The organism is Pseudoxanthomonas winnipegensis (genome assembly GCF_030322905.1).
Lineage (GTDB): Bacteria > Pseudomonadota > Gammaproteobacteria > Xanthomonadales > Xanthomonadaceae > Pseudoxanthomonas_A > Pseudoxanthomonas_A winnipegensis.
Genome location: NZ_CP095475.1, coordinates 3,763,172 through 3,865,000, shown reverse-complemented (window position 1 = coordinate 3,865,000; position 101,829 = coordinate 3,763,172). Strand labels below are relative to the sequence as shown.

90 protein-coding genes, 3 tRNA genes and 2 rRNA genes (2 of these 95 only partly in view) are annotated in these 101,829 nt (G+C 69.8%); 62 read left to right on the top strand and 33 right to left on the bottom strand.

Annotated features, from left to right (window positions below; genetic code table 11):
• The 6 genes from MWN52_RS17035 to MWN52_RS17010 form a co-directional block, all read left to right on the top strand.
• A tRNA-Ala gene (locus MWN52_RS17035) sits at positions 1-35 on the top strand; it begins 41 nt to the left of the window's first position.
• Between the two features lie 19 nt (positions 36-54).
• A tRNA-Ile gene (locus MWN52_RS17030) sits at positions 55-131 on the top strand.
• A 253-nt stretch (positions 132-384) separates the two neighbouring features.
• Positions 385-3,251: ribosomal RNA gene (locus MWN52_RS17025) — 23S ribosomal RNA — on the top strand.
• A 146-nt stretch (positions 3,252-3,397) separates the two neighbouring features.
• Positions 3,398-3,512: ribosomal RNA gene (gene rrf, locus MWN52_RS17020) — 5S ribosomal RNA — on the top strand.
• A gap of 535 nt (positions 3,513-4,047) precedes the next feature.
• Positions 4,048-5,147 (top strand): IS3 family transposase gene (locus tag MWN52_RS17015; protein ID WP_286574530.1). Its coding sequence is split into 2 segments (ribosomal slippage): positions 4,048-4,297 and positions 4,297-5,147, totalling 1,101 coding nucleotides; the frame shifts between segments, so codons are not numbered across the junction.
• 91 nt (positions 5,148-5,238) lie between these two features.
• On the top strand, positions 5,239-5,535 hold the full coding sequence (locus tag MWN52_RS17010) for a glycine zipper 2TM domain-containing protein (protein ID WP_286577781.1): 297 nt from the start codon (positions 5,239-5,241) through the stop codon (positions 5,533-5,535).
• Positions 5,536-5,689: 154 nt separating this feature from the next.
• On the opposite strand, the gene MWN52_RS17005 is transcribed toward MWN52_RS17010, so the two are convergent.
• A complete protein-coding gene (locus MWN52_RS17005; RefSeq protein ID WP_286575629.1) occupies positions 5,690-7,348 on the bottom strand; it encodes a dihydroxyacetone kinase subunit DhaK in 1,659 nt (552 codons plus the stop codon).
• A gap of 115 nt (positions 7,349-7,463) precedes the next feature.
• On the opposite strand from MWN52_RS17005, the gene MWN52_RS17000 reads away from it, so the two are divergent.
• Positions 7,464-8,387: a DUF808 domain-containing protein gene (locus tag MWN52_RS17000; protein WP_286575628.1), complete on the top strand. Its 924-nt coding sequence runs from the start codon at positions 7,464-7,466 to the stop codon at positions 8,385-8,387.
• A gap of 10 nt (positions 8,388-8,397) precedes the next feature.
• Here the strand turns inward: MWN52_RS17000 and MWN52_RS16995 are convergent, their stop codons facing one another.
• Complete coding sequence (locus tag MWN52_RS16995; RefSeq protein WP_286575627.1) at positions 8,398-9,060, bottom strand: DUF998 domain-containing protein; 663 nt, start codon at positions 9,058-9,060, stop codon at positions 8,398-8,400.
• Positions 9,061-9,190: 130 nt separating this feature from the next.
• On the opposite strand from MWN52_RS16995, the gene acuI reads away from it, so the two are divergent.
• The 3 genes from acuI (at position 9,191) to MWN52_RS16980 (ending at position 12,833) form a co-directional block, all read left to right on the top strand.
• Positions 9,191-10,177 (top strand): acrylyl-CoA reductase (NADPH), encoded by a 987-nt coding sequence (gene acuI, locus MWN52_RS16990; RefSeq protein WP_286575626.1) that lies wholly within the window; start codon positions 9,191-9,193, stop codon positions 10,175-10,177.
• A 25-nt stretch (positions 10,178-10,202) separates the two neighbouring features.
• On the top strand, positions 10,203-10,841 hold the full coding sequence (locus tag MWN52_RS16985; protein WP_286575625.1) for a Rossmann-fold NAD(P)-binding domain-containing protein: 639 nt from the start codon (positions 10,203-10,205) through the stop codon (positions 10,839-10,841).
• Positions 10,842-10,946: 105 nt separating this feature from the next.
• Positions 10,947-12,833 (top strand): DUF1302 domain-containing protein, encoded by a 1,887-nt coding sequence (locus tag MWN52_RS16980; protein ID WP_286575624.1) that lies wholly within the window; start codon positions 10,947-10,949, stop codon positions 12,831-12,833.
• 45 nt (positions 12,834-12,878) lie between these two features.
• Here MWN52_RS16980 and MWN52_RS16975 read toward each other — a convergent pair whose 3' ends face one another.
• From MWN52_RS16975 to MWN52_RS16960, 4 genes are all read right to left on the bottom strand, one after another.
• Positions 12,879-13,244 (bottom strand): hypothetical protein, encoded by a 366-nt coding sequence (locus MWN52_RS16975; RefSeq protein ID WP_286575623.1) that lies wholly within the window; start codon positions 13,242-13,244, stop codon positions 12,879-12,881.
• A gap of 121 nt (positions 13,245-13,365) precedes the next feature.
• Complete coding sequence (locus MWN52_RS16970) at positions 13,366-14,130, bottom strand: LytR/AlgR family response regulator transcription factor (RefSeq protein ID WP_286575622.1); 765 nt, start codon at positions 14,128-14,130, stop codon at positions 13,366-13,368.
• On the bottom strand, positions 14,123-15,451 hold the full coding sequence (locus tag MWN52_RS16965) for a sensor histidine kinase (protein ID WP_286575621.1): 1,329 nt from the start codon (positions 15,449-15,451) through the stop codon (positions 14,123-14,125). The genes MWN52_RS16970 and MWN52_RS16965 overlap by 8 nt, the downstream gene beginning before the upstream one ends.
• Before the next feature lie 331 nt (positions 15,452-15,782).
• Complete coding sequence (locus MWN52_RS16960) at positions 15,783-16,283, bottom strand: GNAT family N-acetyltransferase (protein WP_286575620.1); 501 nt, start codon at positions 16,281-16,283, stop codon at positions 15,783-15,785.
• Between the two features lie 714 nt (positions 16,284-16,997).
• Between MWN52_RS16960 and glgA the strand changes: the two genes are divergently transcribed.
• The 9 genes from glgA (at position 16,998) to MWN52_RS16915 (ending at position 32,787) form a co-directional block, all read left to right on the top strand.
• Entirely contained in the window at positions 16,998-18,575 is a 1,578-nt protein-coding gene (gene glgA, locus MWN52_RS16955) for a glycogen synthase GlgA (RefSeq protein ID WP_130525106.1), read from the top strand.
• Entirely contained in the window at positions 18,572-20,827 is a 2,256-nt protein-coding gene (gene glgB / locus MWN52_RS16950; RefSeq protein WP_286575619.1) for a 1,4-alpha-glucan branching protein GlgB, read from the top strand. Before glgA ends, glgB begins: the two co-directional genes overlap by 4 nt.
• A complete protein-coding gene (gene treZ / locus MWN52_RS16945) occupies positions 20,827-22,596 on the top strand; it encodes a malto-oligosyltrehalose trehalohydrolase (RefSeq protein ID WP_286575618.1) in 1,770 nt (589 codons plus the stop codon). Before glgB ends, treZ begins: the two co-directional genes overlap by 1 nt.
• On the top strand, positions 22,593-24,512 hold the full coding sequence (locus tag MWN52_RS16940) for a 4-alpha-glucanotransferase (RefSeq protein ID WP_286575617.1): 1,920 nt from the start codon (positions 22,593-22,595) through the stop codon (positions 24,510-24,512). Before treZ ends, MWN52_RS16940 begins: the two co-directional genes overlap by 4 nt.
• Positions 24,509-27,118 (top strand): malto-oligosyltrehalose synthase, encoded by a 2,610-nt coding sequence (gene treY, locus MWN52_RS16935; protein ID WP_286575616.1) that lies wholly within the window; start codon positions 24,509-24,511, stop codon positions 27,116-27,118. The genes MWN52_RS16940 and treY overlap by 4 nt, the downstream gene beginning before the upstream one ends.
• 9 nt (positions 27,119-27,127) lie before the next feature.
• Complete coding sequence (locus tag MWN52_RS16930) at positions 27,128-27,319, top strand: DUF2934 domain-containing protein (RefSeq protein WP_130516288.1); 192 nt, start codon at positions 27,128-27,130, stop codon at positions 27,317-27,319.
• Between the two features lie 17 nt (positions 27,320-27,336).
• On the top strand, positions 27,337-29,505 hold the full coding sequence (glgX, locus tag MWN52_RS16925) for a glycogen debranching protein GlgX (RefSeq protein WP_286577780.1): 2,169 nt from the start codon (positions 27,337-27,339) through the stop codon (positions 29,503-29,505).
• Between the two features lie 5 nt (positions 29,506-29,510).
• Positions 29,511-31,070 carry a cryptochrome/photolyase family protein gene (locus MWN52_RS16920; protein ID WP_286575615.1) on the top strand — a complete coding sequence of 520 codons (1,560 nt, stop codon included), beginning with the start codon at positions 29,511-29,513 and terminating at the stop codon, positions 31,068-31,070.
• Between the two features lie 247 nt (positions 31,071-31,317).
• Positions 31,318-32,787 (top strand): serine hydrolase domain-containing protein, encoded by a 1,470-nt coding sequence (locus MWN52_RS16915; RefSeq protein WP_286575614.1) that lies wholly within the window; start codon positions 31,318-31,320, stop codon positions 32,785-32,787.
• Positions 32,788-32,885: 98 nt separating this feature from the next.
• On the opposite strand, the gene MWN52_RS16910 is transcribed toward MWN52_RS16915, so the two are convergent.
• Positions 32,886-33,782, bottom strand: coding sequence for a TIGR01777 family oxidoreductase (locus tag MWN52_RS16910; RefSeq protein ID WP_286575613.1), 897 nt, complete (start codon positions 33,780-33,782; stop codon positions 32,886-32,888).
• 177 nt (positions 33,783-33,959) lie between these two features.
• Here MWN52_RS16910 and MWN52_RS16905 point away from each other — a divergent pair, with 177 nt between their 5' ends.
• The 4 genes from MWN52_RS16905 to MWN52_RS16890 all read left to right on the top strand — a co-directional run bounded on the left by MWN52_RS16905 (position 33,960) and on the right by MWN52_RS16890 (position 37,295).
• Entirely contained in the window at positions 33,960-34,682 is a 723-nt protein-coding gene (locus MWN52_RS16905; RefSeq protein ID WP_234852800.1) for a DUF2242 domain-containing protein, read from the top strand.
• 233 nt (positions 34,683-34,915) lie between these two features.
• Positions 34,916-35,119 (top strand): hypothetical protein, encoded by a 204-nt coding sequence (locus MWN52_RS16900; RefSeq protein ID WP_130525097.1) that lies wholly within the window; start codon positions 34,916-34,918, stop codon positions 35,117-35,119.
• 296 nt (positions 35,120-35,415) lie between these two features.
• The gene (gene gnd / locus MWN52_RS16895) at positions 35,416-36,321 is read left to right on the top strand and encodes a phosphogluconate dehydrogenase (NAD(+)-dependent, decarboxylating) (protein WP_286575612.1); all 906 of its coding nucleotides are present in this window, start codon (positions 35,416-35,418) and stop codon (positions 36,319-36,321) included.
• 164 nt (positions 36,322-36,485) lie between these two features.
• The gene (locus MWN52_RS16890; protein WP_286575611.1) at positions 36,486-37,295 is read left to right on the top strand and encodes a lytic transglycosylase domain-containing protein; all 810 of its coding nucleotides are present in this window, start codon (positions 36,486-36,488) and stop codon (positions 37,293-37,295) included.
• Here MWN52_RS16890 and MWN52_RS16885 read toward each other — a convergent pair.
• Entirely contained in the window at positions 37,279-38,424 is a 1,146-nt protein-coding gene (locus tag MWN52_RS16885) for a PQQ-dependent sugar dehydrogenase (protein WP_286575610.1), read from the bottom strand. The genes MWN52_RS16890 and MWN52_RS16885 overlap by 17 nt on opposite strands.
• Positions 38,425-38,631: 207 nt before the next feature.
• Here MWN52_RS16885 and MWN52_RS16880 point away from each other — a divergent pair, with 207 nt between their 5' ends.
• From MWN52_RS16880 to MWN52_RS16815, 14 genes are all read left to right on the top strand, one after another.
• Positions 38,632-39,177, top strand: coding sequence for a CcdC protein domain-containing protein (locus MWN52_RS16880; RefSeq protein WP_131659577.1), 546 nt, complete (start codon positions 38,632-38,634; stop codon positions 39,175-39,177).
• A gap of 10 nt (positions 39,178-39,187) precedes the next feature.
• Positions 39,188-39,376, top strand: a complete 189-nt coding sequence (locus tag MWN52_RS16875; protein ID WP_130525092.1) for a CPXCG motif-containing cysteine-rich protein — start codon at positions 39,188-39,190, stop codon at positions 39,374-39,376.
• Positions 39,377-39,430: 54 nt separating this feature from the next.
• A complete protein-coding gene (locus tag MWN52_RS16870) occupies positions 39,431-39,802 on the top strand; it encodes a hypothetical protein (protein WP_286575609.1) in 372 nt (123 codons plus the stop codon).
• A 228-nt stretch (positions 39,803-40,030) separates the two neighbouring features.
• A complete protein-coding gene (locus MWN52_RS16865; protein ID WP_286575608.1) occupies positions 40,031-40,426 on the top strand; it encodes an EF-hand domain-containing protein in 396 nt (131 codons plus the stop codon).
• A gap of 137 nt (positions 40,427-40,563) precedes the next feature.
• The gene (locus MWN52_RS16860; RefSeq protein ID WP_130516314.1) at positions 40,564-40,824 is read left to right on the top strand and encodes a hypothetical protein; all 261 of its coding nucleotides are present in this window, start codon (positions 40,564-40,566) and stop codon (positions 40,822-40,824) included.
• 132 nt (positions 40,825-40,956) lie between these two features.
• Positions 40,957-41,682, top strand: a complete 726-nt coding sequence (locus tag MWN52_RS16855; RefSeq protein WP_130516316.1) for an HAD family hydrolase — start codon at positions 40,957-40,959, stop codon at positions 41,680-41,682.
• On the top strand, positions 41,679-42,140 hold the full coding sequence (locus MWN52_RS16850) for a hypothetical protein (RefSeq protein ID WP_286575607.1): 462 nt from the start codon (positions 41,679-41,681) through the stop codon (positions 42,138-42,140). Before MWN52_RS16855 ends, MWN52_RS16850 begins: the two co-directional genes overlap by 4 nt.
• Positions 42,141-42,232: 92 nt before the next feature.
• Positions 42,233-42,514 (top strand): type II toxin-antitoxin system RelE/ParE family toxin, encoded by a 282-nt coding sequence (locus MWN52_RS16845; RefSeq protein ID WP_286575606.1) that lies wholly within the window; start codon positions 42,233-42,235, stop codon positions 42,512-42,514.
• An 11-nt stretch (positions 42,515-42,525) separates the two neighbouring features.
• Positions 42,526-42,822 carry a HigA family addiction module antitoxin gene (locus tag MWN52_RS16840; RefSeq protein ID WP_130525087.1) on the top strand — a complete coding sequence of 99 codons (297 nt, stop codon included), beginning with the start codon at positions 42,526-42,528 and terminating at the stop codon, positions 42,820-42,822.
• Positions 42,823-43,057: 235 nt separating this feature from the next.
• Positions 43,058-44,005, top strand: a complete 948-nt coding sequence (gene dusA, locus MWN52_RS16835) for a tRNA dihydrouridine(20/20a) synthase DusA (RefSeq protein ID WP_425608049.1) — start codon at positions 43,058-43,060, stop codon at positions 44,003-44,005.
• Positions 44,006-44,018: 13 nt separating this feature from the next.
• The gene (locus tag MWN52_RS16830; RefSeq protein WP_286575604.1) at positions 44,019-44,930 is read left to right on the top strand and encodes an arginine deiminase-related protein; all 912 of its coding nucleotides are present in this window, start codon (positions 44,019-44,021) and stop codon (positions 44,928-44,930) included.
• Between the two features lie 147 nt (positions 44,931-45,077).
• A complete protein-coding gene (locus MWN52_RS16825; protein WP_286575603.1) occupies positions 45,078-45,449 on the top strand; it encodes a PepSY domain-containing protein in 372 nt (123 codons plus the stop codon).
• Positions 45,450-45,524: 75 nt separating this feature from the next.
• Positions 45,525-46,208, top strand: a complete 684-nt coding sequence (locus MWN52_RS16820; RefSeq protein ID WP_130516330.1) for a response regulator transcription factor — start codon at positions 45,525-45,527, stop codon at positions 46,206-46,208.
• Complete coding sequence (locus MWN52_RS16815) at positions 46,208-47,668, top strand: ATP-binding protein (protein ID WP_130525069.1); 1,461 nt, start codon at positions 46,208-46,210, stop codon at positions 47,666-47,668. The genes MWN52_RS16820 and MWN52_RS16815 overlap by 1 nt, the downstream gene beginning before the upstream one ends.
• 355 nt (positions 47,669-48,023) lie before the next feature.
• Here the strand turns inward: MWN52_RS16815 and MWN52_RS16810 are convergent, their stop codons facing one another.
• A complete protein-coding gene (locus MWN52_RS16810) occupies positions 48,024-48,809 on the bottom strand; it encodes a M90 family metallopeptidase (RefSeq protein ID WP_286575602.1) in 786 nt (261 codons plus the stop codon).
• Positions 48,776-49,057 (bottom strand): hypothetical protein, encoded by a 282-nt coding sequence (locus tag MWN52_RS16805; protein ID WP_130516336.1) that lies wholly within the window; start codon positions 49,055-49,057, stop codon positions 48,776-48,778. The genes MWN52_RS16810 and MWN52_RS16805 overlap by 34 nt, the downstream gene beginning before the upstream one ends.
• A 109-nt stretch (positions 49,058-49,166) precedes the next feature.
• On the opposite strand from MWN52_RS16805, the gene birA reads away from it, so the two are divergent.
• From birA to MWN52_RS16760, 9 genes are all read left to right on the top strand, one after another.
• Positions 49,167-50,168 (top strand): bifunctional biotin--[acetyl-CoA-carboxylase] ligase/biotin operon repressor BirA, encoded by a 1,002-nt coding sequence (birA, locus tag MWN52_RS16800; RefSeq protein ID WP_286575601.1) that lies wholly within the window; start codon positions 49,167-49,169, stop codon positions 50,166-50,168.
• On the top strand, positions 50,165-50,929 hold the full coding sequence (locus MWN52_RS16795; RefSeq protein ID WP_286575600.1) for a type III pantothenate kinase: 765 nt from the start codon (positions 50,165-50,167) through the stop codon (positions 50,927-50,929). Before birA ends, MWN52_RS16795 begins: the two co-directional genes overlap by 4 nt.
• Before the next feature lie 11 nt (positions 50,930-50,940).
• The gene (locus tag MWN52_RS16790) at positions 50,941-51,726 is read left to right on the top strand and encodes an SPOR domain-containing protein (protein WP_286575599.1); all 786 of its coding nucleotides are present in this window, start codon (positions 50,941-50,943) and stop codon (positions 51,724-51,726) included.
• A gap of 21 nt (positions 51,727-51,747) precedes the next feature.
• A tRNA-Thr gene (locus tag MWN52_RS16785) sits at positions 51,748-51,823 on the top strand.
• 147 nt (positions 51,824-51,970) lie between these two features.
• Positions 51,971-52,126: an entericidin A/B family lipoprotein gene (locus MWN52_RS16780; RefSeq protein WP_130516342.1), complete on the top strand. Its 156-nt coding sequence runs from the start codon at positions 51,971-51,973 to the stop codon at positions 52,124-52,126.
• A 197-nt stretch (positions 52,127-52,323) separates the two neighbouring features.
• Positions 52,324-52,533, top strand: coding sequence for a CsbD family protein (locus MWN52_RS16775; protein WP_130516345.1), 210 nt, complete (start codon positions 52,324-52,326; stop codon positions 52,531-52,533).
• A gap of 159 nt (positions 52,534-52,692) precedes the next feature.
• The gene (locus MWN52_RS16770) at positions 52,693-53,991 is read left to right on the top strand and encodes a tryptophan--tRNA ligase (RefSeq protein WP_286575598.1); all 1,299 of its coding nucleotides are present in this window, start codon (positions 52,693-52,695) and stop codon (positions 53,989-53,991) included.
• 96 nt (positions 53,992-54,087) lie between these two features.
• Positions 54,088-55,029, top strand: a complete 942-nt coding sequence (locus MWN52_RS16765) for an MBL fold metallo-hydrolase (RefSeq protein ID WP_286575597.1) — start codon at positions 54,088-54,090, stop codon at positions 55,027-55,029.
• A gap of 85 nt (positions 55,030-55,114) precedes the next feature.
• Positions 55,115-55,471, top strand: a complete 357-nt coding sequence (locus MWN52_RS16760) for a hypothetical protein (protein WP_286575596.1) — start codon at positions 55,115-55,117, stop codon at positions 55,469-55,471.
• Between the two features lie 10 nt (positions 55,472-55,481).
• On the opposite strand, the gene MWN52_RS16755 is transcribed toward MWN52_RS16760, so the two are convergent.
• Entirely contained in the window at positions 55,482-56,240 is a 759-nt protein-coding gene (locus MWN52_RS16755; RefSeq protein WP_286575595.1) for an SDR family NAD(P)-dependent oxidoreductase, read from the bottom strand.
• 135 nt (positions 56,241-56,375) lie between these two features.
• Between MWN52_RS16755 and MWN52_RS16750 the strand changes: the two genes are divergently transcribed.
• The gene (locus tag MWN52_RS16750; RefSeq protein WP_286577779.1) at positions 56,376-56,720 is read left to right on the top strand and encodes a DUF6172 family protein; all 345 of its coding nucleotides are present in this window, start codon (positions 56,376-56,378) and stop codon (positions 56,718-56,720) included.
• Between the two features lie 303 nt (positions 56,721-57,023).
• Here MWN52_RS16750 and MWN52_RS16745 read toward each other — a convergent pair whose 3' ends face one another.
• The 7 genes from MWN52_RS16745 to MWN52_RS16715 all read right to left on the bottom strand — a co-directional run bounded on the left by MWN52_RS16745 (position 57,024) and on the right by MWN52_RS16715 (position 66,081).
• Positions 57,024-57,620 (bottom strand): hypothetical protein, encoded by a 597-nt coding sequence (locus tag MWN52_RS16745; protein ID WP_286575594.1) that lies wholly within the window; start codon positions 57,618-57,620, stop codon positions 57,024-57,026.
• 262 nt (positions 57,621-57,882) lie between these two features.
• Positions 57,883-58,323, bottom strand: a complete 441-nt coding sequence (locus MWN52_RS16740; protein ID WP_286575593.1) for a hypothetical protein — start codon at positions 58,321-58,323, stop codon at positions 57,883-57,885.
• Positions 58,324-58,503: 180 nt separating this feature from the next.
• Positions 58,504-59,886 carry a dihydrolipoamide acetyltransferase family protein gene (locus MWN52_RS16735; RefSeq protein ID WP_286575592.1) on the bottom strand — a complete coding sequence of 461 codons (1,383 nt, stop codon included), beginning with the start codon at positions 59,884-59,886 and terminating at the stop codon, positions 58,504-58,506.
• Between the two features lie 2 nt (positions 59,887-59,888).
• Positions 59,889-60,236 carry an SH3 domain-containing protein gene (locus MWN52_RS16730; protein WP_130525060.1) on the bottom strand — a complete coding sequence of 116 codons (348 nt, stop codon included), beginning with the start codon at positions 60,234-60,236 and terminating at the stop codon, positions 59,889-59,891.
• A gap of 1 nt (position 60,237) precedes the next feature.
• Positions 60,238-61,242, bottom strand: coding sequence for an alpha-ketoacid dehydrogenase subunit beta (locus MWN52_RS16725; RefSeq protein WP_286577778.1), 1,005 nt, complete (start codon positions 61,240-61,242; stop codon positions 60,238-60,240).
• Positions 61,243-61,288: 46 nt separating this feature from the next.
• Positions 61,289-62,368, bottom strand: a complete 1,080-nt coding sequence (gene pdhA / locus MWN52_RS16720; RefSeq protein ID WP_286577777.1) for a pyruvate dehydrogenase (acetyl-transferring) E1 component subunit alpha — start codon at positions 62,366-62,368, stop codon at positions 61,289-61,291.
• Between the two features lie 176 nt (positions 62,369-62,544).
• Positions 62,545-66,081 carry a Calx-beta domain-containing protein gene (locus MWN52_RS16715; RefSeq protein WP_286575591.1) on the bottom strand — a complete coding sequence of 1,179 codons (3,537 nt, stop codon included), beginning with the start codon at positions 66,079-66,081 and terminating at the stop codon, positions 62,545-62,547.
• Between the two features lie 179 nt (positions 66,082-66,260).
• Here MWN52_RS16715 and MWN52_RS16710 point away from each other — a divergent pair, with 179 nt between their 5' ends.
• Together MWN52_RS16710 and MWN52_RS16705 are read left to right on the top strand one after the other, a co-directional pair.
• Complete coding sequence (locus MWN52_RS16710) at positions 66,261-67,130, top strand: tryptophan 2,3-dioxygenase (protein ID WP_130517588.1); 870 nt, start codon at positions 66,261-66,263, stop codon at positions 67,128-67,130.
• Positions 67,131-67,512: 382 nt separating this feature from the next.
• Positions 67,513-69,033: a peptide MFS transporter gene (locus MWN52_RS16705; RefSeq protein ID WP_286575590.1), complete on the top strand. Its 1,521-nt coding sequence runs from the start codon at positions 67,513-67,515 to the stop codon at positions 69,031-69,033.
• A 66-nt stretch (positions 69,034-69,099) separates the two neighbouring features.
• Here MWN52_RS16705 and MWN52_RS16700 read toward each other — a convergent pair whose 3' ends face one another.
• On the bottom strand, positions 69,100-69,939 hold the full coding sequence (locus MWN52_RS16700; RefSeq protein ID WP_286575589.1) for a helix-turn-helix domain-containing protein: 840 nt from the start codon (positions 69,937-69,939) through the stop codon (positions 69,100-69,102).
• Positions 69,940-70,038: 99 nt separating this feature from the next.
• Between MWN52_RS16700 and MWN52_RS16695 the strand changes: the two genes are divergently transcribed.
• Complete coding sequence (locus tag MWN52_RS16695) at positions 70,039-70,491, top strand: DUF6265 family protein (protein WP_286575588.1); 453 nt, start codon at positions 70,039-70,041, stop codon at positions 70,489-70,491.
• A 94-nt stretch (positions 70,492-70,585) separates the two neighbouring features.
• On the opposite strand, the gene MWN52_RS16690 is transcribed toward MWN52_RS16695, so the two are convergent.
• Positions 70,586-71,125, bottom strand: coding sequence for a MarR family winged helix-turn-helix transcriptional regulator (locus MWN52_RS16690; protein ID WP_130516372.1), 540 nt, complete (start codon positions 71,123-71,125; stop codon positions 70,586-70,588).
• A 78-nt stretch (positions 71,126-71,203) separates the two neighbouring features.
• On the opposite strand from MWN52_RS16690, the gene hppD reads away from it, so the two are divergent.
• From hppD to MWN52_RS16665, 4 genes are all read left to right on the top strand, one after another.
• Positions 71,204-72,313 (top strand): 4-hydroxyphenylpyruvate dioxygenase, encoded by a 1,110-nt coding sequence (gene hppD, locus MWN52_RS16685; protein ID WP_286577776.1) that lies wholly within the window; start codon positions 71,204-71,206, stop codon positions 72,311-72,313.
• Positions 72,314-72,451: 138 nt separating this feature from the next.
• A complete protein-coding gene (locus MWN52_RS16680) occupies positions 72,452-72,874 on the top strand; it encodes an endonuclease domain-containing protein (protein WP_286575587.1) in 423 nt (140 codons plus the stop codon).
• Positions 72,875-72,907: 33 nt separating this feature from the next.
• The gene (hmgA, locus tag MWN52_RS16675) at positions 72,908-74,206 is read left to right on the top strand and encodes a homogentisate 1,2-dioxygenase (protein WP_286575586.1); all 1,299 of its coding nucleotides are present in this window, start codon (positions 72,908-72,910) and stop codon (positions 74,204-74,206) included.
• A gap of 713 nt (positions 74,207-74,919) precedes the next feature.
• A complete protein-coding gene (locus MWN52_RS16665; RefSeq protein WP_130535772.1) occupies positions 74,920-75,531 on the top strand; it encodes a lectin in 612 nt (203 codons plus the stop codon).
• A 199-nt stretch (positions 75,532-75,730) separates the two neighbouring features.
• Here the strand turns inward: MWN52_RS16665 and MWN52_RS16660 are convergent, their stop codons facing one another.
• The 5 genes from MWN52_RS16660 to MWN52_RS16640 form a co-directional block, all read right to left on the bottom strand.
• Positions 75,731-77,029: an APC family permease gene (locus MWN52_RS16660; protein WP_286575585.1), complete on the bottom strand. Its 1,299-nt coding sequence runs from the start codon at positions 77,027-77,029 to the stop codon at positions 75,731-75,733.
• Complete coding sequence (locus MWN52_RS16655; RefSeq protein ID WP_286575584.1) at positions 77,026-77,808, bottom strand: L,D-transpeptidase family protein; 783 nt, start codon at positions 77,806-77,808, stop codon at positions 77,026-77,028. The genes MWN52_RS16660 and MWN52_RS16655 overlap by 4 nt, the downstream gene beginning before the upstream one ends.
• A 22-nt stretch (positions 77,809-77,830) precedes the next feature.
• On the bottom strand, positions 77,831-78,682 hold the full coding sequence (locus MWN52_RS16650; protein ID WP_130525050.1) for a MurR/RpiR family transcriptional regulator: 852 nt from the start codon (positions 78,680-78,682) through the stop codon (positions 77,831-77,833).
• Positions 78,683-79,562: 880 nt separating this feature from the next.
• Positions 79,563-80,660: a dipeptide epimerase gene (locus MWN52_RS16645; RefSeq protein WP_130516383.1), complete on the bottom strand. Its 1,098-nt coding sequence runs from the start codon at positions 80,658-80,660 to the stop codon at positions 79,563-79,565.
• Positions 80,657-82,099: a C40 family peptidase gene (locus MWN52_RS16640; RefSeq protein ID WP_286575583.1), complete on the bottom strand. Its 1,443-nt coding sequence runs from the start codon at positions 82,097-82,099 to the stop codon at positions 80,657-80,659. Before MWN52_RS16640 ends, MWN52_RS16645 begins: the two co-directional genes overlap by 4 nt.
• Positions 82,100-82,350: 251 nt before the next feature.
• Here MWN52_RS16640 and MWN52_RS16635 point away from each other — a divergent pair, with 251 nt between their 5' ends.
• From MWN52_RS16635 to MWN52_RS16605, 7 genes are all read left to right on the top strand, one after another.
• The gene (locus tag MWN52_RS16635) at positions 82,351-83,730 is read left to right on the top strand and encodes a transglutaminase-like domain-containing protein (protein WP_286577775.1); all 1,380 of its coding nucleotides are present in this window, start codon (positions 82,351-82,353) and stop codon (positions 83,728-83,730) included.
• Positions 83,731-83,775: 45 nt separating this feature from the next.
• Positions 83,776-86,769, top strand: coding sequence for a TonB-dependent receptor (locus tag MWN52_RS16630; RefSeq protein ID WP_286575582.1), 2,994 nt, complete (start codon positions 83,776-83,778; stop codon positions 86,767-86,769).
• A 56-nt stretch (positions 86,770-86,825) separates the two neighbouring features.
• Positions 86,826-88,421 carry a serine hydrolase domain-containing protein gene (locus tag MWN52_RS16625; protein WP_286575581.1) on the top strand — a complete coding sequence of 532 codons (1,596 nt, stop codon included), beginning with the start codon at positions 86,826-86,828 and terminating at the stop codon, positions 88,419-88,421.
• A 14-nt stretch (positions 88,422-88,435) separates the two neighbouring features.
• On the top strand, positions 88,436-89,212 hold the full coding sequence (locus MWN52_RS16620; protein ID WP_286575580.1) for an N-acetylmuramoyl-L-alanine amidase: 777 nt from the start codon (positions 88,436-88,438) through the stop codon (positions 89,210-89,212).
• Positions 89,209-89,916 carry a M15 family metallopeptidase gene (locus MWN52_RS16615; protein ID WP_286575579.1) on the top strand — a complete coding sequence of 236 codons (708 nt, stop codon included), beginning with the start codon at positions 89,209-89,211 and terminating at the stop codon, positions 89,914-89,916. The genes MWN52_RS16620 and MWN52_RS16615 overlap by 4 nt, the downstream gene beginning before the upstream one ends.
• Before the next feature lie 227 nt (positions 89,917-90,143).
• On the top strand, positions 90,144-91,388 hold the full coding sequence (locus MWN52_RS16610) for a DUF819 family protein (RefSeq protein ID WP_286575578.1): 1,245 nt from the start codon (positions 90,144-90,146) through the stop codon (positions 91,386-91,388).
• Positions 91,389-91,551: 163 nt separating this feature from the next.
• Positions 91,552-92,502, top strand: coding sequence for a sodium:calcium antiporter (locus MWN52_RS16605; protein WP_286575577.1), 951 nt, complete (start codon positions 91,552-91,554; stop codon positions 92,500-92,502).
• Here MWN52_RS16605 and MWN52_RS16600 read toward each other — a convergent pair whose 3' ends face one another.
• The 6 genes from MWN52_RS16600 to MWN52_RS16575 are packed head-to-tail and all read right to left on the bottom strand — an operon-like array spanning position 92,503 to position 98,410.
• Complete coding sequence (locus MWN52_RS16600; RefSeq protein WP_286575576.1) at positions 92,503-92,886, bottom strand: Na+/H+ antiporter subunit G; 384 nt, start codon at positions 92,884-92,886, stop codon at positions 92,503-92,505.
• A complete protein-coding gene (locus MWN52_RS16595) occupies positions 92,883-93,167 on the bottom strand; it encodes a K+/H+ antiporter subunit F (RefSeq protein ID WP_130516400.1) in 285 nt (94 codons plus the stop codon). Before MWN52_RS16595 ends, MWN52_RS16600 begins: the two co-directional genes overlap by 4 nt.
• Positions 93,164-93,664, bottom strand: a complete 501-nt coding sequence (locus MWN52_RS16590; RefSeq protein ID WP_286575575.1) for a Na+/H+ antiporter subunit E — start codon at positions 93,662-93,664, stop codon at positions 93,164-93,166. Before MWN52_RS16590 ends, MWN52_RS16595 begins: the two co-directional genes overlap by 4 nt.
• On the bottom strand, positions 93,664-95,205 hold the full coding sequence (locus tag MWN52_RS16585) for a monovalent cation/H+ antiporter subunit D (RefSeq protein WP_286575574.1): 1,542 nt from the start codon (positions 95,203-95,205) through the stop codon (positions 93,664-93,666). The genes MWN52_RS16590 and MWN52_RS16585 overlap by 1 nt, the downstream gene beginning before the upstream one ends.
• Positions 95,202-95,582: a Na+/H+ antiporter subunit C gene (locus MWN52_RS16580; RefSeq protein WP_130525040.1), complete on the bottom strand. Its 381-nt coding sequence runs from the start codon at positions 95,580-95,582 to the stop codon at positions 95,202-95,204. Before MWN52_RS16580 ends, MWN52_RS16585 begins: the two co-directional genes overlap by 4 nt.
• Positions 95,582-98,410 carry a monovalent cation/H+ antiporter subunit A gene (locus tag MWN52_RS16575; protein WP_286575573.1) on the bottom strand — a complete coding sequence of 943 codons (2,829 nt, stop codon included), beginning with the start codon at positions 98,408-98,410 and terminating at the stop codon, positions 95,582-95,584. The genes MWN52_RS16580 and MWN52_RS16575 overlap by 1 nt, the downstream gene beginning before the upstream one ends.
• A 351-nt stretch (positions 98,411-98,761) precedes the next feature.
• On the opposite strand from MWN52_RS16575, the gene MWN52_RS16570 reads away from it, so the two are divergent.
• Complete coding sequence (locus MWN52_RS16570; RefSeq protein WP_286575572.1) at positions 98,762-99,661, top strand: NAD-dependent epimerase/dehydratase family protein; 900 nt, start codon at positions 98,762-98,764, stop codon at positions 99,659-99,661.
• Here MWN52_RS16570 and MWN52_RS16565 read toward each other — a convergent pair.
• On the bottom strand, positions 99,655-100,137 hold the full coding sequence (locus tag MWN52_RS16565; RefSeq protein WP_130528149.1) for an Mpo1 family 2-hydroxy fatty acid dioxygenase: 483 nt from the start codon (positions 100,135-100,137) through the stop codon (positions 99,655-99,657). The two genes, MWN52_RS16570 and MWN52_RS16565, sit on opposite strands and share 7 nt — an antisense overlap.
• Positions 100,138-100,366: 229 nt before the next feature.
• A protein-coding gene (locus MWN52_RS16560) for a peptidoglycan-binding protein (RefSeq protein ID WP_286575571.1) crosses the window boundary here: on the bottom strand, positions 100,367-101,829 show its 3' portion. It continues 223 nt past the right edge of the window; only the last 1,463 of its 1,686 coding nucleotides appear in the window; the start codon falls outside the window, past its right edge; its stop codon occupies positions 100,367-100,369.

Here is a 101,829-nt window from a genome sequence, read left to right as displayed (position 1 = left end):
GGGGGTCGTCGGTTCGATCCCGACAGGCTCCACCATCTGTCAGCACGATTCATTGGGTCTGTAGCTCAGGTGGTTAGAGCGCACCCCTGATAAGGGTGAGGTCGGTGGTTCGAGTCCTCCCAGACCCACCACTCTGGATGTCTTGATTGCGCATACGAATTTCAAAGTTTGAGCGCGGGCGTTGAGGCCTGTGTTCTGCTCTTTAACAACTTGTGATGTAGCGAGCGTTTTAGATGATCATCTAGACGTGTCGTGAGGCTAAGGCGGGGGAGAGATCCCCTGATTGTGAGTCGTTATATTCGCGCCGGGGCTTTGTACCCCCTGGCAACAGCACAGGATCCGTCCGGTGCTGAAAAAGGACCTCGAGGCAACTTGAGGTTATATGGTCAAGCGAATAAGCGCACACGGTGGATGCCTTGGCGGTCAGAGGCGATGAAGGACGTGGCAGCCTGCGAAAAGTGTGGGGGAGCTGGCAACAAGCATTGATCCCGCAATGTCCGAATGGGGAAACCCACTGCTTCGGCAGTATCCTGCAGTGAATACATAGCTGCTGGAGGCAAACCCGGTGAACTGAAATATCTAAGTAACCGGAGGAAAAGAAATCAACCGAGATTCCCTGAGTAGTGACGAGCGAACGGGGAACAGCCCTTAAGCTGATATGGTTTTAGAAGAACAGTCTGGAAAGACTGGCCATAGAAGGTGACAGCCCTGTATTTGAAAGGGCCATATCAGTGAAGACGAGTAGGGCGGGGCACGAGAAACCCTGTCTGAACATGGGGGGACCATCCTCCAAGGCTAAATACTCCTGACCGACCGATAGTGAACCAGTACCGTGAGGGAAAGGCGAAAAGAACCCCGGAGAGGGGAGTGAAATAGATCCTGAAACCGTGTGCGTACAAGCAGTAGGAGCCTCGCAAGGGGTGACTGCGTACCTTTTGTATAATGGGTCAGCGACTTACTGTTCGTGGCAAGCTTAACCGTGTAGGGGAGGCGAAGGGAAACCGAGTCTGATAAGGGCGCATAGTCGCGGGCAGTAGACCCGAAACCGGGTGATCTAGTCATGGCCAGGGTGAAGGTGCCGTAACAGGTACTGGAGGCCCGAACCCACGTCTGTTGCAAAAGACGGGGATGAGCTGTGATTAGGAGTGAAAAGCTAATCGAACCCGGAGATAGCTGGTTCTCCTCGAAAGCTATTTAGGTAGCGCCTCATATGTATCCTCTTGGGGGTAGAGCACTGTTATGGCTAGCGGTCCATCGCGGATTAGCAAACCATTGCAAACTCCGAATACCAAGACGGACTGTATGGGAGACACACGGCGGGTGCTAACGTCCGTCGTGAAAAGGGAAACAACCCAGACCCACAGCTAAGGTCCCAAATTTCGTGCTAAGTGGAAAACGATGTGGAAAGGCACAGACAGCCAGGAGGTTGGCTTAGAAGCAGCCACCCTTTAAAGAAAGCGTAATAGCTCACTGGTCGAGTCGGTCTGCGCGGAAGATTTAACGGGGCTAAGCACGAAACCGAAGCTTGGGGTGCATCACTTTGTGATGCGCGGTAGAGGAGCGTTCCGTAAGCCTGCGAAGGTGGATTGAGAAGTCCGCTGGAGGTATCGGAAGTGCGAATGCTGACATGAGTAACGATAATGCGGGTGAAAAGCCCGCACGCCGAAAGCCCAAGGTTTCCTTGCGCAACGTTAATCGACGCAGGGTTAGTCGGTCCCTAAGGCGAGGGCGAAAGCCGTAGTCGATGGGAAGCAGGTTAATATTCCTGCACCTCGCGTAAGTGCGATGGAGGGACGGAGAAGGTTAGGCAGGCCAGGCGTTGGTTGTCCTGGTGAGAGCGTTGAGGCGGTTCCCTTTGGCAAATCCGGGGGAGCAACGTTGAGACGAAGGACCAGCCCTTTAGGGCGAAGCTGCTGATATCACGCTTCCAGGAAAAGCTCCTAAGCTTCAGCTTACGCAGACCGTACCGTAAACCGACACAGGTGGGTAGGATGAGAATTCTCAGGCGCTTGAGAGAACTCGGGTGAAGGAACTAGGCAAAATAGCACCGTAACTTCGGGAGAAGGTGCGCCTCTTCTGGTGAATAGCTGGGGGAGGCCGAAGTGACCAGGCCGCTGCGACTGTTTATCAAAAACACAGCACTCTGCAAACACGAAAGTGGACGTATAGGGTGTGACGCCTGCCCGGTGCTGGAAGGTTAATTGATGGGGTCAGCCGCAAGGCGAAGCTCTTGATCGAAGCCCCAGTAAACGGCGGCCGTAACTATAACGGTCCTAAGGTAGCGAAATTCCTTGTCGGGTAAGTTCCGACCTGCACGAATGGCGTAACGACAGCGGCGCTGTCTCCACCCGAGACTCAGTGAAATTGAAATCGCTGTGAAGATGCAGCGTTCCCGTGGCAAGACGGAAAGACCCCGTGAACCTTTACTATAGCTTTACATTGAACGTTGAGTTCGTCTGTGTAGGATAGGTGGGAGGCTATGAAACTGTGGCGCTAGCTGCAGTGGAGCCAACCTTGAAATACCACCCTGATGTGCTTGACGTTCTAACCTAGGTCCGTTATCCGGATCGGGGACCATGTATGGTGGGTAGTTTGACTGGGGCGGTCTCCTCCCAAAGAGTAACGGAGGAGCACGAAGGTACGCTCAGCGCGGTCGGACATCGCGCACTGTGTGCAAAGGCATAAGCGTGCTTGACTGCAAGATCGACGGATCAAGCAGGTACGAAAGTAGGTCTTAGTGATCCGGTGGTTCTGTATGGAAGGGCCATCGCTCAACGGATAAAAGGTACTCCGGGGATAACAGGCTGATACCGCCCAAGAGTTCATATCGACGGCGGTGTTTGGCACCTCGATGTCGGCTCATCACATCCTGGGGCTGTAGTCGGTCCCAAGGGTATGGCTGTTCGCCATTTAAAGTGGTACGCGAGCTGGGTTCAGAACGTCGTGAGACAGTTCGGTCCCTATCTGCCATGGGCGTTGGAGATTTGAGAGGGGCTGCTCCTAGTACGAGAGGACCGGAGTGGACGAACCTCTGGTGTTCCGGTTGTCACGCCAGTGGCACTGCCGGGTAGCTATGTTCGGAAGCGATAACCGCTGAAAGCATCTAAGCGGGAAGCGCGCCTCAAGATGAGATCTCCCGGGACACAAGTCCCCTAAAGGAACCATCAAGACTAGGTGGTTGATAGGTCAGGTGTGTAAGCGCTGTAAGGCGTTGAGCTAACTGATACTAATGATCCGTGTGGCTTGACCATATAACCTCAAGTGGCTTCGCCCTCGCGAAGACCACCTTAGCCTCGACGCACGTCGATGCTCACTAAACACTCTCTACATCACAAGTAACTACGCGAGACTGAGCGCCTAATCCAGCTGTATCGGATGGCGACGCTCCAACCGTCTCCCTGGTGAAATTAGCGCTGTGGTCCCACCCGATCCCATCCCGAACTCGGAAGTGAAACGCAGCTGCGCCGATGGTAGTGTGGCTTAAGCCATGCAAGAGTAGGTCATCGCCAGGGTCTTACCCCAGACCCCCTCAGATCCAACGATCTGAGGGGGTCTTCTTTTGCGCCTGGGAAAAGCAACGCTGCCGCCCGGCAGCGGGCGCAACGCAGAGAGCCAGGCAATACGCCCGAGCGTTCGATGCGGGCGGATCGGAGGGAAGCGGTGCCCTTGAGCCCGAAACCGAATGGCATGCAACGGAGAGCGGGACGGCAAGGGCAGGACCGAGTCGAAGAGCCGCACCGACGGTCGTTGCCGGAACGCTTCTGAAGCGGGCCTCGCGGCTCGTAGTGGTGGCTCTGGCCTTGCTAGCAGCAGAGAGAAGCTGCCTGACTCACGTCTACACTCACCCGGCGCATACGCTGCAGTCCAGCGGTTAAACATGTGGCGCCAGGTCGCCTGTTTTTCACCGGAGATTGCAATGTCGGGTGGCTTCATGGCCGCACGTATCGTTACGCAAGCGAGGTTTGCCATGAAGAAGTCCTGACCTGAGACGAATCATGTAGCCGACCGGCAGGTGAGTTCTCTACCCTCGACAGGCAAGGAGAACTCATGAAGAAGCGTTTCACCGATGAGCAGGTCATCGCGATCCTGCGCGAAGCGGAAGCGGGCGCGGCACCGATCAAGGTGCTGTGCAAGAAGCACAACATCAGCGAGCAGACGTTCTTCCGCTGGCGCAATCGCTTCGGCGGGATGGACGTGCCGGACGCCAGGCGGCTGAAGGATCTTGAATCGGAGAACGCCCGGCTCAAGCGGTTGGTGGCCGAGCAGATGCTGGTGATCGACGGGATGAAGGAGATCGTCCGAAAAAAATGACATCCCCGTCGGGGCGACGCGCTGCATTGGTCGCGTTGACCCGTCGGGGACTGTCGCAGCGCAAGGCCTGCCGCTACCTGGACCTGAGCCGGCGGATTGCCGGCTATGCGCTTCGCCAGCCGGCTGCGGACAAGCCCCTGGCCGAGCGACTGCTGGCGGCGTCGCCGCAGGTGCCGCGGTTCGGCTACCGGCGGATGGCGGCCTGGCTTGGCGTGGGGGAGGCCCGGGTCCGGCGCCTGTGGCGTTCGCTGGGTCTGAACATCCCGCGTCGGCGTCCGCGGCGCCGGCGCAGCGGCAGCGATATCCGCCTGCCCGGCGCGGTCCGGCCCAACGCCGTGTGGAGCTACGACTTCGTGCACGACCAGATGGTGGATGGTCGCAGCCTGAAGCTGCTGTGCGTGATCGACGAGTACACACGGGAATGCCTGGCCATCGAGGTCGGGGCCAGCCTGCGGGCGCAGGACGTGGTCCTGACCCTGTCGCGGCTGATGCGGCTGTACGGCAAGCCGGCGTTCGTGCGCTCGGACAACGGCGCCGAGTTCACTGCGGCGAAGGTCATGCGCTGGCTGCGCGATGCCGCGATCGGCCCAGCCTTCATCGCCCCGGGCAGTCCGTGGCAGAACGGCTTCGTGGAGAGCTTCAACGGCAAACTGCGCGACGAGTTGCTGAACCGCGAATGGTTCCGCAGCCGGGCCGAGGCCAAGGTGCTGATCGAGCGCTGGCGGCAGTTCTACAACGAGCGCAGGCCACACAGCGCACATGGCTACAAGCCCCCGGCAAGCATCCGCCGGAACTGGTCCGAACCCGATACCATCACCACAGGACTCACCGCCTGAGTGGCTACAAAGTCCGTACGCAGGTCAGTCCCACATCCATGCTTCCCGCCTGTTGGTGTGCGCTGGTCTGCTGGGGATCGCCACCTCGGCCATGGCCCAGCGCTACGGGCCGCAGGACGAGGGCCGTCGTTTCAACGACGGCACGCGCGTGGTCTGCAAGAACGTCGAGGTCCGCAAGAACAGCAAGGATTCCAACCGGATCCTGGGCACCGCCACGGGCGCCGTGGTCGGCGGTCTGCTGGGTAACCAGATTGGTGGCGGCAACGGCAAGAAGCTGGCCACGGTCGGCGGCGCCATCGCCGGCGGCGCGGCCGGTCGCACGATCCAGGGCAACCACCAGATCGATCACGGCGATCGCGTCGTGGAGAAGCAGTGCGTCCGCCGCTGATCCGCAGCGCTTCGTGAGACCGACAGAACGGCCGGGCATTGCCCGGCCGTTCTGCGTTATGGGCCGGGCGTGGGCGCTGAGGCTGCGATCAGCGGTACAAACGTCGCAGATGCAGCGCTGCGGCCGATGCGCCCGAATCGGCAAGCCTCACGGATCAAGCGCTGCGCGCTGAGGTCGCCGCCTGCGCGAACGCCTCGAAGGCACGCGCCACCGCTTCCGCACCGGGGTCGACAACGCCTTCCAGCGCTTCGGCACGCACAGAGGCCGAGCGGCCGGCCTGGGCTTTCTGCATCGTCGCCGTGGCGGCTGCGCCCTCGCGGGCTGCTTTAGCTGCGGCCTCCAGGTCGCCGGGCCGTTCGCGCAGCGCGGCGATGGCGGGAATGAGGGCGTCGAGCATGGTGCGATCGCCCTGGCGGGCGCCGCCGGTCTCCTGCATGCGGGCGATGCCGCGCTCCAGCGCCTCGGGCCAGGACGCGGCTTCCGCCATCGCCTGCGCGGCGGCGGTGAGCATGATCGACAGCAGCACGCCGCTGGACCCGCCCATGCTGTGTTCGATCAGGGCCGCCAGTTCCTGCGCCAGGCGTGCCTGTTCGCCGGTGCTTAGCGCGTCCGCCTCCAGCGCCGCGAGCACGGCGGCAGCGCCTTGGGCGAAGGTGGATCCGGCGTCGCCGTCTCCGACCTTGGCATCGAGCGCATCCAGTTCTTCCTTGGCTGCCAGCAGGGTCTGCGCGGCCTGCTTCAGTGCATTGGCGCGCTTGGCATCGCGATGGCCGCTGCCGGGGGCATGTTCGGATTGGGGGCGCTCGGGTTCGAAGTAGGTCACCGGTCGCGGCGTTGAGACGCCGGGCCAGGCCAGCGTTTCGACCGGCGCGCGCAGGGCCTCGAGCACGTCGGCGTCGGCCGGGCCCAGGGTGATCGAGAATCCGTGCATGTCCATCGAGGTCATCAGCGCCGCCGGCCGCACCATCACGGCGATGCGTTCCAGGCCGATGCGAGCGATCACGCCATTGGCCAGGCTGCCGAGCTCCTGCGTGGAGCAGCCGCCCAGGTCGTTGAGAAACACCACCAGCGGCGCGTCGGCGCCCAGGCGGGCGTCGGCGCCCTCCAGCAACGGCGAGAGCACGAGGTCGAGCGCATCCTGCAGTGACTGCGGATCGACCTTGCGCGCGCCCGGTTCGTTGTGGATGCCCAGGCCGAGTTCGGGCGAGCGCTTGCCCTGGTGCTGGCCGGGCACGGTGGCGCTGGAGAGCGCCATGCCCAGCGACAGCAGGCGGTCGGCGAAGGCCTGCCCGCGTTCGGCGATCTGCGCCAGCGCCACGCCCTGCGCCGCCAGATGCCCGACATACTTGTGCACCAGCACCGTGCCGGCCAGGCCGCGTGGCTGGGCGGCGTCGGGCAGGGCGATGTCGTCGCGCACCAGCACGGTGGCCACGTCGATGCCTTCGGCGCGCGCACGTTCGGCGGCCAGGCCGAAGTTGAGCCGATCGCCGGTGTAGTTCTTGATCACCAGCAGCACGCCGGGCGCCTGGCGGCAGGCGTGGATCGCGGCCAGGACCGCTTCGACACCGGGCGAGGCGAACAGGTCGCCGGCGATGGCGCCGGTCAGCATGCCCGGGCCGACGAAGCCGGCATGGGCGGGTTCGTGACCGGAGCCGCCGCCGGAGAGCACCGCCACCTTCGCGGCGTCGGGCTCGGCCTGCAGCACGATGCGCATGCCCGAATCGGGTGCGCTCATCCGCAGCGGCATCAGCTGCGCGGTGGCGTTGAGGAGGTCGGCGACGATGGCGCGCGGTGCGCCGAGGAACTGCTGCATGCGTCGGTCCTGTCCGGGAGGGGCTTGCGAGCCTAGGACATGACGCGTGAGTCAGGTGCGCAGACATGGGGGGGCATGCACAATGCCCGTCCCCCTCTTCAGGACGACCCGCACAATGGCCGGAGCCAGCCTGTTCACCCTGCTCGACGATATCGCCACCATGCTCGACGACGTGGCGGTGATGACCAAGGTCGCCGCGAAGAAGACCGCCGGTGTGCTCGGCGACGACCTGGCGCTCAACGCCCAGCAGGTCACCGGGGTCAAGGCCAACCGCGAACTGCCGGTGGTGTGGGCGGTGGCCAAGGGCTCGCTGCTGAACAAGGCGATCCTGGTGCCGGTGGCGCTGGCGATCAGCGTCTGGCTGCCGGTGGCGATCCCTTATCTGATGATGATCGGCGGCGCGTATCTGTGCTTTGAAGGCGTGGAGAAGCTGGCGCACAAGTTCCTGCATTCGACGGACGAGGACGCCGCGCATCATGCGCAGGAGGCGCGCGCCCTGGCCGATGAGCGCGTGGACGTGGTCGCGTTCGAGAAGGACAAGATCAAGGGCGCGGTGCGGACCGATTTCATCCTGTCCGCCGAGATCATCGTGCTCTCGCTGGGCGTGCTGAGCGAGCGCACGCCGCCGCCGACCTTCGTCGAGGAGGTGATCGTGCTGGCGCTGATCGCGCTGCTGATGACCGTCGGCGTGTACGGCCTGGTCGGGGCGATCGTGAAGCTGGACGACCTGGGCCTGTGGCTCTCGCGCAAGGGCGCCGCGCTGGCATCGATCGGCCGTGGCCTGCTGGTGGCCGCGCCGTTGCTGATGAAGTTCCTGTCCATCGCCGGCACCATCGCGATGTTCCTGGTCGGCGGCGGCATCCTGGTGCACAACATCGGCCCGCTGCATCACCTCATCGAAGGCCTGAGCCTGAGCGGTATGGCCGCCAGCGTGGCGGGCATGCTCTACAACGCCCTGATCGGCGTGCTGGCCGGCGCGATCGTGCTGGGCGTGGTGCAGCTGGTCGGCAAGGTGCGCGGCAAGTCCGCCGCGCACTGAAGGCCTTCGCTTAGGCGGCGCCGCGCCCGCGGCGCACCAGGCACAGCGACACGGCCATCAGCCAGCCCAGGATCAGCACGATCACCGACTTCTGTCCCAGTCCGGTCAGCGGCGGTGGGCACCAGGCCATCGCCCAGATCGCCAGGAAGCACAGCGCCGCCCACGGCAGCGCCCAGCGCCGGTGCGCCCGCCAGTAGGCGTCGTGGCGAAAGTCGTGGGCCTGCCACATCAGGCCGACCGTGGCGCAGACGAAGGCCGTGCTCGCCGCGCCCACGTGGATGCGCCCCTGCACGGTGGTATGCGCGCCGGGCATGTCCATCCACGCATAGGCGGTGATGCACAGGGCCAGCGCGGCGGTGACGAACAGCGCCATCGGCATCCGGCCGCGTGCGCGCGGATGCAGGCTGCCGCGCAGCCCGAAGATCAGCGCCAGCATGCCGACGCTGAGCACGCAGTAGGCGGACTGGAGCAGATGGCCCCAGGGCCCGATCAGATACAGGCTCATCTGATTGCGCACCACATCCAGATCCGAGCGCAGCAGGTGGACCACGATGGTCACGGCGACGAAGGTCGCCAGGCTGGCCAGGGCCAGCCCCGGCCACAGCAGGTTCACGCGGCCGTGCGGCGTCGAGGGGGAGGCGAAGGCGGTGGCGAGCGGCGCCGATCCTGGCATGTGGGCGGTCTGGCGATGGCATTGCTTCGTGCAATGCAGGGATTCTAGCGAGCGCGGTACGCGGCTGACCAATTCCGTGCTCACGCCGCGCTGGCTAGCATGGGGCCCTGTTTCGGTCGGAGGATGGGTCATGGCATTCAAGGCCTTGCTCGTGAACAAGCGCGACGGCGCGGTACAGCCGGAGCTGGTGACGCTGGAAGACGGCGATCTGATGGAGGGCGATGTCACCGTCGCGGTCGAGTACTCCACGGTGAATTACAAGGACGCGCTGGCGGTGACAGGCCGGGCGCCGATCATGCAGGTGTTCCCGTTGATTGCCGGTATCGATCTGGCCGGGCGTGTGCTCGCGTCGGCGCATGCCGGCTTCAAGCCCGGGGATGCGGTGCTGGTCAACGGCTGGGGACTGAGCCAGACCCACCACGGCGGTTTCGCCCAGCGCGCGCGCGTGCCGGGCGACTGGCTGGTGCGCGTGCCGGACGCCTTCGACACGCGCCAGGCGATGGCGATCGGCACCGCAGGCTACACGGCGATGCTCAGCGTGCTGGCGCTGGAGCACAACGGCCTGACCCCCGATGCGGGCGAGGTGCTGGTCACCGGCGCCAATGGCGGCGTGGGCTCGGTGGCCATCGCCGTGCTGGGCAAGCTGGGCTATCGCGTGGTCGCCTCGACCGGGCGCATGGCGGACGCCGACCATCTCAAGGCGCTGGGCGCGGCCGAAGTGATCGAACGCGGCCCGCTGGGCGAGCCCGGCAAGCCGCTGCAGAAGGCGCGCTGGGCCGGTGCGGTGGACAGCGTCGGTAGCCACACCCTGGCCAACGTGCTGGCGCAGACCCGCGAGCGTGGCACGGTCACCGCCTGCGGGCTGGCCCAGGGCATGGACCTGCCGACGACGGTGGCGCCGTTCATCCTGCGCAACGTCACCCTGGCGGGCATCAATTCGGTCGATGCGCCGCAGGCGCTGCGCGAAACCGCCTGGCAGCGTCTGGCCCGCGATCTGGATCCGGCCTTGCTGGCGTCGGTCACCACGCAGGTGGCGCTGGCCGAGGTGCCGCAGGTGGCCGACGACCTGTTCGCCGGCAAGGTGCGTGGGCGCGTGGTGGTGGACGTCAATGCCTGAGCCGGCCCCGGGCAGGGCGCACCCGATGACGCAGGTGCTGTTGGCGGGTGCGACCGGGCTGGTGGGCGGCCTGACGCTCTCGCAGCTGCTGCTCGACGAGCGGGTCACGCGGGTGGTGGCGCCGACCCGCCGCCCGCTGCCGATGACCCACGCCCGCCTGTTCAATCCGGTGGTGGATTTCGACGCGCTGCCGGCCGATGCGGACTGGTGGCGGGTGGACAGCGTGATCTGCGCGCTGGGGACGACGATGCGCCAGGCCGGTTCGCGCACGGCGTTCAGGCGGGTGGACCACGACTATCCGGTGGCGATCGCGCGCCATGCGCTGTCCGGCGGGGCGCTGGCCTATGCGCTGAATTCGGCGACCGGCGCCGATGTCGCCTCGCGCTTCTTCTACACCCGGGTCAAGGGCGAGGTGGAGCGCGACCTAGAGGCGCTGGGCTACACGTCGCTGACCCTGGTGCGCCCCGGCCTGATCGAGGGCGAGCGCGCGCAGCGCCGCACCGGCGAACGCCTGGCCGGCCTGGCCCTGCACGCCCTCTCGCCCGTGCTGCCGCGCCGCTTCCGGCCCAGTCCCGCCGAAGGCGTCGCCGCGGCGCTGGTCGATGCGGCCTTGAATGCGCGTCCCGGGCGCCATGTGATCGAGGCCGCGCAACTGGCGGGCTGATCCGGGCGCGTGCCGGCCGCGGGTTGGTCACGGCTGCAACCATGCGCGGCGGCGCCTGTCTTCGGTGTTATAAAGCACGCCGTTTTTAACGGATCGGTAACGCGCATGACGCTCTCGAACGCCCGCTCCCGCACGCGCCGCCGCGTGCCGGTGCTGTGCCTGCTGGCCACCGTCATCGCCGCGCCCCTGCATGCGGCTGAATTCAAGCTCGCCGACGGGGAAGTCACCGGGACCTGGACCACGCGCGCGACCTACGGCATGGGCGTGCGCACGACCGGCCGTTCGGAGCACCTGGTCGGCAAGGGCTTCCGGTCCGACGGCGTGGCCAAGGGCGGCGATGGCGCCGATACCGCGGACGACGGCAACCTCAACTACGGTGCCGGCGATGTGTATTCCTCGCTGTTCAAGCTCAGCACCGCGGTCGACCTGAAGTGGCGCAACTTGGGCGTGGCCGTCAGTGGCCGCGCCTGGTACGACACCGCGCTGAAGGACAACGACGTGCCGCAGGGCAACCAGCCCAGCGGCTTCAAGGGCAATGCGCCGCTGAGCGACCACGACTTCTCCCAGTCCAACCAGTTCTCCGGGGCGATGCTGTTGGATGCCTATGTCTACGGCCGCTTCAAGCTGGGCGAATCCACCACGTGGGATTCGCGCCTGGGCAAGCAGCGGGTGAAGTGGGGCGAGGGGGTGTTCTTCCAGGGCGTCAACCAGGTCAATCCCTACGACTACACCACGCTGCGCCGCCCCGGCACCGACCCGGCCACCGAGGCCCAGCTGCCGGTGGAGCTGTGGTGGAACAAGCTCAGCTTCGACAACGGCGTGTCGGTGGAGGCCTTCTACCAGTGGAAGTGGCGCCCGACCGAGCTGGATCCGTGCGGCACGTTCTGGTCCGGCGCGGACATCGGCATCGACAACGGCTGTTCGGGCCTGCAGTCCAATGCCTATTACCCGATCAACGCCTATTCGCCCGGTGCGGGGCAGTGGCTGAGCGATGGCTACATGAACGCCGTCGGCGCCTACCTGCCGCGCGGGCGCGACATCGAGGGCAAGGACAGCGGCCAGTACGGCGTGGCCGCGCACTACACGATCAAGCCCATCGCCACCGAGCTGGGCCTGTACTGGATGCGCTACAACTCGCGCCTGCCGATCCTCAACGCCACCACGCCGAACATGGCCAACGCCGATCCGACCCTGGTCGCGCGCATGACGGCCGACGGCGTGCCGCTGGCCTACGCGCAGCTGTCCCAGCGCCTGTCCACGATCACCGAGTCGTGGGAGTACCCGGAGGATCTCACCCTGATGGGCCTGTCGGCCTCGCACAAGGCCGGGGCGTGGAAGTTCGCCGGCGAGGTCAGCTTCACCCAGGACCTGCCGGTGCAGATCAACACCGCCGACATGTTCGCCGCGCTGACCCGCAACGGCGGGCCGGTCGGTGGGCGCACCGCCGGCCAGGATCCGGGCTTCCTGCTCAAGGGCTACGACCGCTTCGACAAGTGGCAGGCGCAGGCCTCGGTCACGCGCACGCTGGGGCCGGTGCTGGGCGCCAGCAGCGGCGTCATCGTCGGCGAGGCGGCCTGGCAGCACGTGGACCTGCCCGGGCTGGATGTCGCGCGCTATGGCCGTGGCTTCGCCTGGGGCTATTCGCCGCAGGGCTTCGACGGCAGCTGCGGCGCGGTGCAGAACCCGCAGGGCTGCGTGAACAAGGGCTACTTCACCAAGATGGCCTGGGGCTATCGCGTGCGTGGCCAGCTCAACTACGCGGTGGGCAGCACCACTCTGTCGCCCAGCCTGACCTGGGGCCAGGACGTGCACGGCTACGCGGTGGACGCCACCCTGGTGCAGGACCGCAAGACGGTCTCGCTGGGGCTGGCGGCCAAGTTCGCCGGCAACGCCTTCGCCTCGGTCGCGTATACGAACTATCTGGGCGATAACTCCTACGACGTGCTGGCCGATCACGACAACGTGGTGATGGCGATCGGCACTACGTTCTGAGCATGGCAGGCGCAGTGCCGCCGGCCTGGCGGCACTGCGTGCCCCTCAACCCGCGCAGCGCGTGCCCGGGCCGGGCGCTTCGGCCTGCACGCATTCGTTCACCTGCATGTCCAGGCCCTGGAACACGCGCTGCTCGCCGGCGCCCAGGCTGAACTGGTCCACCGGTGTGCGTGCGCAAGCGCGCTTGTCGTCGGTGCCGACGCGACAGGTCTCCTCGAACAGCTGGTAATGGCAGCGCCCACTGGCGCTGCGCACGCACTGGAACGTCGCCGAGCCTGCCTCGCGCGTGGTCCGGCTGAACAGCGTATCCACGCCGTCGCGCTGGCTGCGCGTGATGGACGTGCTGCTGCTGCCGTCGTGGCAGCCGAACAGCGCAAGCAGGCAGTAGAGGATCGAGGTCAACAGGCGCATGGCGCGCTCCTTGTCATGTGATCGGTGGGCCGGCACACAGGCAGGCCGGGGCTGGCCGTCCCGCTCGGCCAGGATGCGAAACCGTCGTCGCGCCGCCCGAGACCGGCCGCGCTGCGATGTGCTACATGCCCTTGAACAAGCCCATGAACGGCTGGCTGACGCTCAGCAGTTCCGGGCGGTTGCGCAGCTTCAACTGGCCCTTGCCGGTGTCGTCGCGGATCACCGAGGCCACGGCCTTGAGGTTGACGATGGTGGAGCGGTGGATCTGCTTGAACGCCGCCGGATCCAGCGCGCCCAGCAGCTCGCGCAGCGGCGTGCGCAGCAACGCCTCGCCCTCCGCGGTCATCACCACGGTGTACTTGTGGTCGGCGCGGAAGTAGGCGACGTCCTCGATCAGGATCAGCCGCGTCTCGCGCCCGGTGCTGGCCGTCACCCACGCCAGCGGCGCGGCGGCCGGGCGCGCGCTGGGGGCAAGCCGCTGCAGCAGCGCATCCAGCACGGCCACATCCGGTGCCGAGGGCTGCGTGCGCGCCTGCAGGCGCTGCACCGTGGCATCCAGGCGTTCGCGCGTGACCGGCTTGAGCAGGTAATCGACCGCGCCGTGTTCGAAGGCTTCCACCGCGTACTGGTCGTAGGCGGTGACGAACACGACCTGTGTGCGCGGGCTGGCATCGGCGACCGCGCGCGCCACCTCGATGCCGGTCAGGCCCGGCATGCGGATGTCGAGGAAGGCCACGTCCGGCTGGCGCTCGGCGATGGCTTCCAGCGCGCTGGCGCCGTCGCTGCATTCGGCGCCGATGCCCAGCTGTGGCCAGGCCTGGCGCAGCTGTGCGACCAGCGCGGCGCGCAGCAGGTCCTCGTCTTCGGCGACTACGCACTCAGCCATGGGCGTCGGCTCCGGCGCAGGCCTGTGCGGCCGGCAGCGGCGGCGGCGTGGCCGCTGCCGGCGAGGGCGGCACGCGGACCGGCGGCGGGCGCGGCAGCACCAGCGTCGCGGCCACGCCGGCGGGGAAGTTGGAGGTCAGCGAGAAACTCGCCGCATGGCCGTAGATCAGGCGCAGGCGCTCACGCAGGTTGGTCAGGCCGATGCCGGTGCCGCTGTTGTGCGCGCCGCCGAGGCCCAGGCCGTCATCGGCCACGGTCACCGCGATGCCCTCGTCGATGCTGCGCGCCATGATCCACAGCGTGCCGCCGCCGGGCTTGGGCTCCAGGCCGTGCTTGATGGCGTTCTCCACCAGTGTCTGCAGCATCATCGACGGCAGCGGCACGCCATGGAGCGCGTCGGGCACCTCGATGCGCGGGTCCAGGCGTGCGCCCATGCGGATCTTGAGGATCTCCAGGTAGGCGCGGGTGCGCTCCAGTTCCTCGCCCAGCGGCGACATCGCGTTCTCTTCGCGCGGCAGCGAGCGGCGCAGATACTGGATCAGGTGCCCCAGCATCTGCTCGGCGCGCGGCGGGTCGGTGGCCGCCAGCACCTGCGCATTGGCCAGCGTGTTGTAGAGGAAATGCGGCTCCACCTGCGCCTGCAGCAGGTTCAGGCGCGCCTGGGTGAGTTCCTTCTCGGTGGCGTTGTGCGCGGCGGCGGCCTGTTCGGCGCGTCGGCGCTCGGCCACGCGCCGGGAGATGGCCCGGGTCAGCGACTCGATGTGCTCGTAGTTGACGCCCTTGTCCACGGTGTACAGGTCGCGCCAGGCACCGGCATCGGGTTCGCAACGCAGGCTGGCGCGACAGGTGCCTTCGCCCGGCATGATGGTGATCAGGACTTCGTCGCGCTTGATCGCGCACAGCGCGGGCAGGTTGTACCAGGCGATCCTGCGCTGCGGCTCGAAGCCCGGACGTGGCACCTGGCCTTGGATGCGCAGGCTGTCGTGGACGATCTGCAGCGCGGTAATGCGTGGCAGCTCGCGCACCGCGCCTTCCAGCAGGGCGAAGGCGGCATCGGCTTCCATCGGCAGGTCGACCACGCGGCGCTGGCGGTTGGACAGGGTCGCCGCGTCCAGTTCGCCGGCCATGCCGCGCACGCGGTGCAGGTGATCGATCACGCGGATGGTCGCCGAGACCAGCAGCCCGATCGCCAGCAGCCAGAAGATCACGCCCGGCGGCGCCTGGAACTGGTGGAAGAACGCCGCCCACAGCGGGAAGGCGATGGCCAGCGTCAGCAGCCACGCGCCCACGACACGAACGAAGAAGAAGAATCGCGGAAGCACGGTGCAGACCCCTGGAAAACCTGTTGCGGCCGAGCATACCCAGCGCCCCCCGGAGCGCCAGCCTGGACGCGACCAGTCCACGGAATCGGCGACGAAAGGCCCGTCGGCAGGGACCAAACTCGCCCCTTCCCCCGATGACGCCCCTGATCCGTGCCGCGCTGAGCGCCATCTGCGGCCTTTGGCACCCGGCCCGCGCGCACTTTCGCGCGGCCTTCCGGGTCTTGCGACCGGTTTCTCGCGGACGGTCCGGGGCTGTGCCTGTGGGTGCCGGCCCAGGCGCCGCGGCTGGAGTCAGGCGATCAGGGAGCGCGCCGACCCCGTTTGGACGGGCTCAAAGCGGCGCGTGTTCTTCCTTGTAGATCCGCAGCCCGCGCGCCTGGTAGTTGGCCAGGGCGGCCGGGTGGTCGAGGGTGCAGGTATGGACCCAGACGCGTTCGGTGCCGGGCCAGTCCCAGGCGGCGCGGAGGGCGTGGCTCAGCAGCGGCCCGCCGAAGCCGTGCCCCAGGAACGCGCCGGCCAGGCCGAAGTAGCGGATCTCGGCGTTGCGCCCGTCCGGGCGATACAGCTCGTAATAGCCGGCGATGGCGCCGCGGTGATAAGCCACCCAAGTGCGGTGGCTGTCCTGCTCCACCAGCGCGCGCCAGTCGGCCTCGCTCCAGCGGTTCATGTCGCTCCAGTTCCAGTCCTTGCCGACCAGCCCGTAGAGGAAGCGGTTGAGCTCGGGTTGCGGGACTTCGCACTCGACGATCTGCAGGTCGGGCCGCTGCGGCTTCTCGCGCAGCGCGTCCGGCGAGGTCATCTCGAGGTAGAAGGTGGTGCAGCGCTGCGACATCCTGCGGCTCCTGGGAACGTTCCAATCCGATTGTGACCAACCCGATGGCGGCGGCGCCAGCGTTGCCTCGCGCCAGGCCGCGGGATGGTGGACGTCCGGAATGAGGTCATCGTCTGACAGCGGTGCTGTACAGGCGGCGGCCGTCGCATCGGATGCCTGGCTGCCTGTCGCGCGCCGACGAGCTCCCTGAGCGCTGACCTAGTCCGCCGGACCCGGGTGGGTGCATCGCGCCGTCCTGCACCAGAGGCGACGGGCGTGGCGCCTTGTGTCGCACGCATGCGCCCGGACGCGCGCTGTTGCGGTGTCCGGGCGGATATGACCCGCCCGTCACCCATGCGCGGGACGCAGGCCTCGTCGCGGCCACCATCCGCCGGCGCATGGTGGGATGGTCAAATTCTCGCCAATCCTCTGTGCGCGCCGCTTCGGCGACCGCTCGTCCGAGCCGACCCTCGAACGCCGGAAAAAGCGGCGCCGCGCGGCTTGACGGCTGTCATCAAATCGTGGCATTTGGTTCACACGTCTTTTATCGCGGCGTTCGTAGATTCGATTCGAGCAGCGCCCCACGGGCCCCTTGTCCGCCGCGCCGCCCCCTCTCACCCGCGTCACGTCGCCGGTCGCTCAATGGCCTGCGGCGGTTCTTCGCTCCGCGCTCGTTTTGCTGTTGCTGTTCCGTCTTTCTCCTCTTTCGTTCCTGCGACGGATGTTCGATCCCCCATGTCTGCGTCTGTGCTGCCCGAGTCCCCGCGTCCCCTGAAGCCTTCACCCCGCGCCGCGCTGCCGCTGTCGCAGGAGTCCCTGCGCGCCCGCGATGCGCGCGGCCGGTTCGCGCCGCGCGCGGCCAACGATCCCGACACGGTGCGCTCCGGCGTCTCGCCGCGCCGCACGTCGCTGTTCGTCACCTCGGAGATGGCCGACTTCATCAAGGCCGGCGGGCTGGGCGACGTCGCCGCCTCGCTGCCGCGCGCGCTGCGCCACCGCTACGACGCGCGCGTGCTGATTCCCGGCTACCGCGCCGTGCGCGCCAAGGCCGGCAAGCTGCAGATGGTCGGCCGGATCGCGCCCAAGGCCGGTCTGCCGGCCTGCGCGCTGGGCTACACCACGCTGGACGATGGCTTGCCCGTCTATGTGCTGATCTGCCCGGAGCTGTTCGAACGCGAAGGCTCGCCCTACGTGTCAAGCCTGGGCGCGGAGTGGGAAGACAATGCCGTGCGCTTCGCCACGCTCTCGCATGCCGCGGCCGAGATCGCCGGCGGCCGCGCCGGCCTGGACTGGGCGCCGGACCTGCTGCACCTCAACGACTGGCCGTGCGCGCTGGCCTCGGCCTATGTGAAGTGGTCCGGCGGCAGCACGCCGTGCCTGCTGACCATCCACAACCTGGCCTACCAGGGCCTGTTCCCGCACGCGGTGGCGCCGCTGCTCGGCATCCCCGAGGCGGCGCGCGCGGATCTGGAGTTCTACGGCCAGATGTCCTTCCTGCGCGGCGGCATCGTGCATGCCGCGCACGTCAACACCGTCAGCGTCAGCTACGCCGCGCAGATCACCCTGCCGGCGATGGGCTGTGGCCTGGACCGGCTGCTGGCGCGCCGCGCCGCGGCCGGCGGCCTGACCGGCATCCTCAACGGCATCGACGCCAGCTGGGACCCGAGTACCGACAACCATCTGCAGGCGCACTTCAACCTGCACGACTGGGCCGGCCGCAAGGCCAACGCGAGCCAGGTCCGGCGCGAGTTCGGCCTGCCCGAGCGCGACGGCCCGCTGTTCGCCGTGGTCTCGCGCCTGGTCCACCAGAAGGGGCTGGACCTGATATGCGAGGTCGCCCCGCAGATCGTGGCCGCCGGCGGGCAGATCGTGGTGATCGGCGGCGGCGAGCCGCAGATCGAGCAGAGCGTGCTGGCGCTGACGCGTCGCTACCCCGGTCATGTCGGCGCCTTCATCGGCTTCGAGGAACAATTGGCTCGGCGCATGTTCGCCGGCTCGGATTTCCTGTTGATGCCTTCCCGTTTCGAACCCTGTGGTCTGAGCCAGATGTACGCCCAGCGCTTCGGCAGCCTGCCCATCGCCCACGCCACCGGCGGGCTGATCGACACGGTGGACGATGGCGTGACCGGCTTCCTGTTCCAGGAGCCGTCGGCCGACGCGCTGCGTCGCTGCCTGGCGCGCGCCTTCCGCACCTTCCGCCTGCCGGGCCTGATCCAGGCCATGCGCCGCGCGGCCATGCTCAAGCCCAGCGGCTGGGACGTGGCGGGCAGCAAGTATCTGGCCCTCTACGACCGCACCGCGGCGCTGGCATGAGTGAGTCCGACCGGGCCGGGCAGAGGGCCAAGGTGATCACCGCCGGCGAAGGCGAGGCTTCGCAGACACGCGCCGATGCGCCGCTCGACCCGCGGCTGCAGGCGCTGGTCGATGGCCACGACGGCGATCCGTTCGCCTTGCTTGGCCCGCGCGCCACCGGCAGCGGCGGGATGCGGATCGTGGCGATGGCGCAGGGCGCCGAGGCCATGGCCGTGCTCAATGCGCAGGGCAAGGTCGTGGCACTGATGCGCTGCGTGCATCCGGCCGGCCTGTTCGAGGCCGAGCTGCCCACGCAGATGGCCTACCGCCTGCGCATCGCCTGGCCCGAGGCGCTGGAGGAGATCGAGGATCCCTATCGCTTCGGCCCGGCGCTGCAGCAGGAATGGCTGCATGGCATCGTCTCCGGCGATGGCGAGTCGGCACGGCTGGCGCTGGGCGCGCACCGCGTGACCCACGAGGGCGTGGACGGGGTGCGCTTTGCGGTGTGGGCGCCCAATGCGCGGCGCGTGTCGGTGGTGGGCGACTTCAACGGCTGGGACGGGCGCCGTCATCCGATGCGCCTGCGCCACGACGGCGGGGTGTGGGAGCTGTTCCTGCCCGGCATCGTGCCCGGCATGCGCTACAAGTACGAGATCACTGCGGCCGACGGCACCCGCCTGCCGCACAAGGCCGATCCGATGGCGCGCCAGTGCGAACTGCCGCCGGCCACCGCCTCGGTGGTGCCCGAGGCCGAAGCCTTCGCCTGGACCGACGTGGAATGGATGGCGCGCCGCGCGGCCCGTGCGACCACGCCCGAGCCGATCTCGATCTACGAGCTGCACGCCGGTTCCTGGCGCCTGCGCGAGGACGGCCGGCACATGAACTGGGACGAGCTGGCCGATGCGCTGATCCCGTACGTGCAGTGGCTGGGCTTCACCCATATCGAACTGCTGCCGATCACCGAGTATCCCTTCGGCGGCTCCTGGGGCTATCAGCCGCTGGGCATGTACGCGCCGACCGCGCGCTATGGTAGCCCGGAAGGCTTCGCCCGCTTCGTCGATGCCTGCCACAACGCCGGCATCGGCGTGATCCTGGACTGGGTCAGCGCGCATTTCCCCAACGACGCGCACGGCCTGCAGCGCTTCGACGGCACCGCGCTGTACGAGCATGCCGATCCCAAGGAGGGCTTCCACAAGGACTGGAACACCCTGATCTACAACTACGGGCGGCACGAGGTCTCGGCCTATCTGGTCGGCAGCGCGCTGGAGTGGATCGAGCGCTATCACATCGACGGCCTGCGCGTGGACGCGGTGGCGTCGATGCTCTACCGCGACTACAGCCGCAGCGAGGGCGAGTGGGTGCCCAACCAGCACGGCGGTCGCGAGAACCTGGAGGCGGTGGAGTTCATCCGCCGGCTCAACGGCGAGGTCGGCCGCCGCTTCCCCGGCGTGATGATGATCGCCGAGGAGTCCACCGCCTGGGGCGGGGTGACGCAGCCGCCGGAGCACGGCGGCCTGGGCTTCACCCACAAGTGGAACATGGGCTGGATGCACGACACGCTCGAATACATGAAGCGCGATCCAATCCACCGCAAGCATCACCACAGCGAGATGACCTTCGGCATGGTCTATGCGTTCTCCGAACGCTTCGTGTTGCCGCTCTCGCACGATGAAGTCGTGCACGGCAAGGGCTCGCTGCTCACGCGCATGCCGGGCGATGCCTGGCAGCGCTTCGCCAACCTGCGCGCGTACTTCGGTTTCATGTGGGCCCATCCGGGCCGCAAGCTGCTCTTCATGGGCGGCGAGTTCGGCCAGTGGTCGGAGTGGAACCACGACACGCAGCTGGACTGGGGGCTGATGCAGCAGCACGAGCATCACGGCCTGGCGCAGCTGGTGGGCGACCTCAACCGCCTGCTGTGCGCCGAGCCGGCGCTGTATCGCAACGACCACATGCCTGAGGGCTTCGACTGGTCGGTGGGCGACGACCACGCCAACAGCGTGTTCGCCTTCGTCCGCTTCGATCGCGATGGCGACGGCGCGCCGGTGCTGGCGGTCAGCAACTTCACCCCGATGCCGCGCTACGGCTATCGCGTCGGCGTGCCGCGTGCCGGTCAGTGGCGCGAGATCCTCAATACCGACAGCGGTCACTACGGTGGCTCCAATGTCGGCAACGCCGGGGCGGTGAGTACCGAGCCGGTGCCCATGCACGGGCACGCGCAGTCGCTCTCGCTGGCGCTGCCCCCGCTTTCCACCATCTGGCTGCGAGCCGTCTGATGCCGGGCCAGGGGGAGCATCCGGGCAGTTCGTGGCTCGGCGCGGTCGCACGCGCCGATGGGCAGACGCGGTTCCGGCTGTGGGCGCCGGACGCGCGCCAGGTGCGGCTGGAGGTGGAAGGGCAGGCGTCGCAGCCGCTGACGCGCCGCGACGACGGCAGCTTCGATGCGGTCCTGCCGCTGCCGCCCGGCACGCGCTACCGCTATCGCATCGACGATGCCGAGCCTGTCCCGGACCCGGCCTCGCGCTGGCAGCCCGAGGGCGTGCACGGTCCCAGCGTCGTCGTCGATGCCGAGGCTTATGTCTGGCAGCACGCCGACTGGCAGGGCCGGCCCTGGCGCGAGGCGGTACTCTACGAGCTGCACGTCGGCACCAGCGGTGGCTACGCCGGGGTGATGGCGCAGCTGCCGCGCCTGGTCGAGCTGGGCATCACCGCCATCGAATTGATGCCGCTCAACGCCTTCCCCGGCACGCGCAACTGGGGCTATGACGGTGTGCTGCCGTACGCGCCGGCGGCGGCCTACGGCAGCCCGGACGAACTTAAGGCGCTGATTGACGCGGCCCACGGCCACGGCCTGATGGTGCTGCTGGACGCGGTCTACAACCACTTCGGCCCGGACGGCAACTACCTGCACCAGTACGCGGAAGGCTTCTTCAACGCCGATGCGCATACGCCGTGGGGCCCGGCCATCGACTTCCGCCAGGAGGCGGTGCAGCGCTACTTCATCGACAACGCGCTGATGTGGCTGCACGAATACCGCTTCGACGGCCTGCGCCTGGATGCGGTGCACGCGATCGTGCCCAACGATTTTCTGGAGACCCTGCGCCAGGCCATCGTCGCCAGCGTGGCCAAAGACCGCCACGTGCACCTGGTGCTGGAGAACGAGGCCAACCAGGCCTTCCGCCTGGCCGACGGCTACACCGCGCAATGGGACGACGACTTCCACAATGCCCTGCACGTGCTGCTGACCGGCGAGGACGAGGGCTATTACGCCGCCTTCGCCGACGATGCCAGCGGGCACCTGGCGCGCGTGCTGGGCGAGGGCTTCGCCTACCAGGGCCAGCCCGATCCGCGCGGCCATGTGCGCGGCGAGCCGTCCGGCCATCTGCCGCCGACCAAGTTCGTGGTGTTCGCGCAGAACCACGACCAGATCGGCAACCGCGCGATGGGCGATCGCCTGATCACCCAGGTCGCCCCGTCGGCGCTGCGCGTGGCGCTGGCGCTGACCGCGCTGACGCCGATGATCCCGCTGTTCTTCATGGGCGAGCCCTGGGGCGCGCGGCAGCCGTTCCAGTTCTTCACCGACTACCAGGCGCCGCTGGACGAGGCGGTGCGCGAGGGCCGGCGGCGCGAGTTCGCGCAGTTCGCCGCGTTCGCCAATCCGGCGGTGCGGGCGAGCATCCCGGACCCCAACGCGGTGCAGACCTTCGAGGTGTCCAGGGTGGACATCGGCGAGTCGCTGCGCGGCGAGGGCGCGGCGTTCGCCGCATGGTTCGCGCAGCTGCTGCAGGTGCGCGCCACGCAGCTGGTGCCGCATCTGGATCAGGCGCGCGCGCTGGGCGCACAGGTGCTGGCCCCGGGCGCCATCGTCGCGCGCTGGCAGCTGGGCGCGGCGGTGCTGCAGGTGGAATTCAACCTGGGCACCGCGCCGCTGACCGTGCCCGTGCCGGCCGGCGCGCGTCTGCTGCATGCCGAAGGCGCCGATGCCGACAGCGATGCGCTGGGCCCCAACACCCTGCGCGCGTGGTGGCAGGACGCGCAGGCATGAGCGCCGACGCGCTGCACGCGCTGGCCGACGCCGCCGGCCTGCTGGTCGACTGGGTCGACGTGGCCAGCCAGCCGCGCACGGTGGCCGATACGACGCTGCGCGCCGTGCTCGAGGCGATGGAGCTGCCTTGCGCCACGCCGGCGCAGTGCGCCGACAGCCAGCGCCGGCTGGAAGCCATGCAGGGCCGGCCGGCGCTGCGGACCGCGGTAGTCGATACGCCGGTGGCCGTCGAGGGCCGGCCGGGCGCCGCGTACAAGCTGCTCGATGAGCACGGCCAGGCCCAGGAAGGCCGCTTCGACGAGCAGGGCGCGCTCGGCCCCATCGCGGTGCCGGGCTACTACCGCGTGCTGTGCGAAGGCGCTGGCGAAGACGGCATCGCGCTGGCCATCGCGCCCACGCGCTGCTGGTCGGTGGCCGATGCCTGCGGGGTGGCGCAGCCGCGCGCCTGGGGCGTGGGGCTGCAGGTCTATTCGGCGCGCACGCCGCTGGATGCCTCCATCGGCGATGCGCAGGGCGCGCTGGACTGGGCGCGGCGCGTGGCCGCCGCCGGCGGCGATGCGCTGGCGCTGAGCCCGATCCATGCCGCGCGGCCGCTGCAGCGGCATTACAGCCCGTATTCGCCCAGCGACCGGCGCTTCTTCGATCCGCTGTACGCCGCACCGGCGCTGGTGCTGGGCGAGGCGTTGGCGCGGCAGGCCCTGCACGTGGCCGGGCTGGAGACGCGCCTGGCGCAGTTGAACGCGGCCGCGCTGGTCGACTGGCACGACGGTGGGCAGGCCAAGTGGGCCTGGCTGCGCGCGCTGCGCGAGCAGGCCTTGCCCGAGGCGCTGCAGGCGGATCTGCAGGCCTTCATCGCGGACGGCGGGCCGGCGCTGGAGCAGCACGTGAGCTTCGCCGCGGCCGATGCCGGCGACGGCGACCCCGGCCTGCACCGCTATGCGCAGTGGCTGGCCGCGCGCAGCTGGCAGGACGTGCAGCGGCAGGCCCGTGCGGCGGGCATGCGCCTGGGTCTGATCAGCGACCTGGCGGTGGGCTTCGATCCGCACGGCGCCGAGGCCGCGGCGTGGCCGCAGGCGGTGCTGCACGGCCTGGTGCTGGGCGCGCCGCCGGACGCCTTCAACGCCGACGGCCAGGCCTGGGGCATCGGCAGCTATTCGCCGGCCGGCCTGCGCGCGAGCGGCTTCGCGCCCTTCATCGCGCTGCTGCGCGCGGTGATGCGCCAGCGCGGCGGCGTGCGCATCGACCACATCCTCGGGCTGCTGCGGCTGTGGGTGCTGCCCGATGGCGGCAGGGCCGGCGACGGCGTGTATCTGCGCTATCCCTTCGAGGACCTGCTGCGGCTGCTGGCGCTGGAATCCTGGCGCCAACGCTGCGTCGTGATCGGCGAGGACCTGGGCGTGGTGCCCGATGGCCTGCGCGAGGTGCTGGCTACGCACGGCGTGCTGGGCATCGACGTGCTGATGTTCACCCGCGACGCGGACGGCGCCTTCCTGCCGCCGGCGCAGTGGCGCCGCTCGGCGGCGGCCACCACGACCACGCACGACCTCCCCACGCTGGCCGGCTGGCGCATCGGCCGCGACCTGGACTGGCGCGAACGGCTGGGCACCGGCGGCCGGATCGACCGCGCCGCCGAGGACGCCCAGCGCAGCCAGGACGTCGCGCGCCTGCAGGCGCAGGTCCGCGCCGACGGCGGCGATGGCCAGACGCTGGCCAGCTGGCTGGCCTTCGCCGCGCACAGCCCGGCGCCGCTGGCGCTGCTGCCGGCCGAGGACGCGCTGGGCCTGGAGGAACAGCCCAATCTGCCCGGCGTGGTCGAAGGCCATCCCAACTGGTCGCGGCGCCTGCCGCAGGACACGCCACACCTGGATGCGGCGCTGGCCGCGTTCGCCACCGCACGCGGCGAGGGGACGCCATGACCGAGTTACGCGCCACCGCGCGCCTGCAGCTGCATGAAGGCTTCACCCTGCACGATGCCGCCGCGCAGGTGCCGTACTACGCGCAGCTGGGCGTGAGCCATCTCTATCTGTCGCCGATCGGCACGGCCGTGGCCGGCTCGACCCATGGCTACGACGTCACCGACCCGACCCGCGTCAATCCCGAGCTGGGGGGCGAGCAGGGGCTGATGGCGCTGCACGCGGCGGTGCGCGCGCACGACATGGGCCTGCTGCTGGACATCGTGCCCAACCACATGGCCGCCCATGCGACCAATCCGTGGTGGTGGGACGTGCTCAAGCACGGCCGCCGCAGCAAGCATGCCGACTGGTTCGACATCGACTGGCGCAGCCCCGGCCACGACGGCAAGCTCTGGCTGCCGGTGCTGGACCGGCCCTACGCGCAGGCGCTGGCCGAAGGCGCGCTCAAGCTGGGCGTATCCGCCGCCGGCGAGCTGCAGCTGGAACACCACGACGCCTGCTTCCCGGTGCGCGTGGACGGCGCGGCGGTCCCTGCGGATCTGGCGCTGCGCCGCGACTGGGCCTGGCGCATCAGCCAGGGCACCGCGCGCGGGGAGAGCACGCTGCACCGGCTGCTCGAACGCCAGTCCTACCGGCTGGCGTGGTGGGCGGTCGGCAACGACATGGTCAACTACCGGCGCTTCTTCGACATCACGTCCTTGGCGGCCATCCGCGTGGAGCGGCCGGATGTGTTCGCCGCGGTGCACGCGCTGCCGCTGCGATTGATCGCCGAGGGCGTGCTCGATGGCCTGCGCCTGGATCATGTCGACGGCCTGGCCGACCCGCGGGGCTACCTGCGCCGGCTGCGCGCGCAGGTCGACAAGGCCGGGCGCAAGCGTGGCCTGCGCCCGGGCAAGGTGACCCTGCTGGTGGAGAAGATCCTGGCGCCCGGCGAGACGCTGCCGCGCGACTGGCCGGTGCAGGGCACCACCGGCTACGACTTCATGGACCAGGTCTCCGGCGTGCTGCACGACGCGGACGGCGAGGCGGCGCTCACCGCGCTGTGGCAGCGTGTCAGCGGGCGCAGCGGGGACTTTGCGCAGGAGGAATTCCAGGCGCGTGGCGAGATCCTGGACGCCTCGCTGCAGGCCGAGTTCACCCGCGCCCAGCAGGCCGCGGTGGCCTGCGCGCACCTGGACCCGATCTGCCGCGAGTTCAGCCCGCAGATGATGGGCAAGGCGCTGACCGCGGTGATGCGGCGCTTCCCCGTGTACCGCACCTATGCCGGCAACGACGGGCTGGACGAGGGCGATGCGGCGTTGTTCGCGCGCGCCGCGCAGGCCGCGCGCGAACAGGCCAATCCGCGCGTGCAGGCCGCCATCGACGCGCTGCAGCGCTGGATGCGCGACGACCCCGACACGCCCAACGTGCAGCGCAGCCTGCGCCGCGTGCTGCGCCGGCGGCTGGAACAGCTGTCCGCGCCGCTCAACGCCAAGTCGGTGGAGGACACGGCCTTCTATCGCCACGGCGTGCTGCTCTCGCGCAACGAGGTCGGCTCGCATCCGCAGCATCTGGCGACCGATCCGCAGGTCTTCCATACCAGCGTCCAGGCGCATGCCGCCGGGCACCAGCGCGCGATGCTCGCCACCGCCACCCACGATCACAAGCGCGGCGAAGACGTGCGCATGCGCCTGGCGGTGCTGAGCGGCCGCGCGCCGTGGTGGGCCGAGCAGGTGCAGACCTTCAACGCGCTGGCCGGCGCGCGGATCGGCGCGGATGCGTGTTCGCCCGGCGATGCGTTGATGCTGTGGCAGACACTGATCGGCGCCTGGCCGCTGCAACTGGGCGCGGACGATGCCGACGGCCTGGCGGCCTTCGCCGAGCGCGTGGCCCAGTGGCAGACCAAGGCCCTGCGCGAGGCCAAGCTGCACAGCACCTGGACCGAGCCCAACGAAGCCTACGAGACCGCCGCACGCGCGCTGCTCGACCTGGCCCTGGTCGCACCCGAAGGCAAGGCGCTGCGCACCGCCCTGCACAGCGCCGCGCAGTCGATCGGCGCGGCTGGCGCGGTCAACGGCCTGGCCCAGGCCACGCTGCGGCTGACCGCGCCCGGCGTGCCCGATCTCTACCAGGGCACCGAGGGCTGGGACCTGTCGCTGGTCGATCCGGACAACCGTCGGCCGGTGGACTTCGACCTGCGCCGCCGCTGGCTGGCCGACGAGGCCTCCTGGGCCGCGCTGCTGCAGGACTGGCGCAGCGGCCAGGCCAAGGCGCGCCTGGTCGCGCTGCTGCTGCAGCTGCGGGCGCGGCTGCCCGAGCTGTTCGCCCGCGGCGACTACCGCGTGCTGCACGCCGAGGGGCCGCGCGCCGGGCAGGTGCTGGCCTTCCGCCGCCAGCACGAGGGCCAGCGCCTGGTGGTCGCGGTGCCGCGGCTGGTGGCCGAGGGCCTCGTCGACGCCGCCGTGCCGCAGCTGCCGGCAGACTGGTGGCAGGATGGGGCGCTGCCCGTTCCCGATGGCACCTGGCATAGCCTGCCCGACGGGCGCGTGCTGCAGATACCCTCGGGACGCATCGCGCTGTCCGAGTTGTTCGCCCATGCCCCGGTGGCCGTGCTGGTCGCCCCTGAATGACGTTTCGCCATGGACCCCAATGCCCGCAGGCTCCGCATCGAACAGCTGGCTCACGAGATCTGGGAAGCCGAGGGTCGCCCCGACGGCCAGTCCGCGCGACACTGGGCCATGGCCGAACGCCTGGCCGATGCCGAATCGCGCGTGGCCGAGCAGAGCGGCTCGACCCTGACGCCCCGATCCGAGGACGCTGACACGCCGTGACCCTCGCGCCCCCCCGCATCCGGCCGGCCCGCGCCCAGGACAAGCGTCGCCCGGTCCGCCGCTCGCGCATCCGCGAGGGCCGGCCCTTCCCGCTGGGGGCCACCTGGGACGGGCTGGGCGTGAACTTCGCCCTGTATTCGGCCAACGCCACGCGCGTGGAGCTGTGCCTGTTCGACGAGCGTGGGCGCGAGGCCGAGCGCATCGTGCTGCCCGAATACACCGACGAGATCTGGCACGGCTACCTGCCCGACGCGCGGCCCGGCCAGCTCTACGGCTATCGCGTGCACGGTCCGTACGCGCCCGACGCCGGCCATCGCTTCAACCCGTACAAGCTGCTGCTGGACCCGTACGCCAAGCAGATCGTGGGCGAGCCCAAGTGGGCGCCGCATCTGTTCGGCTACACCGTGGGCCACAAGGACAAGGACCTGTCCTTCGACCGCCGCGACAGCGCCGGCTACATGCCCAAGTGCGCGGTGATCGATCCGGCCTTCACCTGGGGCAACGACAAGCGCCTGCTCACGCCCTGGCAGCGCACGGTGATCTACGAGGCCCATATCCGCGGCCTGAGCATGACCCACCCGGGCGTGGACGAGAATCTGCGCGGCACCTTCTCGGCGCTGAAGAACGACGAGCTGGTCGAGTACATCCAGGGCCTGGGCGTGACCGCGGTCGAACTGCTGCCCATCCACGCCTTCGCCGACGACCAGCACCTGCTCGAGCAGGACCTGTCCAACTACTGGGGCTACAACACGCTGGGCTTCTTCGCCCCGCACTCGCGCTACATGGCCACCGGCTCGGTGCACGAGTTCAAGCAGATGGTCGCGCGCCTGCACCACGCTGGGCTGGAGGTGCTGCTGGACGTGGTCTACAACCACACCGCCGAAGGCAACCAGATGGGGCCGACGCTGTCGTTCAAGGGCATCGACAACGCCAGCTACTACCGCCTGGCCGACGACCGCCGCTACTACATCAACGACACCGGCACCGGGAACACCTTCGACCTGACCAACGCCGGCGCGCTGCGCATGGTGATGGATTCGCTGCGCTACTGGGTCGCCGAGATGCACGTGGACGGCTTCCGCTTCGACCTGGCCACCATCCTGGGGCGCGAGCGGCACGGCTTCGACCCTTCCAGCGGCTTCCTTGCCGCGTGCCGGCAGGATCCGCTGCTGAGCCAGGTCAAGCTGATCGCCGAGCCCTGGGACGTCGGCCCCGGCGGCTACCAGGTCGGCGGCTTCCCGCCGGGCTGGGTGGAGTGGAACGACAAATTCCGCGACAACGTGCGCGCGTTCTGGCGCGGCGACGAAGGCAAGCTCTCCGAGCTGGCCACGCGCCTGACCGGCAGCGCCGACCTGTTCAACCGCCGCGGCCGCCGGCCTGGCGCCTCGGTGAACTTCGTCACCGCCCACGACGGCTTCACCCTGCGCGACCTGGTCAGCTACAACGAGAAGCACAACCAGGCCAACGGCGAGGACAACCGCGACGGCACCGACAACAACCTGTCGTGCAACTACGGCGTCGAGGGACCCACCGACGACGTGCAGATCAACGCGGTGCGCGCGCGCCAGCAGCGCAACCTGCTGGCGACGCTGCTGCTGTCGCAGGGCACGCCGATGCTGCAGGCCGGCGATGAGTTCGGCCGCACCCAGGGCGGCAACAACAACGCCTACTGCCAGGACAACGCGATCAGCTGGCTGGACTGGGCGGCCGCCGCCTCGCCGGATGGCGCGGAGCTGACCCGCTTCGTACAGCGCCTGACCGCGCTGCGTCGGCGCTATCCGCTGCTGCATCGCGCGCGTTTCTTCGACGGCAAGTTCGACGAGGAGCTGGGCATCAAGGACGTGACCTGGATGTCCCCGGACGGCACCGAGATGGCCGAGGAGGACTGGCACAACCCGCAGGCGCGCGCGCTGATGATGCGCCTGGACGGCCGCGCGCCGGCCAGCGGCCTGCGTCAGGCGGCGGCCAACGTGACCCTGCTGATGCTGCTCAACGCCAACCCGGAGGACGTGGTGTTCCATCTGCCCACGGTCGAGGGCGAGCACTGGCGCGTGCAGATCGACACCAGCGGCCGCAGCGACGCGCGCGCGGTGCCGGCCGGCGCGGCCTGGACCGCGCTGGGCCGCTCGCTTGCGCTGATGGCGGTCGAACAGGACAGCGCCGCGTCCGCCGAGCGCGCGGGCTGAAAGCAATGCGCGTGCGGCCCGGCCTGCGCCATCTGGTGGTGGTGCTGGGCGACCAGCTCGACCCCGACTCGGCCGCACTGCACGACTTCGACCCGGACCGCGACGCGGTGTGGATGGCCGAAGTCGCGCACGAGGCCTCGCATGTGTGGAGCACCCAGCCGCGCATCGCGGTGTTCCTGGCGGCGATGCGCCACTTCCGCGATGCGCTGCGGGCGCGCGGCTGGCGCGTCGAATACCGCGCGCTGGACCGCCACGACTTCGCCACGCTCGAAGAGGCGCTGGCGCACGACCTGGCCGCGCTGCGGCCGGACAAGGTCGTCGCCGTCAGGCCGGGCGAATGGCGCCTGGCGCAGTCGCTGCCGCGGGTGGTGGCCGAGGCCGGCCTCGGCTGGAGCGAGCGGCCGGACCTGCATTTCTTCTGCGATCCGGCCGACTTCGCCGACTGGGCGCGCGGCCGGCGCGAGCTGCGCATGGAGCACTTCTACCGCTGGATCCGCCGCCGCGAGCAGGTGCTGATGGACGGCGCGCAGCCGGTGGCCGGGCGCTGGAACTTCGACGCGGACAACCGCAGGTCCTTCGGCAAGGGCGGGCCGCAGCAGGTGCCTGCTCCGGCCGCCTTCCCGCCCGATGCGGTGACCGGCGAGGTGATCGCGCTGGTGCGCGCGCGCTTCGGCGACCGGCCCGGCGACCTGTCGCGCTTCGACTGGCCGCTCACCCCGGCGCAGGCGCGGCAGGCGCTGGACGACTTCGTCGCGCTGCGCCTGCCGCAGTTCGGCCGCTACCAGGATGCGATGTGGACCGATCAGCCGTGGCTGTTCCATGCGCTGCTGTCGGCGGCGATGAACCTCAAGCTGCTCTCCCCGCGCGTGGTGGTCGAGGCGGCGGTGCGCGCCTGGCGCGACGGCCATGCGCCGATCGAGGCGGTGGAGGGCTTCGTACGCCAGGTGATCGGATGGCGCGAGTTCGTGCGCGGGGTGTACTGGCTGCGCATGCCGGCCTTCGCCCAGGACAACGCGCTGGACGCGCGGCAGCCGCTGCCGGCCTTCTACTGGGACGGGCGCACGCACATGGTGTGCATGCGCCAGACGCTGCAGCAGACCCTGCAGCTGGGCTATGCGCACCACATCCAGCGGTTGATGGTGACCGGTGCGTTCGCGCTCATGCTCGGCGTCGCGCCTGCGCAGATCCACGCCTGGTATCTGGCGGTCTATGTCGATGCGGTCGAGTGGGTGGAGCTGCCCAATACGCTGGGCATGAGCCAGTTCGCCGATGGCGGACGCATGGTGTCCAAGCCCTATGCCGCCTCGGGCCGTTACATCCAGCGCATGTCCAACTACTGCCAGGGCTGCCGCTACGACCCGGGCGCGGCCAGCGGCGAGGATGCCTGTCCGTTCACCACCTTGTACTGGGACTTCCTGCTGCGCCACGCGCGGCGCTTCGCCGACCATCCCCGCGCGGCGCTGCAATGGCGCAGCCTGGAGCGGCTGGACGGGGAGCAGCGCGCCGCCATCGCCGCACGCGCCGCGCAGCTACGCGCGCTGCTGACGCCGCTGGCGGACGCTTGATTCGTTTCGCGCGTTCCAGGCGCCGCGCCTCTACGTTTGGGCTCATCACTTCTCTAGCGCTGCGGCTCGCATCGAGCGCGGGCATACGCCGCCTTCGCCTCGCTGCGCTCAGCTGGGGCGAACGCGTAACCCTTGAGGCCTTGCCTCTTCGGGGGTGCTATAAGGCGTTCCGGCGGAATTGTTCGCCGGTTGAGGAGAGACCTGGATCATGGATCGGAGCCGGAGGCACTCGTCACACGTCGCAGTGATGGCAGGACTGCTCCTCAGCGCATCCTGCTTCGCCCAGGCGGCCGACTGTCCCGCACCCGCCGAGGCCGTAGGTGGGCCCAGCAACGCCCATACCCGCTATGTCGAGGCGAATCTGCTGCCCGCGGTCATCAAGCCGGGCGACAAGCCGATCCCCTTGGTCGAACGCATGCGTCAGTTCGACGTGCCGGGACTCAGCGTCGCGGTGATTCACAATGGCAAGCTCGACTGGGCACGTGGCTGGGGCCTGCGCGACACGGCGGCGTGCCTGCCCGTCACGCCGGGCACCGCGTTCCAGGCGGCATCGATCAGCAAGGCGGTGACGGCCGTCCTGGCGTTGCGGCTCGTGGAGCAGGGCAGGATCGCCTTGGATCAGGACATCAACATCGCCCTGCGTTCCTGGCAGTTGCCGAAGGATCCGAAGCTGGCTCCGAACGGCGTGACCCTCCGGGAACTGCTGAGCCATACGGCCGGGCTTGGAGTCCATGGATTCGGATCCGACTACCTGCCCGGTACGACGCCACTGCCCACCCCCGTCCAGATCCTGGACGGCGTGCCGCCCAGCCACAACGCGCCGGTGCGCAGCGTGTTGCCGGCGGGCGCGCAGTTCGAATACTCGGGCGGCGGCTATGTGGTGACGCAAGTCGCGCTTGCCGACGTGAGTGGCATCTCCTTCGCCGACCTCGCGCAACGTGAGGTGCTGGGGCCGCTCGGCATGACCCGCAGCGCCTTCGCGATGCCGCCGTCGAAGGCGATCCTGACCGACATGGCATTCGGCCATGTCAATGGCAGGCCGATTCCTGGCAACTACGTGGTTTACCCCGAGCTCGCACCCGCGGGCCTGTGGACGAGCGCCAGCGATCTGGCGCGTGTGTTGATCGACCTGCAAGCCTCGATCGCGGGCAAAAAGGGCCGCCGTCTCTCGCCCGGGATGGCGCGCGACATGATGAAGCCCGTGAAAGATAACTGGGGGCTTGGCTTTGCCTTGTACACGAACGGGGCCCCCCGTTTTGGCCACGACGGCCTGAATCAAGGATTTGAATCCTTCATGGTGGCTTACGAAGGCAAGGGCGACGGCATCGTGGCGCTGACCAACGGGGGCGATGGACGTCGGTTGATGGCGGACGTGGTCCGGGCCATCGCAACCGACTACGGTTGGCGCGACCTCGCGGTGCCGGCGACCGAGGAGAAGAAGCTGTCGCCCGAAGAGCTCTCCAAGGCCGCCGGTCGCTATGTGGGGGGCGGGCTCGACGTCGTGCTTGAGGCGCGCCCGGAGGGCTTGTTCGCCAACGCAGGCGCTCCGGTCGCCGAGCGATTGATCACGTTGTCTCCGACCCGCTTCCGCTCCGAATCCATGGGGATCACGGTCGAGTTCGCGCCCGATTTCTCGAGCGGCACCATGATCGAGGGCGGTCCTCCGATGAGGTTGGTGCGCGTTGAAAACCCGTCCTCGTCTGCGAGGACCCACTGAGCGATCGCTCGGGCGTTGACCGCAGGTCTTGGCTTGAATCCTGCCGATGTCGAAGCTTGGCGTTGCGGGGGCAGCGATACAGGCGACCGGGATCGGCCTCAGGTCTCGTGTTCCAGACTCCGCGCCAAGGCGTCGTCGAGGGTGGGGTAGAGGAACTGGAAGCCCTGGCCCTGGGCGCGGGCCGGGATCACGCGCTGACCGTCGATCAGCATCTGGCCCATTTCGCCGAACGCCGCCTTCAGCGCGAAGCCGGGGGTCGGCAGCAGGGTGGGGCGGTGCAGGGCGCGGCCCAGCGCGGCGGCGAAGTCGCGCTGCCGCACCGGTTCGGGCGCGGTGCCGTTGACCGGACCCTCCAGCGTGTCCTGTTCGATCAGCCACACGATCAGGCGCACCAGGTCCTCGCGCTGGATCCAGCTGAACCACTGCTCGCCGCTGCCGATCGGCCCGCCCAGGCCCAGCCGGTACGGCGTCAGCAGCTGCTGCAGCGCGCCGCCGCCTCCGTCCAGGACCACGCCGGTGCGCAGGCAGACCGTGCGCACGCCGAGCTGCTGGGCCGGCCAGGCCGCGGCCTCCCAGTCGGCCGCCAGGTGCGCGCCGAAATCCTCGCCGGGCGGGTCGGTTTCGGTCAGCGGGGTGTCGTCGCGCGGCCCGTAGTAGCCGATGGCCGAGCCGGAGACCAGCACCGCCGGGCGCACGGTCAGGCCCTGCATCCAGGCCAGCAGCGCCTCGGTGGTGCGCAGGCGCGATTCGCGCAGCTGCTGCTTGTAGCGCTCGGTCCAGCGCTGCCCGGCCAGCGGCGCGCCGGCCAGGTTGATCACCGCGTCGGCGCCGCCGGCGCCTTCGATGTCGGCCAGCAGGCGCACGCCCTGCGGCAGCACCTCGGCCGCCGCCTGCAGGTCGCGCGAGACCACGCTGACCTGCCAGCCGCGGGCCAGCAGCGCCGGGCACAGGGCCTGGCCGATGAAGCCGCTGCCGCCGGTGATCAGCACCTGCATGGGGGATGCCTCCTGTCCAGAGTTCCCGGCAGGGTAGGTGGCGTCTCGTGATGGCGCCGTGCGACGCGCGCGCCCGGGCCGAACGCCGACTGAGCGGGTCGCAGGGACGGATGAAACCGATTTCGCGCGTCGGGGTTATCCTTCAAGGGTTTCCATCAGCACGTCCGGCCGGTCCCCATGCCCAATCGCCTGTTCTCCCTCGTCCCTCTGACCGCTGTCCTGCTGCTGGCCGGCTGCGGCCATATGCCGTTCGAGAAGAAGGGCGAGATGCTGGCCAAGGAGAACTTCGATTCGGACGGTACCTACTCGCGCACCTTCGACCGCTCGCCCGAGCAGGTCTGCGAGGCCTCGCGCCGCGCGCTGCTGAGCCAGGGTTATGTGGTCAGCCGTTCGGACGCCTCCACGGTGGAGGCCAACAAGAACTTCCAGCCCGAGCCGGAAGTGCACGAACAGGTCGCCATCCGCGTCTCGTGCGTGGCCCAGGCCTCGGGCGAGTCGTGGGTGTTCGCCAGCGCCACCCAGGACCGCTACAACCTGCGCAAGTCCAATACCTCGGCCAGCGTGGGCACCGCGCTGGGCTCGCTGTCGCTGCCCTTCGGCAGCACCGACGACTCGCTGGTGCGCGTGGCCAGCCTGACCGTGCAGCAGCCCACTTTCTACCGCTCGTTCTTCGCCCTGGTCGAGCGCTACCTGCCGCCCCCGCCGCCGAAGAAGCCCAAGACCGACGCCGCGGCCAAGCCGGCCGAGACCCCGCCGCCGGCCCCGCAGCCGCTGCAGCCGCAGCCGGTGGGCGAGTCCATCCCGGTCCCGGCCAGCGAGGCCAAGCCGGCCGACGGCACCCTGGTGCCGCAGTCGACGGCGCCGGCCACGACGCCTTCGCAGGCGCCCGACACGCTCTGAGCGCGCCGGCTGCGTGGGTCGACCGGCCAGGCCGCCTTTGGGCGGCCTTCGTCGTTTCAGGGCGGGTCCTGTGGCGTCCGACTGGGGGAAGACGCTGGGTCGTCACGAGATTGTGGGCTCGGTGTCCCGGTTACCCGGATCTCGCTGCGCCGCACCTGGGTCATGCAGCCGATCTTCATCCGGGCGGGCCTAGGCTCGTGCCTCACATCGACAGCCTCGGGAGGGACGACACGATGGACACCCGCTATTTCGTCACGCAGGACAGTACCGGCGAGCGCCGCCGCGTGCGCATTCTCCCTGCGCCATCCGGCGGCACCGACGCCGGCCATCCGCACGACCGCTACGCACTGGACGACGGCTCGCCGGTGCGGCGCGTGGACAACGAGACCTTCCAGGTCATCGGCAGCGGCGCCTACGTCACGCTGGTGCGCGACTGACAACAGGCCCCGGCGCTACTGAGGCTCCTCCCCTTTCGCGCAGCGAAGGGGGGGGCTGGGAGGGGGTGCTTTTGCTTTTGCCTTCCCCGCGAAGAGCGACCCCAGCCCTCCCCTTGGCCTGCGGCCAGAGGGCGGGGCGCAGCCATGCCGCACACGCCACCTGACGCCACCTTCCGCCCGCCACTGCAACGATGCGGTGCGGGCCTTGCCATCGTCCGCATACCCGCCGCTCACGGAGGCGACCTATCCTTGTCGTCTTCGCGCATACGCGCCTGGCATCGAAAGAGGACACGCTGATGGAACTGGGTATGGTCGGACTGGGCAGGATGGGGGCCAACATGGCGCAGCGGCTGGCGCAGGGCGGCCATACGGTCAGCGGCTTCGATCCATCGCCCGAGGCGCGTCAGCGCGTCGCCGCCCAGGGCATCACCCCCGCCGAGTCGCTGCAGGCGCTGGTCGCCGGCCTGTCCGCGCCGCGCGTGGTCTGGCTGATGGTGCCGGCCGGCAAGATCGTCGACGACACCCTGGACACGCTGCTGCCGCTGCTGGCCAAGGGCGACATCGTCATCGACGGCGGCAACTCGTTCTACCAGGACACCTTGCGCCGCGCCCAGCGCCTGCAGGAGGCCGGCCTGCACTACGTCGACTGCGGCACCAGCGGCGGCGTGTGGGGCCTGACCGAGGGCTACAGCATGATGGTCGGTGGCGCCGACGACGCGCTGGCCCTGCTCAAGCCGATCTTCGAGACGCTGGCGCCGTCGCCGACCACCGGCTGGGGCCATGTCGGCCCGACCGGCGCCGGCCACTTCACCAAGATGGTCCACAACGGCGTCGAGTACGGGATGATGCAGGCCTATGCCGAGGGCTTCGCCATCCTCGAGCGCAAGGCCGATTTCAAGCTCGACCTGCACCAGGTCGCGCAGATCTGGCAGACCGGCTCGGTGGTGCGCTCCTGGCTGCTGGACCTGACCGCCGATGCGCTGAAGCAGAACCCGACCATGGCCGGCATCGCGCCCTACGTGGAGGACTCCGGCGAGGGCCGCTGGACCGCCAAGGAGGCGCTGGACCTGGACGTGTCCGCGCCGGTGATCACCCTGTCCCTGCTCGAGCGCCTGCGCTCGCGCGAGAAGGACTCCTTCGCCGACAAGCTGCTGGCGGCGATGCGCAACGGCTTCGGCGGGCATCGCATCACCAAGGAGTAAGCGCGGTTCAAGCCCTGGGTTCCCGCTTTCCGCGGGAGCCTGGATGTGTCCCGAGAGAAGCCCCCAAGGCGATGGGTTCCCGCGTTAGCGGGAACGACGGCTGGCGCGGGCCGACGCTTCGGCCAACACGCACCGCTGACGCGCACTGGCCATACTCGCGCGCCATGCGCGCGCTCGCCCTGCTCCTGCTGTGCCTGACCGTCTCGCCGCCGGCGCTGGCGCGCACGGTCTATCGCTGCGTGCGCGAGGGTACGCTGAGCCTGTCCACCGCGCCCGAGCAGGGTTCGAAGTGCGAGGCGGTGCAACTGGACGACAACGCCGTGCAGACGCCGGACCTGTGGGGGCGCATGGGCGTCTTCAGCGGCACCCTGTACGAGCGCGAGCAGGACGGGATCAAGGTCTACGGCACGCGCAAGCTGCCCGGCGCGGTGCCGTACCTGCGCTTCACCGTGGCCACGCCGCCGGGCGAGCCGGCGCATGCCGGCCTGGGCCAGGTCGGTACGCCCAGGCTGGATGCCTGGCCCAAGCTGTTCGCCGCCGCGGCCAGGCGCAATCAGGTCGAGGACGCGCTGCTGCGCGCCATCGCCCACGCCGAAAGCGGCTTCGATGCCGCCGCGGTGTCGCCCAAGGGCGCGCAGGGCGTGATGCAGCTGCTGCCGGGCACCCAGCGCGATTACGGGGTGGCCGATCCGTTCTCGCCCGAGCAGTCCATCGCCGCCGGCGCGCGCCACCTGCGCTGGCTGCTGCGCCGCTACGACGGCGACCGCACGCGCGCGCTGGCCGCCTACAACGCCGGCGTCGGCGCGGTGGAACGCTACGACGGCGTGCCGCCTTACGCGGAGACGCGCGCCTATGTCGACAAGGTCGAGGCGCTGCTGGCGCGTTACCGGCAGGCGCTGGGCACCGCGCCACTGCGCCCGGCCGACGCGGTGCCGCGGCCAGCGCCTGCCGCCGGGCTCACGCCTTCGGGGTGAGCTTGATCAGGTGTCCGGCGCCGGCGTCCTCGCCGTCTTCCAGCAGGTACAGGGCGCCGTCCGGCCCCTGCTCGATCTCACGAATGCGCTGGCCCATGTCGTAGCGCGCGGCCTCGCGCGCCTGCGTGCCGTTGAACTCCACCCGCACCAGCGCCTGCGAGGAGAGCCCGCCGATGAAACCGTCGCCCTTCCAGTCCGGGAACAGGCGGCCCGAATAGATCACGAAGCCCGCCGGCGAGATCACCGGCGTCCAGGTGATCTTGGGCGCGGCGAACTCCGGGCGCGTGGCGTGGTCCGGGATCGGGCGCCCGTCGTAGTGGTCGCCGTTGGAGACGATCGGATAGCCGTAGTTGGCGCCGCGCTCGACCAGGTTGAGCTCGTCGCCGCCCTTGGGGCCCATCTCGTGTTCCCACAGCCGGCCCTGCGCGTCGAAGGCCAGACCCAGGATGTTGCGGTGGCCCAGCGACCAGACCTGCGCGGCCACGCCGCCCTGGGCGGCGAAGGGATTGTCCGGCGGCACGCTGCCGTCGTCGTTGAGCCGGATGATCTTGCCCAGGTTGCTGGCCATGTCCTGGGCCGGGTCGAACTTCTGCCGCTCGCTGGAGCTGATCCACAGCTTGCCGTCGCGGTCGAACGCAAGCCGGTGCCCGTAATGCCCCTGGCCGCTGACCTTGGGCACCTGGCGCCAGATCACCTGCAGGTCCTGCAGCGCACCGCCGCCGGCCGCATCCAGCACCAGCTTGGCGCGCGCGACCGCGGCGCCGCGGGTGTCGTCTTCGCCGGCCTCCGCATAGCTCAGATACACCCAGTGGTTCTGCGCGAACTGCGGGTGCGGCAGCACGTCGCCGAACCCGCCCTGGCCGCCATAGGCAACCTTGGGCACGCCGGAAATCCGGGTGGCCTTGCCGGTCTTGAAGTCGAACAGCTGCAGCTGGCCGCGCTTCTCGGTCACCAGCAGGCGTCCATCCGGCAGGAAGGCCATCGCCCAGGGCTCGTCGAAGCGGTGCACCGGCGTGGCGGTGAAGGGCAGGGCGCCGGAGGCTGCCTCAGGCGCGGCCGCGCCGCTGCAGGCGGCGACCGCCAGCAGGGTGGGCAGCAGGGCCAGGCGCAGACGATGGGGAAGCGGCATGGCGCGAAGCTCTCGAAGTGCGCTGAGGCGCGGAATCGCGGTTGTAACCGCTGGCCGGCGCGCAGTTGTTCAGGCCGCGTCAGGCTGACCGGTTCGTCACCGGCGCCGTCGCGCCAGACGCCCACGCGCAAGAAGTGACACTTGGCATCTTGCGCGGCAGGTCCCCGGGTTCCACGCTGCGTCCTGCCCTCGCCAGGAATCTCGCCCATGCCCGCCCACGCCGTGTCGCCGCTGACGCCGTACCTGCCCATGGTGGCGATCGCCTTCCTGTACTACCGGCGCATCCGCCGCAGCTTCGGGCGCCAGCCCTGGCGACCGGTGCGCGCGGGGATCCGCCTGGGGATGCTGGCGCTGGTCACGGTGCTGCTGATCGTGCTGGGTTTCCTGATTCCGCACGTGGCGCCGGGGCTGGTGCTGGGCGCCCTGGCCGGCGCCGGGCTGGGCCTGCTGGCGCTGCGGCACACGCACAGCGAATGGCGCGACGGGCAGGGCTGGTACACGCCAAACCCCTGGATCGGCGCGCTGCTGATGGTCCTGCTGCTGGGGCGGCTGGCGTTTCGCTGGGCCAGCGGCGCCTTCGCCGGCGGCGCCGCCATGGCCGGCTCGCAGGCCAGTCCGTTGACGCTGGGCATGGCCGCGGCGCTGGTGATGTACTCGCTGGTGCACGTGGGCGGGCTGTGGCTGCGCATGCGCACGCTGCGTGAGCATGCACTGCCGCCGGTCGCCCCACCGCCGCCGCCCACCGTGTCCTGAGCCACGCCAGATGCTCGACTTCCAGCTGATCCACTGCCCGTACTGCGGCGAACCTTTGGAGATCGCCGTGGACGCCTCGGCCGGCGATGCCGACTACATCGAGGACTGCCAGGTGTGCTGTCGCCCGATCGCCATCGCCCTGCGCCTGGACGAAGAAGGCGATGCACAGATCGCCGCGCGCGCGGAGAACGACGCCTGACCCGGCGCCTGGCGCTGCTACAGTGACTCCAGTCCCGTACCGCGTCCCCACCCCATGAATCTGCCGCTGCATTTCGGCCTGCTTGGCGCCCTGGAAGCCGGTGCCATCGCCTTCGTCATCGGCCTGCTGGTGTACGCGGTCTGGCATGCCATCGCCGCGCGCACCGGGCTGCACCATTCCCACGCCATCGGCTGGAGCTGCGTGATCGCCGTGGCGATCGGTGGGGGCATCGACGCATGGCATCTGTTCTCGCTGGGCGTGGTCAAGCTGGAATCCCCGGTGTACGCGCGCTTGGCCCTGCAGCGCATCCACGATCCGGACGCGCTGGGGACGCGCGTGGCCCTGGAGGCGATCGGCGCGGTGGTCGGCGTGGTGCTGTCGCGCCTGGGATTCAGCGCGCGTTCCTCGGCGCGCAACGCCGTCTGAGCCGCGTCGAGGCGTACAGCGCGCGGACTCGGTCACGCGATCAACGCCGGCCTGACGTTCTGCCCACGCGTCGCTAACGACGGGCCTAACGCCGATCGCGGCGTGGCGGGTTAACGGCGCGTTGGTCGTGGGTTCGTCGCACCGGTGGAGTTCATGCCGCCCGCCGCAGGGTGTGCACTGTGCGTCGTGCTACGGCGCATGTCTCCGATGCAGAAGAGGTGCCCGTGCATGAAGCGTCTTCGATTCAACGCGTTCCCGCTGGTGCTGCTGTCCAGCAGCGTCCTGGTCGCGCCTGCATTGGCGCAGTCGCAGCAGCCGACACTGGCGCCGGCCGCCGCCGCATCTGCGGCACCCGACCAGCGCCAGCAGCGTTGGGACGATCTGGATGCCAACCATGATGGCTCCATCAGCAAGGCCGAGGCGGCCGGCAACGCCGGACTGTCGCAGGTGTTCGACCAGGTCGACGCCAATGCCGACGGCGCCGTGTCGCTGGACGAGTACAAAGCCTTCGTGACCCAGCACTACGGGCCCGGCGCCGGCGAACCGGCTCCCGGCCGACAAGCGGACCCCATCGCTCAGGTCCTGCCGGGCGAGAATCCGCACGCCGTCGCGTTTTCCGCTTGACCGCGGCGTGAAGACGGCGTTTCATGCGCGAGAGGCGCCGCCTTCACGGGTGCCTGGTCGCACCTTACCTGTTCTGCCCACCCCCTCGCGTCCGCGCGGTATCCGCGCACGGCGTCCCGCACCCAAGGAGTTTTCTGATGAAGATCCGCAACACGCTGCTGGCCTCGGCCGCCCTGGCCGCCACCCTCGCCCTGACCGCCTGCGGGCCGAAGGCCGACGAAACCGCCCCGGCGGCCTCGACTCCGGTCGAATCCACCGCCCCGGCCGAGACCACCACCCCGCCGGTCGAGTCGACCGCCCCGGCCGAGACTTCGGCTCCGGCCGAGACCACCATGCCCGCCGAGACCACCGCCCCGGCCGAGACGACCACGCCGCCGGAGAGCAAGCCGGCTGCCTGATCCCAGGCGACCGCAAGTCCGGCCGGCATCTCGTCGGCCGGGCCCAGGCGAACAGAACGGGCGACCCTTGCGGGTCGCCCGTTTTGCTTGGGCATCGCTATCCTGTGCAGCTCACTTCTCACAGGAGTGGCCATGCCACGGATCGACTGGGTCGGCTTCGACGGCGACGACACGCTGTGGAAGAGCGAGGACTACTACCGCGCGGCCGAGGCGGCGTTCGAGCAGATCATCGGCCACTACATCGACCTGGGCGACCGCCGCACCCAGCAGCATCTGCTGGCGGTCGAGCGGCGCAATCTGCGCGTGTTCGGCTATGGCGTCAAAGGCATGACCCTGTCGATGATCGAGGCGGCCATCGAGCTGACCGCACAGCGCATCAGCACCCAGCACGTGCAGGACATCATCGCCATCGGCCGGGCCACGCTGGATCATCCGGTGGAACTGATCGACGGCATTCGCCCGGCCGTGGAAGCCATCGCCGCGCGCCACCGCATCGTGCTGATCACCAAGGGCGACCTGTTCCATCAGGAAGCCAAGATCGTCAAGTGCGGGCTGTCGGACCTGTTCCACCGCATCGAGGTGGTCTCGGAGAAGGACACGCCCACCTACCAGCGCGTGCTCGACGAACTGGACGTGCGGCCCGAGCGCTTCGCCATGATCGGCAACTCGCTGCGCTCGGACATCGCGCCGGTGGTGGGCCTGGGCGGTTGGGGCATCCACATGCCGTATCACGTGACCTGGGCGCACGAGGCCGAGCACGACCTGGCCGAGAACACCCCGCGCCTGCTCCAGGTGCAGGACGCGCGCGAACTGCCCGGCGCGCTGGCCCGGATCGAGTCCGGCCTCGAAGCGCCATGAGCTGGCGCGCGCTGGCCTGCGCGGCGGCCCTGCTGGCGGTGCCGGCCATGCCTGCGATGGCGCAGCAGGCCGCGCCCCCGTCGACGCCGGCCTACGCCCCGGACACCGGCGATGCTTGGATCGACGCGCGGCTGCGCGACCTGGGCGCCTACGCGCCGCGCTATCCCGACGCCTTCGTCGACGAGATCGCGCGCTACCTGGATGCGCCGCGTGCCTACGTCGTCGCACTGGGGCAGCAGCCGAACTGGGCGCCCGGCGACGTGTACTACGCCTGCGCCCTGGCCAAGGCGCTGGCCCAGCCCTGCCGCACCGTGGTGCGCGCCCGCACCCAGGACGACAGCGACGGCTGGCAGGGCGTCGCCCAGCGCCTGACCGGCAAGGGCAAGCCGATCCCCTACCGCACCGTGCGCACCCTGCTGCGCACCAGCTACGCCCACTGGGCCCGGCCGCTGGACTGAGCGAACACGACGGCTTGGCAACTGGCCATCCTCGTAGCCTCGGCCACGGAGTAACGACTTGCGTTAGTAACGAGTTTCGTTACTATAGCGATGTGGCCATCCAGTCCTTCGCCGACAAGCACACCCAGCACCTTTTCGAAGGCCGGCGCGTGCGGCGCTGGATCAACGTTGAAGTGGTCGCGATGCGCAAGCTGGCAATGCTCAACGCGGCAGCGGTGCTGGATGACCTGCGTATTCCTCCCGCCAACCGGCTGGAGGCTTTACAGGGCGATCGTCGCGGCCAGCACAGCATCCGCATCAACGACCAGTACCGGGTGTGCTTCGTCTGGACCCCGACCGGTCCGGCGAACGTCGAAATCGTCGACTATCACTAAAAGGAGGCGCCATGCGCACCATCGCTTATCCCAAGCCCGGCGAGATCCTGCTACACGAGTTTCTCGAGCCCATGGGCATCACCCAGTACCGTTTGGCCAAGGCCATCGGCGTGCCGCAGCGGCGCATCGGCGAGATCGTCGGCGGCAATCGCGGCGTGACCGCGGATACCGCCCTGCGCCTGTCGCGCTACTTCGGCACCTCTGTCGGGTTCTGGTTGGGCCTGCAGATGGACCACGACGCGGCCGTGGCGCGCGACGCGCTGGCCGAGACGCTGGCAAAAATCGAACCGTACCGGCCAGCAGCGTAAAATCGGAGCGCCGCGACGCAGCGCAAGCGCTTATGCGTCGCTCGGTTTAGACATCCTTGCCGTCGGGCGTCAGCGCGAAAGCAGCTTGGCCGCGCAGCCTCGGATATGCACCAGGGAACAGCGGCGCGGGGAACCGAGTCAGAACGCTGTAGTAGCGGGAATTCAAGTGGTCGACATGTCCGATGAAGCACTAGAAAATCAGAAGCCGCGGGATCCGCGCCTGTCCGTAGCGCCCATGATGGACTGGACCGACCGCCATTGCCGGGCGTTCCATCGGGTGCTGGCGCCGGGCGCCTTGCTCTATACCGAGATGGTCCATGCCAATGCGGTGCTGCAGGGCGATCGGGAGCGGCTGCTCGGCCATGACGCCTCCGAGCATCCGGTGGCGCTGCAGCTGGGCGGCAGCGAGCCCGAGCGGATGGCCGCGGCTGCGCGCATCGGGCAGGACTACGGCTACGACGAGGTCAACCTCAATGTCGGCTGTCCCTCCGACCGGGTGCAGGCCGGGCGATTCGGCGCCTGCCTGATGAAGGAGCCGGCGCTGGTGGCCGAGTGCATCGCCGCCATGCGCACGGCGGTGTCCATCCCGGTCACGGTCAAGTGCCGGCTGGGCGTGGACGAGCTGGAGGACTACGCGCACTTCGCCGGCTTCATCGACACGGTCGCCGCGACCGGCTGCGATACCTTCATCGTGCACGCGCGCAAGGCCTGGCTCGATGGCCTGTCGCCCAAGGAGAACCGCGAGATCCCGCCGCTGCGCTACGAGTGGGCCTACCGGCTCAAGCGTGAGCGTCCGCAGCTGACGATCTCGCTCAATGGCGGCATCGCCGACCTGGAGGCGATCGCCACGCACCTGACGCAGGTCGATGCGGTGATGCTGGGCCGCGCGGCCTATCACGATCCCTACCTGCTGCATCGCGCCGATGCGCAGCTGGCCGGTATGCAGGTGCGCCCGCGCGAGGAGCTGCTGCGCGCACTGCGCCCTTACGTCGAGGCGGCGCTGGCGCGCGGTGTCGCGCTCAAGCACATCACCCGCCACGTGCTGGGCCTGTACGCCGGCCAGCCGGGCGGGCGCCAGTTCCGCCAGATCCTGAGCGAAGGCGCGCATCGCCCGGGCGCGGACTGGTCGCTGGTCGAACGCGCGCTGGCCGCCACCGGCGCCCCGCTGACCGCCGCCGCCTGAGGCCGGTGCGCCGGTGATCACGCGCGATCCACAGGCCTTCCTCGCTCTGGCGCGCACGCTCGCGCCGGACTGGGGCACCGCCACGGCGAGGGGCGTTTTCCTGGTGTCGCCCGATGGCTTTGCCCGTGCGGAGGAATCGGCCCGCGACAATGTCTACATGGCGAGCGAGGGCTTCGACGCGGCCGCGGCACTGGCCGAACACCGCACCCTGCATCAGGCGCTGTCGGCGCAGCTGCCGGTGATCGCCTTCGCCGGCGACGCGGCCACGCCCGATGCGCTGTTTCCCAACAACGTCTTCGCCACCGTGCCGGGCCGCGCGATCGTCGGACGCATGCGCCATCCGGTGCGCCAGCGCGAGGCCGCGCGCGGCGATATCCGGGCCTTCTTCACCGACGTGCTCGGTTATGCGCTGGAGGACCTCTCGACCCAGCCGCATCCGTGCGAGCTGACCGGATCGCTGGTGATCGACCGCGCGCGCGGCCTGGCCATCTGCGGGCTGTCCGAACGCTGCGACGCGCAGGGCGCGGCGCTGATGCACGCCGCCTTCGGCCTGCGGGCCACGCTGCTGGTCGACCTGGCGCCGGGCGAGTACCACACCAACGTGGTCCTGGCGCTGCTGGCCGGCCGCGCCGCGCTGGTCAGCCCCGCCGGCTTCGCCGATCCGGCACCGCTGCTGGCGGTGCTGCAGGCGCTGTACGGTCCGCATGTGATCGGGCTGGATGCGGCCGAGCAGCAGGCCTTCGCCGGCAATGCGATCAGCCTGAGGCCCGATTCGGTGTGGATGAGCCGCACCGCGCACCGGGCGCTGCGCCCGGCGACGCTGGCGGCGATGGCGGCGGCTGGCCTGGAGCTAAGGTCCGTGCCGCTGCCCGCCATCGAGGCCGCTGGCGGCTCGCTAAGATGCTGTGTGGGCGAGCTTTTCTAAGCCGGCCCGGCGCCTGAACGAGTCCGCATCCCCGTTCAGAAAATTCAGAACGGATTCACCGCGGCGCCCCAAGACTGGCCCCTTCCTCGCCACCGGAGTGTCGGTCGCGGTTCATCCCACCGCGCGAATAGCCGTTACGATTCCGTTATGACCAGCTCACGCGCTCTAGATGTCCTTTTAACCGCCGCGCTCCTGCTCGGCGCGACGTCTGCGGCCTGGGCGCAGGTCGATCCCGGCATCGCCCCGGTCCCCCAGCGCGGCCCGGGTGGTCGCCTGGATGCGGCCGACGCGGTGCGCCGTGCCCAGGCCGAGAGCGGCGGGCGCGTGTTGGGCGCCGAGCGCGTGCAGTTCGACGGCCGCGACATCATGCGGGTCAAGGTGATGGATCAGGACGGGCGCGTGCGCTACATGGACAGCGATTCGATGAGCCGGCGCGAGACGCGTCGCGGCGATCCGGGCCCGGGACGGGGCGACTTCCCGCCGATGCGTCCACGCGGGCCTAACCCCCCTCGCCCGTAAGCTGAACGGCATGGTGAGCCGTTCAGCTTGCCACCCGATACTCAGCAACGTCCCCATTTCAGTTAGGAAGACTCCATGCGCATTCTGCTGGTCGAAGACGAAGCTCCGCTGCGTGAAACCCTGGCCGCTCGCCTGAAGCGCGAAGGCTTTGCCGTCGATGCGGCGCAGGACGGCGAGGAAGGCCTGTACATGGGCCGCGAGGTGCCCTTCGACGTGGGCATCATCGACCTGGGCCTGCCCAAGATGTCGGGCATGGAGTTGATTAAGGCGCTGCGCGACGAGGGCAAGAAGTTCCCGGTGCTGATCCTGACCGCGCGTTCGAGCTGGCAGGACAAGGTCGAGGGCCTCAAGCAGGGCGCCGACGACTACTTGGTCAAGCCCTTCCACGTCGAGGAGCTGCTCGCCCGCGTCAACGCGCTGCTGCGCCGCGCCGCCGGCTGGAGCAAGCCCACGCTGGAGTGCGGTCCGGTCGCGCTGGATCTGGCCGCGCAGACGGTCAGCGTCAACGGCAGCAATGTCGATCTGACCAGCTACGAGTACAAGGTCCTCGAGTATCTGATGATGCACGCCGGCGAGCTGGTCTCGAAGGCCGACCTGACCGAGCACATCTACCAGCAGGACTTCGACCGCGACTCCAACGTGCTGGAGGTCTTCATCGGCCGCCTGCGCAAGAAGCTCGATCCCGACGGCGCGCTCAAGCCGATCGAAACCGTGCGCGGCCGCGGCTACCGCTTCGCCATCCCGCGCAACGAGGGCTGATGCCCGGGGCCGCGCCTTCCGCGCAGGCCCCGGCGGCAGGGCGCGAACGCATCGTCCGGTGGCGCCCGCGCTCGCTGCGGGCGCGCCAGCTGCTGGCCGCCAGCGTGGGCCTAGTGGCGTTTCTCGCGCTGGCCGGCGTGGCGCTGGACCGCGCCTTCGTCACCACGGCCGAGGACAACCTGCAGCGGCGGCTGGAAGGCTATGCGTACTCGTTCGCCAACAAGGTGGACTTCGCCCGCGACGGGTCGCTGATCAATCCATCGGATGCGGCGACGGTGATCGACCCGCGCTTCGGCCAGCCCGGCAGCGGGCTGTACGCGCAGATCGTGCTGCCCAATCCGGAGGCCGGCTGGGGGTCGGATTCGACCCTGGGCCCGTATCTGCCGCAGGGCAAGATGCTCAAGCCCAACGACAAGGTCTTCGAAGGCCCGCTGGACATGGTCCAGCTGGACGGGCGCGACGGCGCGATCTATCGCTTCGGCCTGGGCACGGTGTGGGCCGCGCGCGGACCCAAGAGCGAGTTTTCCTATTCGATCTACGTGCTCGAAGACACGCAGGTGCTCGACTCGCAGCTGCAGACCTTCCGTCATGCGCTGTGGGTCTATCTGGGCAGCGCGGGTGTGGTGCTGCTGCTGCTGCAGGGGCTGATCCTCAACTGGAGCCTGCGCCCGCTGCAGCGCGTGATCAACGAGCTCAAGCGGGTCCAGCGCGGCGAAGCCAAGGGCATGACCGAGCACCATCCGCGCGAGCTGGAGCCGCTGACCGAGAGCATCAACGCCTTCATCGATTCCGAGCGCGAGAACCTGGAGCGCCAGCGCAACACGCTGGCCGACCTGGCGCATAGCCTGAAGACGCCGCTGGCCGTGCTGCGCGCGCAGCTGGACGACGGGGTGCACGCCAATGCGCTGCGCGAGGAGCTCAACGTCCAGCTCAAGCGCATGAACGATCTGGTGTCCTATCAGCTGGCGCGCGCGGCCTCCACCGGCCACAAGCTGTTCTCGGCGCCGGTGGACATCGAGCCTCACGCCGACCAGATCGTGCGCGGGCTGGAGAAGGTGTACGCGGCCAAGGGCGTGATCTGCGAGTTCGAGATCGATCCGTCCGCGCGCTTCCACGGCGAGGTGGGCGACCTGCAGGAGCTGATGGGCAACCTGCTGGAGAACGCGTTCAAGTGGGCACGCTCGCGCGTGCTGCTGACCGTTGCGCCGATCAATTCGGCCGGCAATCGTCGCGCCGGTCTGCTGCTGGCGGTGGACGACGATGGCCCGGGCATCGCCGAGGACAACGTGGCCAACATCCTGCAGCGCGGCGTGCGCGGCGACGAGCGCGTGCAGGGCCACGGCATCGGCCTGTCCATCGTGCAAGACCTGGTGCGCGGCTATCGCGGCGAGTTGACCGTGAGCCGGTCGCAGGAGCTGGGCGGCGCGCGGTTCGAGGTGAAACTTCCTGAGGGGCTGTGAGTCGGCCCCAGCTGTGCAGGCAGCTTGGGAAGTAACGTCCTTCTTCGACTTTGACCCTCCTTGTTCGCCGCCGAGCAGGCGCCGGAGTTGGACATCAGGAGCTGCGGGCAACTTCCTACCGTCGCGAAAGCGGGAACCCATGGACCTTGCGCGACCTGGACGGACGTCCATGGATCCCCGCGTTCGCGGGGATGACGGGTTTTTTCTGTGCTACCGCCCTCGACGCAACAACCTTCCTAAGCGAAGTTCGAGGCCGCAAGCTCCTGATCGATTCCCGATTCCCGATTCCCGATTCCCGATTCCCGAATCCCGATTCCCGAATCCCGAATCCCGAATCCCGAATCCCGCCGCCGCGCTAGAACATCGCCGGCGGCGCGCCGTACAGCCTGACCAAGTGTCCGGCGACTTCCGGCATCGCCTCACGTAAGACCTGCGGGGCGGAGAAGTGATATTCGCTGACCACGGCGAAGAATTCCTCCGGCGACTCGGCCGCATAGCCGTCGATGCGGGTGCGCTTGCCGGCGTCCACGCGCAGGCACAGGGCGTCGTAGTGCTGCTGGAAGTCCTTGGCCCAGGCGCGCTGCCAGCTGCCGGGCAGGGGCGGGCTGCCGTCGAGCACGCCGTTGAGGCCGTCGAGCTTGTGCGCCATCTCGTGCACGACCACGCAGTAGCCGGCGGCCGGGTCTTCGATATCGGCCTGGACGTCGGCCCAGGACAGGATCAGCGGGCCGCTGTCCCAGGATTCGCCGGCCAGTTCGTCTTCCCACTCGTGCAGCACGCCGGCCGCATCGACGTGGCTGCGCTGCACGCGGAACGCCTCGGGATACACGATCAGCTGCGACCAGCCGCGCAGCCCGCCGATGCCGAATTCCAGCAGCGGCAGGCAGCACAGCGCGGCCAGCTGCACGCGTGCATGCTCGTCCAGCTCCAGGCCGCCCAGCGCCGTGATCGTCTTCTGATGGAGGAAGCGCGCCGCCAGGGCGCGCAGCGTCTCGCGCTGGGACGGCTGCAGGCCACGGACCCACGGCAGGCCGTCGCTGGCCTGCTGCCAGAGGGCGTCATCGAGGGAGGGCGGCTGGCCGCGCAGCCAGCGCAACAGCGGCTGGATCAGCGGAACATCCCGGGCAGGAAGCTGTTCCACTTGGGCGCGCGCAGGCGCAGCACGCCTTCGTCGTCGCCACCGCCGCCCTGGCTGGTCGCCGGTGCGGCGGCGTGGCCATAGCCGGACGCCGGACTGCTCTTGTCCGCCGTCGCGCCAGTGGTGGACTCGCCGGCGCGATTGCCCGACGCTGCCGGTGCGGTCGCGGCCACGGCAGTGCGCCCGTTCTGGGCCAGCACGGGCGAGGCGACGCAGGACAGCAGCACAACGGCAAGGCAGGCGCGAAGCATCGGAAGACTCCGGGGCGGGGCACACAGCGGCGAAACCCGATCATAACGCGCTTTTGACTTCCTGTACGCCATGACAGCATCCGCCGGGCCTCCCCATAATGGCGGCCTGATGACCGCCCTCCCTGTTCAGTCTCCCGCGTCCGCCGAGCGCGAGCGCCAGCTCCTGTCGCGCCTGATGCAGGGGCCGGTGTCCGGCGACCTGCTGGCGCAGGAGACCGGGCTGACCCGGACCGCCATCTGGAAGCGGGTCCAGGCCCTGCGCGAGGCCGGCATCGCCATCGCCGGCAGCGCCGGTCAGGGCTACGCGCTGCAGGGCCCGCTGGAACTGCTGGACGCCGACGCCCTGCGCGCGGCGCTGCCGGCCCAGGCGCTCGCCCTGGTCGCGCAGCTGGAGGTGGCCTGGAGCCTGGATTCCACCAACAGCGAGCTCCTGCGCCGCACCAGCCCGGACCACGGTTGCGCCGTGCTGCTGGCCGAGCGCCAGACCGGCGGTCGCGGCCGCCGCGGACGCAGCTGGGCCTCGCCCCTGGCCGCGCACATCTATCTGTCGGTGGCCCGGCGCTACAGCGGCGGCCTGGCCCGGCTGGGCGGGCTGAGCCTGGTGGCCGGCGTGGCGGTGGCCGAGGCGCTGCGCGCCCTGGGCCTGGCCCAGGTGGGCCTGAAGTGGCCCAACGATCTGGTGGTCGACGGGCGCAAGCTCGGCGGCCTGCTGGTCGAGGGCGGCGGCGAGGCCGGCGGCCCGGTCCGCGCAGTGGTCGGGATCGGGCTCAACGTGCGCATGCCGCAGGCGCAGGGCGAGGCGATCGACCAGCCCTGGATCGACCTGGCGGGCGCGCTGCCGACGCCGCCTGCGCGCCAGGCGGTGGTGGCGGCGGTGCTGGCGCAGCTGCTGCCGGCGCTGGCGCTGTTCGACAGCGAGGGGCTGGCGCCGTTCCTGCCGCGCTATGCGGCGCTGGATGCGCTGCGCGGACGCGCGGTGACGGTGAAGCTGGACGAGGGCGATGTGGTCGGCACCGCCGAGGGCATTGCCGAGGACGGCGCGCTGCGCGTGGTGACCGCGCAGGGCCTGCGCGTCTTCCATGCCGGCGAAGTCAGCGTGCGCGCGGCATGAGTCCGGAGGCGATGCCGCAGCGCTGGTTGCTCGATCTGGGCAACACCCGGCTCAAGGCCGCGCCGCTGCAGGCCGACGGCCGGATCGGCACGGTGGTCGCGCTGGATCACGGACGCGGCGCCCTGCTGGACCAGCTGCGCGCGCAGCTGCCTGCGTATGGCGCGTCGGCCTGCCTGGCCAGCGTCGCCGCGCCCGCCCTGACTGCCGGCGTGCTGGAGGTCCTGCAGGAACGCTTCCGGCTTGTCTCGCTGGCACGCACCCAGGCGCAGCTGGCCGGTCTGCGCGTGGCCTATGCCGAACCGGCGCGGCTGGGCGTGGACCGCTTCCTGGCCATGCTCGGCGCGCGCGCGCGCGGCGCCGGGCCATGGCTGGTAGCCGGCGTGGGCACAGCGGTGACGATCGATCTGGTCGCCGCCGACGGGACGCACCTGGGCGGGCGCATCGCGCCGTCGCCGCAGCTGATGCGGCAGGCCCTGCACCGGGCCGCCGCGCAGCTGCCGGCCGAGGGCGGGGCGTTCGACGAGTTCGCCAGCGAGACGGTCGACGCGCTGACCTCCGGCTGCGACGGTGCGGCCGTGGCCCTGATCGAACGCAGCCTGGCGCAGGGGGCGCAGCGCCTGGGCCAGATGCCGTCGCTGCTGCTGCATGGCGGCGGCAGCGCCCCGTTGGCGGCGCTGCTGCCGCAGGCGCAGCGCATCGACAGCCTGGTGCTGGAAGGCTTGGGCGTGTGGGCCGGGATCTCCGCCGTGCCGGACCGATAGAATCCCGCGCCATGCTGATCCGTGCCCTGATCCTGTTGCTGGTCGTCCTCAACCTCGGCGTCGCCGCGTGGTGGCTGATGGCGCCGTCGTCGCCGGCGCCGGTGCCGACCGCGCAGGTCGATGGCCTGCCCTTGCTGGAGACGCCGACCTCGCAGCAGCTGGCCCAGGCGCGTCGCGCCGCGGCCAGCCGCCCGGCGGTCGAGGCGCCGCCGTCGCCGCAGCTGGTCGAGGCCAAGCCGAGCACGGTCGTGCCCGCGCCGCCGGCCCCGCAGGCCAAGCCGGTCGCGCCGCTCAAGCCGGCGCCCGCGCCTGCTCCTGCGCCGGAACCGCCGCCCAAGCCGGCGCCGCTGGCCTGCACGGCGCTGGGTCCGTTCGACAGCGAGGCCGAGGCGCGCGCCGCCCAGGGCCGGCTCAAGCCAGCGCCCGCGTCGGCCAGGCTGCGCAGCCAGAACCAGCCGGCCCGCGCCTACTCGGTGATGGCGCCGTTCGCCGATCGCGCCGCAGCCGAGGACATGGCCCGGCGGATCACGGCCGCCGGCTTCGACGACCTGATGGTGATCTCCAACGGGCCGTCCTCGGGCGTGGCGCTGGGCCGCTACAGCACGCGCGAGGCCGCCCAGCGTCGCCAGCGCGACCTGGAGGCGGCCGGCTTCGATGCGCGCATGGAGGCGGTCGGTCCCGAGGGCCCGGTGCAGTGGTGGCTCGACGTGCGCGCCAGCGCGCCGGCGACCGCGCTGCAGGGCCAGGCCGGGGCCGCGCGCGCCGTGGCGCAGGACTGCGCACGCGCCAGCGGCTAGAATGCGCCGCGACGCATCATCGCCGCTTTAGCTCAGCAGGTAGAGCAACCGCCTTGTAAGCGGTAGGTCGTCCGTTCGATTCGGACAAGCGGCACCATCTCCCGCAAGGCCTAACGGGCGCCTTGTGCAACCGAAGCTGACCGCTGTTCAGCGTGTTCACGCAGTTTCGACGAGGCGCTCGGCAGCCTTCACATCAAGGTTTTCCAAAGGGGAAAGCCGGGAAACCAACTTCGGAGAATTCCCAATGAAGCGCACGATCTGCCTGCTGGTGCTGTCCGTTTTCTTCGCCGGTTCGCTGGCTGCCTGCAACACCGTCAAGGGCGCCGGCAAGGACGTCCAGAAGGTCGGCAGCAAGATGGAAGATTCCGCCGACAAGACCGGCGGCACCGGGACCAAGTAATCCCGCTGCAGCGTTCAAACGATTCAACAAGGAAGCCGGCGCAAGCCGGCTTCCTTGTTCGTGCGCGCCGGTGACAGGTGCGACAGGCGCGGTGGGCTAACGACCCCTCCACGCGCGGCTCATGCGCGCGCAACGTGCCGCCGGGCAGGCTGCCCGCACGGCATCGACCCGCCGTGTTGAAACCATGAGGTGAACGCATGAACAAGGACATCATCGCCGGCAACTGGAAGCAGCTCAAAGGCAAGGCCCAGGCCAAGTGGGGCGACCTGACCGACGACGTGTTCGACGTGGCCGAGGGCAACGCCGAGTACCTGGCCGGCAAGCTGCAGGAGCGCTACGGCTGGGACCGCGACCGCGCGCAGAAGGAAGTGAACGCCTTCGAGCGTTCGCTGGACGAGCGCCACTGATCTTTCTCAGGCGCAGCGTGATCAGGCAACGGGCCCCTCGCGGGCCCGTTGTCGTTTGCGGCCGTGTTGGCACGTGCGACGGGCGGGCCGCCGCTTGGGCCGGGCAGTGGCCGCGGGCGGGTAAACTGGACGGCCCGCTTGCCACCGCATCGCCTTCGCATGAGCACCCGCGTCCTGACCGGCATCACCACTTCCGGCACGCCCCACCTGGGCAACTACGTGGGCGCGGTCCGCCCGGCCATCGCCGCCAGCCGCGCCGCCGACACGGAGAGCTTCTACTTCCTGGCCGACCTGCACAGCCTGATCAAGGCGCAGGACCCGGCACGCACGCAGCGCTCGACGCTGGAGATCGCCGCGACCTGGCTGGCCGCCGGGCTGGAGCCGGACAAGGTGTGGTTCTACCGGCAGAGCGACATCCCCGAGATCTCCGAGCTGACCTGGTTCCTGACCTGCGTGGCCGGCAAGGGCATCCTTAACCGCGCCCATGCCTACAAGGCGGCGGTGGACAAGAACGTGGCCGACGGCGAGGACCCGGATGCGGGCGTGACCGCGGGCCTGTTCATGTACCCGGTGCTGATGGCCGCCGACATCCTGCTGTTCAATGCGCACCAGGTGCCGGTGGGACGCGACCAGATCCAGCACATCGAGATGGCGCGCGATTTCGGCCAGCGCTTCAACCATGTCTACGGCCGCGAGTACTTCACCCTGCCCGAGGCGCTGATCGACGATCACGTCGCCACCTTGCCCGGCCTGGATGGCCGCAAGATGAGCAAGAGCTATGGCAACACGATCCCGCTGTTCGCGCCGCCGGCCGAGCTGAAGAAGCTGATCTTCTCCATCCTCACCGACTCGCGCGCGCCGGGCGAGGCCAAGGACACCGAGGGCTCGCCGCTGTTCCAGCTCTACCAGGCCTTCGCCTCGGCCGAGGAAACGACCGACTTCGCCCAGGCCTATGCCGAGGGCATCGGCTGGGGCGATGCCAAGCAGCGCCTGTTCGAGCGCGTCGAGCGCGAGGTCGCGCCGCTGCGCGAACGCTACGAGACGCTGATCGCCAAGCCGGCGCGCATCGAGGAGATCCTGCGCGACGGCGCGCAGCGGCTGCGGGCGAAGTACGCCAAGCCGTTCCTGGGCGAACTGCGCGATGCGATCGGGCTGCGCGACCTGTCCTCGGTGAGCACGGTGCAGGCGCAGACGGCGCCGAAGGCGGCCCTGCCGGTGTTCAAGCAGTACCGCGAGGCCGACGGCAAGTTCTACTTCAAGCTCTCCGACGCGCAGGGCCAGGTGCTGGTGCAGAGCCGCGGCTTCGACGCGCCGCGCGATGCGGGGCTGCGCGTGGCGGCGATGAAGGAGGCGAGCTCCGCCGATGCGCTGCCGGCGGCCGATGTCGAGCTACGCGTTCCCCCCGACGAAGTGCTGGCCGCGCTGGCCGCGCTGCGCGAGGCCGCGGCGCAGACCTAGCGCGCGCTTTCTGGGACCTTGCGACCAAGGCCGCATCGTGCGTGCACGGGGCGCTGCCTAGAATCGCCGCATCCTTCTCGACACGGCGCGCACGCCATGAGCCAGCACGGCATCCACACGGTCGACACCGCCTTCCAGCGCGACCACTTCGACGCGTGCTATCTCATCGTCGAACACGGGCGCGGCGCGTTCGTCGATTGCGGCACCAACCATTCGGTGCCGCTGCTGCTGCAGGCGATCGCGCGGGCCGGGCTGACGCCGGCCGACATCGACTGGCTGCTGGTCACGCACATCCATCTGGACCACGCCGGCGGCGCCGGCCTGCTGCTGCAGCATCTGCCCAACGCCCGGGTCGTCGCGCATCCGCGCGCGGCGCCGCACCTGATCGATCCTTCGCGCATCATCGTCGGCGCAACCGCGGTGTACGGCGCCGCGGAGATCGAGCGCAGCTACGGCCAGGTGCAGCCGGTGCCGGAGTCGCGTGTGGTGGTGGCCGAGGACGGCCATGTGGTCGACCACAACGGTCGTCCGCTGCTGTGTCTGGATACACCCGGTCACGCTCGGCATCACTACTGCGTCTGGGACGCGCGCAGTGCGTGCTGGTTCACCGGCGACACCTTCGGCCTGTCCTATCGCGAGCTGGACGGCCCGCAGGGGCCCTTCATCCTGCCGACCAGTTCGCCGGTGCAGTTCGAGCCCGAAGCGCTCAAGCAGTCGATCGCGCGGATGCTCGCCTATGAGCCGCAGGGCATGTATCTGACCCACTACGACCGCGTCGGCTCCAGCTACGCCGAGGTCGAGAAGCTGGCGCAGGATCTGTACGAGCAGATCAATGCGATGGAGGCCCTGGGCCGCGATGCCGATGGCAAGCCCGACCGCCACGCGAAGCTGCTCGAGGCCCTGTCGACGCTGTACCTGCAGCGCGCCCGCGCGGCGCAGGTGCCGCTCGAGGATGCGCAGATCGAACGCGCGCTGGCGATGGACATCGAGCTCAATGCGCAGGGGCTGGCCTGCTGGTTGGATCGGGAGCGGCGGTGAGTGTTGCAAGCCGTGGCGGCAGTGACACCTGGCGGCGACTTCATGTGGGCAGGATCGAGCCTTGTCGCATCAAGGGAACTCAAGGATGACCAAGGGCAGGCAGATGACAGATTGGCGCGCGCGATGGGGTCTGGCGCGCGGTTCCGATGTGGCGGCCTTCTGGATGGCAATCGCGGTGGTCGGGACATTGATGGTGCTGGGCATATCGGGCGTACGGACCACCAGCGCGCTGCAGCCTGCTGCGCTGGCGTGCTTCGCTGCGTCGCTCTGGATCGAGCGCCCACTAGATCGACGGCGGGGGCTGTTGAACGTGCGCCTGGGGCAGATTCATGAAGCCTTCGCACAGGGCCTGGTGCCGCGCATGCCTTTGGCCTCGCGACTGTTGTCGATCACAGGCGCGGGACTGTTGCTGATCGCGGTCGTCCGCGCGATCGAAGGATAAGTACGCGTAGCTAAGCGCTCAGCGACTGGCCGCCGTCGACGGCCAGGATCTGGCCGGTGATCCAGCGCGCCGCGGGCGAGGCCAGGAAGACGGCGGCGTTGGCGATGTCCTCCACCGCACCGAACTCGCCGAACGGGATGCGCTCGCGGATGCGCGCGTACAGCGCCGGCTCCTGGGTGCGGCGCTGCTCCCACAGGCCGCCGGGGAACTCGATGGAGCCTGGTGCGATGGCGTTGACGCGGATCTTCTCGCGCGCCAGTTCGGTGGCCAGGGTCAGCGTGTAGTAGTTCAGCGCCGCCTTGGCGGTGGAGTAGGCGGCCGCGCGTGGCGTGGGCACCTGGCCGTTGATCGAGGAGATGTTGAGGATGCTCGGGGAGGCGCTGCGGCGCAGATGCGGCAGGGCCAGACGCGTGCTGCGCACGGCGGACATCAGGTCGACGTCGAAGCCGGCCTGCCAGCTGGCGTCGTCGCTGCCGTGGCCGTAGCCGGAGGCGTTGTTGATCAGCACGTCGATGCCGCCAAGCGCGCCGGCCGCGGCCTCGATCCAGGCCGCGATCTGCGCGGGATCGGACAGGTCGCAAGGCAGGGCGTGCACGGCCAGGCCATGCCGGGAGAGATCGGCCACCGCGGCCTGCAGCGGCGCCTGGCCGCGCGCGCAGATCGACAGCCGGGCGCCGGCCGCGGCGCAGCCCTGCGCGATGGCCAGGCCGATGCCGCGGCTGCCGCCGGCCACCAGCACGCGCAGACCCTGCAGGCTGGAAGTGTTCATCGCCTCGTGCTCCTGTTCGAAAACGCCCATGATGCGCCTGTGCCGGTGAGCGCCGGGGCGGTGGCGATGAAGCGCGGCATTCGCGCAATGGCCCGTGGTGGCCTCACAATGCCCGGCCCCCCCGTGGACCACGCCATGCGCAAGACCTACCACCTGGATATCGAAGGCCGGCATCCCGAGCGCCTGCTGGAGGCGGCCAAGCACGACATCCGCAAGTACCTCAAGCGCGAGCGCCGCAAGCCCTTGCCGGCCGGCGCGGACATCTGGGACTTCGATGCGCGCTTCGGCCAGGACGAGGCGGGCGCGCAGCCGCTGCCGCTGACCGAACTCATCCGCGCCATCGACCAGCATGTCGCGGCCGGCGCCGTGCAGTTCTATGTCGAACTGCTGCGCAAGCCGGGCAACCGCAATGCGCGGCCGCGCGGGCGCGACGGTACGGCTGCCGCGGATGCGGGCGAGGATCTGTACGACGTCGACTGAGGTCGCCTGACGGCGAGCGCTGGTTGCGGCAAGGCGCGTCGAGCGCCGTGGCACGCGCCGCCTGGACGTTTCGCGCCTTGGGCCAATCGTTACGCCCCTGCTGTGGTTCCCGTGAGAGCGGGAACTCAGGAGATTTGAAGCCAAGCACTAACGTCCATGGGTTCCCGCTTTCGCGGGAACGACGGTTTTGCCAGGTCTTTCAGGTCGAAGACGCAGCAGGCTCGAAGCGGCTCTGCTGACCGCTTTGGGTGCGGACACGTTCGAGCAGCGCGCCTTGCTCCGCGCGCGTCGGCGCGAGGGCGATCAGGGCAGGCGCTTGCGCAGTGCCTGTTCGCGTGCGGCGTTTTCCGCCCGCAGCTGGGCCAGCGGGGCGATGCCGGCGGCCGCGCGCTCCTGGTCGCTGACCGCGCCCTCGCGCACCGCCAGCGTGCAGGTGGGTGGCATTGCGCGCGCATCGCAGACGGGCTGGGTGCCGTACCACTGCTCGGGCTGCCGCGAGAGCAGCCAGCGATCGGTCGTGGCCGCGGCCAGCCAGCGCAGCTGCGCATCGTTCGGCGCCAGGGTGGCGCCCAGCGTCGCCAGCGCGTGCGCCAGGGCGTAGTCCTCGCCGGTCAGGCCGTGCTGGAAGATTGTAGCCGCCATGCGGTAATCGTCGGCGCTGTGCAGCGCGCCGGCCCGGATCATCGTGCGCACCTGTTCGCGGCGCTGTGCGTCGTGCTCGGCCATCGCCTTGGCGGCGGATTTCAGCGCGACTGGATCGGTCAGGGTCCGCACTTGGCCGCGTTCGGCCTGGTCGGCCTGGTACAGCGCGGCCAGCGAAGTGTCGGTCTGGGACTGGGCCGCGGCGCCGCCGCAGGCCAGGGCGCCACAGGCGATGAGCAGGAGTGCGCGAAGCTGCATGGGATCTTCCGTGAGAGGCAGGGGGCGAGTCTGACCGGGCCAGCCGCCCGCGTGCAACGCCCGCCCCGGCCCCCGACCGCGGGCCGAGGCCGCCAGCGCGCATTGTTGGATGGGCGATACGGCGAAGGCCACGGACTTGCGGCCGCATCTCTTCTGTGGGCGATCGCATCCGCGCGCGATGGGTCCCTCTCAGCGTTCGCCAGCGTCGCAGCAGGCCATCGGTGGATGTATCCCGCCTGCGCCTGCACGTTTCGTGATCAGCTCACGCCGGTTTGAGCACCGAGTCCAGCTGCGCCACGCACGAGAAATGCACGCTCTTCTGCTCGCCCAACTCCACTTTCTGGAAAGCCAGGTTGATCGGCGCCCAGATGGCCTGGTTCGGGAAGCGCAGCACGATGAAAGGGAAGAACGACAGCGAGGATTCGGACACGAAGCGCGCCGGATCGACCCAGGCGGCAGGATGCTCGCGTAGGGCGACTTCGCCGATGTAGCAACCGAAGCGGAACAGCGTGGAGGGAATGCGGTCGGCGGGCAGGCCGTCGTCGTGCATCCGCTGCAGGATGCGGTCGACGTGGTGCAAGGAGTCCAGGCTGTAATCCAGGACGGTCCCGTCCACGTCCTTGGTGGCAGCGACGATGTTGGCGGCGTGCCGTTCGGCGAATTCCGGCGCCGGTGGGAATTCCAGCTTGAGCTTCATGTTCACGATGGGGCGTCCTGAGGGGCGGATGGAACAGGACGGGCCTGATGACATCCGGCGTCATTGCACGTGGTCGGTGGCGGCATTCTGAGGCGCCACCGCCGCCATCGTCCATCCGCTGAGGTGCATGCGCGTCCAGGCCAGGACGCCCGTCGCGGCCTGGGCGATATCGCCTGGCGCCGCGGATCAGTCCGCCAGCGCCAGGTCGTCGATCAGCGCACGCAGGAAGCGTGCGGCTTCGCCACCGGTGCAGGCGCGGTGGTCGAAGGTCACCGACAGCGGGATGACCTTGTGCGATTCGAAGCCGCCCATCACCGGCGTCATCTGGAAGCGCGCGCGCCCGGCCGCGACGATGGCCACGCACGGCGGCACCACAATCGGGGTGGCGTAGCGACCGGCGAACATGCCGAAGTTGGACAGCGAGATGGTGTAGCCGGTCAGCTCGCTGGCCGGGATCGAGCGCTCCTGCACCTGGGTGCGCAGGCGGTTGACGCCTTCGCGCACGCCGCGCGCGTCCAGGATGTCGGCATTGCGCAGGGCGGGTACGAACAGGCCGTCGTCGGTGTCCACCGCGATGCCCACGTCCACGTGCGGATGCAGGGTCCGGGTCAGCGCCTCGCCGTCGAACCAGGCGTTCATCGCCGGCACCGCGCGGCAGGCGGCGACGAGGCCGCGCACCAGGCGCGCGGTGACGTCCTGGCCCGGCGCCCAGGCCTGGATGTCGGCGTCGTCGTTGAGCGTGGTCGCCACGACCTTGGCGTGCGCGTCGGCCATGACCCGCGCCATGTTGCGACGCACGCCCTTGAGCGGCTCGGGCTGGCCGCTGGCGCCGCTGCCCGGGGGCGAGGTGCGCATCGGCTTGCCGCTGGCCGACAGCGCGGTGCGCGCGCGGTCCGAGCCCCGCTCTCCCTGGGGTGCGGGTTCGGGACGTGCGGCAGCCGCTCTGGCCGCCGCACTCGCGCCCCCGGTGGGAGCGGGGAGCAGCAGCGAAGCATCGGCGGCGGCCTGCTTGACGTCGGCCATGGTGACCACGCCCTCGGCGCCGGTGGCGCGCACGCGCGCCAGGTCCACGCCCAGCTTGCGCGCCATCGCGCGGACCGCCGGCATCGCCTTGACGCCGCCCACGGCGATCGCGGCCTCGGCCTGGACCGCGTCGGAGGACTGCATCGCGCCGACCACCGTGCCGGCATCGTCGCGCTCGTGGTCGAAGCTTTCCACGGCCGGCGTCGGTGTGGGGGCCGGCGCCGGCTTGGCAGGCGCGGCGGGCTTGGGCGGGCCGTGGTGATGGCCGGTGTCCTGGCCTTCGGCGCGCTGGGGCAGGTTGGGATCGGGTTCGAACTGGGCCAGCATCGCGCCGGTCACCACCACCTCGCCGGCGGCGCCGGCCAGCTTGAGCACCTTGCCCGACACCGGCGAAGGCACCTCGACCACGGCCTTGGCCGTCTCCATCGACACCAGCGGTTCGTCCAGGCGCACCACGTCGCCCTCCTTGACGAACCATTCCACGATGGTCGCATCGGGCAGGCCCTCGCCCAGGTCGGGGAGGTGGAAGGTCTTGCTCTCGCTCATGGTCAGCTCTCTTGAATCAATTCGATCGCGCGGTCCGGGATCCAGCCGCTGCGTCCCTGTGCATCGTGCGCCCACCACCAGCCGGCGTGTTGGCGTTCCAGCGTGATCACATCGCCCGGGTCGGCGTCGAGTTCGCGCGTGTCGTAGTCCTGCTGGGCGGTGGCGCCGGCCTCGTCGATGCGGAACACGTCGGCCGGCATCCAGCCGCCCAGGCCCTGGGCCAGGGTGGCCCAGACGAAGTCGGGCCACTCGTGGTCGTGCTCGCCCAGCACCGCGCGCTCGCCCCGGGCCACGCGCACCGGCACGCGGTCGGGCGCGCGGTGGCGGGTCAGCACGCGCGCGCGCCGCATGTCAGCCGCGTGCCAGCGTGCGCTTGGCCGCCTCGACCACGCGCTGGGCGCTGGGCATGTACTTCATCTCCAGGCGGAACAGCGGCATGTGCGTGTCCGGCCCGGTGACGCGTTCGACCGGGGCCAGCAGGTCGTACATGCATTCCTCGGCCAGGCGCGCGGCGATCTCCGCGCCGAAGCCCGCCGTGCGGGGCGCCTCGTGCACGATCACGCAGCGCCCGGTCTTGGCCACCGACTCGGCGATGGTGTCGAAGTCCAGCGGGGTCAACGTGGCCACGTCGATCACCTCGGCGCTGATGCCCTCGGTGGCGAGCTGGTCGGCCGCCTCCAGCGCCTCCTTGACCTGCGCGCCCCAGCTTACCAGCGTCACATCCGCGCCGTCGCGCAGCACGAAGCACACGTCCAGCGGCAGCGCCTCGCCGTCGTCGGGCACGCGCTCCTTGTACTGGCGGTAGATGCGCTTGGGCTCCATGTAGATCACCGGATCCGGGTCGCGGATCGCCGCCAGCAGCAGGCCGTAGGCGCGCTGCGGCGAGGACGGCATGACCACGCGCAGGCCGGGCACGTTGGTGAAGATGGATTCGTTGGCCTCGGAGTGGTGCTCGGGCGCGCGGATGCCGCCGCCCCACGGCACGCGCAGCACCATCGGGCAGTGCAGGCGCCCACGCGTGCGGTAGCGCAGGCGGGCGGCGTGGCAGACCAGGTGGTCGACCATCGGGTAGACGAAGCCGTCGAACTGCGCCTCGGCCACCGGCTTGAGGCCTTGCGCGGCCATGCCCACGCTCAGGCCGGCGATGGTGGTCTCGTCCAGCGGCGTGTCCAGGATGCGCTGGGCGCCGAAGCGCTTCTGCAGGCCGGCGGTGGCGCGGAATACGCCGCCGTTGACGCCCACGTCCTCGCCCAGCACCACCACGGTGGGGTCGTGGGTGATTTCCCAGGCCAGGGCCTGGGTGATGGCTTCGATCAGGGTGATCGGCGTGGCCGCCGGGGTCTCGACGGTCGGCATCGCGTGGGTCTCGCTGGTCGCTTCGTGCGCGGGCATCGGCTTGTGCTCATCCATGGCGCTGCTCCCGGGCGATGGCGTCGGCGCGCTGCTTCAACAGTTCCGGCGGCGGGTCGGCGTAGAGGTAGTCGAACATCGCCTCCACCGGCTGCACCGGGGTGGCCAGATACGCGTTGACCTCTTCGTCCACGCGCTGCCCGCACTGCGCCTTCCAGGCGCTTTCCTGTTCCTCGTCCCACAGGCCCTGCGCGGTCAGCCAGGCGCGCATGCGCGGGATCGGGTCGCGTTCCCAGGCGGCCTTGACCTCGGCCTCGTCGCGGTAGCGGCGCGCATCGTCGGCGGTGGTGTGGTCGGACAGGCGATAGGTGACGAACTCCAGCACCGTGCCGCCCTGGCCGCTGCGCGCGCGCTGCATGGCCTGGTCCATCGCATCGAGCACGGCGATCAGGTCGTTGCCGTCCACCTGCAGGCAGAACAGGCCGCCGGCCAGGCCCTTCTGCGCCAGAGTTTGCGCACCGGTCTGCGCCGAGCGCGGGACCGAGATGGCCCAGCCGTTGTTGACCACGCCCAGCACCAGCGGCAGCTGGTAGGCGCCGGCCGAATTGAGCGCGGCGTAGAAATCGGTTTTGGACGAACCGCCGTCGCCGCAGGTGCTCACCGCCACGCGGTCTTCGCCGCGCAGCTTGAACGCCAGCGCCGCGCCGGCCGCGTGCAGGCACTGGGTGGAGATCGGCACCGACCAGGAGAAGTCCTGGCGCGGGACTTCGAAATCGTTGCCGCGCTCGTCGCCGCCCCAGTACAGCAGCACCTCGCGCGGCTTGACCCCGCGCATGAACTGCGCGCCGTACTCGCGATAGCTGGGCGCGAACACGTCCTGCGGGCGCATGGACGCGCCGATGCCCACGTGCGTGGCCTCGTGGCCCAGGCACGAGGCATAGGTGCCCAGCTTGCCGGTGCGCTGCAGCGCGATGGACTTGGTGTCGAACACGCGCACGAACAGCATCTGCTTGAACAGCTCGACCAGCCGGCCGGTGTCCTTGGCCAGTTCGGGCAGGGGGCGCCCGTTGGAAGTGCCGTCGGGGTTGAGGTACTGCAGGAATTCGATCTGGAAACTGGCTGCCAGGGACATGGCATCGTCGGTCTTGCGGAATGAGGACTTCATCATAGCCGCGCCATGGTAATGACCCGGTGCGGCTTTTCCTTCATGCAGCGCAGCAGCAACCGGTTCCCGTTCACCCCGTTTCACGCAAAAAAACGCGGCCCATCAAGGGCCGCGTGGGTTTTTGCCGGGATGTGTCGTCCTGCTTACCTGACCGCGGTGGAAAACCGTGTGCCGTTGTTGGACGTGTCGTGCTCGGCCGAGGTGGTGGACACCCGCGCGTCGAGCTGGACCGTGGATCCGCGCCGCGCCGTGCCCGTGGTCACCCACAGCGGGAAAGCCGCCTGCGCGCCATCGGCCAGCGGCGTGCGCGCGGCGCAGCGCAGCTGGGTATTGCGCAGCGAGCCCTCGCGCCGGCAGCTCCAGCCGCGCGGCGGATCGATCAGCGTCAGCACGTTCAGCGTATTGCCTTCGATCAGCACCTGGGCATTGGCCGCCGGCTGGCCGGCGTTGGCCACATGCACCACATAGCGCGTGTAGAACTGCGGGGCGCGGATGCTGGCCGGGCCTTCGACGGACACCGACACATCGGCGGTCGGCGGCGCGGTCACCTGCACCTGGGCCACGGCCTGGTTGTTGCTGCTGTCCGGGTCGAAGGTCTGCGAGGTCGCGGCCACGGCCAGGGTGACGCCGGTACCGGACTGGCTGGCCACCGAGGTCGCGCTGACGCTGAAGTCGGCCGTTGCGGCGTTGTCCAGCGTGGCGCTGTTGCAGGCCACCGAGGTCATGCCGTCGGCCACCTGCGCCGCATCGCAGCTCCAGCCACTCGGCGCGACGACCGTCATGTCCGGCAGCGCGCCGGCCAGCGAGAAGCCCACGCCCGGGGCGTTGGCGCCTTCGGGCCCGTTGTTGCGCACATTGACCGTGTAGTGCAGCGGCTGGCCGGCGACGACGCTGGCGGCGCCGGCCGTGGCGGCGATCGCCAGGTCGGCCTTGGGCGCCAGTTCGAAGTAGGCCACCACCGGATCGTGGTCGGACAGGCGGGCCGGCGAGGTCGCATCGTTGCGCGCCACTTCCGGGAAATCGGCGTTGATGCGCGCGTGGTCCATGCCGAAGGCGGTGGTCGCCAGCACCAGCGCGTCGTTGACCAGCACATGGTCCAGCGTCTGCGCGCTGCCGCCGAAGGTGTAGGAGTAGTTCTGGCCGGCGGCGAGCAGTTCGCCCAGGTTGGTCAGGTCCGGATTGACCAGGTCGGCGCCGTCGCCGGGCACCAGGGTCTGGGCATCGGGGCTGGGCAGCCCGGTGATGGTGCCCAGCGCATCGACGTAGCCGTCGTTGAACTGGAAGGCGTTGAAGTCGCCCAGCACGGTGATGCGCCGCTCCGGGTTGTCGGTCTGCAGACCCTGGATCAGGTCGGCCAGGAACACCGCCTGCGCCTGGCGCTTGGCGCGCACGCGCTCGCCGGCGGCGTCGAGCGTGTCGGCGCCGTTGAGTGAGCGCTGATGCACGGCGATCACGGTGATCGGGAAGCTGCGGCCGTCGGCCCAGTGCACCACCGCATCCAGCGCCAGCGGCGGACGATCATTGAGCAGGCTGGTGGCGCCGGAGGGCTCGGTCCAGGTGGTGTCCTTGCCGTACTGGGTCACGCCGGAGACCTCCACGCGCGCCACGCTGGCGCCGACCGTGGCGGTCTTGACCAGGAAGCCCACGTCGATGCCGCCCACATCGTTGCCTTCCTTCAGGTAGGGCACGTACTGCGGATCGGCCAGGCCCTGCGCCACCGCGTCGGCGTTGACCTTGTCGGCCACCTTCTGCAGCGTGGCCAGGTTCTCCATCTCCACCACCGCCAGGATGTCGGGCAGACGCAGATAGTCGCGGATGGCGACCGAGGCCTTGGACAGGCGGTTGGCGAAGGCCGAGGGCGTCAGCGTCGGCGCGCCGTTGCCGTCGGCGGTGGTGTCGAAGAAGCGCTCCATGTTGTAGCCGGCCACGGTGAACTCGTTGGCGTTGGGCGCGCGCGCCGGCGTCGGCCCCGGGCCGGCGACGGTGTCCACCGCCACGCTCGGGTCGCGCACGATCACGTAGTGGCGATAGCTGTAGTCCAGCGGGCCGGTCAGGCCGCTGACCACCGCGCCGGCGGCCAGGTCCAGCGCGGTGCCGGCGCCGCCCAGCGTGTCGCTGTCGATGGTCAGGATTTCCGGATTGCCGTCCCACTGCGGGATGGCGCCGGAGACCGGCGTGGGCGCCTCGATGCCCGGCTCGCGGAACGGGCGGGCGGTGTCGCCGATGACCGCGTAGAACTGGCCGTCGGTGGTGCCGGTGGCGTTGACCTCGTTGGTGAAGCCGCCGGTCGGGCCGACCACGCGCAGCTGCGGCACGGTCACGCGCATGCCTTCGAAGCGCTCCAGCTGGTCCAGGCCACCGCCGGCGGTGAGCATCGAGGCGTTCAGCGCGATCGGCGCCGGCAGCGCCTGGCCGCTGGCCAGCAGCGTGGCGGTGACGCCGCCGCTGAGTTCGGTCAGCGGGCGCTGGTAGGGATCGGCGCTGGGCACGTATTCCTGCACGGTGCCGGACACGCGCACCAGGTTGCCGACCACGGCCGCGGCCGGGCGCGTGCTGCCGGTGTAGACGTACAGGCCCTCGGAGGTGGCCGGATCGGCGTCGACCTCGGCGTCGGGCGTCTGGATCCAGAAGCCGACGTTCTTGACCGCGGTGACGATGCCGGTGGTGTAGACCAACGCGCCCTTGCGCGGCGATTCGATGCCCGCGCCCTGGATGTCGTGAATGGCGGTCAGCGACAGATCGTCGTTGACGATGGTGCCGGTGGCCTTGGCCGTGCCAAGCAACGCCGCGCCGGACAGGTTGGACAGGGTGAGGCTGAAGGTCTCGTCGGCCTCGGTGACGCTGTCGTCGATGAGGGCGATGGAGACCGTGGCGCTGGTCTGGCCCGCGGCAAGGGTGACGCGGCCGCTGCTGGCGACGTAGTCGCTGCCGGCCGTGGCGGTGCCGTCGGCCGTGGCGTAGTCCACCGCGATGCCGCCGGACGGCGCCGGCTGGCTCAGGGTCAGGGTGAACACGAGCGGGCCGGCGCCCTCGTCGCCCGAGGCGTCGGCGATGGACAGCACCGGCGTGCCGGCCGCGCCGCAGATCACGGCGGCGCTGGCGCGGTTGCGCGGAGTGGGCGCGCCGGTGGCGAAATCGGTGGCGTTGTCGTTGCCGTCGGTGCAGCCGTCGCCGGCGCGCAGCACCGCCAGGGTGTTGCTCGGCGCCAGGGTGGGGCCGCTGCCCTCGTAGCAGCTGGCCGTGCCGCCGAAGCCGACCAGATCCACCGCCCCGCTCGGGCAGGCGCCGCTGAGCGCGGTGGCGCTGGCCACCAGGGCGACCTTGCCGGCGGTGCCGGACATGGCGATGCCGCCGCTGGCATCCGGCGTGGGCAGGGCAGTGCTGCCGCCGCTGCCCTTGGCCTCCTGCACCAGGTAGTAGCCGCCGGCGGGCAGGCTGCCGCTCAGCGCGGTGACCGCCCAGCTGGAGCCGCTGGCGCTGGCGTACTGCACGCTGTAGCCGGACAGGTCCACCGCCGCGGTGCCGGTGTTGTGCAGCTCGATGAAGTCGTTGGTGTAGGTGGCGCCGCTGTTGCCGCCGCCGCCGTAGACCTGGCTGATCACCACCTGCGCCTGCGCGCACTGCGCGCCGCCCAGGCCCAACATCGCAAGCGCCAGCAGGCGCGACCAACGCGTCGTCATCGACGGCTTCTCCATGGCAAGGCTTCGGGGGATGGGGCCCGGTTCCGCCGGCCCGCGTCCGGACTATGAACGAAGCCTGAGTAAATTGCATGACAGCCATCGGCCGCGACACCGCGACACCCGGCGATGCCAGGCGGCGCGGGCGCTACCATGCCGCTCCCCTCGGGATGGCCGAACGCATGCAGATCCAGGACAACCAGCGGCCGCTGGAAGACGGCATCCACACCGACCTGGCCGGTCGCACCACCTATGGCGGCTATCTGCGCCTGGACCAGCTGCTGGCCGCGCAGCAGCCGCTGTCGGCGCCGCCGCACCACGACGAGATGCTGTTCATCGTCCAGCACCAGGTTTCCGAGCTGTGGATGAAGCTGATGATCCACGAGCTGAGCGCGGCCATCGGCCACCTGCGGCGCGACGAGGTCTGGCAGACGCGCAAGGTGCTGGCGCGCGCCAAGCAGGTGCTGCGCCAGCTGACCGAGCAGTGGTCGGTGCTGGAGACGCTGACGCCCTCGGAATACATGGGCTTCCGCGATGTGCTCGGCCCGTCCTCGGGCTTCCAGTCGCTGCAGTACCGGCAGCTGGAATTCATGCTGGGCAACAAGAACGCGGCGATGCTCAAGGTGTTCTCGCACGATCCGGCCGGCCAGCGCGCGCTGGCCGCCGCGCTGGAGGCGCCGAGCCTGTACGAGGAGTTCCTGCGCTACCTGGCGCGTTTCGGCCATGCGGTGCCGGCCCAGCACCTGGAGCGCGACTTCAGCCACGCGCACGTGCGCGACGAGGCGCTGCTGCCGATGTTCGAGCGCATCTATGCCGACACCGACCGCTACTGGCGCGAGTATTCGCTGGCCGAGGATTTCGTCGATCTGGAGACGCAGTTCCAGCTGTGGCGCTTCCGCCACATGCGCACGGTGATGCGCGTGATCGGCTTCAAGCGCGGCACCGGCGGCTCCTCGGGCGTGGGCTTTCTGAAGCAGGCGCTGGAGCTGGAGTTCTTCCCCGAGCTGTTCCAGGTGCGCACGGTGGTGGGGCTGACAGGCCCGTCAGCCTGAATCCGGCGCGATTGGTTTCATTTGACGCAATGACCCGCCTGCGGCCATCCTGCGCCGTCCCCCGCGCGGGGCGTTTTTTTGTCTACGCACGATTTAAGAGCGTGTTATGAGCTTTGAGGCGAGATGCGTTGGTCGTCAGCGGTGCGGAGGTGGCGTCGCGCGGTGCCGCCTTGGCTGGCCGCCAAGGCAAGCCGCGCGGCGCCGGCTCCGTGCCGCTGACGGCCAACCCTCCGGGAAGTCGCCTGGGGCGCGCCGATCCTGCGTTGCGCCCCTTGCCCAGGCGGCCAGCCTGGGCGGCGGCGCGCGCCTTGACTCGACGCGCCCCAGGCGGCTTCGCACTCGCCTCAAAGCCCATAACACGCTCTCAAGGGGAATCTGACGCATGACCGCCCAGTCCAACTGGTCCACGCTCGAGCCCGCGCCGCCGGCCAATGGCGATCCGCCGAAGTTCGACAACCTGATGGGGCATCCGCGACCGCTGTGGATGCTGTTCATGACCGAGTTCTGGGAGCGCTTTGCCTTCTATGGCATCCGCTGGGCCCTGGTCCTGTACATCGTCGCGCAGTTCTATGGCGGCGATGCGTCCGGGCAGGCCGATGCCAGCCGCACCTACGGCGCCTACCTGGCGCTGGTCTACGCGGCGGCGATCTTCGGCGGCTACATCGCCGACCGGGTGATCGGCTATCAGCGCTCGATCCTGCTCGGCGCGGTGGTGATGGCCGCGGGCCTGTTCCTGATCTCGGTGCCCAACCACCAGGTGTTCCAGCTGGGCCTGTCGACCATCATCGTCGGCAACGGCCTGTTCAAGCCCAACATCTCGACCATGGTCGGCAAGCTCTACGGGCTGAAGGACGAGCGCCGCGATTCGGGCTTCACCATCTTCTACATGGGCATCAACATCGGCGCGATGATCGCCCCGGTGCTGACCCAGTACCTGGCCGAGCAGGTCTTCGGCACCCAGGCCATGCCGTCCTACAAGATGGTGTTCATCGCCTCGGGCGTGGGCATGCTGGTGTCGCTGGTGTGGTTCTACATCGGCCGCCGCGGCCTGGGCGGCATCGGCACGCCGCCGGCCGACGCGCAAGGCATGGGGCGCACCTGGCTGGTGGCGGTGGGCTGCGTGCTCGCCGTGCCGGTGGTGTACTTCCTGCTGGCCATGGGCGCCAACGCGCTGGCCTGGGTGCTGGGCGTGATGTTCATCGTGCTGTCGGTGCTGCTGCTGGTCGAAGGCGTCCGCGAGGGCCGGGTCCAGCGCGACCGCGTGATCGCGATGCTGATCATCTTCCTGTTCAACGTGCTGTTCTGGTGCTTCTTCGAACAGGCCGGCAGCAGCTTCACCTTCCTGGCCGATGAGATCGTCAACCGCCAGTTCGGCGACTGGACCTTCCCGACCGCGTGGTTCCAGTCGGTCAACTCCATCGCCATCATCACCCTGGCGCCGCTGATCGCCTGGCTGTGGGTGCGCATGGGGCGCTTCAACCCTTCCATCCCGCGCAAGTTCGGCCTTGGCCTGCTGTTCAACGGCTCGGCCTTCCTGCTGCTGATGTTCGCCCTGTCCACCCTGGTCAGCGACGCCGGCAAGATCCCGTTCTGGACCTTGTTCATGGTCTACGTGCTGCAGTCGGTGGGCGAGCTGTGCCTGTCGCCGATCGGCCTGTCGATGGTGACCAAGCTGGCGCCGGTGCGCCTGGTCGGCTTCGGCATGGGCGGCTGGTTCCTGTCCACCGGCATCGGCAACAACCTCTCGGGCATCTTCGCCGGGCTGGTCAGCGGCGAGGGCGGCATGACCGTGGCCTCGGCGCAGCACGCCTACACGATGGGGTTCTGGATCCTCACCGGCTTCGGCGTGGCGCTGTTCCTGATCGCCCCGCTGGTCAACAAGCTGATGCACGGGGTGAAGTAAGCCCCGGTCCGCACGGCGCCGCGGCGGCTCAGCTCGCCGCGGCGTGTCTGGGGAGAGGCGGGTGCTTCAGGCGCCCGCATGCCCGCGCACGAAGGCGGCCGCCAGCCGTATGGCATCGGCGCCATCGCGGTCGCCACGCAACGCACGCACCAGCCGCGCCGGCGTCATGCCGGTGAATCGGGTCAGGTCGTGGGTGGCATGCGCCTGGTCGCTGTAGCCGTGCTGCGCCGCGGCCTCGGCGATGGGCGAGGCCGCGCCATCCAGCGTTCGTAGCAGCCCCTGCAGGCGCCGCACCCGCGCGTACTCCTTCGGCGTCAGGCCGACCGCCGTGAGGAAGCGCGCCTGCAGCGTGCGCAGGGACATGCCCAGCCGGTCGGCCAGCGCGGTCATGCGCAGATCGCCCTCTGCGGCGTCCAGCAGCGCGGCGGCCTGTTCGGCCAGCGGGTCCAGCGCGAAGCCGGCGCAGTAGACCTGCAGCAGATCCCACAACGGCTGGTGCGTCCCCGCGCTGACGCTGGCCTGGGTCGCCTGCGCGAAGTGCTGCGCGAATGCAGGGTCCAGGGTGTAGAGGTCCGGGGCCTGTTCGCGCAGGGTCGGCAGGCGCTCGCCGGCGACCAGTCCACTGGCGGCCGCGGTCAGGCGCACGCCGATGCAATGCACCGGGCCGGTAGCCTGCAGCCGGATGGGGCCACGTTGCTGCGCGGCGAAGCAGAACGCCTGGTCCGCCCGCAGCTGTCCGTCGGCCCCGTGGAAGCGCAGGGGCACGCCCAGTTCGGCCAGCAGTTCGCAGCGCCCGTCCGGGTACACGGTCTGGATGGCCGCGTCGGGCGTGGCGTCGCGCAGCTCCCACAGACAGTCCACGTAGCGGCGCAGCGCCGGCGGCGGCGTGTGTTCGGCGTAGTCCATGGCTGGGCATCGAACCGCCGCGCGCGTGTTTTTACAAGCCTTGCCCGCCGCGGCGTCGCTAAGGTCGCCTCATCTTCTGGACGGGGGTGCGAGATGCGGATGGCAGCGACGATGATGGTGGTGGGGTTGGGCATGTGGTCGGGCGCTGCGCAGGCCGCTGCACCGGACCTGGCGTGGCTGTCCGGCCGCTGGTGCGGGGGCGAGGCCGGGCGGGTCATCGAGGAAGCGTGGCTGGCGCCTGTCGGAGGCGAGCTGATCGGGATGTCGCGGACCGGCAAGGGTGAGACGACGCAGTCCTTCGAGTTCATGCGCATCGTGCGCGAGGGCGAAGGCCTGGCGATGCGCGTCCAGCCCAATGGCGAGACGGTGACGGTGTTCCCCATGGTGGCCAGCGGCCCGGGCTGGATCCGGTTCGGCAACCCCGCGCACGATTTCCCCAACACGATCGAGTATCGGCGCCAGGGCGAGCGCCTGAATGCCTGGATCGCAGGCCCGGGCCGGGATGGGAAACCCCAGCGCATCGACTTCGACTACACCCGCTGCGCGCCGTGAGCGTGCGATCAGGGCCCCGGGGCGCATGCGGCGTCCTCTGAAACAAAAACGCCGCGGGAGACCGCGGCGTTTTGTTCTCGGCGTTGCCGCGCGCTCAGCCCAGCGGCGGGTTACGGTCGGCCGAGGACACCGGGCTGACCGGGGCGTCCTTCAGCCCGGCCAGCAGGTTGTCCATACCGCTGCCGGCCAGGCGCTGCATCAGCGTGTGCAGCTGGGCGACCTCGGCCTCGTCGAGGACCGAGAGCAGGCGGCGTTCGCACTCGAGCACCAGCGGGGCCACGGTGTCGTGCAGGTCGCGGCCCTTCTCCGACAGCGCCAGCACCGAGCGGCGGCGGTCGTCGCCATGGATGTCGCGGCTGACCAGGCCGCGTTCGAGCAGGCGCGCCACCGCGCGGCTGACCGCCACCTTGTCCATCGCGGTCTGCTCGGCCACCTCGCCGGCGGACAGGCCGGGATAGCGGCCGAGCACGCACATCGTGCGCCACTCGGTCATCACCAGGCCGAAGCGGCGGTAGTACTCGGCGGAAATGGCCTGGCTGACGCGGTTGGACAGCACGCTCAGCTGGTAGGGGACGAAGGTTTCCAGCTGCAGGGTCAGCGGCTGGGCCGGTGGCAATGGGTCGGGCTGCTTCATGGTGCGGTGCGGCTTGTCAGCTTGTTTCAGATGAAACTATGCTGTCGCCAAGTCCTTTGCAAGGTGGGAGAAATGTCCGTGAGCGCCCAGCCCTCCATCCAGGCCCCGCAGACCAAGCCGCAGGTTGCCACGTTCGACAACCCAATGGGCATCGACGGCTTCGAATTCGTCGAATTCGCCGCCCCCGCCGGCCAGGGCGGCCAGCTGCACGACTACTTCCGCAAGCTCGGCTTCACCCAGGTGGCGCGGCACACGTCCCGGGCCATCAGCACCTATCGGCAGAACGACTGCACCTTCCTGATCAACGAGGACCCGGATTCCTTCGCCGCCGACTTCGCCGCCGAGCACGGACCGAGCGCCTGCGGCTTCGCCATCCGGGTCAACAAGCTGGCCGAGTGGGCCCGCGTGCAGGCGCTGAAGAACGGCGCCGAGCAGATCGGCCCGCGCGAGCTGACCAAGGCCGTGGCCGCGCCGGTGATCAAGGGCATCGGCGGCTGCATGCTCTACATCGTCGATCGCTACGACAGCAGCGGCACCATCCACGACCCAGACTACGAGTGGCTGCCGGACGCCGAGCGCATGCCCAAGGGCTTTGGCCTGACCTTCATCGACCATCTGACCCATAACCTCTACCCGGGCAACATGGCGCAGTGGGCGGACTACTACGAGCGGCTGTTCAACTTCCGCGAGATCCGCTACTTCGACATCAAGGGCGCCAAGACCGGCCTGCTGTCCAAGGCGATGACCGCCCCGGACGGCATGGTGCGCATCCCGCTCAACGAATCGTCCGATCCCAAGTCGCAGATCAACGAGTACCTGGATGCCTACAAGGGCGAGGGCATCCAGCACATCGCCTGCTTCACCGACGACATCTACGCCACGGTCGAGCAGATGCGCGCGGCGGGCGTGGACTTCCTGGACACGCCGGAGACGTATTTCGAGGTGATCGATCAGCGTATTCCGGAGCACGGCGAGGACGTCGAGCGCCTGGCGCGCAACAAGATCCTGATCGACGCCGATCCGGAGACCGGCAAGCGCAAGCTGCTGCAGATCTTCACCCAGAACGCGATCGGCCCGATCTTCTTCGAGATCATCCAGCGCAAGGGCAACGACGGCTTCGGCGAAGGCAATTTCAAGGCGCTGTTCGAAAGCATCGAGCGCGACCAGATGCGGCGTGGCGTGCTGTAAGCCGTGTCTTGAGCCCCTCTCCCTGCGGCGACCGGAGGAAGTCCCTGTGGGAGAGAGGGGTTGGGGTGAGGGTCCGGCGAAGTCCAGATGGCGAACGACGCTATGCTTCCAGCAAGCTTCCAGACAGGACGTCTGCCCATGCCAGGACGCATCAAGCCACCGCTGCCGACGCGGACGTTGCGCTACGCGCGCGTCTTACGTCGCGAGATGACGGAGGCCGAGCGCTTGCTCTGGCGGCATCTTCGCGGTGGCCAACTGAAAGGTCTGAAGTTCCGGCGGCAGCATCCGATTCCGCCTTATATCGTGGACTTCTGCTGTATCGAGCGCAGGATGATCGTCGAGCTGGATGGCGGCCAGCATTCGCAAGGTCGCGATGCGGCACGCACGGCGCTTCTTGAATCGCAGGGGTGGCGCGTGCTGCGCTTCTGGGACAACGAGGTGTTGTTGGAGGTTGAGGCGGTGGTCGAGGCGATCTGGCATTTCGCCTCCGGACGCACCCTCACCCCAACCCCTCTCTCCCACAGGGACTTCCTCCGGTCGCCGAGGGGAGAGGGGCTTTAGTGAGCCGCGAGACGTAGACAGGTGGGCGAGTCCATGAATTCGACGCAGTACATGACCGGCTTCGGCAACGCGTTCGCCAGCGAGGCGATCGCCGGGGCGCTGCCGGTGGGGCGCAGTTCGCCGCAGCAGGTGGCCTTCGGGCTGTATGCCGAGCAGCTGTCGGGCACGGCGTTCACCGCGCCGCGCGGGCAGAACCGGCGCAGCTGGCTGTACCGGATCCGGCCGGCGGCGATGCATGGCGGTTTCGCGTTGTTCGAGCAGGCGCCGGACTTCCACAACGGCTTCGGCCAGGGTCCGGTGAGCCCGGACCAGCTGCGCTGGTCGCCGCTGCCGCTGCCCGAGGCGCCGACCGACTTTGTCGAAGGCCTGCTGACCATGGCCGGCAACGGCGCGGCCGAGGCGCAGCACGGCGTGGGCATCCATCTGTACGCGGCCAACCGCGATATGGCGGGGCGCTGGTTCTACGATGCCGATGCCGAACTGCTGATCGTGCCGCAGCTGGGTCGGCTGCGGCTGGCCACCGAGTTCGGCGTGATCGAGCTGGAGCCGCAGCAGATCGCAGTGATCCCGCGCGGCGTGCGCTTCGCGGTAACGCTGCCCGACGGTCAGGCGCGCGGCTATGTCTGCGAGAACTTCGGTGCGCCGCTGCACCTGCCCGAGCTGGGGCCGATCGGGTCCAACGGCCTGGCCAATCCGCGCGATTTCGAGACGCCGGTGGCCGCCTACGAGGACATCGAGGGCGACTTCGAGCTGATCGCCAAGTTCCAGGGCCACCTGTGGCGCGCGCCCATCGGCCACAGCCCGCTGGACGTAGTCGCCTGGCACGGCAACGGGGCGCCGTACCGCTACGACCTGCGTCGCTTCAATGCGATCGGCTCGATCAGCTTCGATCATCCCGATCCGTCGATCTTCACCGTGCTGACCTCGCCCAGCGACACGCCGGGCACGGCCAATCTGGATTTCGTGATCTTCCCGCCGCGCTGGCTGGTGGCGCAGGATACCTTCCGCCCGCCGTGGTTCCACCGCAACGTGGCCAGCGAGTTCATGGGCCTGGTGCACGGCGCCTACGACGCCAAGGCCGAAGGCTTCGCGCCGGGCGGGGCCTCGCTGCACAACGGCATGACCGGACACGGGCCCGATGCGGCCACCTTCGAGAAGGCCTCGCATGCGGACCTGTCCAAGCCGGACGTGATCACCGACACGATGGCCTTCATGTTCGAGACGCGGGCGGTGCTGCGGCCCACGCGTCAGGCGATGGAGGCCGCGCACCGCCAGCGTGACTACCAGCAGTGCTGGGCGGGCCTGAAGCGCAACTTCCAGCCGCCGGGTTGAGGGCTGTCGGGACGGCAGGCGTCGGCGTCTCCAGCGCGTGCAGGTGGTCCTCGGGCAGCACCTCGCGCAGGCGGTCGGCGATGCGCTGCACGTAGCCGGTGGAGGTCAGGGCCGGCAGCAGCTGCAGCGCTTCGCGCATGGTCTGGACCGCCAGGTGATCGTCGGCCGCGCGCTGCAGCTGGGCATGCAGGCGCAGGGCGTCGGGATGGCGCTGCAGTTCGAGCATGCCGAGCAGGTACAGGCGCGCGGCCACCATCGAGCGGCGGTGAGCCGCAGGCGCGTGCACGGGTGCGGGAATGGTGGGCGCCGCCGGCGCGTGTGCAGGTCGCGGCGGCGGGGCGGCTTCTTCGGCCAGGCCCAGGTAGCCGGCGCGGATCAGCGCGGCCACGTGCAGCGGCGTGTCGGCGCCCAGCATCGCGGTCAGCGCCTCCAGGCTGCGCTGGCCATCGGCCAGGATCAGCACGCGCCGCTGGCGCATGTCCAGGCCCGCGCGATGTGTCTGCAGGGCGGCGTGGGCCTGATCGGTCTTGCGCGGGCGCATGCGAAGGCGGCTCGGAGGGAGGCGCGCGCAGCCTGCGTGGCGTCCATGAAGCGGCGGTGACACCGGTGGCGTGCATGCGCGCAAGTGCGGGCGCGGTCCGGGTTTGCGTGAGATTCACCGGCGCCCGCTAGGCTGGGGCGGACCGATATCCGCCTTCGAGGAGCCCGCCTGCATGAAATCCCTGCTGCCCCTGACTGCCGCGCTGGCCCTCACCCTGGCCGCGTGCAAGCCGGCCGACACGCCGCAGCCCAGCACGCCGGCCGCCTCCGAGCCGGCCGCCTCCACGCCGGCGCAGGCCTCGCCGCCGCCCGCGACCGGCGAAGCGGACCCACAGGCCAACGTGCCGGCCACCTGGCAGGGCTATGGCGATCTGAAGCTGGGCAGCACCGCCGACGCCGCGCGCCAGGCCTGGGGCGGCGAGCTCAACAGCAGCACGCCCTCGGAGGGCGGCGCCTGCTATCAGCTCACGCCCAAGTGGGCCACCGACAAGGCCGACGTGGCCTTCATGATCGAGGGCGATCACTTCGTCCGTTACGACGTGACCACCTCCAAGGAAGTCGCGCCCGGCGGCGGCAAGGTCGGCATGGACGAGGCCGCGCTGCGCGCGCTGTACGGCGACAAGCTGCAGTCGATGCCGCACAAGTACGTCGAAGGCGGCAAGTACCTGAGCGTGGACGGACAGGGAGGGGCGAAGCTGGTCTTCGAGACCGGCGCCGACGGCGTGGTCACCAGCTGGCGCGTGGGCCTGCCGCCGCAGATCGACTACGTCGAGGGCTGCGCGTAACGCGGAGTGTGGGTGGGTGTGTCTGTGGGGGCCATTGTCCTCCCGATCGGGGCGCGCCCACCCTGTAGAGCGGAGCTTGCTCCGCTGCCTTTCGACCGGGTCATCGGGAAAGCCCGGCGGAGCGAGCCCCGCTGCCTTTCGACCCGGTCATCGGGAAAGCTCCAGCGGAGCAAGCTCCGCTCTACAGGTGGAGTTCCGCTCAGGCCTTGCGTGGGAACAGGTAGATCAAGGTCCCCACCACCATCGCCGCGCCGACCGCCAGCAGGTTGGCCAGGCTGGCGCTGCACAGCAGGCCCAGGGTGAGCAGCAGCGCCAGCACCGGGATCAGCGGGCCACCGGGCAGGCGCAGGGCGTTGGGGTTGTCGCGATGCCTGCGCGCCAGCACCAGCACCGCCGCCGCGGTGCCGATGTAGGCCAGCAGGCGGGTCACCATCGACAGCAGGGCGAGCTTCTCGAACGAGCCTGACAGCGCCAGCGCCACCGACAGCACACCCTGCACGATGATCGCCGCAGCCGGCGTGCGGAAGCGCGGATGCACGCCCGCCAGGAACTTCGGCCCGAAGCCGTCCTGCGCCAGCGCGAACAGGAAGCGCGGCCCCAGCATCACCGTGTTGCTGGTGGTACCCAGGATCGAGATCACCGCGCCCACGGTCAGCACCAGCGCCAGGCCCTCGCCGCCGAAGCGCGCGGCCGCATCGGCCAGCGGCGTGGCCGACTCGGCCAGGCCGGGCAGGGTGCCCATCGCCACCACCTGTACCGCGGCGTAGATCAGCGTCACCAGCGCGATCATGGTGATCAGGGCGAAGGGCACGTCGCGGCGCGGGTTGCGGAACTCGCCGGCGGCGGCCGGGATGTTCTCGAAGCCGGCGTAGGCGAACAGCAGCAGCAAGGCCGCCTGGCCCAGATTGGGCAGGTCGCGCAGGTCCGGCGCGGTGCCGGCGAAGGCCAGCGACCAGTCCATGTAGAACAGGCCGACGACCACGAACAGCAGCAGCGGCACCAGCTTGCCGATCACCAGCGCCACGCCGGTGCGCGCGGCCGAGCGCACGCCGATCACGTTGATCGCGGTCAGCAGGCCCAGCGAGCCGATCACCACCACCAGGCGGCCGGCGCCGCTGGCGGCCGCCGGCCAGAAGCGCGAGACCGCATCGGCCAGGCCGTTGCCCAGCGCCGCGGCCGAGCTGATGCGCGTGAGCCAGATCATCCAGCCGACCTGGAAACCCGCGTAGCGGCCGAAGGCCTCGCGGGCGTAGAGATAGCTGCCGCCCGGCTGGTCGAAATAGCTGGCCGCCTGCGCGTAGCACAGCACCAGCAGCGCCACCGCCACGCCGGCCAGCAGCACCGCCCACAGGCTCAGCGGCCCCATCAGCGCGACCGTGGCCGCGGGCAGCAGGTAGATGCCACTGCCGATGACGTCGTTGATCGACAGCCCGACGATCTGCCAGCGGCTGACCGCGCGGACCAGCGTGCCCTGCGCGGGCGTCGGCGCGGCGCTCACGGCTGCGTGTCCGCAGGCAGCGGCGGCAGCGACCAGGCGCGTTGCAGGCGCTGGTACTCGGGCCGGGGCAACAGCACGAACAGCGGCCGGCGCGCCGGATCCAGCCAGGCCTGCAGCGCTTCCATGCTGGCCGGGGCCATGGCCGTGCAGCCGGCGGTCGCCTCGCCGGGCTTGCGCCACAGGTGGGCGAAGATGCAGCTGCCCAAGCCCGGCGTGGCCTTGGCGTTGTGTTCGATCACGAAACCGCGGGCGTAGCGCGGATCGCCGTCGTTGTGCAGATCCAGCCGCATGTGCTCGCTGGCGCCCTTGACGGCCTGCGCGCCGACCTGGCGTTCGTCGACGATCCGGTTGTAGAGCGGCGAGTCCGGCACGTCCACGCACCAGCTCGAGGCCTGCATCTGCTGGTAGGCGAGCCTGGTGTCGACCGAGGGCACATAGCCGAAGGCCTCGCCGATGCCGTAGATCCCGGCCGGGCTGCGGCCATCGCCCTCGCGCTTGCGCGGGCCTTCGTGCTGGGCGGGGAACAGGCCTTCGCCCCAGGCGCTGCCCTGCTTGCCGATCGCCACGGCGAAGGCCGGCGCCGCCGGTTTCCAGCCCGCTCCATCGCGTTCGAAGGTCTGCAGCCGGCCCCGGGTGTCGTCCCAGTCGCCGGTGGTGACCACCACCAGCTGTTGCGCCTGGGACATCGCGGGCGGGGCGGTAGTGCCTTTGGCCAGGGCCGGCTGCGTGGTCAGGACCAGCAGCGTGCACAGCAGGAAGTGGGGCAAGCGCAGGGACATGGACGCTCCGCGGGGCAGGGGGTCAGGCGTCGAGCAGGTGCTGGACGCGCTCCAGGTTGACCGCCAGCTGGCGCTCGCGGTCGGGGTTGGTCTGGCACAGCAGCACGAACACGAAGTCCAGCAGGGACTGCAGCGAACAACGGTACAGCAGCTGGGCGATGTGCGGGGCCGGATCGTGCGCGGACACCACCAGCGCCGCATCGGCGTGCGCGCGCAGCGGGTTGGCGGTGTGCCGGGTGATGGACACCACCGCGCCGCCGGCGTCCTGGAACTGGCGCGAGATCTGCGACAGCTGCGGCACCTGGCCGAACTCGGACAGCAGGATCAGCACGTCGCCCGGCCGCGCGGCCGAGACGTTGGTCATCATCAGGATCGCATCGGCGTGATGCACGGTCAGCACGCCCAGCAGCGACAGGCGCATGGCGAACTCGCGCGCGAACAGCCCGTCGTCGCCCAGCCCGCATACGAACACCTTCTGCGCCTGGTCGATTCGCGCGACGATCTGCTCGATGCGCGCGCGCGGGTTGAGCAGGCGGGTCTCCTCCTCGGCGGCGGCCTTGCTGCGGCGCAGGCTGTCTTCCAGCCGGGTGTAGGCATCGCCGCCGTCTTCGGACGCGGTCGGATCCGCCGGCTGGCCGCCATTGCCGCGCGCGATGGCCTGGCCGACCGAGTACTTCAGATCCGGATAGCCGCGGAAGCCGAGCTTCTGGCTGAACTTCACCACCGAGGACTGGCTGATGCCCAGCGCGCTGGCCAGTTGCTGGGAGGAGTAGTCGCGCAGCAGATGGGCGTTGTCGAGGATGTAGTCGGCGATGCGCCGCTCGATGGCGGACATGCGCTCGCGTTCGGCGCGGATCTTGAGCAGGGGGGGCATCAGCCGGTGCTCCTGCACAGGTTGTTGCTGTTGCTGTTGCCGTGGTTTCTGCTTTTCCGGGCCCCCTCCGCAGCGGCGGGACCGGCGGGGAAACACCCGAAGGGCGCCGCGCATGGATGCGCGGCGTTCGCGGCAGGGGCAGGATGCCCCTTCCGCGAATCCCCGCCGGTCACGCGGACCCGGCGCGCGTAGCGCGGCGGGCGCGAGGACGGGGTGTGCTTTCTTTTGGTTACTTTTCTTTGCACAAGCAAAGAAAAGTGACTCGCGCCCGACAGGGCGAGAAACGCTTTGGCGGTTGCCCCTGCTTTGAACAGAAGCTGCAACACCAGCGCGCTCGCTCTCTCGATTGCAGTAAAGCGAACCGCGCAACCCTCAAACGCGTTCGTGTTCTCCTTGGCTCCATGCGGCACTCCTCCAACGCGGAGCAGCATGTAACAGCAAAGGCTTTCGCGCCCCTCCGGGGCACGACCTACCTTTCTTTGCTTGTGCAAAGAAAGGTAGGCCAAAGAAAGCACACCCCGTCCTCGCGCCCGCCGCGCCTGCGGCGCGCCGGGTCCGCGCTGCCGACGGGAATTTCCGGACGGGGCATCCTGCCCCGACCGGAAACGCCGCGCATCCATGCGCGGCGCCCCTGCGGGGTTTGACCCGTCGGCATCGCCGCTGCGGAAGGGGCCCGGAAAGGCGGAAGCAACAGCAACAGAAACGGCAACAGCAACAGCAACAGCGCTAGCAGGTGCCGCTGGAGCAGAAGTCCCCGTCGTCCCCGCGCACGCGGGGACCCAGTGACTTGCGTGCAGGAGAGGCAAAGGCGCTGGATCCCCGCCTTCGCGGGGATGACGGCCGCAAAGACGCGTGGCGTTCCGGAGAAGGCGCATGTGCCTCACGGCGCGAGCAGCTCCAGCCCCTGGATCTCGCGGATGCCCAAGCCCGGCGCATCCGGGATGCTGATCTCCGACTCGTCGAACAGCACCCCGCCCACCACCGGATTGAACTGGCCCAGCGAGGGCCCGTCCAGATCGATCTTGGTGATCACATTGGCCTTGGCCACCGCCAGATGCACCGCCGCGGCCACGCTGATCGAGGACTCGATCATGCAGCCGATCATGCAGTCCACCCCGTACAGCGCGGCGATGTCGGCGATGCGGATGGCGTTGGACAGCCCGCCGGTCTTCATCAGCTTGATGTTGATGATGTCGGCGGCGCGGCGCTGGATCAGGTCGAACACCTGCTGCGGCGCGAACACGCTCTCGTCGGCCATCACCGGCGTGTTGACCCGCTCGGTGACGTACTTGAGGCCGTCGATGTCGGCGGCCTTGACCGGCTGTTCGAGCAGTTCGAGCACCACGCCGGCGTCCTCGAGCTTGCCCATGGCATAGACCGCCTGCTTGGCGGTCCAGCCCTGGTTGGCGTCCAGGCGCAGCAGGGCGCGGCCCTCGACCGCGGCGTGGATCGCCTTGACCCGCTCGATGTCCAGGCCGATGTCCTTGCCGACCTTGATCTTCAGCGACTCGAAGCCGCGCTCCAGCGCGGACAGCGAGTCGGCCACCATCTTGTCGATGTAGTCCACGCTGATGGTGATGTCGGTGGTGATCACCGGATCGCCGCCGCCCAGCAGCTGGTACAGCGGCGCGCCGTAGCGCTGCGCCCACAGGTCGTAGAGGGCGATCTCCACCGCGGCCTTGGCGCTGGTGTTGCGCTCCATCGCGGACTGCACCAGGGCGGTCAGATGATTGAGGTTGGCGATGTCCTGGCCGATCAGGCGCGGGGCGATGAAATGGCGGATGGCCTCGATGATCGAGCCATGCGTGTCGCCGGTGATCACCGCCGTGGCGGCGGCCTCGCCGTGGCCGGTGTGGCCGCTGTCGGTGCGGATCAGCACGATCACGTCTTCGACCGTGTCCACGGTGCGCAGCGCGGTCTTGAACGGGGTCTTCAACGGCACGCGCAGCATGCCCAACTCGATGTGGGTGATCTTCATTCTTGGGTTTTCGGGCGGATGCGCTGGATGTTGGTGATGCGGTCGACGTAGCTGGCGGTGTCGCTGGCCAGCATCGGTTCGAGCGGGGTGACCGACACGCCGTTGAGGTGGCCGGCCACGCGCTTGCCGTCGGCGCCGGCCCAGCCGCCGCCGGCGGTGTCGTGGATGACGTAGGTCAGGCCGTTGGCGTGGCCCAGCACCACCATGACGTGCCCCGGGATGTAGACCAGGTCGCCGAGCGCGAGTTGCCCAACCGCGGTCAGGCGCTTGGCGTCGGGGTCATCGGGGGCGAAGGCGATGCGATCCAGCGCCGGGCTGACCGCCTGCTGCGAGGTATTGCGCGGCAGCAGCACGCCGAAGCTGCGGTAGACCTCGGAGGTGAAGCCGCTGCAGTCGCGCGCATCGTAGGAATGGCCCCAGCCGTAGCGCTCGCCCAGGAACTTGAAGGCCTGGGTGATGAAGTCGCGCGGGGTCAGCGGCAGGTAGTCGGCCGCCGTGTCGGCCGTGCGCGGCAGCAGCGCCGGCACCAGCGCCAGCGAGCCGTCGGCGTTGCGGATCGGCAGCTGGATCACCCAGGCGGTGTAGGGCAGCTGGCCGTTGACCGGCTGGGTCGGCGCCCAGTCGGCCAGCACCGGCACGCGCACGCCCATGTCCAGCTGCAGCTGCGAGACCTGCGGCTGCTCGGGCGTGAACACCGTGGTAGCGGTGGCGCCGGTAACCACGCGATACGGCCCGCGCGCGCCGTAGTCGAACACCTGCTGGGCGCTGCCCAGGCCGACCAAGCGCTTCTCGATCCAGGCGCTATAGCGCTCGGAGGCGACGAACAGCCACTGCCCGTCGCGGCTCTCGTGCAACACGGCCACCGCATCGCCGGGGAACAGCGCGCTTTCCTGGAAGCGGTCGATGTCGTGGTCGTCCACGCTGCTGAAGACGCGCCGCGCGGTCGGGAAGGTGCGCAGGTCGGCGCGATGGGTGACCAGGCCGTAGCGCAGCGGCGTGGCGGCGGGCACGGCGTCCAGCGCCAGGCTGGCCTGCAGCGCGTCCAGGGCGGCGGCATCCAGCGCCTGGCCGTCGAGGCCGTAGAGCGTGCGCGTGGGCCGCGCCGACAGCGCCTGGATCGCCTCGACCACCTGCGCCCTGGGCAGCTGCGCGGGCAGGGCGCGCAGGTCGTGGATGGCCGGGTCGTCGCGGCGCATGCGCGCGTTCTGCGCGGCGATGCCGGCGCGGTCCAGCAGCACGCGGTCGGGCTGCCGCTGCCGGGCGATCCAGTAGGCGGCGGTGAGCTTGGGCGGATCGACGCCGACCACGCCGGTGACCGGGTCGATGGCGACCTGCGGCACCGGCACGCGCGCGGCCAGCGAGCCGATGGCCAGCAGCGACAGCAGGGCGCAGCAGGCGGCCGCGCGCAGGGCGTGGGCCGGGGAAGGCGGGCGCGTCATGGGGTGTCGCTCCGGAATCGATGAAGAAAAATAATTATTCCTCGTGATCTGAAATGCAAGAATAAATTATTGACCAGGCGCAGCCTGCGTGCTAATCGTGTCGTCCTCCGCCGCTGCCCGACGACCGCCTCGACGTGGACGCCTCGACCTGCCCCGGTTCTTCCTCCGCCACTCGCCTGGCGCGCAGCGCCCTGCTGTGCCTGGTCCTGGCGACCGCGCCGCTGGGCGCGCGCCCGGCCGCGCCCCCTGCGATGGTGCCCGAAGTGATCGCGCAGGTGGACCGCGGCCAGTTCCGGCAGGCGCAGGCCGGCATCGATCAGGCCCTGGCCGACGCCACGCTGGACGCGGCCACGCGCCAGGCCCTGCTCGACCAGCGCGAGCGGATGCGCCGCATCCGCCTGGATTTCAGCCTGGACCGCGCCGCGGCCTTCGCCAGGGTGCAGCAGGCGATCCCCGACCTGCGCCAGGACGAGTTCGACGCCTGGGACGCGCAGGGCCTGATCGAGCACATGGACATCGACGGGCAGCGCTGGTGGTTCAAGCGCGCCCCGTCCAACCTGTTCCTGCTGAGCAGCCAGGCCGTGGCGCGCCGCGCGCAGCCGCGCGCGCCCTCCGACGGCCCCAACGAGCGCCTCAACGACCACCACCGCGAAGTGCTGCGCGAGGCCAAGGCCAGCGGCCGCACCAGCGTGGCGCCGCGCCGCATCGAGGTGACCCAGTCCCTGACGGTCAAGGCCGATGCGGTGCCCGATGGCGAAACCATCCGCGCGTGGATTCCCTATCCGCGCGCCATCCCCGGCCAGCAGGAAGACATCGTGTTCCTGGACAGCACGCCGGCCGGCGCGCGCGTGGCCGGGACCGAGGCGCCGCAGCGCACCGCCTACCTGGAGGCCACCGCGCGCAAGGGCCAGCCCACGCGCTTCGCCGTGCACTACGCGGTGACCGTGTATGCGCGCCACTTCGCCATCGATCCGGCCAAGGTGATGGCCACCCCAAGCGACCCTGCGCTGAAGCCGTTCCTGGCCGAGCGTCCGCCGCATGTGGTGTTCACCCCGCAGCTGCGCGCGTTCTCCAGGCAGGTGGTGGGCGATGAGACCAACCCGTACCGCATCGCGCGCAAGCTGTTCGCCGCGGTGGACAAGATCCCGTGGGCCGGGGCGCGCGAGTACTCGACCATCAGCAACATCTCCGACTACGCCCTGCACGCCGGTCACGCCGACTGCGGCCAGCAGACCCTGCTGCTGATCGCGCTGCTGCGCATGAACGGCATCCCCGCGCGCTGGCAGAGCGGCTGGGTGTTCTCCGACGACGCGGTGGGCTACGACAACATCCACGACTGGGGCTGGCTGTACCTGGCGCCCTATGGCTGGGTGCCGATGGACGTGACCACCGGGGCGCTGGACAGCGCCGACCCGGCCGAGCGCGACTTCTACTTCGGCGGGCTCGACGCCTACCGCATGGCCTTCAACGACGACTGGTCGGTGGGCTTCGCCCAGCCCAAGGCGGCGTGGCGCTCGGACGATGTGGACTCGCAGCGCGGCGAGGCCGAGTGGCGCGGCGGCAACCTCTACTACGACCAGTGGACCTACGACTTCAAGTGGCATGTGGCGCCGCTCACGCGGGCGCCCTGACCCCTTTCGATCTTCCCCACCATTTCACCTGAAGGAGAGAGCAGGATGAAAGCCAAGCAGTACAAGCGCGTCGCGTTGTGTGTGGCCCTGGGCGCGTGCCTGGGCGCGATGGCGCCGGCCATGGCGCAGAGCACGACCGGCGCCATCGCCGGCCGCGCCGCCGTCGGCGACACGATCACGCTCACGCACCAGGCCACCGGCCTGACGCGCACGGTCACCGTCGGCAGCGATGGCCAGTACCGCCTGGCGCAGCTGCCGGTGGGCGAGTACCGCCTGGTGGTCGAACACGCCGGTGGCGGCGCCGGCGCGCCGCTGGAGGTCAGCGTGCCGCTGGGCGGCACCACCACGGTCAACCTGGGCGATGCCGGCGCGGTCACGCTCGATGGCGTGCGCGTGGTCGGCGCCAAGGTGATCAACCAGGTCGATGTCCATTCCACCGAGACCTCGTTCAACATCAGCCGCCAGGAGCTCTCGCGCCTGCCGGTGGACCAGAACCTCAGCGCGGTGGCGCTGCTGGCGCCGGGCGTGGTGTCCTCGGGCGCGACCTTCGGCGGGCTGACCTTCGGCGGTTCGTCGGTGGCCGAGAACGCGGTCTACATCAACGGCCTGGACGTGACCGATCCGTATCGGCGCCAGGGCTTCTCCTCGGTGCCGTTCGGCTTCTTCCAGGAAGTGCAGGTCAAGACCGGCGGCTACTCGGCCGAGTTCGGCCGCAGCACCGGCGGCGTCATCAATGCGGTGACCCGCTCGGGCGACAACACCTTCCGCGCCGGCGTGGAGTTCACCGCCGAGCCCTCGGCCTGGGCCGCGTCCAAGAAGGACCACTTCCATCACGACGGCACCCTGGACGAACGCGACCGCACCAGCCGCGATGCCAGTTCGTTCTACAAGACCAATGTCTGGGCCTCCGGCCCGCTGATCCGCGACAAGCTGTTCTTCTTCGGCATGTACGAGATCCGCGACAGCCAGCCGCGCGACATCGACACCACCCAGGCCTTCTACACCAAGGGCGACAACGACTTCTGGGGCGGCAAGCTGGACTGGCACATCACCGACGACCACCTGCTGGAACTGCTGGCCTTCTCCGACAAGGCCGACACGGTCACCGACGCCTATGGCTACGACTGGGACAGCGGCACGCGCGGGGCGTGGGTGGGCAGCAGCAATGCGGCCACCGGCGGCAACAACTGGTCGCTGACCTATACCGGCCACTTCGGCGACAACTTCGTGGCCAAGGCCCTGTACGGCGTGAACAAGCGCAGCGAGGACAGCGGCAGCCCGCTGGATGCGGCGTGCAGCATCGTCACGCGTTCGGGCAGCTATACCGCCGCCTTCGGGCCCAGGACCACGCAGGAAGGCTGCCACCCGAGCAATTCCAGCGTCAACAGCCGCGAGGACGAGCGCAAGGCGGCGCGCCTGGACTTCGAGTGGACCCTGGGCGATCACCTGCTGCGCTTCGGCGCCGACCAGGAAATCATGGATTCCACCAGCGCCCGGGTCTATCCGGGCGATGGCCGCAGCTATCAGGTGCAGGCGACCACGCCGGGCAGCGTGCTGCCGGGTGGCGGGGTGGTGCCGGCCGGCGTCAACGCCATCGTCGATGCGCGCTACTACGTCACCGGCGCGCCGGTGCGGGCCAAGGCGCAGGCGATCTACGTGGAGGACAACTGGAACGTCACGCCCAACATCCTGCTCAATCTGGGCGTGCGCGCGGACAAGTTCGAGAACACGCTGCTGGCCTCGGGCGCGACCTTCGCCAAAGCCGACTTCTCCGACATGGTGTCCCCGCGCGTGGGCTTCAGCTGGGACATGCGTGGCGACGGCACGACCAAGCTGTTCGGCAACGCGGGCCGCTACTACATCCCGCTGACCAACAAGCTCACCGACTACTTCGGCGGCGGCACCACCGACGAGCACACCTACTACGCGCTCAACGGCTGGTCCGAGCAGCGCCACCCGGTCACCGGCGCTCCCTACCTGCTGCCCAACCTCGGCGCGCAGATCGGCCCGGTCAATACCGACGGCAACGCGCCGGCGCCCAGCGACCTGCGCACCACGGTGGCCAAAAACATCAAGCAGGTCTACCAGGACGAATACATCCTGGGCTTCCAGCAGGCCATCAGCGAGGCCTGGTCCTATGGCGTCAACCTGACCTATCGCAAGATGACCCGCGCGGTCGAGGACGCGCGCATCAACCATGTCGAGGGCTGCCCCTGGTATTCGGGCGACTGGCCGATCATCAACCCGGGCGAGAAAACCACGCTGTGGTGCCCGACCACCGAGGACTGGGTGACTTTCGACTCGTCGAAGGACGGCTACAAGGCCGGCGGCAGCGGCGCGATCATGGGCTACAAGAAGCCGCGGCGCACCTACAAGGCGGCCGAGTTCCAGATCGACCGCGCCTGGGACGACAAGTGGTTCTTCAACGCCAGCTACATCTATGCGCGCAGCGAGGGCAACATCGAGGGCCCGGTGAACTCGGACACCGGCTACAACGACACCAACCTGGTGCAGTACTACGACCATCCGGCGGTCAACGAACGCTACGGCGTGCTGTTCAACGACTACCGCCACCAGATCAAGCTGCGCGGCGGCTTCAAGCTCAACGACATGTGGAGCTTCGGCGCGACGCTGGCGGCGCACTCGGGTGGGCCGATCACCGCCTTCGGCGTGGTCTGGCCCAACGACAGCCGCGCGGCCGGCGGCCCCGGCGAGTACAGCGGCGGCGGCTCGGGCTGGCTGTGCACGGCCAACTGCGGCGACTGGCGCACGCGCCAGCTGGTGTACACCGAGCGCGGCGCGTTCGGCCGCATGCCCTGGGTCTACAACCTGGGTGCCAACGTGACCTGGACCCTGCCGGTGGAGGGCATCGACCTGAAGGCGCGGCTGTCGGTGTACAACCTGCTCAACCGGCAGACGGTGATCAACGTGCATTCGCGCTACGAGAGCGCACCGGGCACGCCGATGCCGTATTTTGGCGAGGGCACGGTCTGGCAGGAGCCGCGCTGGACGCAGTTGGTGGTGACCTGGAACTTCTGACGGCAGGTGCGCGGGCGGCCCGTCGCGCACGGGCCGTCCATCGCGACGGGAACGGCATGTTCAAGCACACAGGCAAGGCGCTGGCCCTGGCAGGGCTGCTGCTCGCATCGGGACCCTCGGCGGCGGCCGATGCGCCGGCGCAGGCGTCCTTCGACACGCTGTTCGACCAGGCCATGGCGCGCTACCGGCTGCCCGGTCTGGCGGTGGGCGTGGTCGAGGACGGCAAGGTGGTCTACCTGCGCACGGCGGGCGAGACGCGTGCCGGCAGCGGCGAGAAGATCGACGCCGACACGCTGTTCAAGATCGCCTCCAACACTAAGGCCATGACCACCGGCGTGCTGGCGCGGCTGGTGGACCAGGGCAAGCTGAAGTGGGACGACCCGGTCACCCAGTACCTGCCGCAGTTCCGCATGGCCGATCCCTGGGTCACGCGCAACTTCCAGGTGCGCGACCTGCTGATCCATAACAGCGGGCTGGGGCTGGGGGCGGGCGATCTGATGCTGTGGCCCGAGCCCAACGACTTCACCCGCGCCGACATCATCGCCGGGCTGGCCTATCTGAGGCCCACGCACAGCTTCCGCGCGCACTACGCCTACGACAACCTGATGTACGTGGTCGCCGGCGAAGTGGCGGCCAAGGCCGGCGGCAAGCCCTACGACCAGCTGGTGCGGCAGGAGCTGTTCGGCCCGCTGGGCATGACCCGCTGCCAGGTCGGCGCGTTCGAGCGCGATGCGGTGGGCAACCTGGCCCAGCCGCACATGGTCCAGGACGGGCGCAACGTGGTGGTGCGCGCCGATGGCCCGACCATTCCGGACAACCCGTCCATGTCCGCCGGCGGCATCCGCTGCAGCGTGCGCGATCTGACCACCTGGATCGCGATGTGGCTGGCGCCCGATGCGGCCCATCCCTGGCTCTCGGCCCAGCAGCGCACCGCGCTGTGGACGCTGCATACGCCGATGCCGATCGGGACGCAGCTGCGCGACTGGGACGGCACCCATCTGTACGGCTATGGCTACGGCTGGCGGCTCTCGGACGTGGACGGCCAGTGGCGCGTGGCGCATACCGGCACGCTGATGGGCATGTATTCCTCGGTGACGCTGCTGCCGGACCGCAAGGTCGGCTTCGTGGTGCTGATCAACGGCGACGGCGAGGCCGCGCGCACCACGCTGACCGAGGCGCTGACCAAGCACTACACCCGCCCCGGCACGGGGCTGGATGTCGATCACTACGCGGGCCTGCTGGAACAGGCGCGCGCCAAGGCGGCCGCGAACGCCACGCACCCGCAGGTGCCGGACACCTCGGACCGCAAGCCCGCCACGGCGGCGCAGTTCGCGCGCTGGCAGGGCGTGTACCGCGATCCGTGGTTCGGCCAGGTGAGCCTGTGCCCGCAGGGCCAGGGCGTCGCGTTCCGCGCCGCACGCTCGCCGCTGATGCGCGGGCCGGTGCTGGTCTCGCACGGGCGCTGGCTGGTGGACTGGGACGATGCCAGCGTCGATGCCGAGCCGTGGCTGGACTTCGCCCAGGCCGACGGCAAGACCACGCTGACGCTGAAGTCAATCGACCCGGACGCCGATTTCAGCTACGACTATCAGGACCTGCACTTCCAGCGCGTGGCCGCGTGCCCGATGCAGCGGGGCGCAGCCGATCCATGAACCAGGGCCCGTCGATGCATTCCATTCCGAACCTGCCACTGCGCGCGGCCATGCTGCTGCTGGCCGCGCTGCTGCTGTCGGCCTGCGCCGGCCTGCCGCCGAAGAATCCGCTGGCGCAGTGGGAGCCCTCGCCGAATCAGAATGCGCGCGGGCCGATCCTGATCGTCATCCACTTCACCAGCGAGGACTCGGTCGCCGAGAGCCTGAAGACCCTCAAGACCGCCAACAGCGCAGGTCCGGTCAGTGCGCACTATCTGATCGGCGCCGACGGCAAGCGCTACCAGCTGGTCAGCGACGGCCGCCGTGCCTGGCATGCCGGCGCGGGCCACTGGGGCACGATCAACGACGTCAACTCCGCCTCGATCGGCATCGAGCTGGACAACGATGGCCACTCGCCCTTCGCCAATGCGCAGATCGACAGCCTGCTGCTGTTGCTGGACGACCTGTGCCGGCGCCACCACATCCCGCGCACGGCGATCATCGGCCACGAGGACATGGCGCCAGGTCGCAAGGTCGATCCGGGTCCGCTGTTCCCGTGGAAGCGGCTGGCGCAGGCCGGCTTCGGCGTGTGGCCGCGCGCCGATGCGCCGCCGGCGCCGGCCGGCTTCGACCCGTGGCTGGCGATGGCCACGCTGGGCTATCCGCTGGACAACCGCGGCGACGCGGTGCAGTCCTTCCGCCATCATTTCCGCGGCCTGGAGGGGCGCACTTTCGATGAGGAAGACCTGCGCATCCTGCATGACCTGACCCTGCCGCCTCCGGCGAAGGACGCGCAGGAGGATGCGCCGTGAGGCGTGTTATCCCCTTCCTGCTGGCGCTGGCCGCCTCCAGCGCGGCGCATGCCGCCGAGCCGGTGCGCACCTCGCCGGCCACCACCGCCGCGCAGGCCGGGCTGGTCGATGTGACCACGCTGGCGCCGGACGTGCGGCGCGACATCCGCTACGCCGGTGCGCACAACTTCACCGGCAAGCCGGTGGATGGCTACGAGGCGCCCAAGTGTCTGCTGCTGGCGCCGGTGGCACAGGCGCTGGCGCAGGTGCAGGCCGACCTGCGCGCGCAGGGCCTGGGCCTGAAGCTGTTCGACTGCTATCGCCCGGTGCGCGCGGTGCAGGCCTTCATGCGCTGGGCCGCCGATCTGCCCGACCAGACGATGAAGGCCGAGTTCTACCCGGCGCTGGACAAGACCCGGATCATCCCCGATGGCTACGTGGCCGAGGTCTCCGGCCACAGCCGCGGCGCGACGGTGGACCTGACCCTGGTGCGCTGCCAGGCCGGTGCCTGCACCGAGCTGGACATGGGCACGCCGTTCGACTTCTTCGATCCGCGCGCGCATACCGATGCGCCGGGCCTGAGCGAGGCGCAGCGCGCCAACCGCACACGTCTGGTCGAGGCGATGGCGCGGCGCGGCTTCGCCAACTATCCCGGCGAGTGGTGGCATTACACCTTCAAGCCGGAGCCCTCGCCCGACGTGCAGTTCGACGTGCCGGTGCGCTGACTTGTCCGAGCAGCTGTCTGTCGGATGTAGAGCGGAGCTTGCTCCGCTGCTCTTCGGCCGGATCAATCGGGAAAGCCCCAGCGGAGCAAGCTCCGCTCTACAGGTGGTAGCCGCCCGTGTGGCCTTTTCGGCCAATGGCGGCGATGGGCTCTCCGGGAAGGCCCCATCGCCGCCATGGCGGCTCCCACCTTACTTCGACCGGCCTGCGCGGCCGCTGGAATCGCTTCATGTCTGAGACCCACACCGCCCTGATCCAGTCCGACATCGTGCTGTTCGGCCTGATCGCCGCCACGCTGGCGTTCGTGTTCTGGACCGCCTCGCTCAAGGGCTTCTGGCAGAAGTTCTACGGCATCGTGCCGCCGCTGCTGCTGTGCTATTTCATCCCTGGCCTCTTCAACTCGCTCGGCGTGATCGACGGCGCCGGCAGCCAGCTCTACAACCCGGTCGCCAGCCGCGTGCTGCTGCCGGCCGCGCTGGTGCTGCTGACCCTGACCATCGACCTCAAGGCGGTCATGGGGCTGGGCTGGAAGCTGCTGGCGATGTACTTCGGCTCGTCCTTCAGCATCATGCTCGGCGCGTTCTTCGCCTTCTGGGTGATGCAGCACGCGCATCCGGCGACCACCGCCGGCGACACCTGGGGCGGCATGGCGGCGCTGGCCGGCAGCTGGATCGGCGGCGGCGCCAACATGGTCGCGATGAAGGAGATCTTCCAGGTCGACGAGACCACCTTCGGCCAGTTCGTGGTGCTCGATGTCGGCGTGGGCTATGTGTGGATGGCGGTGCTGATCTTCCTGGCCGGGCGCGCCAAGGCCATCGATGCGCGCTCGGGCGCCGACACCTCGGCCATCGACGCGCTCAAGGCGCGCCTGGCCGACTACAGCGCCCAGCACGCGCGCATCCCCACGCTGACCGACTACATGCTGATCATCGGCCTGGCCTTCGGCGTGGTCGGCCTGGCGCACGCGGTGTCGCCGCCGCTGGCGGGACTGTTCGCGCCGTATCCGTGGGCGCATGCGGCCAGCCTGGATTCGCCGTATGTGTGGGTGGTGCTGCTGGCCACCTTCGCCGGGCTGGCGTTGAGCTTCACCCGCGCGCGCCAGCTCGACGGCGCCGGCGCCTCGAAGATCGGCACGCTGCTGCTGTACGTGCTGATCGCCTGCATCGGCATGCAGATGGACATCGCCGCGCTGCTGGGCCGGCCCTGGCTGTTCGTGCTGGGCGTGCTGTGGATCGCCGTGCACATCGTGCTGCTGTGGCTGCTGGGCCGGCTGCTGAAGGTGCCGTTCTTCTACTTCGCCATCGGCTCGCAGAGCAATATCGGCGGGCCGGCCTCGGCGCCGGTGGTGGCGGCGGTGTTCCATCCGGCGCTGGCCCCGGTCGGCGCGCTGCTGGGCACGCTGGGCTATGCCACCGGCACGGTGCTGGCCTATCTGGTCGGCATCGGCCTGCGCGCGATGGCCGGCGCGGGCTGAGCCTGGGCGACCGCGCGCGCCCATCGTCGTTCCCGCGAAGGCGGGAATCCTGCGCCTTCGGCCTGGTGCGTGTTCCCGCGCCTGCGCTCTGTTTCCCGGCGGCCTACACGCGAATCGATGGCAGGCCCTAGAATCCCCTCACTCATCCGAGCGGGGCGGTGCGATGGTCGAGGGCTGGGGTTTGTTCGTGCTGGGCCTGGTGCTGCTGGCGCTGGGCGGCGACACGCTGGTCAAGGGCGTGTCGGGCATCGCGCAGCGGGCCGGGCTGTCGCCGTTCACCGCCGGGCTGTTGCTGCTGGCCTTCGGCACCTCGCTGCCGGAGCTGTTCGTCAACGGCGCGGCGCTGCTGCGCGGCACGCCGTCGCTGGCGCTGGGCAATGCGGTCGGCAGCAATCTGGTCAATCTGGGCCTGACCCTGCCGCTGGCGGCCCTGTTCGCCAGTGTGCAGGTGCGCCTGCGCCTGCTCACCCCGCTGCTGTGGGTACTGGTGATCGCCTCGCTGCTGGTGATGGTGTTCGGCTTGGACGGGCGCCTGAACCGGCTCGAGGGCGGCCTGCTGCTGCTCGGCTTCGTGCTGGTCGTGGTGAAGGTGATCGTGCGCGGGCGCGCCGAGGCGCCCGAGGTGCGCGCGCCGGTGGAGGCCTACGCCGCCACCCGCACCGTGACCTGGCTCAACCTGCTGCGGCTGCTGATCGGCGTGGTGCTGCTGGGCTACGGCGCGCGCGATGTGGTGGTCTCGATGGGCACCCTGGCCCCGGCGCTGGGCCTGACCCCGCTGATGGCCGGCCTGCTGCCGGTGGCCATCGGCACGGCGCTGCCGGAGATCGCCGCGGCCATCGCCGCCGCGCGCCGCGGGCAGGGCGACATGGTGCTGGGCCACGTGATCGGCTCCAGCGTGTGCAATCTGCTGCTGGTGGTGGGCGGCATGGCGCTGATCGCGCCGCTGGCGCTGCCGGCCTCGTTCGTGAAGCTGGAGCTGCCCGCGGCCATCGTCCTGTCCATCGTGCTAGTGCCGATGCTGCGCGGCGATGCGCGCGTCAGCCGCGGCGAGGCGGCCGTGCTGCTGCTGGCCTTCTGCGCCTGGGTGGCGCTGGAACTGGCCTGGCTGCGCTGATCAGCGCGGCGCGTCCTCTTTGTCCTGCGGCGCTTGGGGCCGGGTGACCTGCGGCGAGATCCGCGTGTCCTTCGGCGGCACCGGCCGGGCATGGGTCATCAGCGACAGCGCCGCCTTGCTCATCAGGTGCGCGCTGATCGGCGCGGTGATGAACAGGAACGCGGTGATCAGCAGCTCGCGCGGCTGCGGGTCCTGGCCCAGCACCAGGTGATAGCCGACCGAGGCGATCAGCACGCAGCCCACGCCCAGCGTGCTGCCCAGCGTCGGCGCATGCACGCGCCGGAAGAAGTCCGACAGCCGCACCAGGCCCAGCGCGCCGATCAGGATGAAGGCCGTGCCGGCGATCAGCACCAGCGCCAGCAGCACGCGGAAGAGGTCGATCATTCGAACACGTCCCGGCGCAGCACGAACTTGCACAGCACCACCGTGCTGCTGAAGCCCAGCATCGCCACCACCAGCGCCGCCTCGAAGTAGACCGGGCTGTCCAGATGCATGCCCAGCAGCATCAGCGCCGCGATGAAGGTCACCGACAGCGTGTCCAGCGCCAGGATGCGGTCGGCCACCGTGGGCCCGCGCAGCAGGCGCCACAGGCACAGCAGCGCGGACACGCCGATGGCCACCAGGCAGGCCACGATGGTGTGCTCGAAGAACAGATGTGCGGTCATGGAAAGATCTCCATCAGCGGTTTTTCGTAGCGGGTCTTGATGTTGTCGATCGCTTCCTGCGCGCTGCGCATGTCCAGCATGTGGACGAGCAGATAGCGGCGGTCGTCAGTCAGCGCGGCCGAGACCGTGCCGGGGGTCAGGGTGATCATGCTGGTCAGCGCGGCGATGCCGTGCAGGTTCTGGATGTCCAGCGGGATCCAGATGAAGCCCGGATGCAGTCGGCGCTCGGGGCCCAGCACCTGCATGGCGACGATCACGTTGGAGCGCAGGATGTCCCAGGCCACCACGCACAGCATGCGCGGCACCGGCCGCAGCGAACCGATGCGCGCGTACTCGCGGTCCAGGCGCGCGGCGAAGCGCGGGATCAGCCAGCCCAGCAGCAGGGCCAGCGCGAACTGGGCCGCGCTGTAGCTGTCGGTCATCAGCAGCCAGAACGCGATCACGCACAGGCTCAGCGGCCAGGACGGGGTCAGCCAGCGCAGCAGACGCGCGCCCATCACGGCGCCCTCAGCACGGACGGCGCCGCGCGCAGCTGGTCGGTATAGCCGGCCGCGTCCAGCAGCTGTTGGCCGGTCGCGTCGGTGTAGCGCATCAGCGGCGCGGCGAAGGCCGTCATCGCCACGCCGAAGGCCAGCAGCAACACCGTGGCCCAGGTCTCCTGCGGACGGGCGCGGGCGGGCACGGGCTGTTCGCATTCGGCCTGCTCCACCTGCGCGGGCAGGCGCCAGAACAGGCGCACGCCGGCGCGGCTGAGGCCGATGATCACCAGCAGGCTGGAGAGCAGCACCACGCTCCACACCAGCGGCGTCTGCGCCGGCGGCACCGCCGAGAGCAGCGCGGCCTTGGCCAGAAAGCCCGACAGCGGCGGCAGGCCCGCGGCCGAGACCGCGGCGATCAGGAACAGCGTGCCCGGCACCGCGCGTCCGGGCAGGGCGGCGATGATCGACTTGTCGTCGCCGGCCGTGCCGCGACGGCGGCGGATCAGGTCGGCGATCAGGAACAGCGCGGCCGCCACGAAGGTGCTGTGCGCCAGGTAGTACAGCCCCGCGCCGAGGGTCTGCGCCTGGCCCAGGGCGAAGGCCACGAACAGCGTGGCCGCCGACCAGATCACCAGATAGCCGATCATCAGCCGCAGCCGTGCCGAGCCCAGCACGCCCAGCGCGGCCACCAGCAGCGTGCCGGCGCCCAGCCACAGCAGCGCGGGGCGGGCGAAGCCGGCCAGCAGCCCGGCCTGCGCGCCCAGCAGCAGGGTGCTGACCCGCAGCACCGCGTACAGGCCGACCTTGGTCATCACCGCGAACAGCGCCGCCACCGCCGCCGGCGCGCGCGCATAGGTCTCCGGCAGCCACAGGTACAGCGGCAGCAGCGCGGCCTTGGCGCAGAACACCACCAGCAGCAGGCCGAAGGCGGCCTTGACCAGCCCGGCCTGCGCCGGCGGCACCTGGCCGATGCGCGCGGAGAGCTCGGCCATGTTGAGCGAACCCAGCAGCCCGTAGATCAGCCCCAGCGCGATCAGGAACACCGCCGAGGCGGCGACGTTGAAGGCCACGTAGTGGAACGCGCCGCGCAGGCGCAGCCCGCGCCCGCCGCTGGCCAGCAGGCCGTAGCTGGCGCTCAGCATCACCTCGAAGAACACGAACAGATTGAACACATCGCCGGTCAGGAAGGCGCCGTTGAGCCCCATCAGCTGCAGCTGGAAGAAGGCGTGGAAATGCGGCGCGCGCCGGTCCCAGCCGCCGCAGGCGTGCAGCAGGCAGGCCACGCCTAGCAGCCAGGTCACCGCCAGCATCCAGCCCGATAGCCGGTCGGCCATCAGCGCGATGCCCAGCCGCGCCGGCCAGTCGCCGAGCAGGTAGGCGACCACCTCGCCGTCGGCCACGCGCGCGACTACGGCCGCCACCGCCACGCCCTGCAGTGCCAGCATCCCCCACGCCGCCCAGCGCCGCGCCGCCCAGCCGAAGCGCCGGTGTTCGAGGAACAGCGCCAGCGCCGCGCCCAGCAGCGGCAGCACGATCGGCCACAGCAACAGATGGCTCATGCGCCCGGCTCCCGCGGCGGCGCGGCCGGCGGCTCGGGCGCGGCGTCATGCGCATCGACATGATCGCTGTGGTTGTCGGCGCGGCTGCGCATGGCCAGCACCAGGCTGACCGCGGTCATGGCGAAGGCGATCACGATCGCGGTCAGTACGAGCGCCTGCGGCAGCGGATCGGTGTAGTGCGCCAGGTCGGCCGGCTGGCCGTCCACCAGCACAGGTGGCTGGCCCGGCCGCAGCCGCCCGCCGGCGAAGATCAGCAGGTTGGTGGCATAGGACAGCAGGGTCAGGCCCAGGATCACATCGAAGGTGCGCGCGCGCAGCATCAGCCAGATGCCGGCGGCGGCGAGGATGCCGATGGCGCTGGCCAGGGCGAGTTCCATCAGGCGCGGCCTCCGGTGCTGGGCGAGCGGCGGTCCGGGTCCAGCGGCTTGCGCTGGGCGCGGCGGCGGCTCGAGCCGCGGATGGTGCCCAGCATCGAGAGCATCAGCATCGCCCCGCCGAACACCACCAGATACACGCCGGTGTCGAAGCCCAGCGCACTGGCCAGCGGCACCTGCCCGATCAGCGGCAGCTCCAGGTCCAGGTGGCCGCTGGTGAGGAAGGGCACGCCGAACAGCAGCGACGCCAGCCCGCTCAGCACCGCCAGCACCAGGCCGAGCCCGATCAGGCGGATGTAGTCGAAGCCGAAGCGCGACTCGACCGAGGCCGCGCCCTGGATGACGTACTGCATCAGCAGTGGCACGGCCAGCACCAGTCCGGCGATGAAGCCGCCGCCGGGCGCGTTGTGGCCGCGCAGGAACAGGAAGATCGACACGGTCAGGATCAGCGGGAACAGGATCTGGGTCAGGTCGGCCGGCACCGGCAGCTGCACCGGGTCGCCGGCGATCAGGCGCTCGGGCGCCATGCGCGCGCGACGCAGGCAGGCATGCACCACCAGCGCGGCGATGGCGAACACGGTGATCTCGCCGAAGGTGTCGAAGCCGCGGAAGTCGACCAGCGTCACGTTGACCACGTTGCGGCCGTAGGCCTCCGGCAGGGCGCGCGTCAGCAGCTCGCCGGCGACGGTGTCCGCGGGCCGGGTCATCATCGCGTAGGCCAGCACCGCCAGGCCCGCGCCCGCCGCGCAGGCGATCAGCGCATCGCGCCACTTGCGCCAGCGGGACGCTTCGGGCGGGCTGGTCTCCGGCAGGTAGTTCAGCGCCAGCATCATCAGCACCAGGGTCACCATCTCCACCAGCAGCTGGGTCAGGGCCAGGTCCGGCGCCGACAGCAGCACGAAGGTCAGGCTGATCATCAGCCCCGCCGCGCTCAGCACGATCGCCGCCAGCAGGCGCTGGCGATGCAGGCGCACCGCGCCGAGCGCGGCGGCGATCATCACCACCCACACCAGCGCGCCCAGCAGCGGCAGCGGCTGCACCCCGGCCAGCGACAGCGCCAGGCCGTCGCGCCGCAGCGGCACCGCGGCCGCGGCGATGGCCACCAGCACCAGCATCAGCAGGCTGCGCTGCAGGCTGTTGTTGGCCAGGCGCGTGCTGATGCGGTTGCCGGCGACGAACAGCAGCTCCAGATGCCGCTTGAACAGGTCGCGCCCGATCGCCCGGGTCACCACCGCGTGCAGATCCAGCAACCGCGCCAGCCCCAGGTACAGCGCCACGCCGCCGACCACGCCGGCCAGGCTCATCGCCAGCGGCCAGTTCAGGCCGTGCCACACCGCCAGGCTGTAGTCGGGCGTGGCCGGGCCCAGGATGGCGTAGACGCCGGCGTGCAGCAGCCGCGCCACGGTCAGCGCCGGGAAGATGCCCACCGCCACGCACAGCACCACCAGCACCTCGACGGGGATCTTCATCCAGCGCGGCGGCTCGTGCGGGGTGACTTCGAGGTCGCGCGGACCGTCGCCGAAGAAGGTCTCGTAGACGAAGCGCAGGCTGTAGGCCACGCCCAGCACACCGGCCAGCAGCGCGGCCACGCCGGTGAACACGCGCATCGGCGCCGGCGCCGGGGTCTCCAGCGCCGCGGCGAAGAACATTTCCTTGGACAGAAAGCCGTTGAGCAGCGGGATGCCAGCCATCGACAGCGAGGCCACGATCGCCAGCGTGCTGGTGAAGGGCATCAGCCGGCGCAGCCCGCCCAGCCGGCGGATGTCGCGCGTGCCGGTCTCGTGGTCGATGATGCCAGCGGCCATGAACAACGAGGCCTTGAACACCGCATGGTTGAGGATGTGGAACACGCCGGCCACCACCGCCAATGGCGTGGACAGGCCGAACAGCATCGTGATCAGGCCCAGGTGCGAGATGGTCGAATACGCCAGCAGGCCCTTCAGATCGTGCTGGAAGATCGCATACCACGCGCCCAGCAGCAGGGTGACCGCGCCGATGGTGCTGACCGTGTAGAAGAACAGGTCCGTCCCCGCCAGCGCCGGGTGCAGGCGCGCCAGCAGGAACACGCCGGCCTTCACCATCGTGGCCGAATGCAGATAGGCCGAGACCGGCGTTGGCGCGGCCATGGCCTGCGGCAGCCAGAAGTGGAACGGGAACTGCGCGCTCTTGGTCAGGATGCCGCCCAGCACCAGGAACAGCGCCCACGGATACAGCGCACTGGCGCGCAGCGTGTCGCCGGCGCCCAGCACCGTGTCCAGGTCGAAGCTGCCGACGATGCGGCCGATCAGCAGCACGCCGCCCAGCAGCGCCAGGCCGCCACCGCCGGTCACCACCAGCGCCATGCGCGCGCCTTCGCGTGCGTCCTTGCGATGCGTCCAGAAGCCGATCAGCAGGAACGAGGTCAGGCTGGTCAGCTCCCAGAACACGCACAGCAGCAACAGGTTGCCGGACACCACCACGCCCAGCATCGCGCCCATGAACAGCAGCAGGAAGGCCAGGAAACGCGGCACCGAGTCGCGCTCGCTGAGGTAGTAGCGCGCATACATCACCACCAGAGCGCCGATGGCCAGCACCAGCAGCGCGAACATCCAGGCGAAGCCGTCCACGCGCAGCGTGAACTCCAGGCCGATGCGCGGCAGCCAGGCGTGCCGGTCGTGCAGCACCTGCCCAGCGAGGATGGCCGGTGTCATCGCCGCCAGCAGCGCCAGACCGCCCAGCGGCGCCAGCGCGGCCAGCCACGCCAGCGCCGTGCGCGGCAGGCGATGGGCCGCGGCCACGATCGCCGCCATGACGAAGGGCAGGGCGAGCAGGGGAAGAAGGAGGTGGGGCATGCAGGGAATGCAGCCATTCGCGAGCAGGCCATCACGATAACAGCGGCGGCGTGAGCGGGCCGCTGACTGTCGGGTCATCGTGGTCAGCCAGGACCTGCGATCGATCCCCGGGCAGGTGGCGTTGGTGCCGCAAGGCCGTCAGGTTTGCGTCGCGTCGCCTAGGCCTGAATGGTCGTCAGAGTGCCGCCCCTCGCGAAGGCGGGGTCAAGCCGCGCGGGGAGAAGAGGGGGGCTTGCAGCGCCAACCCGAAGAGCCGCCCTTGCGGCGCGCTCTGCAGGGGACCGACAGGCCCTCGCGTCGCGGGAGTGCGCGCGGCGACGCGGATGCGTCGTGCTGGCCTATCCTGTGCGGATGACTGCGTCTGTCGCTGCCGCCGTGTCGTCTTCCCCCGCCCGCGTCGCTCTGGTGCTGGGCGGCAGCGGCCAGATCGGCCAGGCGCTGCTGGTCCGGCTGGTCGCGCGCGGCTGGTCGGTGCTGGCGGTCTCGCGCCACGGGCAGCCGGCGCGCGAGCGCGTGCAGTGGCTGGCCGGCGACCTGGCGACGATGCCCGCACTGCCCGACCGGGTCGATGCGATCTTCAGCGCCGGGCCGCTGGACCACTTCGCGCGCTGGTATGCCGGCAGCGCGCTGGTCGCGCCGCGCGTGGTGGCCTTCGGTTCGACCAGCCTGGGCACCAAGCAGACTTCCGTCGACGCGCATGAGCGCGACCTGGCCGCGCGCCTGCGCGATGCCGAGGCCGCGGTGTTCGCCGCGGCCGCCGCGCGCGGCGCGCAGGCCACCCTGCTGCGGCCCACGCTGGTCTACGGCGCCGGCCGCGATGCCTCGCTGACCCGGATCGCGGCGCTGGCGCGGCAGCTGCGCTGCTTCCCGCTGCCGCGCGGCGCCACCGGCGGCCTGCGCCAGCCGGTGCACGTGGACGATCTGGCCGATGCGGCGCTGGCCGCCTGCGATGCCGTGGCCAGCGCCGGCCAGGCCTACGCGCTGCCGGGCGGCGAGACGCTGACCTATCGCGAGATGGTGGCGCGCACGCTGGCGGCGATGTCACCGCCGCCGCGGCTGCTGGAACTGCCGCCGCCGCTGTTCGCCCTGGCGGTGCGCACGGCGCAGGCGCTGGGCGTGGCGCGTTCGCTCAACCCCGCCGCGGTGGCGCGCATGCGCCAGGACCTGGTGTTCGACGCCGCGCCCGCACGGCGGGACTTCGGCTATGCGCCGCGCGGCTTCGCGCCGACCGCGGCGATGCTGGGTCAGTAGCGCCAGCCCATCTTCCGGTAGAACTTGGCCAGTACCCAGATCGGGCCGATCAGCAGGTAGGACAGGTCGGTGAGGAAGCTGGGCTTGCGGCCCTCGATCTTGTGGCCGACGAACTGCGCGATCCACGCCACCACGAACACGCTCGCCGCGCTCCACAGCAGCACCTCGGTGCCCGCGCGCTGGCTGATCAGCCGGCACACGCAGCCCATGGTGAAGAACACCACGAACATCCCGTAGCCGATCGACCGCGAGAGCCGGTTGTAATACATCCACGCGCAGAACATCGCCAGGCCCGCCCACACCCCGCCGCGGAACCAGGTGGCCTGCACCGGGATGCACCACAGCAGCGCGATCACCGACCACAGGATTGCCGGCACCGCGACGACGTGGATGGCCTGGTTGGTGAGATTGCGGTGGTCTTGCGAGTAGTTCGCGAACCACCGATCGATCGGGCGTTGCGCGTCGACGTGCTGCATCGGGTCCCTCCCAGGAAGACCGACAGCATAGCCCGCCGCCCGCCGCCGCACCCAGCGGGCGGCATGCTGCGCCGCGAAATCGACGCGAACGCAAACAGAAGCGCCGCGCCTTCCTACGAAAGCGCGGCGCTTTGGCCCCTCCCCTTGCGCAGCAGGGGGAGGTTGGGAGGGGGTTGCCTCAGCTACGCGCGGCCCCAACCGAACGCCGCCTTGCCAACCCCGCCAACCATCACCGCTGCATCGCCACCACCGGCGTCGGCTCGACGACCGGAGCCGCCCGCTGCTGCGCCAGCAACTGCTGACTGCTGTGCTCGAAGCTCGGCGGCTGCGCCAGATCGACCGTGGCGCGGAAGCCCGGCGTGGTGCCCACGACATAAGCCTTGCCGTCCTGCACCGCCACCCCGCCGACCTTCTCCGGCGTATCGATGCCGTGCTGCTTGGCCTGCACGGTGATATGCGCGGCCAGCTCGTTCGAATAAGGCGCCGGCACCTGGGCACGGATGGCCGTGTACAGCCGATGGTCCGGATGCGAGGCCTGGTCCAGCCCCGGTGTCGCGATCGCCGGTCGTGCCGCCAGCGCCCGGCGGGTGTCAGGCCCGACCTCGCCATCCACCGCGATCCCGTGCGTGCGCTGCAGCCGCTCCACCGCCGCCCGCGTATGCGTGCCGAACTTGCCGTCCTCGGCCAAGCGCCGCCCGTGCTCGTCCCGCACGCCCAACGTGTTGAGCTGTTGCTGCAGGGCGCGCACGTTCGGGCCGTGGTCGCCGTGCTGGAGCACCTCGGCGCCGGCGCCACGATGCGATGCCGCGGTCGAGGTCGGCGCGGACGTGGTCTGTGCCGACGCATGGCGATCCCAGAACGTCTGGGGGCTGATCAGATGGCCCTGCGGATCGCGCAACTGGTAGTGCACGTGCTGGGCATATTGACCGGCGCCTTCGGGTCCGCGCCCGCCCATCGTGCCGATCGGATCGCCGGCGCGCACGACCTGGCCTTCCTTCACCGAGCGCGAATCCAGATGCAGGATCTCGTGCGAGTTGCCCTGCGCGTCGCGGATCTTCACCGTGCCGTACTGGCCGCCGGAGAAGGTCACCGTGCCGTCTATGGGCGAATGGACGGTCGGATGCCGCAGGTTGCGGCCGGCCTGGCCGCCCTCGTAGTTGAAGTCGGTGCCGCCATGCGGCCCCTTGCCACGATGCTCGCCGAAGTTGCCCGTGATGTGGGGGTCTTGACCGCCCTGGCCCGGCAGCATGCGCTCCATCGTCTGCTGGAAGCCGCCGTGGCCTTGCGCGTGGGAGGCGGGCGAGGGCGTCGCATGCGTCGGTGCGTGTCCCTGGGTCTGGGTCTGCGACAGGCGCTGTTCGACGAAGCGCTCGTAACGGTCCAGGTAGGGCGCCACCTCGCGCTGGGACAGGCCAAGACCGCCGTAGTCCTTGCTGGGGCCGTCGTGGTGGTACTTGTAGATGTAGTCCTCACCGTGGCCGCGGCTGCGCGCCAGGTCCCGATTGTCGATGAAGTGCTGCACCAGCGCCTGCGACTGGGTCCGCACGTCGAAGCGGTTGGCGTTGTTGAGCCCGTACTGGCCACCGGTGCGGTCGATGAACTGGCCAAGGCCGGACGCGGAGGTGGTCCCCGCGGCCGCATCCGGGTTGAAGCCGGATTCGACCCGGGCGATGGCCAGCACATAGGCCGTCT

Coding starts and splice junctions, on each gene's coding strand:
- MWN52_RS17010 (WP_286577781.1), top strand. CDS start 5,239: ATGGCCCAGCGCTACGGGCCGCAGGACGAGGGCCGTCGTTTCAACGAC.
- MWN52_RS17005 (WP_286575629.1), bottom strand. CDS start 7,348: ATGCAGCAGTTCCTCGGCGCACCGCGCGCCATCGTCGCCGACCTCCTC.
- MWN52_RS17000 (WP_286575628.1), top strand. CDS start 7,464: ATGGCCGGAGCCAGCCTGTTCACCCTGCTCGACGATATCGCCACCATG.
- MWN52_RS16995 (WP_286575627.1), bottom strand. CDS start 9,060: ATGCCAGGATCGGCGCCGCTCGCCACCGCCTTCGCCTCCCCCTCGACG.
- acuI (WP_286575626.1), top strand. CDS start 9,191: ATGGCATTCAAGGCCTTGCTCGTGAACAAGCGCGACGGCGCGGTACAG.
- MWN52_RS16985 (WP_286575625.1), top strand. CDS start 10,203: ATGACGCAGGTGCTGTTGGCGGGTGCGACCGGGCTGGTGGGCGGCCTG.
- MWN52_RS16980 (WP_286575624.1), top strand. CDS start 10,947: ATGACGCTCTCGAACGCCCGCTCCCGCACGCGCCGCCGCGTGCCGGTG.
- MWN52_RS16975 (WP_286575623.1), bottom strand. CDS start 13,244: ATGCGCCTGTTGACCTCGATCCTCTACTGCCTGCTTGCGCTGTTCGGC.
- MWN52_RS16970 (WP_286575622.1), bottom strand. CDS start 14,130: ATGGCTGAGTGCGTAGTCGCCGAAGACGAGGACCTGCTGCGCGCCGCG.
- MWN52_RS16960 (WP_286575620.1), bottom strand. CDS start 16,283: ATGTCGCAGCGCTGCACCACCTTCTACCTCGAGATGACCTCGCCGGAC.
- glgA (WP_130525106.1), top strand. CDS start 16,998: ATGTCTGCGTCTGTGCTGCCCGAGTCCCCGCGTCCCCTGAAGCCTTCA.
- glgB (WP_286575619.1), top strand. CDS start 18,572: ATGAGTGAGTCCGACCGGGCCGGGCAGAGGGCCAAGGTGATCACCGCC.
- treZ (WP_286575618.1), top strand. CDS start 20,827: ATGCCGGGCCAGGGGGAGCATCCGGGCAGTTCGTGGCTCGGCGCGGTC.
- MWN52_RS16940 (WP_286575617.1), top strand. CDS start 22,593: ATGAGCGCCGACGCGCTGCACGCGCTGGCCGACGCCGCCGGCCTGCTG.
- treY (WP_286575616.1), top strand. CDS start 24,509: ATGACCGAGTTACGCGCCACCGCGCGCCTGCAGCTGCATGAAGGCTTC.
- MWN52_RS16930 (WP_130516288.1), top strand. CDS start 27,128: ATGGACCCCAATGCCCGCAGGCTCCGCATCGAACAGCTGGCTCACGAG.
- MWN52_RS16920 (WP_286575615.1), top strand. CDS start 29,511: ATGCGCGTGCGGCCCGGCCTGCGCCATCTGGTGGTGGTGCTGGGCGAC.
- MWN52_RS16915 (WP_286575614.1), top strand. CDS start 31,318: ATGGCAGGACTGCTCCTCAGCGCATCCTGCTTCGCCCAGGCGGCCGAC.
- MWN52_RS16910 (WP_286575613.1), bottom strand. CDS start 33,782: ATGCAGGTGCTGATCACCGGCGGCAGCGGCTTCATCGGCCAGGCCCTG.
- MWN52_RS16905 (WP_234852800.1), top strand. CDS start 33,960: ATGCCCAATCGCCTGTTCTCCCTCGTCCCTCTGACCGCTGTCCTGCTG.
- MWN52_RS16900 (WP_130525097.1), top strand. CDS start 34,916: ATGGACACCCGCTATTTCGTCACGCAGGACAGTACCGGCGAGCGCCGC.
- gnd (WP_286575612.1), top strand. CDS start 35,416: ATGGAACTGGGTATGGTCGGACTGGGCAGGATGGGGGCCAACATGGCG.
- MWN52_RS16890 (WP_286575611.1), top strand. CDS start 36,486: ATGCGCGCGCTCGCCCTGCTCCTGCTGTGCCTGACCGTCTCGCCGCCG.
- MWN52_RS16885 (WP_286575610.1), bottom strand. CDS start 38,424: ATGCCGCTTCCCCATCGTCTGCGCCTGGCCCTGCTGCCCACCCTGCTG.
- MWN52_RS16880 (WP_131659577.1), top strand. CDS start 38,632: ATGCCCGCCCACGCCGTGTCGCCGCTGACGCCGTACCTGCCCATGGTG.
- MWN52_RS16875 (WP_130525092.1), top strand. CDS start 39,188: ATGCTCGACTTCCAGCTGATCCACTGCCCGTACTGCGGCGAACCTTTG.
- MWN52_RS16870 (WP_286575609.1), top strand. CDS start 39,431: ATGAATCTGCCGCTGCATTTCGGCCTGCTTGGCGCCCTGGAAGCCGGT.
- MWN52_RS16865 (WP_286575608.1), top strand. CDS start 40,031: ATGAAGCGTCTTCGATTCAACGCGTTCCCGCTGGTGCTGCTGTCCAGC.
- MWN52_RS16860 (WP_130516314.1), top strand. CDS start 40,564: ATGAAGATCCGCAACACGCTGCTGGCCTCGGCCGCCCTGGCCGCCACC.
- MWN52_RS16855 (WP_130516316.1), top strand. CDS start 40,957: ATGCCACGGATCGACTGGGTCGGCTTCGACGGCGACGACACGCTGTGG.
- MWN52_RS16850 (WP_286575607.1), top strand. CDS start 41,679: ATGAGCTGGCGCGCGCTGGCCTGCGCGGCGGCCCTGCTGGCGGTGCCG.
- MWN52_RS16840 (WP_130525087.1), top strand. CDS start 42,526: ATGCGCACCATCGCTTATCCCAAGCCCGGCGAGATCCTGCTACACGAG.
- dusA (WP_425608049.1), top strand. CDS start 43,058: ATGATGGACTGGACCGACCGCCATTGCCGGGCGTTCCATCGGGTGCTG.
- MWN52_RS16825 (WP_286575603.1), top strand. CDS start 45,078: ATGACCAGCTCACGCGCTCTAGATGTCCTTTTAACCGCCGCGCTCCTG.
- MWN52_RS16820 (WP_130516330.1), top strand. CDS start 45,525: ATGCGCATTCTGCTGGTCGAAGACGAAGCTCCGCTGCGTGAAACCCTG.
- MWN52_RS16815 (WP_130525069.1), top strand. CDS start 46,208: ATGCCCGGGGCCGCGCCTTCCGCGCAGGCCCCGGCGGCAGGGCGCGAA.
- MWN52_RS16805 (WP_130516336.1), bottom strand. CDS start 49,057: ATGCTTCGCGCCTGCCTTGCCGTTGTGCTGCTGTCCTGCGTCGCCTCG.
- birA (WP_286575601.1), top strand. CDS start 49,167: ATGACCGCCCTCCCTGTTCAGTCTCCCGCGTCCGCCGAGCGCGAGCGC.
- MWN52_RS16795 (WP_286575600.1), top strand. CDS start 50,165: ATGAGTCCGGAGGCGATGCCGCAGCGCTGGTTGCTCGATCTGGGCAAC.
- MWN52_RS16790 (WP_286575599.1), top strand. CDS start 50,941: ATGCTGATCCGTGCCCTGATCCTGTTGCTGGTCGTCCTCAACCTCGGC.
- MWN52_RS16780 (WP_130516342.1), top strand. CDS start 51,971: ATGAAGCGCACGATCTGCCTGCTGGTGCTGTCCGTTTTCTTCGCCGGT.
- MWN52_RS16775 (WP_130516345.1), top strand. CDS start 52,324: ATGAACAAGGACATCATCGCCGGCAACTGGAAGCAGCTCAAAGGCAAG.
- MWN52_RS16770 (WP_286575598.1), top strand. CDS start 52,693: ATGAGCACCCGCGTCCTGACCGGCATCACCACTTCCGGCACGCCCCAC.
- MWN52_RS16765 (WP_286575597.1), top strand. CDS start 54,088: ATGAGCCAGCACGGCATCCACACGGTCGACACCGCCTTCCAGCGCGAC.
- MWN52_RS16760 (WP_286575596.1), top strand. CDS start 55,115: ATGACCAAGGGCAGGCAGATGACAGATTGGCGCGCGCGATGGGGTCTG.
- MWN52_RS16755 (WP_286575595.1), bottom strand. CDS start 56,240: ATGAACACTTCCAGCCTGCAGGGTCTGCGCGTGCTGGTGGCCGGCGGC.
- MWN52_RS16750 (WP_286577779.1), top strand. CDS start 56,376: ATGCGCAAGACCTACCACCTGGATATCGAAGGCCGGCATCCCGAGCGC.
- MWN52_RS16745 (WP_286575594.1), bottom strand. CDS start 57,620: ATGCAGCTTCGCGCACTCCTGCTCATCGCCTGTGGCGCCCTGGCCTGC.
- MWN52_RS16735 (WP_286575592.1), bottom strand. CDS start 59,886: ATGAGCGAGAGCAAGACCTTCCACCTCCCCGACCTGGGCGAGGGCCTG.
- MWN52_RS16730 (WP_130525060.1), bottom strand. CDS start 60,236: ATGCGGCGCGCGCGCGTGCTGACCCGCCACCGCGCGCCCGACCGCGTG.
- MWN52_RS16725 (WP_286577778.1), bottom strand. CDS start 61,242: ATGCCGACCGTCGAGACCCCGGCGGCCACGCCGATCACCCTGATCGAA.
- pdhA (WP_286577777.1), bottom strand. CDS start 62,368: ATGTCCCTGGCAGCCAGTTTCCAGATCGAATTCCTGCAGTACCTCAAC.
- MWN52_RS16715 (WP_286575591.1), bottom strand. CDS start 66,081: ATGACGACGCGTTGGTCGCGCCTGCTGGCGCTTGCGATGTTGGGCCTG.
- MWN52_RS16710 (WP_130517588.1), top strand. CDS start 66,261: ATGCAGATCCAGGACAACCAGCGGCCGCTGGAAGACGGCATCCACACC.
- MWN52_RS16705 (WP_286575590.1), top strand. CDS start 67,513: ATGACCGCCCAGTCCAACTGGTCCACGCTCGAGCCCGCGCCGCCGGCC.
- MWN52_RS16700 (WP_286575589.1), bottom strand. CDS start 69,939: ATGGACTACGCCGAACACACGCCGCCGCCGGCGCTGCGCCGCTACGTG.
- MWN52_RS16695 (WP_286575588.1), top strand. CDS start 70,039: ATGGCAGCGACGATGATGGTGGTGGGGTTGGGCATGTGGTCGGGCGCT.
- MWN52_RS16690 (WP_130516372.1), bottom strand. CDS start 71,125: ATGAAGCAGCCCGACCCATTGCCACCGGCCCAGCCGCTGACCCTGCAG.
- MWN52_RS16680 (WP_286575587.1), top strand. CDS start 72,452: ATGCCAGGACGCATCAAGCCACCGCTGCCGACGCGGACGTTGCGCTAC.
- hmgA (WP_286575586.1), top strand. CDS start 72,908: ATGAATTCGACGCAGTACATGACCGGCTTCGGCAACGCGTTCGCCAGC.
- MWN52_RS16665 (WP_130535772.1), top strand. CDS start 74,920: ATGAAATCCCTGCTGCCCCTGACTGCCGCGCTGGCCCTCACCCTGGCC.
- MWN52_RS16655 (WP_286575584.1), bottom strand. CDS start 77,808: ATGTCCCTGCGCTTGCCCCACTTCCTGCTGTGCACGCTGCTGGTCCTG.
- MWN52_RS16650 (WP_130525050.1), bottom strand. CDS start 78,682: ATGCCCCCCCTGCTCAAGATCCGCGCCGAACGCGAGCGCATGTCCGCC.
- MWN52_RS16645 (WP_130516383.1), bottom strand. CDS start 80,660: ATGAAGATCACCCACATCGAGTTGGGCATGCTGCGCGTGCCGTTGAAG.
- MWN52_RS16640 (WP_286575583.1), bottom strand. CDS start 82,099: ATGACGCGCCCGCCTTCCCCGGCCCACGCCCTGCGCGCGGCCGCCTGC.
- MWN52_RS16635 (WP_286577775.1), top strand. CDS start 82,351: ATGGTGCCCGAAGTGATCGCGCAGGTGGACCGCGGCCAGTTCCGGCAG.
- MWN52_RS16630 (WP_286575582.1), top strand. CDS start 83,776: ATGAAAGCCAAGCAGTACAAGCGCGTCGCGTTGTGTGTGGCCCTGGGC.
- MWN52_RS16625 (WP_286575581.1), top strand. CDS start 86,826: ATGTTCAAGCACACAGGCAAGGCGCTGGCCCTGGCAGGGCTGCTGCTC.
- MWN52_RS16620 (WP_286575580.1), top strand. CDS start 88,436: ATGCATTCCATTCCGAACCTGCCACTGCGCGCGGCCATGCTGCTGCTG.
- MWN52_RS16610 (WP_286575578.1), top strand. CDS start 90,144: ATGTCTGAGACCCACACCGCCCTGATCCAGTCCGACATCGTGCTGTTC.
- MWN52_RS16605 (WP_286575577.1), top strand. CDS start 91,552: ATGGTCGAGGGCTGGGGTTTGTTCGTGCTGGGCCTGGTGCTGCTGGCG.
- MWN52_RS16600 (WP_286575576.1), bottom strand. CDS start 92,886: ATGATCGACCTCTTCCGCGTGCTGCTGGCGCTGGTGCTGATCGCCGGC.
- MWN52_RS16595 (WP_130516400.1), bottom strand. CDS start 93,167: ATGACCGCACATCTGTTCTTCGAGCACACCATCGTGGCCTGCCTGGTG.
- MWN52_RS16590 (WP_286575575.1), bottom strand. CDS start 93,664: ATGGGCGCGCGTCTGCTGCGCTGGCTGACCCCGTCCTGGCCGCTGAGC.
- MWN52_RS16585 (WP_286575574.1), bottom strand. CDS start 95,205: ATGAGCCATCTGTTGCTGTGGCCGATCGTGCTGCCGCTGCTGGGCGCG.
- MWN52_RS16580 (WP_130525040.1), bottom strand. CDS start 95,582: ATGGAACTCGCCCTGGCCAGCGCCATCGGCATCCTCGCCGCCGCCGGC.
- MWN52_RS16575 (WP_286575573.1), bottom strand. CDS start 98,410: ATGCCCCACCTCCTTCTTCCCCTGCTCGCCCTGCCCTTCGTCATGGCG.
- MWN52_RS16570 (WP_286575572.1), top strand. CDS start 98,762: ATGACTGCGTCTGTCGCTGCCGCCGTGTCGTCTTCCCCCGCCCGCGTC.
- MWN52_RS16565 (WP_130528149.1), bottom strand. CDS start 100,137: ATGCAGCACGTCGACGCGCAACGCCCGATCGATCGGTGGTTCGCGAAC.